At 65.6% G+C, this 110,061-nt stretch carries 114 protein-coding genes, 3 tRNA genes, 1 other RNA gene and 1 pseudogene (1 of these 119 only partly in view); 60 read left to right on the top strand and 59 right to left on the bottom strand.

Going from position 1 to position 110,061, the window contains the following annotated elements:
• From gatA to rpsU, 4 genes are all read right to left on the bottom strand, one after another.
• Positions 1-1,258, bottom strand: partial view of an Asp-tRNA(Asn)/Glu-tRNA(Gln) amidotransferase subunit GatA gene (gatA, locus tag D2V04_RS08890; RefSeq protein WP_119513178.1) — the 5' portion only. Its footprint begins 239 nt before the window's first position; only the first 1,258 of its 1,497 coding nucleotides appear in the window; the start codon lies at positions 1,256-1,258; the stop codon falls past the left edge of the window.
• Complete coding sequence (gene gatC, locus D2V04_RS08885; RefSeq protein WP_119513176.1) at positions 1,258-1,560, bottom strand: Asp-tRNA(Asn)/Glu-tRNA(Gln) amidotransferase subunit GatC; 303 nt, start codon at positions 1,558-1,560, stop codon at positions 1,258-1,260. Before gatC ends, gatA begins: the two co-directional genes overlap by 1 nt.
• An 84-nt stretch (positions 1,561-1,644) precedes the next feature.
• The gene (locus tag D2V04_RS08880) at positions 1,645-2,202 is read right to left on the bottom strand and encodes an FKBP-type peptidyl-prolyl cis-trans isomerase (RefSeq protein ID WP_119513174.1); all 558 of its coding nucleotides are present in this window, start codon (positions 2,200-2,202) and stop codon (positions 1,645-1,647) included.
• An 83-nt stretch (positions 2,203-2,285) separates the two neighbouring features.
• Positions 2,286-2,492, bottom strand: coding sequence for a 30S ribosomal protein S21 (rpsU, locus tag D2V04_RS08875; RefSeq protein WP_119513172.1), 207 nt, complete (start codon positions 2,490-2,492; stop codon positions 2,286-2,288).
• Between the two features lie 212 nt (positions 2,493-2,704).
• On the opposite strand from rpsU, the gene crcB reads away from it, so the two are divergent.
• The 5 genes from crcB to D2V04_RS08850 are packed head-to-tail and all read left to right on the top strand — an operon-like array spanning position 2,705 to position 5,772.
• Positions 2,705-3,115, top strand: a complete 411-nt coding sequence (gene crcB / locus D2V04_RS08870) for a fluoride efflux transporter CrcB (RefSeq protein WP_119513170.1) — start codon at positions 2,705-2,707, stop codon at positions 3,113-3,115.
• Positions 3,112-4,227 (top strand): RluA family pseudouridine synthase, encoded by a 1,116-nt coding sequence (locus D2V04_RS08865; RefSeq protein ID WP_119513168.1) that lies wholly within the window; start codon positions 3,112-3,114, stop codon positions 4,225-4,227. The genes crcB and D2V04_RS08865 overlap by 4 nt, the downstream gene beginning before the upstream one ends.
• Positions 4,228-4,229: 2 nt before the next feature.
• Complete coding sequence (locus D2V04_RS08860) at positions 4,230-4,877, top strand: HAD-IA family hydrolase (RefSeq protein WP_119513577.1); 648 nt, start codon at positions 4,230-4,232, stop codon at positions 4,875-4,877.
• Positions 4,874-5,083 (top strand): hypothetical protein, encoded by a 210-nt coding sequence (locus D2V04_RS08855; protein WP_119513166.1) that lies wholly within the window; start codon positions 4,874-4,876, stop codon positions 5,081-5,083. The genes D2V04_RS08860 and D2V04_RS08855 overlap by 4 nt, the downstream gene beginning before the upstream one ends.
• A complete protein-coding gene (locus D2V04_RS08850) occupies positions 5,080-5,772 on the top strand; it encodes an ATP12 family chaperone protein (RefSeq protein ID WP_119513164.1) in 693 nt (230 codons plus the stop codon). The genes D2V04_RS08855 and D2V04_RS08850 overlap by 4 nt, the downstream gene beginning before the upstream one ends.
• A gap of 16 nt (positions 5,773-5,788) precedes the next feature.
• On the opposite strand, the gene D2V04_RS08845 is transcribed toward D2V04_RS08850, so the two are convergent.
• The 4 genes from D2V04_RS08845 to D2V04_RS08830 are packed head-to-tail and all read right to left on the bottom strand — an operon-like array spanning position 5,789 to position 9,358.
• Entirely contained in the window at positions 5,789-6,379 is a 591-nt protein-coding gene (locus D2V04_RS08845; RefSeq protein ID WP_228766339.1) for an ABC-type transport auxiliary lipoprotein family protein, read from the bottom strand.
• Positions 6,380-6,405: 26 nt separating this feature from the next.
• A complete protein-coding gene (locus D2V04_RS08840; protein WP_119513160.1) occupies positions 6,406-7,365 on the bottom strand; it encodes an MlaD family protein in 960 nt (319 codons plus the stop codon).
• A gap of 9 nt (positions 7,366-7,374) precedes the next feature.
• Positions 7,375-8,244, bottom strand: a complete 870-nt coding sequence (locus tag D2V04_RS08835; RefSeq protein ID WP_119513158.1) for an ABC transporter ATP-binding protein — start codon at positions 8,242-8,244, stop codon at positions 7,375-7,377.
• Position 8,245: 1 nt separating this feature from the next.
• Complete coding sequence (locus tag D2V04_RS08830; RefSeq protein WP_119513156.1) at positions 8,246-9,358, bottom strand: ABC transporter permease; 1,113 nt, start codon at positions 9,356-9,358, stop codon at positions 8,246-8,248.
• A 93-nt stretch (positions 9,359-9,451) separates the two neighbouring features.
• Here D2V04_RS08830 and D2V04_RS08825 point away from each other — a divergent pair, with 93 nt between their 5' ends.
• Together D2V04_RS08825 and D2V04_RS08820 are read left to right on the top strand one after the other, a co-directional pair.
• Positions 9,452-12,211: a valine--tRNA ligase gene (locus D2V04_RS08825; protein ID WP_119513154.1), complete on the top strand. Its 2,760-nt coding sequence runs from the start codon at positions 9,452-9,454 to the stop codon at positions 12,209-12,211.
• A 31-nt stretch (positions 12,212-12,242) separates the two neighbouring features.
• Entirely contained in the window at positions 12,243-12,974 is a 732-nt protein-coding gene (locus D2V04_RS08820) for a 7-carboxy-7-deazaguanine synthase QueE (protein WP_228766338.1), read from the top strand.
• 5 nt (positions 12,975-12,979) lie between these two features.
• Here D2V04_RS08820 and D2V04_RS08815 read toward each other — a convergent pair whose 3' ends face one another.
• The 5 genes from D2V04_RS08815 to D2V04_RS08795 all read right to left on the bottom strand — a co-directional run bounded on the left by D2V04_RS08815 (position 12,980) and on the right by D2V04_RS08795 (position 19,010).
• Positions 12,980-14,722 (bottom strand): ATP-binding protein, encoded by a 1,743-nt coding sequence (locus D2V04_RS08815; RefSeq protein ID WP_228766337.1) that lies wholly within the window; start codon positions 14,720-14,722, stop codon positions 12,980-12,982.
• Positions 14,723-14,786: 64 nt separating this feature from the next.
• Positions 14,787-15,506 (bottom strand): TIGR02186 family protein, encoded by a 720-nt coding sequence (locus D2V04_RS08810; RefSeq protein WP_119513575.1) that lies wholly within the window; start codon positions 15,504-15,506, stop codon positions 14,787-14,789.
• Positions 15,507-15,535: 29 nt separating this feature from the next.
• Positions 15,536-16,450 carry a sulfite exporter TauE/SafE family protein gene (locus D2V04_RS08805; RefSeq protein WP_119513150.1) on the bottom strand — a complete coding sequence of 305 codons (915 nt, stop codon included), beginning with the start codon at positions 16,448-16,450 and terminating at the stop codon, positions 15,536-15,538.
• A gap of 44 nt (positions 16,451-16,494) precedes the next feature.
• On the bottom strand, positions 16,495-17,616 hold the full coding sequence (locus D2V04_RS08800) for a hypothetical protein (RefSeq protein WP_119513148.1): 1,122 nt from the start codon (positions 17,614-17,616) through the stop codon (positions 16,495-16,497).
• Complete coding sequence (locus D2V04_RS08795) at positions 17,613-19,010, bottom strand: glycosyl transferase family protein (RefSeq protein ID WP_119513146.1); 1,398 nt, start codon at positions 19,008-19,010, stop codon at positions 17,613-17,615. Before D2V04_RS08795 ends, D2V04_RS08800 begins: the two co-directional genes overlap by 4 nt.
• Before the next feature lie 79 nt (positions 19,011-19,089).
• Between D2V04_RS08795 and nhaA the strand changes: the two genes are divergently transcribed.
• A complete protein-coding gene (gene nhaA / locus D2V04_RS08790) occupies positions 19,090-20,307 on the top strand; it encodes a Na+/H+ antiporter NhaA (RefSeq protein ID WP_119513144.1) in 1,218 nt (405 codons plus the stop codon).
• A 9-nt stretch (positions 20,308-20,316) separates the two neighbouring features.
• Here nhaA and D2V04_RS08785 read toward each other — a convergent pair whose 3' ends face one another.
• Positions 20,317-20,754 (bottom strand): VOC family protein, encoded by a 438-nt coding sequence (locus tag D2V04_RS08785; RefSeq protein ID WP_119513142.1) that lies wholly within the window; start codon positions 20,752-20,754, stop codon positions 20,317-20,319.
• 137 nt (positions 20,755-20,891) lie between these two features.
• Here D2V04_RS08785 and D2V04_RS08780 point away from each other — a divergent pair, with 137 nt between their 5' ends.
• On the top strand, positions 20,892-21,605 hold the full coding sequence (locus D2V04_RS08780) for an SIMPL domain-containing protein (RefSeq protein ID WP_119513574.1): 714 nt from the start codon (positions 20,892-20,894) through the stop codon (positions 21,603-21,605).
• 43 nt (positions 21,606-21,648) lie between these two features.
• Here D2V04_RS08780 and D2V04_RS08775 read toward each other — a convergent pair whose 3' ends face one another.
• On the bottom strand, positions 21,649-22,410 hold the full coding sequence (locus D2V04_RS08775; protein ID WP_119513140.1) for a TorF family putative porin: 762 nt from the start codon (positions 22,408-22,410) through the stop codon (positions 21,649-21,651).
• Positions 22,411-22,677: 267 nt separating this feature from the next.
• Between D2V04_RS08775 and D2V04_RS08770 the strand changes: the two genes are divergently transcribed.
• Positions 22,678-23,478 (top strand): metallophosphoesterase family protein, encoded by an 801-nt coding sequence (locus D2V04_RS08770; RefSeq protein ID WP_119513138.1) that lies wholly within the window; start codon positions 22,678-22,680, stop codon positions 23,476-23,478.
• Positions 23,478-24,788: a UDP-glucose dehydrogenase family protein gene (locus D2V04_RS08765; RefSeq protein ID WP_119513136.1), complete on the top strand. Its 1,311-nt coding sequence runs from the start codon at positions 23,478-23,480 to the stop codon at positions 24,786-24,788. The genes D2V04_RS08770 and D2V04_RS08765 overlap by 1 nt, the downstream gene beginning before the upstream one ends.
• A gap of 75 nt (positions 24,789-24,863) precedes the next feature.
• Here D2V04_RS08765 and rnpB read toward each other — a convergent pair.
• The 4 genes from rnpB to D2V04_RS08745 all read right to left on the bottom strand — a co-directional run bounded on the left by rnpB (position 24,864) and on the right by D2V04_RS08745 (position 27,105).
• Positions 24,864-25,306: RNase P RNA component class A (rnpB, locus tag D2V04_RS08760), an RNA gene on the bottom strand.
• 6 nt (positions 25,307-25,312) lie between these two features.
• Positions 25,313-26,017 carry an N-acetylmuramoyl-L-alanine amidase gene (locus tag D2V04_RS08755; RefSeq protein ID WP_119513134.1) on the bottom strand — a complete coding sequence of 235 codons (705 nt, stop codon included), beginning with the start codon at positions 26,015-26,017 and terminating at the stop codon, positions 25,313-25,315.
• Positions 26,017-26,661, bottom strand: coding sequence for a histidine phosphotransferase family protein (locus D2V04_RS08750; protein WP_119513133.1), 645 nt, complete (start codon positions 26,659-26,661; stop codon positions 26,017-26,019). The genes D2V04_RS08755 and D2V04_RS08750 overlap by 1 nt, the downstream gene beginning before the upstream one ends.
• Positions 26,662-26,709: 48 nt before the next feature.
• Positions 26,710-27,105, bottom strand: coding sequence for a Mov34/MPN/PAD-1 family protein (locus tag D2V04_RS08745; protein WP_119513131.1), 396 nt, complete (start codon positions 27,103-27,105; stop codon positions 26,710-26,712).
• Between the two features lie 16 nt (positions 27,106-27,121).
• On the opposite strand from D2V04_RS08745, the gene D2V04_RS08740 reads away from it, so the two are divergent.
• The 4 genes from D2V04_RS08740 (at position 27,122) to D2V04_RS08725 (ending at position 31,191) form a co-directional block, all read left to right on the top strand.
• Positions 27,122-28,066: an RluA family pseudouridine synthase gene (locus D2V04_RS08740; protein ID WP_119513129.1), complete on the top strand. Its 945-nt coding sequence runs from the start codon at positions 27,122-27,124 to the stop codon at positions 28,064-28,066.
• A 123-nt stretch (positions 28,067-28,189) separates the two neighbouring features.
• A complete protein-coding gene (gene rpoH / locus D2V04_RS08735; protein WP_182849713.1) occupies positions 28,190-29,095 on the top strand; it encodes an RNA polymerase sigma factor RpoH in 906 nt (301 codons plus the stop codon).
• 76 nt (positions 29,096-29,171) lie between these two features.
• Complete coding sequence (locus D2V04_RS08730) at positions 29,172-29,999, top strand: LytTR family DNA-binding domain-containing protein (protein ID WP_119513127.1); 828 nt, start codon at positions 29,172-29,174, stop codon at positions 29,997-29,999.
• Positions 30,000-30,093: 94 nt separating this feature from the next.
• Positions 30,094-31,191 (top strand): M23 family metallopeptidase, encoded by a 1,098-nt coding sequence (locus tag D2V04_RS08725; RefSeq protein WP_119513125.1) that lies wholly within the window; start codon positions 30,094-30,096, stop codon positions 31,189-31,191.
• A 51-nt stretch (positions 31,192-31,242) separates the two neighbouring features.
• Here D2V04_RS08725 and D2V04_RS08720 read toward each other — a convergent pair whose 3' ends face one another.
• On the bottom strand, positions 31,243-31,986 hold the full coding sequence (locus D2V04_RS08720) for an SDR family oxidoreductase (protein WP_119513123.1): 744 nt from the start codon (positions 31,984-31,986) through the stop codon (positions 31,243-31,245).
• Between the two features lie 105 nt (positions 31,987-32,091).
• Between D2V04_RS08720 and D2V04_RS08715 the strand changes: the two genes are divergently transcribed.
• From D2V04_RS08715 to D2V04_RS08705, 3 genes are read left to right on the top strand one after another with little or no spacing between them, the layout of a single operon-like run.
• Positions 32,092-32,472, top strand: a complete 381-nt coding sequence (locus D2V04_RS08715; RefSeq protein WP_119513121.1) for a winged helix-turn-helix transcriptional regulator — start codon at positions 32,092-32,094, stop codon at positions 32,470-32,472.
• A gap of 42 nt (positions 32,473-32,514) precedes the next feature.
• Entirely contained in the window at positions 32,515-33,183 is a 669-nt protein-coding gene (gene mtgA, locus D2V04_RS08710; protein ID WP_119513119.1) for a monofunctional biosynthetic peptidoglycan transglycosylase, read from the top strand.
• 5 nt (positions 33,184-33,188) lie between these two features.
• Positions 33,189-34,133: a cation diffusion facilitator family transporter gene (locus D2V04_RS08705; protein ID WP_119513117.1), complete on the top strand. Its 945-nt coding sequence runs from the start codon at positions 33,189-33,191 to the stop codon at positions 34,131-34,133.
• Between the two features lie 74 nt (positions 34,134-34,207).
• On the opposite strand, the gene D2V04_RS08700 is transcribed toward D2V04_RS08705, so the two are convergent.
• The 5 genes from D2V04_RS08700 to D2V04_RS08680 all read right to left on the bottom strand — a co-directional run bounded on the left by D2V04_RS08700 (position 34,208) and on the right by D2V04_RS08680 (position 38,646).
• Positions 34,208-34,390: a hypothetical protein gene (locus D2V04_RS08700; protein WP_119513115.1), complete on the bottom strand. Its 183-nt coding sequence runs from the start codon at positions 34,388-34,390 to the stop codon at positions 34,208-34,210.
• A 163-nt stretch (positions 34,391-34,553) separates the two neighbouring features.
• Positions 34,554-35,816: an ATP-dependent Clp protease ATP-binding subunit ClpX gene (gene clpX / locus D2V04_RS08695; RefSeq protein ID WP_119513113.1), complete on the bottom strand. Its 1,263-nt coding sequence runs from the start codon at positions 35,814-35,816 to the stop codon at positions 34,554-34,556.
• Between the two features lie 183 nt (positions 35,817-35,999).
• A complete protein-coding gene (locus tag D2V04_RS08690; RefSeq protein WP_119513111.1) occupies positions 36,000-36,698 on the bottom strand; it encodes an ATP-dependent Clp protease proteolytic subunit in 699 nt (232 codons plus the stop codon).
• Positions 36,699-36,887: 189 nt separating this feature from the next.
• Positions 36,888-38,504, bottom strand: a complete 1,617-nt coding sequence (gene tig / locus D2V04_RS08685) for a trigger factor (RefSeq protein ID WP_119513109.1) — start codon at positions 38,502-38,504, stop codon at positions 36,888-36,890.
• Between the two features lie 57 nt (positions 38,505-38,561).
• A tRNA-Leu gene (locus tag D2V04_RS08680) sits at positions 38,562-38,646 on the bottom strand.
• Between the two features lie 164 nt (positions 38,647-38,810).
• Between D2V04_RS08680 and D2V04_RS08675 the strand changes: the two genes are divergently transcribed.
• Entirely contained in the window at positions 38,811-38,990 is a 180-nt protein-coding gene (locus D2V04_RS08675; protein ID WP_119513107.1) for a hypothetical protein, read from the top strand.
• Positions 38,991-39,028: 38 nt separating this feature from the next.
• The gene (locus D2V04_RS08670; protein ID WP_119513105.1) at positions 39,029-39,310 is read left to right on the top strand and encodes a DUF3297 family protein; all 282 of its coding nucleotides are present in this window, start codon (positions 39,029-39,031) and stop codon (positions 39,308-39,310) included.
• Between the two features lie 6 nt (positions 39,311-39,316).
• Here D2V04_RS08670 and D2V04_RS08665 read toward each other — a convergent pair whose 3' ends face one another.
• Complete coding sequence (locus D2V04_RS08665; RefSeq protein WP_119513103.1) at positions 39,317-40,087, bottom strand: CHAP domain-containing protein; 771 nt, start codon at positions 40,085-40,087, stop codon at positions 39,317-39,319.
• A gap of 128 nt (positions 40,088-40,215) precedes the next feature.
• Between D2V04_RS08665 and der the strand changes: the two genes are divergently transcribed.
• The gene (gene der / locus D2V04_RS08660; protein ID WP_119513101.1) at positions 40,216-41,616 is read left to right on the top strand and encodes a ribosome biogenesis GTPase Der; all 1,401 of its coding nucleotides are present in this window, start codon (positions 40,216-40,218) and stop codon (positions 41,614-41,616) included.
• Positions 41,616-42,113, top strand: a complete 498-nt coding sequence (locus D2V04_RS08655; protein ID WP_119513572.1) for a DUF2721 domain-containing protein — start codon at positions 41,616-41,618, stop codon at positions 42,111-42,113. Before der ends, D2V04_RS08655 begins: the two co-directional genes overlap by 1 nt.
• Positions 42,114-42,233: 120 nt before the next feature.
• On the opposite strand, the gene bfr is transcribed toward D2V04_RS08655, so the two are convergent.
• From bfr to D2V04_RS08635, 4 genes are all read right to left on the bottom strand, one after another.
• Entirely contained in the window at positions 42,234-42,719 is a 486-nt protein-coding gene (gene bfr, locus D2V04_RS08650; RefSeq protein ID WP_119513100.1) for a bacterioferritin, read from the bottom strand.
• Between the two features lie 137 nt (positions 42,720-42,856).
• Positions 42,857-43,048 carry a (2Fe-2S)-binding protein gene (locus D2V04_RS08645; protein WP_119513098.1) on the bottom strand — a complete coding sequence of 64 codons (192 nt, stop codon included), beginning with the start codon at positions 43,046-43,048 and terminating at the stop codon, positions 42,857-42,859.
• 64 nt (positions 43,049-43,112) lie between these two features.
• A complete protein-coding gene (locus D2V04_RS08640) occupies positions 43,113-44,402 on the bottom strand; it encodes a DUF418 domain-containing protein (protein ID WP_228766336.1) in 1,290 nt (429 codons plus the stop codon).
• A 72-nt stretch (positions 44,403-44,474) separates the two neighbouring features.
• Positions 44,475-45,662 (bottom strand): SPOR domain-containing protein, encoded by a 1,188-nt coding sequence (locus tag D2V04_RS08635; RefSeq protein WP_119513096.1) that lies wholly within the window; start codon positions 45,660-45,662, stop codon positions 44,475-44,477.
• Between the two features lie 202 nt (positions 45,663-45,864).
• Between D2V04_RS08635 and D2V04_RS08630 the strand changes: the two genes are divergently transcribed.
• The 3 genes from D2V04_RS08630 to D2V04_RS08620 are packed head-to-tail and all read left to right on the top strand — an operon-like array spanning position 45,865 to position 48,567.
• The gene (locus tag D2V04_RS08630; RefSeq protein ID WP_119513094.1) at positions 45,865-46,581 is read left to right on the top strand and encodes a ParA family protein; all 717 of its coding nucleotides are present in this window, start codon (positions 45,865-45,867) and stop codon (positions 46,579-46,581) included.
• A gap of 20 nt (positions 46,582-46,601) precedes the next feature.
• On the top strand, positions 46,602-47,156 hold the full coding sequence (locus D2V04_RS08625) for a hypothetical protein (RefSeq protein WP_119513092.1): 555 nt from the start codon (positions 46,602-46,604) through the stop codon (positions 47,154-47,156).
• Between the two features lie 25 nt (positions 47,157-47,181).
• Positions 47,182-48,567 carry an SPOR domain-containing protein gene (locus D2V04_RS08620; protein WP_119513090.1) on the top strand — a complete coding sequence of 462 codons (1,386 nt, stop codon included), beginning with the start codon at positions 47,182-47,184 and terminating at the stop codon, positions 48,565-48,567.
• Between the two features lie 48 nt (positions 48,568-48,615).
• On the opposite strand, the gene D2V04_RS08615 is transcribed toward D2V04_RS08620, so the two are convergent.
• Entirely contained in the window at positions 48,616-49,842 is a 1,227-nt protein-coding gene (locus tag D2V04_RS08615; RefSeq protein WP_119513088.1) for a dihydroorotase, read from the bottom strand.
• 10 nt (positions 49,843-49,852) lie between these two features.
• On the bottom strand, positions 49,853-50,884 hold the full coding sequence (locus D2V04_RS08610) for an aspartate carbamoyltransferase catalytic subunit (RefSeq protein WP_119513086.1): 1,032 nt from the start codon (positions 50,882-50,884) through the stop codon (positions 49,853-49,855).
• A gap of 161 nt (positions 50,885-51,045) precedes the next feature.
• Between D2V04_RS08610 and sppA the strand changes: the two genes are divergently transcribed.
• Both sppA and D2V04_RS08600 read left to right on the top strand, forming a co-directional pair.
• Positions 51,046-52,917 (top strand): signal peptide peptidase SppA, encoded by a 1,872-nt coding sequence (gene sppA / locus D2V04_RS08605; RefSeq protein ID WP_119513084.1) that lies wholly within the window; start codon positions 51,046-51,048, stop codon positions 52,915-52,917.
• A gap of 149 nt (positions 52,918-53,066) precedes the next feature.
• Positions 53,067-53,141: transfer RNA gene (locus tag D2V04_RS08600), tRNA-Val, on the top strand.
• Positions 53,142-53,212: 71 nt separating this feature from the next.
• Here the strand turns inward: D2V04_RS08600 and D2V04_RS08595 are convergent.
• Positions 53,213-54,097, bottom strand: coding sequence for an AraC family transcriptional regulator (locus D2V04_RS08595; RefSeq protein WP_119513082.1), 885 nt, complete (start codon positions 54,095-54,097; stop codon positions 53,213-53,215).
• 156 nt (positions 54,098-54,253) lie between these two features.
• Between D2V04_RS08595 and D2V04_RS08590 the strand changes: the two genes are divergently transcribed.
• The 4 genes from D2V04_RS08590 (at position 54,254) to D2V04_RS08575 (ending at position 57,437) form a co-directional block, all read left to right on the top strand.
• Positions 54,254-55,264, top strand: a complete 1,011-nt coding sequence (locus D2V04_RS08590) for an aldo/keto reductase (RefSeq protein WP_324186863.1) — start codon at positions 54,254-54,256, stop codon at positions 55,262-55,264.
• Positions 55,265-55,426: 162 nt separating this feature from the next.
• Positions 55,427-55,657, top strand: a complete 231-nt coding sequence (locus tag D2V04_RS18425) for a CorA family divalent cation transporter (protein ID WP_407672087.1) — start codon at positions 55,427-55,429, stop codon at positions 55,655-55,657.
• Complete coding sequence (locus D2V04_RS08580; protein ID WP_228766335.1) at positions 55,654-56,052, top strand: acyl-CoA thioesterase; 399 nt, start codon at positions 55,654-55,656, stop codon at positions 56,050-56,052. Before D2V04_RS18425 ends, D2V04_RS08580 begins: the two co-directional genes overlap by 4 nt.
• Positions 56,049-57,437, top strand: coding sequence for a ribonuclease catalytic domain-containing protein (locus D2V04_RS08575; protein WP_119513078.1), 1,389 nt, complete (start codon positions 56,049-56,051; stop codon positions 57,435-57,437). Before D2V04_RS08580 ends, D2V04_RS08575 begins: the two co-directional genes overlap by 4 nt.
• 489 nt (positions 57,438-57,926) lie before the next feature.
• Here the strand turns inward: D2V04_RS08575 and D2V04_RS08570 are convergent, their stop codons facing one another.
• Positions 57,927-58,604, bottom strand: a complete 678-nt coding sequence (locus D2V04_RS08570; protein WP_119513076.1) for a hypothetical protein — start codon at positions 58,602-58,604, stop codon at positions 57,927-57,929.
• Positions 58,605-59,157: 553 nt separating this feature from the next.
• Here D2V04_RS08570 and D2V04_RS08565 point away from each other — a divergent pair.
• Positions 59,158-59,466, top strand: coding sequence for a hypothetical protein (locus D2V04_RS08565; RefSeq protein ID WP_119513074.1), 309 nt, complete (start codon positions 59,158-59,160; stop codon positions 59,464-59,466).
• A 1-nt stretch (position 59,467) separates the two neighbouring features.
• Complete coding sequence (locus tag D2V04_RS08560) at positions 59,468-59,905, top strand: hypothetical protein (protein ID WP_119513072.1); 438 nt, start codon at positions 59,468-59,470, stop codon at positions 59,903-59,905.
• An 18-nt stretch (positions 59,906-59,923) separates the two neighbouring features.
• On the opposite strand, the gene ssb is transcribed toward D2V04_RS08560, so the two are convergent.
• The 5 genes from ssb to D2V04_RS08535 all read right to left on the bottom strand — a co-directional run bounded on the left by ssb (position 59,924) and on the right by D2V04_RS08535 (position 64,045).
• Entirely contained in the window at positions 59,924-60,475 is a 552-nt protein-coding gene (ssb, locus tag D2V04_RS08555; RefSeq protein WP_119513070.1) for a single-stranded DNA-binding protein, read from the bottom strand.
• A gap of 144 nt (positions 60,476-60,619) precedes the next feature.
• A complete protein-coding gene (feoB, locus tag D2V04_RS08550) occupies positions 60,620-62,473 on the bottom strand; it encodes a ferrous iron transporter B (protein ID WP_119513068.1) in 1,854 nt (617 codons plus the stop codon).
• Entirely contained in the window at positions 62,470-62,709 is a 240-nt protein-coding gene (locus D2V04_RS08545; protein WP_119513066.1) for a FeoA family protein, read from the bottom strand. The genes feoB and D2V04_RS08545 overlap by 4 nt, the downstream gene beginning before the upstream one ends.
• A 60-nt stretch (positions 62,710-62,769) precedes the next feature.
• Positions 62,770-63,429, bottom strand: a complete 660-nt coding sequence (locus tag D2V04_RS08540) for a COQ9 family protein (protein WP_119513064.1) — start codon at positions 63,427-63,429, stop codon at positions 62,770-62,772.
• 1 nt (position 63,430) lies between these two features.
• Positions 63,431-64,045, bottom strand: coding sequence for an ankyrin repeat domain-containing protein (locus D2V04_RS08535; RefSeq protein ID WP_228766334.1), 615 nt, complete (start codon positions 64,043-64,045; stop codon positions 63,431-63,433).
• An 87-nt stretch (positions 64,046-64,132) separates the two neighbouring features.
• On the opposite strand from D2V04_RS08535, the gene D2V04_RS08530 reads away from it, so the two are divergent.
• The 7 genes from D2V04_RS08530 to D2V04_RS08500 all read left to right on the top strand — a co-directional run bounded on the left by D2V04_RS08530 (position 64,133) and on the right by D2V04_RS08500 (position 70,305).
• On the top strand, positions 64,133-64,738 hold the full coding sequence (locus D2V04_RS08530; RefSeq protein ID WP_119513062.1) for an SCO family protein: 606 nt from the start codon (positions 64,133-64,135) through the stop codon (positions 64,736-64,738).
• A complete protein-coding gene (locus D2V04_RS08525) occupies positions 64,726-65,169 on the top strand; it encodes a YcgN family cysteine cluster protein (protein ID WP_119513060.1) in 444 nt (147 codons plus the stop codon). Before D2V04_RS08530 ends, D2V04_RS08525 begins: the two co-directional genes overlap by 13 nt.
• On the top strand, positions 65,166-65,891 hold the full coding sequence (locus tag D2V04_RS08520; protein WP_119513058.1) for a M48 family metallopeptidase: 726 nt from the start codon (positions 65,166-65,168) through the stop codon (positions 65,889-65,891). Before D2V04_RS08525 ends, D2V04_RS08520 begins: the two co-directional genes overlap by 4 nt.
• Before the next feature lie 44 nt (positions 65,892-65,935).
• On the top strand, positions 65,936-66,385 hold the full coding sequence (locus D2V04_RS08515; RefSeq protein WP_119513056.1) for a hypothetical protein: 450 nt from the start codon (positions 65,936-65,938) through the stop codon (positions 66,383-66,385).
• Positions 66,366-67,367 carry a bifunctional diaminohydroxyphosphoribosylaminopyrimidine deaminase/5-amino-6-(5-phosphoribosylamino)uracil reductase RibD gene (ribD, locus tag D2V04_RS08510; protein WP_119513055.1) on the top strand — a complete coding sequence of 334 codons (1,002 nt, stop codon included), beginning with the start codon at positions 66,366-66,368 and terminating at the stop codon, positions 67,365-67,367. Before D2V04_RS08515 ends, ribD begins: the two co-directional genes overlap by 20 nt.
• On the top strand, positions 67,352-67,969 hold the full coding sequence (locus tag D2V04_RS08505; RefSeq protein WP_119513053.1) for a riboflavin synthase: 618 nt from the start codon (positions 67,352-67,354) through the stop codon (positions 67,967-67,969). Before ribD ends, D2V04_RS08505 begins: the two co-directional genes overlap by 16 nt.
• A 98-nt stretch (positions 67,970-68,067) precedes the next feature.
• Entirely contained in the window at positions 68,068-70,305 is a 2,238-nt protein-coding gene (locus D2V04_RS08500; RefSeq protein WP_119513051.1) for a TonB-dependent receptor domain-containing protein, read from the top strand.
• Between the two features lie 202 nt (positions 70,306-70,507).
• Here the strand turns inward: D2V04_RS08500 and D2V04_RS08495 are convergent, their stop codons facing one another.
• Positions 70,508-70,885: a DUF4168 domain-containing protein gene (locus D2V04_RS08495; RefSeq protein ID WP_182849712.1), complete on the bottom strand. Its 378-nt coding sequence runs from the start codon at positions 70,883-70,885 to the stop codon at positions 70,508-70,510.
• Positions 70,886-71,063: 178 nt separating this feature from the next.
• On the opposite strand from D2V04_RS08495, the gene D2V04_RS08490 reads away from it, so the two are divergent.
• A complete protein-coding gene (locus D2V04_RS08490; protein WP_119513047.1) occupies positions 71,064-71,567 on the top strand; it encodes a hypothetical protein in 504 nt (167 codons plus the stop codon).
• Between the two features lie 47 nt (positions 71,568-71,614).
• On the opposite strand, the gene D2V04_RS08485 is transcribed toward D2V04_RS08490, so the two are convergent.
• Complete coding sequence (locus tag D2V04_RS08485) at positions 71,615-72,790, bottom strand: amino acid aminotransferase (protein ID WP_119513567.1); 1,176 nt, start codon at positions 72,788-72,790, stop codon at positions 71,615-71,617.
• Positions 72,791-72,877: 87 nt separating this feature from the next.
• Entirely contained in the window at positions 72,878-73,720 is an 843-nt protein-coding gene (locus tag D2V04_RS08480; protein ID WP_119513045.1) for a DUF1134 domain-containing protein, read from the bottom strand.
• A gap of 227 nt (positions 73,721-73,947) precedes the next feature.
• Between D2V04_RS08480 and D2V04_RS08475 the strand changes: the two genes are divergently transcribed.
• The 7 genes from D2V04_RS08475 to D2V04_RS08445 all read left to right on the top strand — a co-directional run bounded on the left by D2V04_RS08475 (position 73,948) and on the right by D2V04_RS08445 (position 80,520).
• A tRNA-Ser gene (locus tag D2V04_RS08475) sits at positions 73,948-74,037 on the top strand.
• 200 nt (positions 74,038-74,237) lie between these two features.
• A complete protein-coding gene (locus D2V04_RS08470; RefSeq protein WP_119513044.1) occupies positions 74,238-74,933 on the top strand; it encodes an alpha/beta fold hydrolase in 696 nt (231 codons plus the stop codon).
• Positions 74,934-75,098: 165 nt separating this feature from the next.
• A complete protein-coding gene (locus tag D2V04_RS08465) occupies positions 75,099-75,584 on the top strand; it encodes a YkgB family protein (RefSeq protein ID WP_182849711.1) in 486 nt (161 codons plus the stop codon).
• Between the two features lie 435 nt (positions 75,585-76,019).
• Positions 76,020-76,466 (top strand): peptide-methionine (R)-S-oxide reductase MsrB, encoded by a 447-nt coding sequence (gene msrB / locus D2V04_RS08460; protein WP_119513040.1) that lies wholly within the window; start codon positions 76,020-76,022, stop codon positions 76,464-76,466.
• Positions 76,466-76,978: a peptide-methionine (S)-S-oxide reductase MsrA gene (msrA, locus tag D2V04_RS08455; RefSeq protein WP_119513038.1), complete on the top strand. Its 513-nt coding sequence runs from the start codon at positions 76,466-76,468 to the stop codon at positions 76,976-76,978. Before msrB ends, msrA begins: the two co-directional genes overlap by 1 nt.
• 55 nt (positions 76,979-77,033) lie before the next feature.
• Positions 77,034-77,252: a hypothetical protein gene (locus D2V04_RS08450; protein ID WP_119513036.1), complete on the top strand. Its 219-nt coding sequence runs from the start codon at positions 77,034-77,036 to the stop codon at positions 77,250-77,252.
• Between the two features lie 229 nt (positions 77,253-77,481).
• On the top strand, positions 77,482-80,520 hold the full coding sequence (locus D2V04_RS08445; RefSeq protein ID WP_119513034.1) for a TonB-dependent receptor: 3,039 nt from the start codon (positions 77,482-77,484) through the stop codon (positions 80,518-80,520).
• Positions 80,521-80,580: 60 nt separating this feature from the next.
• On the opposite strand, the gene D2V04_RS08440 is transcribed toward D2V04_RS08445, so the two are convergent.
• A complete protein-coding gene (locus tag D2V04_RS08440) occupies positions 80,581-82,602 on the bottom strand; it encodes a TonB-dependent receptor plug domain-containing protein (protein WP_119513032.1) in 2,022 nt (673 codons plus the stop codon).
• On the opposite strand from D2V04_RS08440, the gene D2V04_RS08435 reads away from it, so the two are divergent.
• From D2V04_RS08435 to D2V04_RS08420, 4 genes are all read left to right on the top strand, one after another.
• Positions 82,601-82,870 (top strand): hypothetical protein, encoded by a 270-nt coding sequence (locus tag D2V04_RS08435; RefSeq protein ID WP_119513030.1) that lies wholly within the window; start codon positions 82,601-82,603, stop codon positions 82,868-82,870. The two genes, D2V04_RS08440 and D2V04_RS08435, sit on opposite strands and share 2 nt — an antisense overlap.
• A 71-nt stretch (positions 82,871-82,941) precedes the next feature.
• Entirely contained in the window at positions 82,942-83,244 is a 303-nt protein-coding gene (locus tag D2V04_RS08430) for a type II toxin-antitoxin system TacA family antitoxin (protein ID WP_119513028.1), read from the top strand.
• A 3-nt stretch (positions 83,245-83,247) separates the two neighbouring features.
• Complete coding sequence (locus tag D2V04_RS08425; protein ID WP_119513026.1) at positions 83,248-83,757, top strand: GNAT family N-acetyltransferase; 510 nt, start codon at positions 83,248-83,250, stop codon at positions 83,755-83,757.
• Positions 83,758-83,864: 107 nt separating this feature from the next.
• Positions 83,865-84,350 carry a thermonuclease family protein gene (locus tag D2V04_RS08420; RefSeq protein WP_228766333.1) on the top strand — a complete coding sequence of 162 codons (486 nt, stop codon included), beginning with the start codon at positions 83,865-83,867 and terminating at the stop codon, positions 84,348-84,350.
• 116 nt (positions 84,351-84,466) lie between these two features.
• Here the strand turns inward: D2V04_RS08420 and D2V04_RS08415 are convergent, their stop codons facing one another.
• The 7 genes from D2V04_RS08415 to D2V04_RS08385 form a co-directional block, all read right to left on the bottom strand.
• Complete coding sequence (locus D2V04_RS08415; protein ID WP_119513024.1) at positions 84,467-85,462, bottom strand: aldo/keto reductase; 996 nt, start codon at positions 85,460-85,462, stop codon at positions 84,467-84,469.
• Complete coding sequence (locus D2V04_RS08410) at positions 85,459-86,418, bottom strand: Gfo/Idh/MocA family oxidoreductase (protein WP_119513022.1); 960 nt, start codon at positions 86,416-86,418, stop codon at positions 85,459-85,461. Before D2V04_RS08410 ends, D2V04_RS08415 begins: the two co-directional genes overlap by 4 nt.
• A 42-nt stretch (positions 86,419-86,460) precedes the next feature.
• Entirely contained in the window at positions 86,461-87,366 is a 906-nt protein-coding gene (locus D2V04_RS08405) for a class III extradiol dioxygenase subunit beta (protein WP_119513020.1), read from the bottom strand.
• Positions 87,366-87,767, bottom strand: a complete 402-nt coding sequence (gene ligA / locus D2V04_RS08400; protein ID WP_119513018.1) for a protocatechuate 4,5-dioxygenase subunit alpha — start codon at positions 87,765-87,767, stop codon at positions 87,366-87,368. Before ligA ends, D2V04_RS08405 begins: the two co-directional genes overlap by 1 nt.
• Positions 87,764-88,783, bottom strand: coding sequence for an amidohydrolase family protein (locus tag D2V04_RS08395; RefSeq protein WP_119513016.1), 1,020 nt, complete (start codon positions 88,781-88,783; stop codon positions 87,764-87,766). Before D2V04_RS08395 ends, ligA begins: the two co-directional genes overlap by 4 nt.
• A 19-nt stretch (positions 88,784-88,802) precedes the next feature.
• Complete coding sequence (locus tag D2V04_RS08390; RefSeq protein WP_119513565.1) at positions 88,803-89,621, bottom strand: NAD(P)-dependent oxidoreductase; 819 nt, start codon at positions 89,619-89,621, stop codon at positions 88,803-88,805.
• Between the two features lie 99 nt (positions 89,622-89,720).
• Positions 89,721-90,866: a LysR family transcriptional regulator gene (locus tag D2V04_RS08385; protein ID WP_119513014.1), complete on the bottom strand. Its 1,146-nt coding sequence runs from the start codon at positions 90,864-90,866 to the stop codon at positions 89,721-89,723.
• 112 nt (positions 90,867-90,978) lie between these two features.
• Here D2V04_RS08385 and ligK point away from each other — a divergent pair, with 112 nt between their 5' ends.
• Genes ligK through D2V04_RS08370 form a run of 3 tightly spaced genes read left to right on the top strand, consistent with a single transcriptional unit; the run spans position 90,979 to position 93,614 of the window.
• A complete protein-coding gene (ligK, locus tag D2V04_RS08380) occupies positions 90,979-91,653 on the top strand; it encodes a 4-carboxy-4-hydroxy-2-oxoadipate aldolase/oxaloacetate decarboxylase (RefSeq protein WP_119513564.1) in 675 nt (224 codons plus the stop codon).
• Positions 91,646-92,716 (top strand): 4-oxalomesaconate tautomerase, encoded by a 1,071-nt coding sequence (locus D2V04_RS08375; RefSeq protein WP_228766332.1) that lies wholly within the window; start codon positions 91,646-91,648, stop codon positions 92,714-92,716. Before ligK ends, D2V04_RS08375 begins: the two co-directional genes overlap by 8 nt.
• Positions 92,709-93,614, top strand: coding sequence for an amidohydrolase family protein (locus D2V04_RS08370; RefSeq protein WP_119513010.1), 906 nt, complete (start codon positions 92,709-92,711; stop codon positions 93,612-93,614). The genes D2V04_RS08375 and D2V04_RS08370 overlap by 8 nt, the downstream gene beginning before the upstream one ends.
• Positions 93,615-93,686: 72 nt before the next feature.
• Here D2V04_RS08370 and D2V04_RS17925 read toward each other — a convergent pair whose 3' ends face one another.
• Entirely contained in the window at positions 93,687-93,824 is a 138-nt protein-coding gene (locus D2V04_RS17925) for a hypothetical protein (protein WP_182849710.1), read from the bottom strand.
• 310 nt (positions 93,825-94,134) lie between these two features.
• Here D2V04_RS17925 and D2V04_RS08365 point away from each other — a divergent pair, with 310 nt between their 5' ends.
• The 3 genes from D2V04_RS08365 (at position 94,135) to D2V04_RS08355 (ending at position 97,476) form a co-directional block, all read left to right on the top strand.
• Positions 94,135-94,917, top strand: a complete 783-nt coding sequence (locus tag D2V04_RS08365; RefSeq protein WP_228766365.1) for a FadR/GntR family transcriptional regulator — start codon at positions 94,135-94,137, stop codon at positions 94,915-94,917.
• A 112-nt stretch (positions 94,918-95,029) separates the two neighbouring features.
• The gene (locus D2V04_RS08360) at positions 95,030-96,211 is read left to right on the top strand and encodes a CaiB/BaiF CoA transferase family protein (RefSeq protein WP_228766331.1); all 1,182 of its coding nucleotides are present in this window, start codon (positions 95,030-95,032) and stop codon (positions 96,209-96,211) included.
• Between the two features lie 47 nt (positions 96,212-96,258).
• Positions 96,259-97,476, top strand: a complete 1,218-nt coding sequence (locus tag D2V04_RS08355; RefSeq protein ID WP_119513008.1) for a LysR family transcriptional regulator — start codon at positions 96,259-96,261, stop codon at positions 97,474-97,476.
• Positions 97,477-97,493: 17 nt separating this feature from the next.
• Here the strand turns inward: D2V04_RS08355 and D2V04_RS08350 are convergent, their stop codons facing one another.
• From D2V04_RS08350 to D2V04_RS08330, 5 genes are all read right to left on the bottom strand, one after another.
• Positions 97,494-98,975, bottom strand: a complete 1,482-nt coding sequence (locus D2V04_RS08350) for an aldehyde dehydrogenase family protein (protein ID WP_119513007.1) — start codon at positions 98,973-98,975, stop codon at positions 97,494-97,496.
• Entirely contained in the window at positions 98,972-100,630 is a 1,659-nt protein-coding gene (locus D2V04_RS08345; RefSeq protein ID WP_119513006.1) for a GMC family oxidoreductase, read from the bottom strand. The genes D2V04_RS08350 and D2V04_RS08345 overlap by 4 nt, the downstream gene beginning before the upstream one ends.
• Positions 100,627-101,892: an MFS transporter gene (locus D2V04_RS08340; protein WP_119513561.1), complete on the bottom strand. Its 1,266-nt coding sequence runs from the start codon at positions 101,890-101,892 to the stop codon at positions 100,627-100,629. Before D2V04_RS08340 ends, D2V04_RS08345 begins: the two co-directional genes overlap by 4 nt.
• 150 nt (positions 101,893-102,042) lie before the next feature.
• The gene (locus tag D2V04_RS08335; RefSeq protein ID WP_228766330.1) at positions 102,043-103,062 is read right to left on the bottom strand and encodes a PDR/VanB family oxidoreductase; all 1,020 of its coding nucleotides are present in this window, start codon (positions 103,060-103,062) and stop codon (positions 102,043-102,045) included.
• 25 nt (positions 103,063-103,087) lie between these two features.
• Positions 103,088-104,350 (bottom strand): Rieske 2Fe-2S domain-containing protein, encoded by a 1,263-nt coding sequence (locus D2V04_RS08330; protein WP_119513559.1) that lies wholly within the window; start codon positions 104,348-104,350, stop codon positions 103,088-103,090.
• Positions 104,351-104,648: 298 nt separating this feature from the next.
• Here D2V04_RS08330 and D2V04_RS08325 point away from each other — a divergent pair, with 298 nt between their 5' ends.
• A complete protein-coding gene (locus D2V04_RS08325; RefSeq protein WP_119513004.1) occupies positions 104,649-106,934 on the top strand; it encodes a TonB-dependent receptor in 2,286 nt (761 codons plus the stop codon).
• 85 nt (positions 106,935-107,019) lie between these two features.
• A complete protein-coding gene (locus tag D2V04_RS08320) occupies positions 107,020-107,739 on the top strand; it encodes an SDR family NAD(P)-dependent oxidoreductase (protein WP_228766329.1) in 720 nt (239 codons plus the stop codon).
• Positions 107,740-107,778: 39 nt separating this feature from the next.
• Here D2V04_RS08320 and D2V04_RS18420 read toward each other — a convergent pair.
• The 3 genes and pseudogenes from D2V04_RS18420 to D2V04_RS08305 all read right to left on the bottom strand — a co-directional run.
• Positions 107,779-108,054 (bottom strand): annotated as a pseudogene (locus tag D2V04_RS18420) (4Fe-4S dicluster domain-containing protein); the annotation flags it as partial.
• A gap of 220 nt (positions 108,055-108,274) precedes the next feature.
• Positions 108,275-109,204, bottom strand: coding sequence for an electron transfer flavoprotein subunit alpha/FixB family protein (locus D2V04_RS08310; RefSeq protein ID WP_119513000.1), 930 nt, complete (start codon positions 109,202-109,204; stop codon positions 108,275-108,277).
• Between the two features lie 109 nt (positions 109,205-109,313).
• Positions 109,314-110,060 (bottom strand): electron transfer flavoprotein subunit beta/FixA family protein, encoded by a 747-nt coding sequence (locus D2V04_RS08305; RefSeq protein ID WP_119512998.1) that lies wholly within the window; start codon positions 110,058-110,060, stop codon positions 109,314-109,316.
• Between the last annotated feature and the right edge of the window lies 1 nt (position 110,061).

Here is a 110,061-nt window from a genome sequence, read left to right as displayed (position 1 = left end):
AGGCCGCGGTCGGCGTTGTCGGAGCGAGGATCACGTCGCACTGCGCCCACGCCTTCTCGAAATCGCGCGCGATCAATGTGCGGACCCGCTGTGCCTGGTTATAGTAGGCGTCGTAGAAGCCCGCAGAGAGCACGTAGGTGCCGATCAGGATGCGGCGCTTGACCTCGTCCCCGAAGCCCTCGGCGCGCGTGGCGGCGTACATATCCTGCAGCCCGGCCCCGTTCGGCAGCTCGCGCAGGCCGTAGCGAACACCGTCGTAGCGGGCGAGATTGCTCGAGGCCTCGGCCGGCGCGATGATGTAGTAGGCCGGCAGCGCATACTTCGTGTGCGGCAGGCTGATGTCGACCACTTCGGCGCCCGCGTCGCGCAGCCATTCCTTGCCGCGTTCCCAGCTTTCCAGGATCTCCGGGTCGGTGCCCTCCATCCGGTATTCCTTGGGAATGCCGACTTTCTTGCCGCGCAAGTCGGCGGAAAGGTTGGCTTCCCACTCGGGCACCGGCAGGTCGAGCGAGGTCGAATCCTTCGGATCGAAGCCCGCCATCGCGCCGAGCATGATCGCGCAGTCTTCGACGCTTCGCGCCATCGGCCCGGCCTGATCGAGGCTTGAGGCGAAGGCAACGACGCCCCAGCGGCTGCAGCGGCCGTACGTCGGCTTGATCCCGCAGATGCCGGTGAACGCCGCGGGCTGGCGGATCGAGCCGCCCGTGTCGGTGCCCGTCGCTGCCGGTGCGATCCGCGCGGCCACTACCGCCGAAGAGCCTCCCGACGATCCGCCCGGCGCGAGATCGGCATTGCCCCCAAAACCATCGGCACCCTTGCGGCGCCAGGGGCTGATCACGTTGCCGAAGTAGCTGGTCTCGTTCGAGGAGCCCATCGCGAACTGGTCGAGGTTGAGCTTGCCCAGCATGCCCGCGCCCGCGTTCCACAGGTTCTGCGAAACGGTGCTCTCGTACTCGGGCGTGAAGCCTTCGAGGATGTGGCTCGCCGCGGTGGTCTGCACGCCCTGGGTGGCGAACAGGTCCTTCATCCCGATCGGCACGCCTGCCATGGCGCCGAGCTGCTTGCCCGCGGCACGGTCGGCATCGACCTTCTCCGCGGCGGCCAGCGCGTGGTCGGGCGTGGTGACGATGAAGGCGTTGAGCTCGCCTGCGGCGGCGACGGCGACGTTGTGCGCCTCGGCCACTTCGCGCGCGGTGAAGTCGCCCGCGGCGACGCCGTCACGGATCGCCTTGACGCCGAGTTCGGTCAGTTCGGTCATTATTCGATCACCTTGGGCACGCCGAAGAAGCCGTGCTCGGCCGCGGGTGCGTTGGCCAGCACCGCGTCGCGCCGGTCGCCACCCGTCAGCGGGTCGGCGTCGATCACGTCGTCACGCAGGCGCAGGGTATTGGGAATGACGGCGGTCATCGGCTCGACCTGCGAGGTATCGACCTCGCCGAGCTGTTCGACCCAGTCGAGGATCTGCGAAAGCTCGGGCGCCATGCGCGCGAGTTCGTCCTCGCTCATTTTGATACGGGCCAGCGAGGCGATCTTCGCCACGGTGGTCTGGTCGACGGACATGCGAATTGCCCTTCGTTGGGAGGGTGATTGTCGAGAGCGGCGCTAGCAGCGCGCCCCCGGGCGTTCAAGCGGCGGCAGTGCGCCTCATTGCCCGGGTTGCGGCGCGCCTTCCTGCATCTGTTGCTGCTGCATCATCTGCTGGACCATCGCCACGCGGCGCTGGAAGTCCTCGCGGCTCATGATCTCGGTCACTTCCATGTCGAAGACCAGATCGGCCCCGGCCGGAATGCCCGAGCCCGGCGGCGGCTCGTCGCCGTAAGCGAGTTCCGACGGGATCTCGAGCACGTACTTCCCGCCCTTCTGCATCTGCTGCAGCCCTTGCTCGAAGCCCGGAATCGTCGCGCCCTCCTCGATCGGGAAGGGATTGCCGTCGGGCAGGAGCCCCGGGGGAAGCGGCAGCGACTGCGACTGGTCGAACACGGTGCCGTCGGCCAGTTTGCCGGTGTACTTCACGAACACGACGTCGCCCACCTGGGCAGTCGGCCCGGTGCCGGCACGCACCTCTTCCACGTCGACGCCCTGCGGCACCGCCGCCCAGGCGATTCCCGCCGCAAGCAGCACCGCCGCGGCCACGCCGAGCCAGAGCTTGGCGAGCGAGCCTTTCGCGATGGGCTGGAGAGGGACGCGGGTGACTTCGGCCATGTCGAGTTCCTGAATGCAAAAGGGCGCGGGGATCGGCCCGCGCCCTGATGGCTTATCGCTGTGATGTCTTCAAGCGTTCCGGCTTACTTCGCGCCGTCGCGTTCCAGCCGCTTGCGCTCGAGCTTGCGGGCGCGGCGAACAGCGGCGGCCTTTTCACGGGCGCGCTTCTCGCTCGGCTTCTCGTAGTGGCGGCGCAGCTTCATTTCGCGATACACGCCTTCGCGCTGCAGCTTCTTCTTGAGCGCGCGAAGGGCCTGGTCGACATTGTTATCGCGAACGACGATCTGCATAAATTCAAATACCTCACAGCAACGGCGCGAAACCCGCACAACGCGAGTCGCGCCTTTCGAAATCAACGAAAAGTGGGCCGAATCCGTTCCGGACCGGCTCGAACCGGGGCGCGCATAAGCGAACTCGCGCCAATTGGCAAGCCGCGACGCCTCCAGACGTCGCAAACGCGCTGCGGGATGACGAACGAACCAATGCCGTCTAAGGGGCGGCCATGTCCGCTGTCTCACCCCTTGCCGCTTCGCTCTATGTCTTCGCCGGAGGCGGAGCGGGTGCACTGCTGCGCTACCAGGCGGGCCGGCTCCTGACCCACCTGCTCGGGCCGCAGACCGTCACCGCCTTTCCCTGGGCCACGCTGACGGTCAATGTCATCGGGAGCTGCGCCATGGGCTTGCTCGCCGGCTGGCTGGCGCGGCACGGCGAGACCGGGGGCGAGCAATGGCGCCTTCTGATCGGTGTGGGCCTGCTGGGCGGCTTCACGACTTTCTCCGCATTCAGCCTCGAACTGATGCTGCTGATCGAGCGCGGGCAGCCGTGGCTGGCGGTGAGCTATACGCTGATTTCCGTGCTCGCGGGCCTCACCGGGCTCTACATCGGCCTCATTGCGATGCGGATAGCGGCATGAGCGATTCGGTTCGCCAGTTCACCGTCCAGCCCGACGACGACGGGGTGCGACTCGACCGCTGGTTCAAGCGCCACCTGCCGCAGATCGGCTTCGCGACGATCTCCAAATGGGCGCGCACGGGCCAGATCCGCGTCGACGGCGGGCGCGCGAAGCCCGAGGACCGGCTCGCCGCCGGCCAGGTCGTGCGGGTCCCTCCGGGCGGTGAGGCGCCTCACCGCAAGCCGGCCTCGAAACGCGAGCTGACGGCGGACGAGATCGCCGAAGCGCAGGCGATGGTGATTGCGCAGACGCGGTCCGCGATCGTATTCAACAAGCCTCCCGGCCTCGCGACGCAGGGCGGCACCAAGACGCATCGGCACGTCGACGGGCTGCTCGACGCCTTCGCGCCGGGTGAGGACGATCCGCGCCCGCGCCTCGTCCACCGGCTCGACAAGGACACCAGCGGCGTGCTGCTCGTGGCGCGCACTCCGGGGAGCGCGGCATCGTATTCCCGCCGCTTCTCGGGCCGCAGCGCGAAGAAGGTCTACTGGGCGCTGGTCGTCGGCGTGCCCGACGTGCCCGAGGGCACGATCGACGCGCCGCTGGCGAAGCAGCCCGGGACCGGTGGCGAGAAAATGCACGTCGACGAGGAGAACGGCCAGCGCGCCGTTACCCGCTACCGCGTGGTCGACAAGGCCGCGAAGAAAGCGGCATGGGTCGAGCTGGAACCGATGACCGGGCGTACGCACCAGCTCCGCGTCCACATGGCCGCGATCGGGCATCCCATTCTCGGCGACGGCAAGTACGGCGGGCAAGATGCGTTCCTGACCGGCAGCGTGAGCCGCAAGATGCACCTCCACGCGCGGCGGCTGATCATCGAGCAGCCGGAAGGCGGAAAGCTCGACGTGACAGCCGACCTTCCCGAGCATTTCGCGGCAAGCATGGAGCAGCTCGGCTTCGATCCGGCCCTCAGCGAGGCCGAACCGCTGCGCGAGGAATCGAACGAGCGCACGCCCGCGGAGAAGAAGCAGGCGGCCCGCGCGCATGCCAAGCAGTACCGCCGTGGCCGCCGGGGCGAACGCCGGTCGCGCGGTGCCGCTCCGAAGCCCAAAGGCAAGGGCAAGCGCAAGTGACCGTGCGGCTGGCGATCTTCGACTGCGACGGGACGCTCGTCGATGGCCAGGCGGCGATCTGCAACTCGATGGAAACGGCCTTCGCCAGTGCGGGCCTGCCTGCCCCCGACCGGCACGAGGTGCGCCGCATCGTCGGGCTCAGCCTGCCGCAGGCGATCCGCCTGCTCGCGCCCGATGCCGACGACGCGCTCCACCGCCACGCCGTCGACGCCTACAAGGAGGCATTCCGTGCCTGCCGGCTCGAGGGAACGCTGGAGGAGCCGCTGTTCGAAGGCATCGCCGATGTCCTGGTTCGCCTGGCGGAGTGCGGCTGGACGCTCGGTGTCGCGACCGGCAAGTCGGACCGGGGGCTCGCGAGCTGCCTCACCACCCACGGGCTCGCCGACCACTTCGTCACGCTACAGACCGCCGATCGCCACCCCTCGAAGCCGCATCCCGCGATGCTCGAAGCGGCGCTGGTCGAGGCAGGCGCGGAACCCGCCGATGCGGTGATGATCGGCGACACGACATTCGACATGGAGATGGCCCGCGCCGCCGGCGTGCGCGCGATCGGCGTCGCCTGGGGTTATCACACGGAACACGAGCTGCGCGATGCAGGCGCCGAGCACGTCGCTGCGACTCCGGCCGAACTGGGAGACCTGCTGTCATGAACGATCCTGCACAGTCGTCCCGCTATTTCGCGATGGTCGCGGTGCGCTTTGCCGGCGTCGCGCTGATCCTGCTCGGCATCCTCATCGTGCGGCGCGTTCTGGAGCTGCCCGACGCGCTCGGCTACGCGCTGCTGGTCGCCGGGCTGGCCGGCTTCTTCGTCATGCCCACCGTTCTCGCGCGGCGCTGGCGGAGCCCGAAGGAATGAAGCGCTTCTACCGCGAGGTCACAGTCGAGGAAACGGAGGGCGGATGGCGCGTCACGCTCGATGGCCGCGCCATCAAGACCGCCCTCGGCGCCCCGCAAATCGTGCCGACGCGCGAACTCGCCGAAGCCCTGGCCGCAGAGTGGTCGCAGCAGGGCGAGGAGATCGATCCCAGCACCTTTCCGCGGCGCGACATGGCCGACTACGCGATCGATGTGGTTCGCGCGGATCGGACGGCGGCGGTCGGCAAGCTGATGGCTTTCGCCGAGACCGATACGCTCTGCTATCGCGCCGATCCGGACGAGCCGCTCTATCGCCGGCAGCAGGAGATATGGGAACCGCTGGTAACCGCGCTGGAAGGCCGCGAGGGCATCCGCCTCGACCGCGTGAGCGGAGTGATCCACCGCCCTCAGCCGCAGGCCAGCCTCGACGCATTGCGCGCGCGGCTTGGCGCACTCGATGACTTCACGCTCGCGGCCTTACAGACGATGGCCTCGCTCTGCGCCTCACTGTGCATTGCTCTGGAGGCGCTGCAAGCGGATGCCGATGCCGAGACGCTCTGGTCGGCGGCCCATCTCGAAGAGGATTGGCAGGCGGAGCTATGGGGCCGCGATGCCGAAGCCGAGGCTCGGCGGGAGAAACGACGGGCGGAGTTCCTAGAAGCATTCCACTTCGCGAGGGTCGTGGTCTAGGTCGAATAGCGACCCGTCACCCGATCCATTCCGCAACCTGCCCGGCAACATCGTTCGCCGCACGATTGAGCGCCTCGCCCACCGGTCCCGCTTCGGCTGCGACGCCCGGGATCACGCTCTCGAAGCGGCGCGTCTCGATCGCGTCGCCTTCCGCCTCGCGGATCGCATCGAACCGCACGACGACGGAGGATGTACGGGCATCGTAGCCGAAATCGCGCAACACGCCGCGAAGCTGGGTCTTCGGCGTGAGCGCCGGATCGTCGGAATCGATCACCACCCGGTTGCTGCGGGTACGGATCGTTTCCGCAAGCAGCCCGCGGAACAGGCGTGCGGGCTTGTCCACCCACACCGCATCCTTGAGGTAGGCGATATTGGCGTTATCGACCTGCACCGGTACGCGCACCACGTCGAGCCGCGCCGGCGCATCAGGTACGAGGATCGCGAGCGCCCCCGCCTGGCTGCCGGTCGTGCCCGAGCCGGCCGGCGCCTCCGCCGTGGGAGTCAACGTCAGCAGGCTCTCGGGCGGCTCCTTGCCGAAGCTCACGCAGCCGGCGAGCACGGTGAGCGCCGCCAGCGCCGGAAATATCCTGATGGCTGTCGCGCGCATCGCGTTCCCCTGTCTCTTCACGCCGGTCATGGCTCGTAATCGGGCAGCTTCTGCCCGCCGATCAGCGAGCCGGCGCCTTGCGTCTCGATCTTTTCGGTCACGTTGCGCAGCGCCTTGCTGGTCGCGCGCAGGTCCTGCATCGCCGCCTCGGCCGCGGGCAGCGTGCTTTCGTTGAGCTGGCGCGCTGCCGGCTGCACTTCGGTCAAGGTCGTGCTGAGCGCCTGCGCCGCGCTGTCAGCGGACTTGAGCGTCGTGCGGAGCTGATCCGCCAGCCCCTGCCCTTCCTTGTTGAGCAGCTGGTCGGCCGACCCCATCACCTTCTCGAACGAATCTAGCGCCTCGCTCGACTCGCGCAAGGTCACCTGGAGTTCGGCGAGCGTGCGCTGCACTTCGGGCGCCGTCTGCGCGAGGTCGGCGGTGATCCGGTTGGTGTTGCGCAGAATACCGGCGATCTCGCCCTGGTTCTCGTCCGACAGCAGCATGGTAAGCCGCTCGGTAAGCGTGGCGAGCCGCTCCAGCAGCAGCGGCGCGTTGGCGAGCAGTTCGCCGAGACCGCCGGGCTTGGTCGGGATCACCGGCACGCCTTCGGGGCACGCGGTATTCCCCACGCCTTCTCCGCAGGTAATTGGCGGCGCATCGCGGCGCGCGCCGTCGAGCAGGATCGTCGAAACGCCGGTGAACGATCCCTGGATCGTCGCCGTCGTGCCGACGCGGATCGGCACGTCTTCCTTCACCTTCACCCGCACGCGGACGAACTGCGGATCGGTCTCCCACAGCGAAATCTCGCTGACCTGTCCCACCGGCACGCCCGCGAAGGACACCTGCGAGCCGTTGGCAAGCCCGGCGACCGACTGCTTGAAAAAGATGTCGTATTCGTCCTGCTGTCCCTGCCCCAATCGGGCGAGCCAGACGAAGAACAGCGCAAGCCCGGCCAGCAGCACCAGCGTGACGGCCCCGACCCAGACGTGATTTGCGCGCGTTTCCATTCGCTTGCCCTAATCCCCGCTTTGTCCGCGTTTGTCCATGCTCTCGGCCCGGCGCTTGCTCGCCTGGGCGGCGCGGCCGCGCGGTCCGTTGAAGTATTCCTCGATCCACGGATGGTCGGTTTCGAGCAGTTCCGGGATTGTGCCGACCGCGATCACCTTCTTGTCGGCCAGCACCGCGACGCGGTCGCATATCTCGTACAGCGTATCGAGATCGTGGGTGATGAGGAAGACCGTGAGGCCGAGCGTCTGCTTGAGTTCGCGCGTCAGCCGGTCGAAGGCGGCGGCACCGATCGGATCGAGCCCGGCAGTCGGCTCGTCCAGAAACAGCAGCTCCGGATCGAGGGCGAGCGCCCGCGCCAGCCCGGCGCGCTTCTTCATCCCGCCCGAAAGCTCCGCCGGATACTTGGTCACCGCATCTTCGGGAAGGCCCGAGAGCATGACCTTGTAACGCGCGATCTCGTGCATCAGGTCGGGTTCGATCTCGGGGTAGAATTGCTTGAGCGGAACCTCGACATTCTCCCCCACGGTCAGCGTGGAGAACAGCGCGCCGCCCTGGAACAGGACACCCCAGCGGTTGCGGATGCCGAGGTTCTCGTCAGGCTCCGCATTGGTCATGGAACGGCCGAAAACCTCGATTTCCCCCTCGTTCGGGGTTTGCAGGCCGATGATCGAGCGCATCAGCACCGATTTCCCGGTGCCGGAACCGCCGACCACGCCGAGGATTTCGCCGCGGTTCACGGTCAGTGAGAGATCCTCGTGCACGGTCTGCTCGCCGAAGCGATTGACGAGTCCCTTCACGACGATCGGATGATCCCCGCGGAAGCGCTCGTACCGGCCCAGGCCCCGCTCCTCGAGCTCCTGATCGAGATCGTCGGTCATCTCAGCCCCAGCCGATCTCGGTGAAGAACACGGCAAAAAAGGCATCGAGCACGATGACCATGAAGATCGCCTGCACCACCGCCTTGGTCGTCTTCAGACCGACTTCCTCCGAATTGCCCTGCACCTGCATGCCCTGATAGCAGCCGGTCAGCGCCACGATCAGGCCGAAGACGGGCGCCTTGGCCAGCCCGACATAGAGATCGTAGATCGGCACGACCTCCTGAATGCGGGTAAGGAAGGTCAGGAAGGGGATGCCCAGCATCAGATCGCCGATCACGGCGCCACCGATGATCGCGATGCAGGAGGCGAAGAACCCGAGCAACGGCATCATCAGCACCGCTGCGAGGATGCGCGGGATCACCAATGCTTCCATCGGCGAAATGCCGATCGTGCGCATCGCGTCGACTTCCTCGGTCAACTTCATCGTGCCGAGCTGCGCAGCAAAGGCGGAACCCGAGCGGCCGGCGACCATGATCGCCGTCATCAGCACGCCGAGTTCGCGCAGGGTGATACGGCCGACGAGATTGATGGTGAGCGTCTCTGCCCCGAACTGCGCGAGCTGCACCGCGCCCTGCTGCGCGATGACGATACCGATGAGGAAGCTCATCAGCCCGATGATCGGCAGCGAGGAAACACCGACCAGCTCGAGCTGGCGCACCAGCGCCTTTCCGCGAAAACGCGAGGGATGACGGATCAGGCTGCCCGAGGCAGCCAGGATCTGGCCGAGAAATCCGACCATGCCGACCATGCCTTGGCCGAATTCATAGACCAGCTCGCCCACCCGCCCGGGCACGCGTTCCCACGCCGGAGGGCGCGGCGGGTGGATGTCAGTGCCATCGCCTGCGGGCTCGACCGCCTTCAGCAACCGCTGCGCGCGTTCGCTGGCGCCGACGATCTCCGCGTTGTGCCGTTTGGCGAGACTGCCGGCGACCCATGCGCCGACGGTGTCGATCTCGCTGACGTCGGACAGGTCGACGGTGGCGAGATCGCCCTCGATCGATCGCAGGTCCCTGTCGACCGCGCCGATCGTGGAAACCAGATAAGGCCCCGAAAGGACGAGCCGCGCGCCATCGGCGCCGCCATCCTCGACCTCGAAGAACGCCCCATCCTTCATCTCGGCGACCTATGCGGCGAAACCGTGTGCACTACAAGCGCGCAATCAGCCGTGTTGCGCCACAGCGCACCCGCTGGCAAAGGCGGCGAACCTATGAACACCGAACTCTCCAAGACTTTCGACCCCTCCGAAATCGAGGCGCGCTGGTACGCGCATTGGGAAAAGGGCGGCCTGTTCCGGCCCGAACGGCCCGACGCCGAGCCCTTCACCATCGTCAATCCGCCGCCCAACGTGACCGGCAGCCTCCATATCGGTCATGCGCTCGACAATACGCTGCAGGACATCGTCGTCCGCTACGAGCGGCTGCGGGGTAAGGATGCACTGTGGGTGGTCGGCACCGACCACGCCGGCATCGCGACGCAGATGGTGGTCGAGCGCGAGCTGGAGAAGCGCCAGGACAAGCGCACCAACTACTCGCGCGAGGATTTCGTCGCGAAAGTGTGGGAGTGGAAAGAGGAAAGCGGCGGCACGATCACCCGCCAGCTTCGCCGGCTCGGCTGCTCGATGGACTGGAGCCGCGAGCAGTTCACGATGAGCCCCGAGTTCACCCGCGCGGTGACCAAGGTCTTCGTCGACCTCCACAACCAGGGCCTGATCTACCGCGACAAGCGGCTGGTGAATTGGGACCCGAAGCTCAAGACCGCGATCAGCGATCTCGAGGTCGAAACCCAGGACATGAAGGGCCATTTCTGGCACTTCAAATACCCGCTGGCGGACGATGTGACGCTCGACAACGGACAGGACTACATCGAAGTCGCGACCACGCGGCCGGAGACGATGCTGGCCGACATGGCCGTGGCGGTTCATCCGTCGGACGAGCGCTATGCCAGCGTGATCGGCAAGGAGATCGTCCAGCCGATCACCGGCCGCCGCTTCAAGGTGATCGCCGACGAGCACGCCGATCCGGAACTCGGCTCGGGCGCGGTCAAGATCACGCCGGGGCACGACTTCAACGACTTCGAAGTGGGCAAGCGCGCGGGGATCGCGGCGGGCGAGATGCTCAACATGCTCGATGCCGAAGGCAACGTCTGCCAGACCGCCGACGGGCTGGTGCCGGACGAATTCCTCGGCCTCCACCGCTTTCGCAAGGATGGCGTGGACGGCGCGCGCGAGCTCGTGGTCGCGCGAATGAAGGAACTCGGCTGCCTGATCCCGCATGTCGACAAGGACGGCGAGGCGCGCGATGCCGAACCGCGCGTGATCGCCACCCCCTTCGGCGACCGCGGCGGCGTGGTGATCGAGCCGTGGCTGACCGACCAGTGGTACGTCGACGCCGAAAAGCTCGCGCAGGCCCCGATCGAAGCAGTGCGTTCGGGCAAGATCGAGATCGTCCCCAAAGCTTGGGAAAAGACCTTCTTCAACTGGATGGAGAACATCCAGCCGTGGTGCGTCTCGCGCCAGCTCTGGTGGGGACACCGGATTCCGGCGTGGTATGGGCCAGACGGCGAGGTGTTCGTTGCCGAGAGCGAGGTTCAGGCTCTTGAATTGGCGCTTGATCACTTTGGCGCCGAGCGGCCGGAAGATCTGCCGGAACTTAGCCGCGATCCCGACGTGCTCGACACTTGGTTCTCCTCTGCGCTGTGGCCTTTTGCCACGCTTGGCTGGCCGGACGCCGCGAAGGAGCGACCAGAAGGCGTCAACGACAACCTCGGCACCAACCTGCTCGCCAAGCACTATCCCAACGACCTGCTGATCTCGGGCTTTGACATCCTGTTCTTCTGGGATGCCCGCATGGCGATGCAGGGGATGCACTTCATGGGTGAGGCGCCGTGGAAGCGGCTCTATCTCCATGGCCTCGTGCGCGCAGCGGACGGGCAGAAGATGTCCAAGTCCAAGGGCAACGTGGTCGATCCGCTGGGCCTGATCGACCAATACGGCGCCGACGCGCTGCGCTTCTTCATGGCGGCCATGGAAAGCCAGGGCCGCGACGTGAAGATGGACGAGAGCCGGGTCGAGGGATACCGCAACTTCGCCACCAAGCTGTGGAACGCGACGCGTTTCTGCCAGACGAACGGCATCGGCGGTTCGCAGTCGATCGCCGCTCCGCAGGCGACCAGCGCGGTCAACAAGTGGATCGTCGGCGAAGTGGTCGAAACGCTCGCCGCGCTCGACAAGGCCATGGCGGACCTGCGCTTCGATGCGGCCGCGAACGCGATCTACCGCTTCGTATGGGACACGTTCTGCGACTGGTATCTCGAGCTGATCAAGGGCCAGATCGACGACGAGACCAGGGCGGTCGCGGGCTGGGCGCTCGACCAGATCCTCGTCATGCTGCACCCGTTCATGCCCTTCATCACCGAGGAACTGTGGCACGCGCAGGGTGAGCGGCCGTACGAGCTGATCCTCGCGAAGTGGCCCCAGCCTTCCGCCGAGGTCGACACCGAGGCCAAGGCCGAGATCGAGTGGCTGATCGACCTGACGCGCAATCTGCGCGCGGCGAAGAACGAGATCGGCTTGGCACCCGGGGCGAAGCTGGAAGCGTGGCTTGCCGAGCCGTCCGCGATCGCGAGCAAGGTTCTCTCGACCAGCGCAGCGGCGCTCGACCGCGTGGCGCGCCTGTCGGCGGTTCATACCGACGTGGCACCGGACGGCGCCGCGCTGCAGGTCGGCGTGGGCAGCGATAGCCTGGTGATTCCGCTGGAAGGCCTGATCGACATCGAGGCGGAGAAGGCCCGTCTCACCAAGGCGCTCGCTGCTTCGGAAAAGGAGGCCAAGTCTCTCGAAGGCCGGCTCTCCAATGCGAACTTCGTCGAGCGCGCGAACCCCGAGGCGGTCGAGAAGGCCCGCGCCGATCACGCGCACCATACAGCGGAAGCGGAGCGCATCAGGGCTGCGCTGGACCGGTTGGGATGAACCGGATCCTCCCCACCCCTGGGAGGACCCGGTGCTGACTCTCGCCACTCAGGAGCCCGGAGAGCCGGAGATCTTCGCCTCTCTGCAGGGCGAGGGGCCGAGCGCCGGCGTGCCGGTCGCGTTCCTGCGCCTCTCGCGCTGCAATCTCGCATGCCAGTGGTGCGACACAGCCTACACCTGGCATTTCGAGGGCGACGAGCGGCCGCATCGCTCCGGCGAAACCTTCGAGCGCAAGGCCAATCAGATCACGCTAGGCGAGGAGGAGGTTGCCCGGCGTATCGCGGCACTCGGCCAGAACCGTCTCGTGATCACCGGCGGCGAGCCGTTGCTGCAGGCGAACGCGCTGGCGAAGCTGCTCGAGCTGTTGCCCGACATGACGGTCGAGATCGAGACCAACGGCACCGTCGCCGCCCCGCCCCGGCTCGATGTGCGGGTGGACCAGTACAACGTCAGCCCCAAGCTCGCGCACAGCGGCAATCCGGCCGAGGTTGCGCTGCTTCCCGAGCGGCTCGACGCCTATGCGACCGATCCGCGCGCCTGGTTCAAGTTCGTGATCGCCGCGCCCGAGGATGTGGCCGAGGTGCTGGCGCTTCAGGCGCGCTATCGCTTCCGGCCCGGGCACGTTTTCCTGATGCCCGAGGGCACCGACAGCGCGACGCTGCGTGCGCGGCAGGAATGGCTGGCGCCGCTATGCCTTGAACACGGATTCAGGATGAGCGACCGGCTGCACATCCATCTCTATGGGGACACGCGGGGTACATAGAGGACCTAGCGGCCCTGAGAGCGCCAGCGGCGCACTACACGCTGCACAGCCTCTTCCTCCCCGCCGCTTTCGTTCCACAATTCGACGAAACTCGGATCTTCCGACGCCGGGCGCTTGGTCTCTTCCAGGCTGTCGAAGCTGACGCGGATCGGGATCGCGACGCCCTCGCCGCAGATGATGCATTCCCGGTTGCGCAGCGCCGGGATCGAATCGAGGAAGCCGCGCGCGCCTTCGGGCATGGCGGCTTTTACGAACGCCTGGTCGCGGTCGTTATTGAGGCGCATGGCGATGATCGTGCCGCATTGCGACAGCACGCCCTCGGCCAGGTCCGACGGGCGTTGGGTGATAAGACCGAGGCTGATGCCGTACTTGCGCCCTTCCTTGGCGATACGGCTGAGAATGCTTCCGACCGACGAGCCGTCCGCATTCGCCTCGTTGGGCACGTAGCGGTGCGCTTCCTCGCAGACGAGCAGGATCGGCCGGGTCTTCTCCTCCCGTCCCCAGATCGCGAAGTCGAACACCAGACGGCTGAGCACCGCGACGACGGTGGAGGTGATGTCCGACGGGACGCCGCTGACGTCGATGATCGAGATCGGCTTGCCGCCGCCCGGCATGCGGAAGATCTTGGCGATGAACTCGGCCATGGTGTCGCCCACCAGCATGCCGGAGAACATGAACTGGTAGCGCGGGTCGCCCTTGAGCTCATCGAGCTTGCTCTTGATCCGCATGTAAGGCGCCGAGGAGGTCGCCTTGTCGAGCTTGCCCATCTCGTTCTGGAGCTCATTCGAGAGGTCCGAGAGCAAATAGGGGATCGGCGAATCGACCGTGATCTTGCCCATCGTTTCGGCCAAACGATTCTTGCCCCGCGCCCTGAGCAGGCACTTGGCGAGGATGTCCATGTCCGTCTGCCGCTCGTTGCCGCTGGTGGTCAGCAGCGCCTCGCAATGCTCCTCAAAATTCATCAACCAGTAGGGTAGCTGCAGGTTCGAGACGTCGAGGATCATGCCGGTGTCACGGAACGCCGCGGCATATTCGCCGTGTGGGTCGATCATCACCACATGCCCTTCGGGCGCCGCCTCGCAGATGCGATGGAGGATCAGCGCCGCGCTGGTGGATTTGCCGGTGCCGGTCGAGCCGAGCAGCGCGAAGTGCTTGCCCAGCATGGCATCGATGTAGAGGCCTGCGCGGATGTCCCTGGTGGGATAGACGGTGCCGATCTGAACGCTCGCGCGCCCGTCGCTGGCGTAGATCTGCCGTAGATCCGCCGTGGTCGCCGGGTAGATCTTCGCTCCGGGAATGGGAAAGCGGGTTACGCCGCGGCGGAAGCCATGGACGCGGCCGGTGGCCTTCTCCTCCATCCCTTCGCCGAGAAAGTCGACATCGGCGATGATTCCGCCGCCTGTCCGGCGATCCTGCCGCTGGTTGCGGACGCTGGCGAGCAGCCAGGCATTGCCGGCGCGGATCTTGATCTGGCTACCGACCTGGCCGGCCAGCGCGATCGAAGGGTCCTCGTCGGCCATGCACTCGTTGAGCCGCTGCATGTCGAGCGCGATCTGCGAACCCGAACCGGCGACTTCGACGACTACGCCGATCGGCTGAACCGCATTATCGGACAGCACCGCGGGGGTGACGGTCTGCGGGTGCACGCCGGCGCCGCCCTCGCTCTGCGTCGCGGCCGAATCCAGCGCCTGGCGCCGGTCGAGGTTGCCGTGGCCCATCTCGGTCATGAAGTCGTCGATTTCCTGCATCTGCCCGGACGCACGGCGTAAGGCCGGTTGGTTAAGATCGGGTCAATGGGGATCGGAAGACGGGCTAGATCAGCGCGAAAAGGCGCCCGGCCACCCATCCCATCCCGACCGACAGGAATACCGCCAGGAAGCCGTAGAACAGCGATTGCCGTTCCGAAAACACCTCCACGAACCGTTCGAAGCCGACCTTGCGCACTTCCACTTCTGCGATGGCGGAAGCGATCACGCGGCCGCGTGTGATGGCGAATGTCTCGGCGGTGTAAGTGCCGGTCTGAACGTTCGAGGGCAGCGAGATGCGCACCTGATAGAGCACCTGCTCGCTGATCTGCACGCCGCGCGGATCCTCCTTGTAGAGCCCTTCCCGGCTGCGCAGATCGACCAGCCCGGCGGTAAAGCGTGCCTGCTCTTCTGGATCGATCGCGCCCGTTGGGGAGAGCTGCAGATAGTTCAGGCCGAGCTCGTAGATCGCCGCGGTCCGCTCGTCGACGATCTCCTCGATCGGCCGCGACGACGCGACAGCGAAGAACGAGGGGGCGGACTGGAACGCCGTGCTGTCGGCATTGACCCAGATCCCGCCGACGCGCGCCTTCTCGCGCACGGTGATCGGCTCGGTCGGTCCCTTGAGCACCACGACGATGTCGTAGTCCTGCCCCGCCCGCGCGCCGGTGGGGTCGAGGATCACTCCGAACAGGAGCAGCTCGGTGCCGGTGAAACCCTGCTGAACCTGCACGTCGTCCTGCGACACCTCGGGCACCAGGATCGGGTCCCGCTGGGCCGAGAGCATCAACAGCGCGACGAGGAGGAACAGCCGCTTCACAGCGGCACCACCGTGTAGATTTCCTCGGGCCGGACGAACAAGCCGAAGAACATCCTCGCGGTCACCAGCAGGACGATCGCGGCGAGGGCCAGGCGCAAGTATTCGGGCTTGAACTTCTGGGCCACCTGCGTGCCGAGCTGCGCCCCGGTCACCGACCCGAACAGCAGCAGCGCGACGAGCACGATGTCCACGGCATGCGTCGTCAGCGCGTGCATCATCGTCGTCGCCATCGTCACGAACAGGATGTTGTAGAGCGATGTGCCGACCACGACATTGGCGCTCATGCCGAGGATGTAGAGCATCGCCGGCACGAGAATGAACCCGCCGCCCACACCCATCAGCATGGTCAGCGTGCCGACCGCCACGCCCAGCAGCAGCGGCGCAATGGGGGAGATGTAGAGGCCCGATCCGTAGAACCGCCAGCGCAGCGGCAAGGCGGCGATCAGCCGGTGGTGCCGGCGCTTCATCGCGGGCTTCGCCGCTCCGCCCTCCCGCGGACGGACCGCCTGCCACGCCTCGCGCGCCATGAGCGATCCGACGGAGCCGAGCAGGAACACGTAGAGGACGTTGATGACCGTATCGATCTGGCCGATCGACTGGAAGAACCGGAACAGCAGTGCACCGATCCCGGCGCCGAGAACCCCGCCCGCGACCATGACGGTGCCCATGCGGTAATCGACCCCGCCGCGCCGACCGTGGGCGAGCACGCCTGAGACGCTGGCGCCGGTGATCTGCGTCGCGGCCGAAGCCGCCGCGACCGTGGGCGGGACGCCGTAGAAGATCAGCAGCGGCGTCGTCAGGAACCCGCCGCCGACGCCGAACAGGCCGGAGAGAACCCCGGTGAGTGCCCCCAGCCCGACGATGACCAGCCCGTTCACCGAGAGGTTCGCGATGGGGAGGTACACGTCCATGACGAAGCCCTAACCGAGGGCAGCGACGGTTGAAAGCGGGCGGATTAAAATCCGGTCGAAAGCGTGACCGCAATGCCTCGCCCGGGCGCGGCTTCCCCCGCGATACGCCAGCGGTAATCGAGCGCCAGCCGCGCGGGCGCGTCGCCGATCTCGAGATCGAGGGAGGCCGTCGGGCCGACATCGAGCCGCGCGGCCCCCTTCTGTGCCCCACCCCAGACGCCTGCCCCTGCGCGCACTTTCGCCAGGTCGAAGCGGGCGACCTCGCGATCGACCCGCGCCTGCCCGTCGGCGAAGGCGGTGGCGAACTTGCCGCCGACATAGCCAGCCTGGGCATAGGCCTCACCGCGAAGCCCGAGCGGTAGATCCACCGGCGGGAGTTCGGTGACGGCGAATGTAGCCGGCCTAAGCTCCACCTCGCCGCCGCCGTGCCGCGTCACACGCAATTCCGAATAGACCGACACCGGAACCGCCGCGAACGGGCGTGCGGCTAACCCAGCCGCGAATTCCGATTCCTTGCCCGCGGCCAGCGCCTGTGTCGCGCGGGCGTAGGCGGCGGGGCGGTGCGGACTGCCGGGCGCGAGGTGGTAACGGATCACCGCGCCCGCCTGGCTCGCGCCGTAGCTCGCCAGCCGGCCGCCGGGGGCAGCCTCGCCGGTCTCTCCGGGCCGCAGAAGCAGCCATGCATCGAACGACCATCGGTCGGGCTTCCGCACCGCGAGAGGCGGCCGCGCACGGCTCGCGGGCGCTGCTGCCCTCGCCCGAAGGAGCGCGGCTACGTCGGACGGAACGGGAAGCTGTGCGGTCGCAGCGAGCCAGAGGAGCTGATGGCTGGCCATGACTTCGCTGCTGGCGGGCGGTGGCGGTTCGGTGGCGGCCTGAGGATTCCAGATCGGGAGCCGTTCGAGCAGCACGATCTGTTTCGGAGGTAGCGGCCCTGGGCCAACCAGCGGCCGGTTCGACTCCGGTTGCGTCGCGATCGTGAGTGGGGGAGCGGCTCGAGGCGCGGCGCCACGCGCCAGCACGGGCCGGGTAACGCCATCCAGCATCGCCTCCAGCGGGCCCGGCGGTGCCTCCCACATCATCGCGCGCCCACCGATCCAGGCGGTCAGCAGCACCACCAGTATCAGCAAGGGCTCGCCCCGGCGCCGGTCGGCCATGCCGCTCATGACGTGATCCGGCGGGGCAGGAGCGCGGGATGCGCGTCGTGCTCTGTCTTGTCCCATTGCGGCCGCGTGCCGCGCAAGCTTCGGACATAGGCGAACAAGGCACGCCGCCCCGCCAGCATCGCGATGAAATTGGCAACCGGCAGGCGCAGGACCGCGCGAACGCCCTCGCCAAAGCCATGCTCGCGCGCGGTGAAGGCGAAGCGGAAGGCGCAGCGCCACAGCAGGGCGGCGATATTGGCGATGAGTATCGTCTCGAGCGCCGGCGAGAGTTCGGGCACCGTAGTCCAACCCGCGAGGCTCGCCGCCGAACCGATCCCGCCAAGAAAGAGGATCGCAAGGGCGATACCCAGCAGGAGCGCGGCGAACGGCCCGCGTCGGTCGCGCAGCCGCATCCAGACTTCGACCGGCCTGCCATGCCAGCCGAGCCGGTCCCACCCCTGAAAGGCAATCCCCAGGATCCACCGCGTCTTCTGGCGGACGGCCTGATGGAGCCGGGAAGGGAAGAAGGCACGCGTCGCGATGAGTCGCCCGTCGGCAGATCTTCGCCGCACGAAGCGCGTACAGCCGCCCAACTCCGCGATACCGAGGCCAAGCTCGTAGTCTTCCGTCAGGCTGTCGGTGGCGAATGGTGCTCGGAGGCCCCGGCTGCTCGCGAGGCGGGCCAATGCGTCGCGCGCGATACCGCACCCGACGCCAGCGAGCGGGATGCCCGCGCCGAGCGCGTCGCGGACCACGAGGCCCTTGCTGTGGCTCTCGGCGAACTCTTCGCAATAGTGGCTGCCGACCCAGCGCGACTCCGCTTGCGGCAGCGGCAGAACCGGCAGTTGCACGAGGTCCGCATCGAGCAGGCATTCGTCGATCAGCGACAGCGCCGCGGGATCGACCATATCCTCCGCGTCGTGCAGCAGGACGCTGACGGTGCGCGCGCCGCCGCGCGCCTCATCGGCCTCGATCGCGGCGTAGAGGCGGTTGAGGCAGTCGGCCTTGGTGGTTGGCCCCACGGCTTCGTTGATCACCAGCCGTACGCGGTCGTCCCCACTGGCGGCGGCCGCGACCGCCTCGATCGTTGCGTGATCGTTGCAGTAGCAGCCGACGTAGATGCGCAGGCTTCGGTCCGGCCAGACGCGCAGCATGTGCCGCACCGTCGCGCCGATCACGCGATCTTCATGCCAGGCGGGAATGAACACGGCGGCCTGGCGTAGTGGTGGACGATCGGCGCGCGTGGGATCGTAGACCGCGGGCCGCGCGCGGCCGCTCAGCCGCAGCCACAGCCATGCGAAATCGATCGCGAACTCGTCGAGAGCGCCGATCAGAAAAAACACCGCTGCGAAAAGAAGCAGCTCGCGCTGGACGAGCACCACCCACTCGAGCAGCGGTAACCCCCCGAATAACATCCCTTTCCCCCCGCGCGCATTTCTATCCAAGACCCAGTAGACTTGCAACGCGCAACGAAATCCGAAATGGAGCGGTCCGATGGCCATTGCACCCCGACCGATCCGCGCATTCTTTGCTCCCGTCCGCTCGCTGTTCGTCGGCGACGCATCGGCCGGAGTGCTTCTCATCCTGGTGGCTGCCGCGGCGATGCTGCTCGCCAACTCGCCGATGGCGCACGAGTACCATCAGCTGTTTCACGGAACTCTGTCGCTAACGCCAGTTGCGAAGCTCGATACGCTCCACCTGTGGGTGAACGACGGGCTGATGGCGATCTTCTTCTTCGTCGTCGGCCTCGAGGTGAAGCGCGAGTGGATCGAGGGGCAGCTCAGCAGTGCCGAGCAGCGGCGCCTGCCGGTGCTCGCGGCGGCCGCAGGGATGATCGTGCCCGCACTCGTCTATCTCTTTTTCGTTCAGGGCGATGCCCAGCAACTGACCCAGGGGTGGGCGATTCCGGCCGCGACCGACATCGCCTTCGCCATGGGGGTGCTGGGCCTGCTCGGCAACCGGGTCCCAGGATCGCTGCGGCTGTTCCTGCTGACGGTGGCGATCGTCGACGACATCGGTGCCGTGCTGATCATCGCGATCGCCTACACCGCGGGCATAAAGCTGGGGTGGCTGATCGCGGCGCTGGTGGTCGTCGCCGTCATGCTGACGCTCAACCGGATGCGGGTGAAGACGGTAGTGCCGTTCCTGCTGCTGGCGCTCGTGCTTTGGTACTTCGTGCTCAATTCGGGCGTTCATGCGACCATCGCGGGCGTGGTCGCGGCGCTGACCATCCCGATGCGAGGGAAGGACGACGACACGATGCTCGAGCGGCTCGAGCACGGCCTGGCGCCCTGGAGTGCCTATCTGATCGTCCCGGTCTTCGGCTTCGCGAACGCGGGCGTGAACCTGTCCGGGATCGGGTTGGAAGGCGTGTTCGCGCCGCTCCCGCTCGCGATCGCCGCAGGCCTGTTCCTCGGCAAGCAGACGGGTATCGTCCTCGCGATCTTCATCGCCAATCTTATCGGCTTCGCGCCGCGGCCGCATGGGGCGAGCTGGCCGGAAATCTGGGGCGTGTCGATCCTGTGCGGCATCGGTTTCACGATGTCGCTGTTCATCGGCGAACTGGCGTTCCCCGGTTATCGCCTGTTGATCGACGAGGCCAAGATCGGGATCCTGCTCGGCTCCGTCTGCTCGGCCGTCGTGGGATACGCGATCCTGCGTATGACCACCGCGCACCCGGGCGACGAGCCCGGAAGTGCCCGGAGCGCCTGATCCGGCCCCTTACCAGCTACCGGTGTTCTCCATGCTCGCCCAGGGCTCCTGCGGCGGGAGATGGCCTTCCTGCAGCAGCTCGATCGAAATGCCGTCGGGCGAGCGGACGAAGGCCATGTGGCCGTCGCGCGGCGGGCGGTTGATCGTCACCCCCGCATCCATCAGCCGCTGGCAAGTCTCGTAGATGTTCTCCACGCGATAGGCGAGGTGCCCGAAGTTCCGTCCGCCGGTGTACTCTTCCGGCGCGCTGCCGTCCTCCGCCGGCCAGTTGTAGGTCAGTTCCACTTCTGCAAGCCCCTCCTGCCCCGGCGCGGCGAGAAAAACGAGCGTGAAGCGCCCCTTCTCGTTGTCGAACCGGCGCACTTCCTCGAGCCCGATCATACGGAAGAAATCGACCGTCGCGTCGATATCCGCGACACGGATCATGGTGTGCAGGTACTTGGTCATGGGGAACTCCGTTCATCTACATTAAAGCACGGTTCATCGTGCGTAAAATAGACCCTCTACATGGGTCACCCAGCGCCGAAACGAAAGGGTCAATCATGGCCGAGAGCAAATCCGATGCATCGCCCACCTCCATCCCCATGTGGCGCGAGCCCGCGGCGCGGCGATGGCTTGCCAGTTCGGCGATCGTCGCCATCGGCCTGATCGTCGGCGGCTTCCTGCTCGGCGACGGATTGGTCCGGGCAAAGCAGGCGGACCGCGCAGTCACCGTCCGCGGCCTTTCCGAGCGCGAGGTCATCGCCGACCTTGCGACCTGGACGATCTCCTACTCCTCGACCGCAACCGATCTGGCGACAGCGCAGGCGAGCGTCGACCGCGACACGGCCTCGATTGAAGCGTTCTTTCGCGATCTCGGCTTTCCAGCGGACGCGCTTGAACCGACGGGCGTCAACGTCAGCTACTTCACAGATAACCAGGGCATCGGGCGCTACACCGTGCGCCAGCGCATGTCGCTGCGAACGAACGACATCGAACGCGCGCAGGACGCCGTGAAGCGGCAGGCGGAGCTCGTCCGCCGCGGGGTCGTGCTCGAGGATGGCTCGGGCATGGCCTACACCTTCACCGAGCTGGACGCGGTCAAGCCGGCGATGATCGCCGAAGCGACCAAGGACGCGCGCGCCGCCGCCGAGCAGTTCGCCGAGGACAGCGGCGCGAATGTCGGCAGCATCCGTCATGCGACGCAGGGCTATTTCACCATCGAGGCGCGCGACGGCGAGACCGCCGGCTGGGGCGTCTCGGACAGCCCCTACAAGAAGGTGCGGGTCGTCACGACGGTGGACTTCTCGCTCGACTGAAGTCCTCCGGCCCGCCGCGAAACGGCGGGCCTTCGGAGGAGATTCAGAAGCTCATGCTGAGGGTCGCGACCACTGCGTCGTCGGTAAGCCCGTCCACCGAAGGGCCTTCGACGCCAACGTAGGAAACGCCTAAACCCAGCCCGCCGAGCACCGTCGCGCTCGCTCCGAGCGACCAGTCGAGCCCCGAATCATCCGTGCTGCCAGCCAGCATCGGCGGTGCGAGCACACCGTCGGTATAGCCGAGGTGGCCGCTCAGCGTGATCGGAGTGTTCGGAATGCCGACGCCGAGGTCGGTATAGACATAGAGATTGTCGTTATCGCCTAGCGCGTCCTGCTCGAATGCGTAGGCAGCGCCGACCGTGGCCTCGGCCGGGCCGAGTGCGAACGCGAGCGAGGCGTAAGGTTCGAAATAGTCGGTATCCGCGCCGAGATCCTCGGTCGGATACATGTAGTACAGCAGCCCGACGTCGAGCGTCAGCCCTTCCGCGACGGCGCCGCTCCAGCCGCCGTAGAGATCCAATTCGACATCGCCCAGGAGATCGGTGCCGCCGTCGTCGATCGAGCTGCCCCAGGTTCCGACGTAGAATCCGCTCTCGTGCGTGACATCGATGCCGCCCTGGATCGCCGGATCGCCCCCCGACAGCGAAACCCCGCGGAAACGGTAGTCACTGACGATCGCAACGTTGCCCGACACCTCGACCGCGCTCGGCGGGTCGGTTTCGCTCTGCGCCTGTGCCGGCGCGGCAGCCATGACAGCGGATGATAGAATAGCTGCGGCGGTAAGACCGCGGATGGACGTGAGCATGACAAACTTCCTTGCGTTTGCAGTTGTGCTTCGTCCCACCTGCCGGTCCGCCGGATGCTTCGTACTGTCGAGCACACTCTTGCGAACGCGAAACGATCGTGCAGCATCATGCTGCGATGCACAAGGAATATTTCACGCCGTCTGCCAGCAGACATAAACCTGTTGAATTTCTGCATCGGGCGGCGCCGGTTCAGTGGCGAGTCATCGGTTGCCGTGCAGGCGCCGCTGGCCTATCGGCGCCCGTACTCCACCGCAAAAAAACACCCGATGTTCGAACCGCTCCGCAAGATCTTTCGCGCCCGCTCCGAGACGCCGCGTCCCTCCGTTCCCGACGGCGAGCGCATCTATGTGATCGGGGACGTGCACGGCCGGGCCGATCTGTTCAAATCTCTGATCGGTGCGGTCGAAGACGATGACCGCCAGACTTCGCCGGCCAAGACAACCATCGTCCTGCTTGGTGATCTGGTCGACCGCGGTCCCGACAGCGCGGGCGTGGTCGCGCAGGCGCGCGAATTGCAGGCGCAGCGCCCCGTGCGCATCCTCGCCGGCAATCACGAGGAGATGTTCCTCCAGTCGTTCGAGGAACGCAGCATTCTGCGCCATTTCCTCAAGCATGGCGGGCGCGAGACGCTGTTCAGCTACGGCATCACACGCGAACGCTACAACGAGAGCACGCTCGACGAACTGCAGGATCTGATGCGCGAAGCCGTCCCGCAAGCGGACCGCGATTTCCTGCGCGGGTTCGAGGAATATGTGATCGCCGGGGACTACCTGTTCGTCCATGCCGGCATTCTTCCCGAGGTCCCGCTGGAAGAGCAGTCGCGGCACGACCTGCTGTGGATCCGCGACCGGTTCCTGCGCCACTCCGCGCCGCATTCGCATGTCGTGGTGCACGGCCACACGATCTGCGACCCGGTGGCCGAGTGCGCGAACCGCATCGGAATCGACACCGGCGCCTACCGCACGGGCAAACTGACCGCGTTGGTTCTGGAAGGCGAAGCGCGCCGCTATATACAGGCGGTCGAGGACGCCGGCACGATTACAATCCGCAAGATGGGGACTGCGTAATGAAGATCGCTATGGTCGGTTCGGGCTACGTCGGCCTGGTGTCGGGCGCCTGCTTTGCCGACTTCGGGCATGACGTGGTCTGCATCGACAAGGACCAGTCGAAGATCGACCGCCTGCACGAAGGTGTGATGCCGATCTACGAGCCCGGGCTCGACGCGCTGGTCCAGAGCAACGTCGCCGCCGGCCGGCTGTCGTTCACGACCGATCTGGCCGAGGGCATCGCCGGGGCGCAGGCAATCTTCATCGCGGTCGGCACGCCGAGCCGCCGGGGCGATGGCCACGCCGATCTCTCGTTCGTCCACGCGGTCGCACGCGAGGTCGGCGAGAACCTGGCCAACGATGCGGTGGTGGTGACCAAGTCGACCGTTCCCGTGGGCACCGGTGACGAAGTCGAGCGGATCATTGCCGAGACCGGCTGCAACCACCGCGTCGCGGTCGTTTCCAACCCCGAATTCCTGCGCGAAGGCGCAGCCATCGGCGATTTCAAGCGCCCCGACCGGATCGTCATCGGCACGGACGATGAGTTCGGCCGCGACGTCATGCGCGAGGTCTATCGGCCGCTGTTCCTCAACGAATCGCCGATCCTGTTCGTCAGCCGCCGCAGCGCGGAACTGATCAAATATGCGGCCAATGCCTTCCTCGCGACCAAGATCACTTTCATCAACGAGATGGCCGATCTGTGCGAGAAGGTCGGCGCCAACGTGCAGGACGTGAGCCGTGGGATCGGAATGGACAACCGCATCGGCCCCAAGTTCCTTCATGCCGGTCCCGGTTACGGCGGCTCGTGCTTCCCCAAGGACACGCTGGCCCTGCTCAAGACCGCCGAGGACTACGACAGCCCGGTGCGGATCATCGAAGCGGTGGTGAAGACCAACGACAGCCGCAAGCGGGCGATGGGCCGCAAGGTGATCGACGCGCTCGGCGGCATGGAAGCAGCGCGGGGCAAGAAGGTCGCGTTGCTGGGCCTCACGTTCAAGCCGAACACCGACGACATGCGCGACAGCCCGGCGATCGCGATCGCGCAGGCGCTCGGAGATGCCGGCGTGAAGGTCGCCGGATACGATCCCGAGGGTATGACGCAGGCCGCGCCGCTGATGCCCGACGTGCAGATGTGCAAGAGCCCCTATGAGGCGATCGATGGCGCCGACGCAATCGCCATCGTCACGGAATGGGATGCCTTTCGTGCGCTCGATCTGGAGCGCGTGAAGGCCCTGGCAAACTCCCCCGTGATGGTCGACCTGCGGAATATCTACAAGCCCGACCACATGCAGGCGGCGGGGTTCATCTACGTCAGTGTCGGGCGCGGCTGAGAAGGCCTTAGCGCCCATTCCCCGCAACAGTCGTCGATACGGGTCGCGGACCTGCACCGAAGCCGGAATGGGAGAAATGCCAGGGGGCCTGTAAGCCGGGTTCTGTCTCGCGGGCGGTATCCCGTCCCTAGTTTCCTTGGGAGGGACCGGCCCCCGCGAGGGCAGCCATTCGTCTAGGCGACGGATTGCTCCGTGCGCTCAAGCAGCCAACCCGGGCGGTCGCAGCTTGCGCTCGGGGCGAAACACCCCGGCCCGCATTCGCGGGCGCGCCGCCCCTATTCGGCCTTGCTCCGGGTGGGGTTTGCCATGCGGGCCGCGTTGCCGAGACCCCGGTGCGCTCTTACCGCACCCTTTCACCCTTGCCTGCGGCCTTTAGGGCCGCGTCGGCGGTATACTCTCTGTGGCACTTTCCCTGAGCCCGCTTGCACGGACCCGGCGGGCGTTACCCGCCACCCTCGTTTCGTGGAGCCCGGACTTTCCTCGCGTGCTTTCGCACCCGCGGCTGCCCGGCCCCCTGGCGCGCTCTATCTAGCGTGTCCGCGGTCGCGATCCAAGAGGAGCTGGAACAGGATCGCACGGATCTGCCCGTCGATCTCGCCATCGATCCGCTCGGGCCGCCAGCGCCGCTGGAACGCCTCGACCGCCTTGCGCCCGTCGGTCACGTCATAGCCGAAGCGCTCGAGCGCGAGGTAGAACGCGCCGTCGTTGTCGAACGGATCACCGAGATCTAGCTTTTCCGGACGCGGCAGGCACAGGCCGTATTCGGCGAGCCGATCCCACGGAAACAACTCGCCCGGATCGATCTTACGCGCGGGCGCAACGTCCGAATGGCCGACGACATTCGCGCGCGGAATGTCGTGATCCTTCACGATTCTCGCCACCAGCGGGACGAGCGCGGCAAACTGCGCTTCCGAGAAGTCGCGGTAGCCCAGCGCGTGCCCCGGATGGTCGAGTTCGATCCCGACGCTCGCCGAATTCACATCCTTGTGCCCGCGCCAGTAGGAGGCGCCCGCGTGCCAGGCGCGTTTGTCCTCCGACACCAGCCGGGTGACCTCGCCGGCTTCCGAGATCAGGTAATGCGCACTCACGCCCGCATCCGGATCGCACAGCCGGTCGAGCGCGGCCTGGGCGTTCTCCATCTCGGTATAGTGGATCACCACCATCGAGATCAGCAGCGTCCGTTCGTTGAAATTGGGCGACGGCCGCTCGTGGTGAACGAGTTCGTCCATCAGCCGTTCGGCAGGACCGCTCCGAGAACCAATGCATCGCCGGTCTGCCGGTATTGCAGGCCCCCGCCCCCATCCTCGGCCAGCAGGCACAGCATATGCGCCGGCGCGGTGCGGCTCGAAAGTCTGTCTTTTGCAAGATTGCCCTCGAGCGCCGCGCCGATCGTTTCGTCGAAGGCGATCCTGGCGCCGGCCGCGCGAACCACGATTTCGGTCGCCCCGTCCCGCACTTCTGCCCCGATGTCGATCGTTCCGCCGCGCACTAGCGCCTCTATCCCCATGTGGGCGAAGTTGAGCAGCACCTTCACCGCCGGCTTGGACATGCGGCTTTCGGCAAGCGCCCAGTTCACCGCAACCCGCTTCGCATCGCGAGCCAGCGCGTCGATCACCGCGCGGGCCTCGGCCACGTCCACCTGGTCGCCGAAGCCGCCCGCCGCACCGTAAGCGAGGCGGAAGAACTTGAGCTTGTCGGCGCTGATCTGCGCGCTCTGCTCGAGCAGTTCGAAGCAGCGCTGACGCATTTCCGGGTCCTTCTCCCCGGCGAGGAGTTCGAGCCCGTTGGAAAGCGCCCCGACCGGGCTGAGCATGTCGTGACACAGGCGGGAGCAAAGCATGCTGGCGAGGTCGATGGCGTCGGAATCGGTCATGGAGTGAGAAGCGTCGTCCGTTCTGCGAAAGTCTGGCTAACCGCCGCCTTACCGATCAATGACTCGCAGGGAAAGCGGTTCGAAGCCCGCTTCGTCGTCGCGCCAGAACCGTACCTCGCCTTCGCCGGCAATCGCCCAGATGCGCCCGTCGCGCGCCGCCGAGGCCCGGTCGGTCGCCGAAGGCTCCGCCGGGCCGTGCGGGTGGGAGTGGTAATATCCCATGACCTGCGGCCCGCCCCCGCGCGCCGCCCGGTACGCATCGATGAGCGCGCGCGGATCGATCTCGAAATGCGTCTCCGGCGCCGGATGGACGTTGCGCGCCGGTGCGAGGGCGCGGACAGTTCCCCCGTCGCCGAGCAGAATACCGCAACACTCGCGCGGATCGGCCGCGGCCGCCTCGGCGCGAATGCCTTCCAGGACCGCACTTGTGACTTCGGCAATCATCGCGCATTGGCCTAGCATGGCGGACGATCAAGTCATCGGCGGATTTCTCGCGCCCGGCCTCCGCCTCGACAAGGCGTTGGCCGACGCATCCGGGCTTTCGCGTGAACGGGTCAAGGGGCTGATCGGCGAAGGCCGCGTAACGGTCGATGGTATGGTGGTGCGCAGCGCTTCGGCGAGGACCGGCGAAGGCGCCGCGTTCTCCATCGCCGTTCCTCCGCCCGAACCCCTCGCCGCCCGGGCGCAGGACATCCCGCTCGACGTCGCGTTCGAGGACGATTACCTGATCGTCGTGAACAAGCCGGCAGGGCTGGTGGTGCATCCGGCGGCCGGAAACCCGGACGGCACGCTCGTCAATGCCCTGCTCCACCATTGCCGCGGGCAATTGTCGGGCATCAACGGCGTGGCGCGGCCGGGGATCGTGCACCGGATCGACAAGGACACCTCCGGCCTGCTGGTCGTGGCCAAGACCGATGCGGCGCACGAGGGGCTGGCGCGGCAGTTCGCCGACCACTCGATCACCCGCGCCTATCTCGCTGTCTGTGCCGGGCAGCCAGCCCCGCCGATAGGCACGATCTCGGGGCGAATCGGCCGGTCGGACGCGAACCGCAAGAAGATGGCCGTGTTGCCACCGGATTCGACTCGCGGGAAACATGCCGTCACACATTACAAGACGCTGAAATTGCTGCGAGATTGCGCATTGATCGAATGCCGGCTGGAAACCGGCAGAACCCACCAGGTCCGCGTTCACTGTGCGTCAATCGGTCATCCGCTATTGGGAGACCAGACGTATGGACGCACACCGGCAGGGCTTCGCCCGCTCCTCAAACAACTGGGCTTCGCGCGGCAGGCGCTCCACGCCGCACTGTTGGGGTTCGAGCATCCGATCACTGGCGAGAGGGTGGATTTCCGGGCCGAATTGCCGGGGGACATGCGGGAACTCATCGACGAAACCGCTCGTTGAAATCGATGAAAGTCGGTTCAATCCGCCCCACCAACGTCCTATATGCAAATGCGTGGCCCGCACTGCGGATGCCCATCAGGGGTCCGTCACCGCGCGGTCGACACGAGAAAGGTCAGGGTAGACGTGAGCAACAACAAAGCATTGACAGTCCCGGCGCTCGGCGGTGAGCAGAGCCTCAACCGCTATCTCGCCGAGATCAAGAAATTCCCGGTGCTGACGGCCGAGCAGGAATACATGCTCGCCAAGCGCTACGAAGAGCATGAAGATTCGGAAGCTGCTGCGCAGCTCGTCACCAGCCACCTGCGGCTCGTGGCCAAGATCGCCATGGGTTACCGCGGCTACGGCCTGCCGGTCAGCGACCTCATTTCCGAAGGTAACGTCGGCTTGATGCAGGGCGTCAAGAAGTTCGAGCCCGATCGCGGCTTCCGCCTCGCGACCTACGCGATGTGGTGGATCAAGGCTTCGATCCAGGAGTTCATCCTGCGGAGCTGGAGCCTCGTGAAGATGGGCACCACCGCGGCGCAGAAGAAGCTGTTCTTCAACCTGCGGCGGATGAAGAAGAACCTTGAGGCTTACGAGGACAGCGACCTTCATCCTGACGACGTCGCCAAGATCGCGACCGACCTCGGCGTGCCCGAGCAGGAAGTGATCAACATGAATCGCCGCATGATGATGGGCGGCGACGGATCGCTCAACACGCCCATGCGCGGCGGGGAAGAGGGCTCCGGCGAGTGGCAGGACTGGCTGACCGACGATCGTCCTCTGCAGGACGAGACCGTTGCCGAAGCCGAAGAGGCGAACGTGCGTCACGAAATGCTGGTCGAGGCGATGGATAGCCTGAACGAGCGTGAAAAGCACATCCTCACCGAACGGCGCCTGACGGACAATCCCCAGACGCTGGAGGAATTGAGCCAAGTTTACGACGTCAGCCGCGAACGCATCCGCCAGATCGAGGTGCGCGCGTTCGAGAAGCTGCAAAAGGCGATGCAGCGCATCGCCGGCGAACGGCTGCTGCCGGGTATCGCCTAAGCAAGATCTCCGGCGGGCGACGCGCAAAGCGTTGCCCGCCCTTGCTGCTTCGCCGCGAAGCCGGCAACCTGGCGCGATGACCGGTCTCGTGTCTTTGCCGCGAAGCCGTCCCGGATGGATCGCATTCGTCCTCTCCGGCTGGGTGATCGTCGCCGTCGTCCAGGCTGCTCAGGGGTCGTTCCTCGCCGCGCACGCGGGAACACCGCAGCAGTGGTGGCCGACGCTTGCCTACACCTTGGCCATTTATTCGGTGTGGGCTCTGCTGACTTGGCCGGTCGCCGCAGCCATCATGGCGATCGAACGTGCCGTGCAGCCGCGCGCGCTGCGGATCGCCGCCTACCTCGCGTTATGGCCGGTCGTATCGGCGCTGCACGTACTTGTCTTCGCGGGCCTCTACTGGCCGGCCTATCGCGGCGAGGGCGTGCCGACGCGCTGGGCGATGGCCGATCGCATGTTCGTGCGCAATCTCGACACCAACACGCTGCTCTATTTTGCGCTTCTGGGCATTGTTCTGTTTTGCCTGCACCTGCGGCGACGACAACGCGCTGCGGCAAACGCCGCATCCTCGGCACCCGACGACGCGCTGCTGATCCGCAGTCGCGGCCATATCCGCCGCATTCCGCTGGACACGATCGACTGGATCGGCGCGGCAGGTGACTATGTCGAGGTCCATGTGGCGGGGAGCGTCGAGTTGCTCGACGAGTCGCTCGCGTCGTTGGCGGCAAGGCTCCCCACAGAGGCCTTCGCCCGCATCCATCGCGGCGCGCTGGTGCGCCTCGACCGCATCCGCAACATAGAGCCGATCGGGCGCGGGGATGCGCACGTTCGCCTGGTCACCGGCGAGCGTTTGCGCCTCAGCCGCCGCTTCCGTGCCAACCTCGCAGCCCTGATCGCACCCGCCTGACGGGCCGCGCAGTCCCGCTCGCAGATCGCTGCTCGCAGACCCGTGCGTGGCGGAGGCAGAACCGCGTCATCACCGTCGTTCGGAGATCTGCCTCATGCTTCTCGCCCGGATATTTCTGATGCTGTCGTTGCCGCTCTGGTCCATCCAGGCGGCGCCAGCGCCTGAAGTGCGGCCCTATCAATCGCTGCACATCGAAGTGCCCTATACGCCGCCGGTCGCGCGGATCGACGGGCGCGATCGGCTGATTTACGAAGTTCACGCGACCAGCTTTTCCAGCAAGATCATCGTGCTCGATGCGATCGAGGTCGAAACGGCGAACGACGGCGTGGTGCTCGCGCGGGTCGATGCCGCCAAAGCCGCCCGCTGGGTCGGCGCGCCCCGGAATCCGGCACAGCGCCTCGCCCCGGGAGAACGCGCGATCCTCTACCTCGACGTTCCCGCGCCCCCAGGAACCGCAACGCTGCGGCACCGCATTCGCTTTACGGCAGCATCGAAGGACGGGTCCGCCGAAGCGGTCACGATCGTGGGCGGCGCCGCGACGCCGCGCGCAGCCTTCCCTCTTCCGCTCGGCGCACCGCTACGCGGCGGCCCCTGGACCGCGGTCGCGCTGCCCGATCATGCCAACGGCCATCGCCGCTACCCCTACGCGGTCAGCGGCCGTGTCCGCCTGCCCGGACGGCACGCGATCGACTGGATGCCGGCGCGCGGGTTCGATCCTGCATCGGCCGGACGCAGTGTGGCCGCGGACGGCACCGGCGCCGACGTCCTTGCCGTTGCCGATGGCGTGATCGTGGCAGTGAAGGAAGAACCGAAGCCGGGAGCACGCCCGAGCGTCGAGGACGAAACCGGCGCAATGGTGGTGCTCCGGTTGCCCGACGGCCGCTACGCCTTCTACCAGCACCTCGCCCCCGGCATCCCGGTTCGGGTTGGAGACCTGGTCGCGAAGGGGCAGGTGATCGCACGGCTTGGCGCCTCCGGCCACGTGACCCAGCCGCACCTTCACTTCCACGTGGCGGACGGCGCAGCCCCTTTCGATTCGGAAGGCCTGCCCTACGAGTTGGGCGCTGGACAGGTGCTCGGCCGCTATGCCCGCTTCGAGGACTTTACCGAGGGCAAGGCATGGCAACCGGAGCGAGCGCGCGCGATGGACGGTTTACCCCGCGCCAACGCGGTTCTGCGCTTCGCCCCATGAAGGAGGGACGCGGGGACCGGCCCCTCGCGTCCCTCCTGCAGTCGTGGCGGGTCAGAAGCCCTTCGTCATCGCGAGCGCTTCCTCGAACCGTCCCTCTTTCTCCGCGTTGCGCAGGATCAGGGTGTTGGGCACGCACACTTCGGCCGGCGGATTGCCGCTTTCGAACTGCGCCATGACCTGATCGATGAAGGTGCCGAGCGGCAGATAGCCCTCGCGCGTCGATTGCCCCGGCGTCAGCTCGGTCTGCACCGCGGGCGGGGCGAGCTCGATCACCTCGACCATACCCTCGAGCTTCGCGCGCAGCGAGATCGTATAGCTGTGGATCGCCGCCTTGGTCGCCGAATAGGTCGCCGCCTTGGGCATCGGCACGAAGGCCAGACCCGAGCTGACGTTGATGATCGCCGCGTCATCCTGTCCCTTCAGATGCTCGACGAGCGCATCGATCAGACGGATCGGGCCGAGCAGGTTGGTGACGACCGTCGCTTCGACATCGGCGAGATCGCGCCTCGCCGTTACGTCCTCGTAGCGCATGATGCCGGCGTTGTTCACCAGCACGTTGAGCCCGGGGAAACGCGCCGCGACATCGCGGGCGAAGCGTTGGATGTCGGCAGGATCGGACACGTCGAGCGTCATGACATGGATGTTCGCGTGGCCTTTGGCGGTTTCTGCGAGCGGGCCTTCGCTGCGTCCGGCGACGACCACGGTATTGCCGAGATCGTGCCAGCGCCGGGCGAGCTCGCGGCCGATTCCGCTGCCGCCGCCGGTGACGAGGATCGTATTGCCGCTGGTTTTCATGAGAGGAACCTTCCTTGCTTGCGTTGGAGAGGGACTCCATCTAGTCCCTTGCTCTCCATTGGGAAGTAGGCACCGAAACGTGCGGTAGTTACCGAAAGGAAAGAAATGGGAAAACCGCCGCATACGAGCTACCATTCGGATCCCCGCGTCGATGCGCTGGTCGATGAAACGATCGGCCGGGTGGCCGACAAGTGGACACTTCTCGTACTGGAAGCGCTGGAGGAAGCCGGCGAGCAGCGCTTCAGCGCGATCGGGCGCGCGGTGCCGGGAATCAGCCAGAAGATGCTCACCCAGACCCTGCGCCAGATGGAGCGCGAGGGGTTGGTCACCCGCACCGTGCACGCCGAGGTCCCCCCGCGGGTCGAATACCGGCTGACAGTACTCGGACACGACCTGGCCGAGGCGTTCTGCGGCGTATGGCACTGGGCCGAGCGCAACATCGAGACAATCGAGGCGGCCCGCGCTGCATTCGACGCACGCCAGTAAGGCGATTGCGCCCGGACGCCGCCGTCCTTATCCGGTTCCCCCATGCGCTGGTTCCTCATGCTGCTCGCCAAGCTGGTTCTATGGTTCGTGGGGCTCAGCCTCGCGCTGGTGGTCGTCTACAGGTTCGTGCCTCCGCCGGTGACAGTGACCATGCTGCTGGACGAGCGCGGCATGACCAAGGACTGGGAGTCGCTCTCGAACATCGACCGGAACCTGGTCGCCGCCGTCATCGCGGCGGAAGACGGGAAATTCTGTAGCCACGACGGCTTCGACACCGAGGCGATCGAGAAGGCCATCCGGCACAACGCGCAGGGCGGCCGCATTCGCGGCGCGTCGACGATCAGCCAGCAAACCGCCAAGAACGTGTTCCTGTGGCAAAACGGCGGCTTTTTCCGCAAGGGGCTGGAGGCCTGGTTCACCTTCCTGATCGAGACCGTCTGGGGCAAGCGGCGGATCATGGAAGTCTACCTGAACGTCGCGGAGACCGGCATCGGCACCTACGGCGCGGAAGCTGGGGCACAGCGCTATTTCAATCACTCCGCCGCCCGCCTCAGCCGCACTGAGGCCGCGCGCATGGCCGCCGCGCTGCCGCTGCCCAAGCGGCGTTCGGTGGTGAACCCCACCGGCTTTACCCGCCGCTACGGCAATACGATTGCGGCGCGCATGGGCGTGGTCAGGCGTGACGGGCTCGACGCCTGCGTCTATGAGTGACCGCAATGGGCGCGGGTCACTCTCACAGTCATCACGGACATTCGCACGGGAATTCGCATGGTCATGGCCACGCGCATGCACCGGCAGACTTCGGCCGCGCTTTCGCGATCGGTATCGTGCTCAACGGTGTCTTCGTGCTGGTCGAGGCCGCCTACGGCTTCCTCTCGGGCTCGATGGCGCTCGTCGCCGATGCCGGGCACAACCTGTCGGACGTCCTGAGTCTGCTGCTCGCCTGGGCGGCTGCGGCCGCAGCGCGCAAGCCGCCCTCCGACAAGTTCACCTACGGCTACAAGAGCTCGACCATCCTGGCCGCGATGGCCAATGCCGGGCTGCTGCTGGTCGCGATAGGGGCAATCCTGTTCGAGACCCTGAACCGCCTGAGCAACCCGGCCGAGGTGGAAGGGTGGACCATGATCGTGGTCGCGAGCATCGGGATCGTGATCAATACCGCAACCGCCCTGCTGTTCCTGCGCGGCCGGCACGACGATCTGAATATCCGCGGCGCGTTCCTGCACATGGTCGCCGATGCGCTGGTTTCGCTGGGTGTGGTGATCGCGGGCGTGGCGATCCTGCTGACCGGCGCGACCTGGATCGATCCGGTAACCAGTCTCTTGATCGTGGCGGTAATCGCCTGGGGGACCTGGGGGCTGCTGAAGGACAGCGTGAAGATGGGTCTGCTGGCGGTACCCGAGGGGATCTCGGAAGCCGACGTGCGCGCTTATCTCACCCGTTTGTCCGGCGTGGCGGCGGTCCACGACCTGCATATCTGGCCGATGAGCACGACCGAAACCGCGATGACCGCGCATCTCGTCATGCCTGCCGGACACCCTGGAGACGAATTCCTGCGCGCAATCGCGCATGAGTTGCAGCACCGGCACGGGATCGGTCATGCGACGATCCAGATCGAACGCGACGCGGACTGTGCGCTGTCCTCGGCGGAGAGCTGTTAGAGGTGCCGGGACTGCTGTGAGAGGCGGCGAGCGGCGAGGAACCCCATTTGTCTCCTCGCCGCTCGCCGGAAATCTTACCCTTCCTGCGCGGGAAGCTCACCGTTCGGATCGTTCTCGACCAATTCGGCGACCTGCTCGTAAACCTGCGCGTTGTCGTCCATCTGCTGCTGGAGCTGCGGGTTCTGTTCGCCGACATTGCGGAAGAAGCCGCTCGCGTCGCGCAGAAGCTTCGCCGCGAGCTGTGCGTTGGTGGCCATATTCGGAAATTCCTCGTATTCGCGTGACAGTGCGGTCCGGGCCCGAATACGGCCCGGCCCGGGGCGCAACCGCGTGTCGCGCCACTTGCGCCCGGTAAGGCGATGAACGGCCCGCCCGGGGCCGATTATGTCCGCAGCGCCATGCGCCGCGGAGCGGCGCCTGTCAGGCCGCCGCTTCTTTCTTCTCGCCGCCGAGCACCCGAATCGGCTCCTTGCGGCCTTCGACCACGTCCTTGTCGATCACGATCTCGCTCACCCCGTCCATGTCGGGAAGGTCGAACATCGTGTCGAGCAGGATGCCTTCGACAATCGAGCGCAGGCCACGCGCGCCGGTCTTGCGCTTGATCGCCCGCTCGGCGATCGTTTCCAGCGCATCGTCGGTGAAGGTCAGCTCGACATCCTCGAGCTCGAACAGCTTGCGGTACTGCTTGACCAGCGCGTTCTTCGGCTCGCTGAGGATCTGCACCAGCGCGGCCACGTCGAGATCGCGCAGCGTAGCGATCACCGGCAGGCGGCCGACGAATTCGGGGATCAGGCCGAACTTGAGCAGGTCTTCCGGCTCGCACTTCTCGAGCAGCTCGCCCACACGGCGCTTGTCCGGATCGGCGACATGCGCACCGAAACCGATCGAGCGCTTCTGCAAGCGATCGGCGATGATCTTCTCCAGTCCGGCGAAGGCACCGCCGCAGATGAACAGGATGTTCGTCGTGTCCACCTGCAGGAATTCCTGCTGCGGGTGCTTGCGGCCGCCCTGCGGCGGGACCGAGGCGGTGGTGCCCTCCATCAGCTTGAGCAGCGCTTGCTGCACGCCCTCGCCCGACACGTCGCGTGTGATCGAGGGATTTTCCGCCTTGCGCGTGATCTTGTCGATCTCGTCGATGTAGACGATGCCGTGCTGCGCCTTGTCGACGTTGTAGTCGCTCGACTGGAGCAGCTTCAGGATGATGTTCTCGACATCCTCGCCCACGTAGCCGGCTTCGGTCAGCGTGGTCGCATCGGCCATCGTGAACGGCACGTCGAACGTGCGCGCCAGTGTCTGCGCCAGCAGCGTCTTGCCCGAACCGGTCGGACCGACGAGCAGGATGTTGGACTTCGCCAGTTCGACGTCGCCCGCCTTGCCCGAATGCTTGAGCCGCTTGTAGTGATTGTGCACCGCGACCGAGAGCACGCGCTTCGCGCGGTCCTGCCCGATCACGTAATCGTTCAGAGTCACGAAGATGTCGTTCGGAGTCGGGACTTCGCCTTCCTTGCGGCCCGTCAGCCCGGCCTTGGTCTCTTCGCGAATGATGTCGTTGCACAGCTCGACGCATTCGTCACAGATGAACACCGTCGGCCCCGCGATGAGTTTCCTCACCTCGTGCTGCGATTTGCCGCAGAAGCTGCAGTACAGCGTGGACTTGCTATCGGTTCCGCTCAACTTGGTCATTTCCCGTGGTTCCCGAACCCCCGGCCCGAATTCCAAGGCCGGATTCGGCCGACTCTAGAGCCGGCTGGTCATTAATCAACACATCGGGTTTAGCATTCACGTATTGCCACAAGCTGAAGTGGCAGGGTTGCCCGAATGCTATATCAACCGCCCTGCGCCGGGTTTTGTGCCCGGAAGGATCGGTTACTCCGGCGCTCCGCCGGAACCCGTCTCGTCACCCGGCTCCTCGTTTTCGGGCCGGGTCTCGAACACCTTGTCGACGATGCCGAACTTCATCGCTTCGTCGGCTTCGAGGAAGGTGTCGCGGTCCATCGCCTTCTCGATGTCGGAGAGGCTCTGGCCGGTGTACTTGACGTAGAGATCGTTCATCCGCTGGCGGATGCGCAGGATCTCGCGCGCCTGGATCTCGATATCGCTCGCCATGCCGCGCGCGCCGCCCGAGGGCTGGTGGACCATGATCCGCGCGTTGGGCAGCGCGATGCGCATCCCCGGCTCGCCCGCGGCGAGCAGGAAGCTGCCCATCGAAGCGGCCTGACCGACGCAAACGGTCGAAACGCGCGGCTTGATGTACTGCATGGTATCGTGGATCGCCATCCCGGCGGTCACCACGCCGCCGGGTGAGTTGATGTACATGGAGATCGGTTTGGAAGGGTTCTCGCTCTCGAGGAACAGCAGCTGGGCCACGATCAGCGACGCCATCCCGTCCTCGACCTGACCGGTTACGAACACGATCCGCTCGCGCAGCAGGCGGCTGAAGATGTCGAAGCTGCGTTCCCCGCGGCTGGTCTGCTCGACGACCACCGGCACCAGCGCACCCGTCACCGGATCGCGGGTGAACTGGCCCTGCGAAGCGTGGGCATCGGTGCCGAACAGGTCGATCATGCGAAAATTTCCTCTCGTCAGAAGTGCGACCGGCTATGTCGCGATAGCCGGCGCGATGTTCAAGGGGGTTAACCTTGTGGCCGGGGAAATCGGCACTCTCGCCGGTATGCCGCCAGCCGCCCCGGACGAGAAAGGGCGGCGAGACTCGCCCGCCGCCCCTGTTCGTCACCCGGCGCGTGGCCGGACAAATCACTTCTTGGCGGCAGCCTTCTTGGCCGGAGCCTTTTTAGCCGGGGCCTTCTTGGCAGCCGGCTTCTTTGCGGCCGGCGCCTTGTCTTCGGACTTCGCCGCAGCTTTCTTGGCCGGGGCCTTCTTGTCCTCGTCCTTGGCTGCGGCCGTCTTGGCGGGAGCCTTCTTCGCCGCCGGCTTCTTGGCCGGGGCCTTCTCCTCGCCTTCGTCCTTGGCGGCGCTCTTCTTGGCAGCGGCCTTCTTCGCCGGCGCCTTCTTCTTCGCGGCCGGCTTTTCGGCGGGCTCGGTCTCTTCCGCTTCGATCGCGGCCTCGAGTTCCTCGCGCGTCACTTCACGCTCGGAAATCTCGGCCTTGTCGAACAGGAAGTCGACGACCTTGTCCTCGTAGAGCGGCGCGCGGAGCTGGGCGGCAGCCATCGGCTCGGACTGGATGTATTCCACGAACCGCTGGCGGTCTTCGGCACGATATTGCTGCGCCGCCTGCTGGACGAGCATGCTCATTTCCTGCTGGCTGACCTCGACGCCGTTCTTCTGGCCGATCTCGCTCAGCAGGAGCCCGAGACGCACGCGGCGTTCGGCGATCTTGCGGTAGTCGTCCTTCTCCGCCTCGATTTCCTTGAGCGCCTTGGCCGGATCCTCATCGCGCGAGGCTTCCTGCTGGAGCTGCGCCCAGATCTGCTCGAACTCGGCGTCGACCATGCCCTGCGGCACGGCGAAGTCGTGGCCCGCGGCGAGCTGGTCGAGAAGCTGGCGCTTCATCTGCGTGCGGGTGAGCCCGGCGGTCTCCTGCTCGATCTGGCCGCGCAGCAGGCCCTTGAGCTGGTCGAGCCCTTCCAGGCCCAGGTTCTTGGCGAAATCGTCGTCGATCTTGGTCTCGCCTTCGACCTTCACCTGCTTCACCGTGACGGCGAACTGGGCTTCCTTGCCCTTGAGGTGCTCGGCCGGATAATCGGCCGGGAACGTGACGGTGATCGTCTTCTCGTCACCAGTCTTCACGCCGGTGAGCTGCTCTTCGAAGCCGGGGATGAACTGCCCCGCGCCGAGCACGAGCGGCGCGTCCTCGGCCTTGCCGCCTTCGAACTCGGTGCCGTCGATCGATCCGACGAAGTCGATGATGATCTGGTCGCCTTCGGCGGCCTTCCTGGTCTTCGGTGCGTCCTTGTAGCTCTTCTGCTGACCGGCGACGCGCTCCAGCGCCTCGTCGACCTCCTTGTCGCTCACCGGCACGACCAGCCGCTCGAGCGCGAGGCCTTCGATCTCGGGAGCCTCGATCGCCGGCAGGACTTCGAGCTCGACGTCGAGCACTGCATCCTTGCCCTGCTCGTAGCCTTCGCCGAGCTCGACCTTGGGCTGCATCGCCGGGCGAAGCTTCTTCTCGCGGATCAGTTCGTCGACCGAGCCGCGAATCGCGTCGTTGAAGACCTGCGCATGCAGGTTCTCGCCATGCATCTTGCGGACCAGGTTGGCGGGCACTTTGCCCGGGCGGAAGCCGGGCATGCGCACTTGCGGGGCGATCTTCTTCACCTCCGCATCGACCTTGGCCTCGATATCACCGGCCGGAATGGTGAGCTGGAAGCCGCGCTTGAGGCCCTCGGCGGTGGTCTCTTTGATCTGCATGTGCGAACTTAAGCCTTTTCAAAATCACGTTTTGTCGAAGGGCGTCGGGCTGGTCACTGGTGCGGGCGAAGGGACTCGAACCCCCACATCTTTCGATACTGGTACCTAAAACCAGCGCGTCTACCAGTTCCGCCACGCCCGCAACCCGAACGAAGCCGCGCGTGGGAAACCCACACGAACAGGGGAGCGCCCTTAGAAGGGCGGGCCGAAAAGGGCAAGCGCTGCGATTTGCGGCGCGCAGCGGCGGAACGCACAGACGGCGCGAGGCGTTGATTTCGCACGACGCACCGCACGAAGGATTCCGCCATGGCCACCCAGCCCGATCCCGCTCCCGACAGAATCGAACCCGGCTCTCCGCCGGAGACCCCGCCCGACAGCCCGCCGCTGGAAGATCCGATGCAGGAGCCGGACGAGATCGAGCAGCCCGATCCCGATTTCGACCGCCCTGACCGCAGCCCCATCGAAACCCCGCCCCCACCCGATTGAATATTGCAGCGCTCACGACGGCGGACTAGGGCGCGGGCATGAGCGACGACACCAGCAACGACACCCCGCCCGACCGCATTTCGGTCAACCCGCGCAGCGAGCACTTCGACGCCGACAAGCTACGGCGCGGAATCGGCATTCGCTTCAAGGGCCGCCAGCGGACCGATATCGAAGAGTATTCGATCTCCGAAGGGTGGGTCCGCGTGCAGGCCGGAAAGACAATGGACCGCAAGGGCCAGCCGTTGACGATCAAGCTCAGCGGACCGGTCGAGGCGTGGTACGAGGATCTGGGCGACGACGCGCCCGTAGCGAAGGCCTAAGGCGGCTCAGTTGCCGTAGCGGGCGACGGCTGCCGCGATCGGATCGCGTGGCGCCGGGGCCTCCCTGCGCCGCGGCATGGCCTTCTCCGCCGGCATTCGCGCCGGAGCCTGCGCCGCGAGATTCCTGCGAGTATCGGAAGCAGGCTTCGCCATTTCGGCGAAGGCGTTGAGGAATGTCCGCGAAGGTGTGGAAGAAAGGGGCCGCGCGGGCGCCAGGGGGGATGGCGCCGCGCGCGACGGGGGAACTGCTCCGGCGAGGCGCGTTTCGGGAAACCGCGCTTCCTCGCCATAGATGAAACCGTGCACCGGCCAGACCGTGGTGCCGAGCCCCTGGATCGGATCGTACCACACGCGCACCTGGCTCCAGTCGTTCGCCGGCGAGACGTCGATCGCCTTGACGTCGCGCTCGATCTGCCCGCGGCGCCCGTTGATCGGCGACCAGTTCGCATGGTCGAGCAGCACTGTGCGGCTGTCGATCACCTGGCTCACGGTCGCGACGTGGCCCAGCCGCATGCTGCCATGCGGTACGAACGCCATGACCGCGCCCACGCGCGGCTCGTCGCCCCGCTCGTAGCGACCCGCGGCCTGGCTCCACCAGGTGTGCGCATCGCCGTAGATCTCGACGCCCGAAAGCTCGCGTGCATAGGGAACGCACTGGAGATAGGCTGGCAGTTCGTCACGGCCGGGCCGATCGAAGCCCGGGCTGGCATCCGCCAGCGCCGGCCCGTGAAAGGCGCAGAGGCCCGCTGCGGCCAGGATCCAGAGATTTGCCCTCATGCGGCAAGAAGCTGCCGAATCATCGTTAATGCGACCCTGCTGGTTATGGTTAACGGATCTTTACCTTTGCACCGAGTGGGGCGAGCGCGCTTGCCAAGCGCCGCAATAGGCTCCACCTGCGCAGCCGTATGGTCACGAAGCCGCAAGTCATCATCATCGGCCGCCCCAACGTCGGCAAATCCACGCTATTCAACCGGCTCGTGGGTAAGCGGCTCGCGCTGGTCGACGATCAGCCCGGCGTGACCCGCGACCGTCGGTTCGGCGATGCCTCGATCGCCGGGCTCGATTTCACGGTGGTCGATACCGCCGGGTGGGAGGACGACGATCCGGAAACCCTGCCCGGCCGCATGCGCCGGCAGACCGAAGTCAGCCTGGAAGGCGCCGACGCCGCCCTGTTTGTGATCGACGCACGCGCCGGTCTGACTCCGCTGGACGAGGAAATCGCTCGCTGGCTGCGCAGCCAGACGGTGCCCGTGGTCCCCGTGGCCAACAAAGCCGAAGGCGCCGCCGGCGAAGCGGGGGCGATCGAAGCATGGTCGCTCGGCTTCGGCGAGCCGGTTCCGCTGTCGGCCGAACACGGAGAAGGTATCGCCGATCTGTTCGGCGCACTGTGGCCGATCATCGGCGAGAAGGCGGAACGCAAGGACACCACTGGGGCAGAGACCGCCGATGCCGAGGAATCGGATGAGGATGCCCCGCTCGGCCCGCTCAAGCTCGCGATCGTCGGGCGGCCGAACGCCGGCAAGTCCACGCTGATCAACCGCCTGCTCGGCGAAGACCGTCTCCTCACCGGGCCCGAGGCGGGCATTACGCGCGATTCGATCGCGGTCGACTGGCGCTGGACCGATCCCGCCAGCGGCGAGGTGCGCGATATCCGCCTGATCGACACCGCCGGAATGCGCAAGAAAGCTCGGGTCACCGAAAAGCTCGAGAAGCTCAGCGTGGCCGATGCGCGGCGGGCGGTCGACTTCGCCGAAGTCGTCGTCCTGCTGCTCGATGCGACCAAGGGTCTCGAGCTTCAGGACCTCAAGATCGCCGACGCGGTGCTGCAGGAAGGCCGCGCGCTGATGGTCGCAATTAACAAGTGGGACGTGGCCGAGAACGCCTCCTCGCTGTTCAACGGCATTCGCGAGGCGCTCAACGAAGGGCTCGCGCAAGTCCGCGGCGTGCCTCTGCTCGCGGTCAGCGCCAGAACCGGCAAGGGACTGGACACGATGCTCGCCGCCGCGTTCGAGATACGCGAGACCTGGTCGAAGCGCGTGTCGACGGCGGCGCTGAACCGCTGGTTCGACGATGCATTGGCCGCCAATCCTCCGCCAGCGCCCGGGGGCAAGCGGATCAAGCTGCGCTACATCACCCAGTCGAGCACGCGTCCGCCGCGCTTCGTGGTGTTCGGCACCCGGCTCGACATGCTGCCCAAGAGCTACGAGCGCTATCTGGTCAACAGCATCCGCCGCGAACTCGGCTTCGACGCAGTGCCGGTTCGGGTTGTTCTCAAGAGCCCGAAGAATCCCTACAAGAGCGAATGATGATCGATCTGCTTGCCATCGGCGGAAGCCTCGCCGGCGAGATCCTCGAGCGCACCTCCAGCACGCCGCGCGTGCAGCAGATGGTGCAGCTCTCGCTCGCCCCCGCCTTTCTCCTCGGCGGTATCGGCGCGATCATGAACGTGATGATGAGCCGCCTGATCTGGATCGCCGAGCGCAAGGAGCGCATCGAGCGCCGGATCGAGGACGGCAAGGCGGGCCCGGAAGTGCGCGAGCTCCCCTGGCTCGCTCAGCGCCGCCGCCACGCCCAGACCGCGGTCGTGTTCAGTACTGCTTCGGCCGCGGTGATCAGCGTCGTGATCGTGCTGCTGTTCATCAGCGCCTTCATCCGCCCGCAGATCGGCACGCTCACCGCCCTCGCCTGGATCCTGACGATGATTCTCCTCCTCACCGGGCTCGGCTTCTTCCTGCTCGAAACCCGTCTCGCCGCCCGCGGCGTGCCGGCATTCGAGGAGGATCGGGCGGAGGACGAGGAATAAGGGCCGAGGGCGCCCTCCTGCCATGTCCCCTGGCCGAATCACGCCAGGCCGGCCTTCCAAAAGTGTGGAGCCGGCGCTTTCTCCACCGACGCCGCAGAGCTCCGCGCGGAAGCACTGACCCTACTCGCCTTCCTCCGCCGGCTTGCTCTGGAGTTGGACGTAGTTCTGCAGGCCCATCCGCGCGATCATGTCGAACTGGGTCTCGAGGAAGTCGACGTGCTCCTCCTCGCTTTCGAGAATGCGTTCGAAGATCTCGCGGCTGACGTAGTCGCGGACGCTTTCGCAATGCTCGATGGCGTCGCGCAGGAGCGGGATCGCCTCCTGCTCCATGGCGAGGTCCGCCTTGAGGATCTCCTCGACCGTCTCGCCGACCTTGAGCTTGTGAATCGCCTGGAAGTTGGGAAGCCCGTCGAGGAACAGAATCCGCTCCGCCAGAATGTCGGCGTGCTTCATCTCGTCGATCGATTCGTGGCGTTCGTATTCGGCCAGCCGCTCGACGCCCCAGTCCTTCAGTACGCGGTAGTGCAACCAGTACTGGTTGATGGCGGTGAGTTCGTTGGTGAGCGCCTTGTTGAGGAACTCGATGACTGTCGCGTCGCCTTTCACGGGGCGTCTCCATCGCTCGGGGAATATGCGCGCAACTATGCGCCCCGATCACGTGACTGGCAAGGGCGCGGGGTCGAAAAAATGGCGGAATTCCGCCATTTGCGAGCGATTTGCGTTAGCCTACGCGAGCACGAAAATCAGGCTGCGCGAGCCGGTAGAAGCGCTCCTTCGCGCTCTTCGAACAGGATCTCGTTCGCCTCTTCCAGGCACTGGCCGCAGTTGGGGCGCTTGCCCATCGCGGCGTAAACCGCCTCCGCATCGCCCGGGCAGCATCGCGCGGCGCGACGCACGTCGCATTCCCTGATGGCATTGCAGATGCAGATGTACATTGCGGCTCCTGCGATCGATTCGCAGGCCTCAATTTATGCGAACTGTTCGCAATATCAACCCCAGTCAGCGCCGCAGGCGAAACAGACGTCCGTAAGTAAGGCAGCGCCAGAGCCATTCGAGCGGTCCGTAGCGAAAACGCACGAGCCACGGCTTCGACCAGGCGAGCATGATCGCCCAGCTCAGCAGCGCAACGAGATAGAGCTGCGGGCGATCGAGCCTTCCGAACAGATCGAGCGCCCAGCCGGAAAACACGAACAGCATCACGAAAGACGTGCCGAGATAGTTCGAGAATGCCATTCGCCCGGCGGCTACCGTTCGCTGCCCGAGCCATCCCGTCGCCCGCGGCGCCCAGAGCGCGAGCAGCGCCGCCAGACCGAGGATCATCGGCAGACGCGTCAGCATCGAAGGGCCGAGGAAAGCGAACAGCGTCGTGAAGTAGGTGAACCCTTTCGCCTGAACCCACAGCGCGAGCAGCAGCGTCGTAAACGCTCCACCGAGCAGGCCGGCCCATCCCCACAGGCGCTGCTTGCGCGGGTCGAGCCGCCCGTCGAACAGACCCATCCGATAGAGCGCCATGCCCAGCAGCATCAGCGGGATCGTCTCCCACGCGACCTGCCACAGCACCGTGAGCCAGCCGAAGCGGTGCTCGCTCAGCCGGTGCGCGACGTTGGCGATCCAGCTTCCGTCCTGCATGAGCGCGGCCTCGGTGGCGGCGTCGGCGACGGGCACGCCCTTCGCCGCGAGAATCTCCGTATGCGCCTCGGCCAGCATCGGATTGGCGCCGAGCGGGGTCTCGGCAATCAGGTAGAAGTAATAGAACAGCGCGGTCCACAGCAGCGCGCCGACGACATAGACCACCAGCGCAGCGACCAGCTTGGTCTGCACCTCCCACCGGAGGCAGGCGAGCACGGCCAGCCCGCAGAGTGCATAGACCGTCAGGATGTCGCCCTGCCACAGCAGGAAGTAGTGCAGCAGCCCGAACATCAGCAGCCAGCCGAGCCGCCGGGCCTGGAGCCAGCCGGTCGCTCCGCGCGCCCAGGCCTTCTCCATGAACAGCATGAGCCCGGCGCCGAACAGGAGCGTGAAAAGCCCGCGCATCTTGCCGTCGATCAGGACGAACTGCGCGATCCAGAGCCACCCTCCGGGATCGTTATCCGGCCCGATGAAACCGCCCGGCCACATCACCGCGGTGATCGGCTGTCCGAAGATCACGATATTGGCGAGCACGATGCCCATGACGGCAATGCCGCGGATGAAATCGAGGCTTTCGATCCGCTCGGCGCCGGCGGCAGGCAGAGGGCGCGGCTGGTCGGGTGTATGCTGCAACTGCGGATCGTCCGGATTGCCCGCCATCGGTCCCTCCCCATCTTCGACGAGCGGTGTTAGCAGCCCGCGACGCGCAGGGAACCTTGCTTGGGCGAGACCTTAGCGCGTGACGAGGCAGGCTCGCCCGGCGGCCTTCAGCTTGTCGCAAGCGGCCTGAGCCGCCGAACGGGTCGAGAAGCCGCCGGCCTGCAACTTCGTCAGCTTGCCGCCACGCACGAGGAACTTCTCCTTTCCGGAGAGCGGCGCCAGGCCCGCGACATCGCGCCACAACCGGTCGGCATTGCCGGCCACCGAGAAGGCGCCGAGCTGAACCCGCCAAGGTCCGTCCGACGAGGGAGAGGGTTTTGCAGCGGGCGCCGGCGTCGGCGTCGCGGCTACGGTGCGCTCCGGTTCGGGGGCCGGCTTCGGCGTCGGCTGTGGTTGGGGCTGCGATGGGACCTGCGGAGTGGGGGTGGCTACCGCAGCCGGCCGTGCGTAGTCCGCACCTGCCTGGGCCGGGCTGGTCGTGCCGGTGACGCGGCTCGCCTCGACGATCGCCGCCTGTGCAGCAGCCACCGATGGCGGAACGCTTGCCGATGCGATCGGCGTCGGCACGCGGCTCCGGGCCGGTACCACCGCGACCGGAGTCGGCGCTTGCGGCTCGTGAGTCGAAGCTGCAGGCATGTCGCCCCCGAGCGCGAGGTCCGCCGCGGCAAGCTGCTGTGCCCGCACCGCATCACTCTCGCGCTTGAGCTGCTGGGCGAGCACCTGCGCCTCCTGGCGCTCATCGAGGGGAATGTAGCTGTCCATCTGCTGGATCGCAGGGCTCGCCTGCGGCAGTCCGGCAGAATTGGCGAGCGTCAACAGCGCATAGGCGCGGACCCAATCCTTCTCCACCATGTCGCCGTTGAAGTGCGCGATGCCGAGAAGGTATTGTGCCCGAGGGTCGCCCCGGTCCGACGCTGCGATGACGTACGGCATCGCCTCTTCCTGCCGCCCGGCCTGAAACAGCATCAGGCCGTAATTGTCCGCGGCCTTGATATGACCTTGCGCCGCTGCCTTGGCGTAGAAGATCTCGGCCTGCTTCAGATCGCGCTCCACCCCCCGGCCGAGCCGGTAGGCCTGCGCCATGTTGAACTGCGCGTCGGGATTGCCCTGTGCCGCAGGCTCGCGCCATTCGCGCACCGCGGCAGGATAGTCCCCCCGGCTCCAAGCTTCGACCCCGGCCTTGACGTCCGCGAGCGCAGGCGCAGCCGCGGCAAGCGCAGCGCCGGCGGCGAGCAGCGACAGTGCGTGTGCGAACCTCATAATCCGTTCCGGTCCCCCGAGTCCCTCCTGCAGGAAAGACTGACATAGTGAACGGTCCGTTAGCAAAAGGTTTCTAACCCGGCCTCACCCACCCCCGCACGGAGGTAACAGTCGTTAACCTTAAATTAGGGGTATCCTGCGATCTCGGCATCCAGCCCGCGTTCTCGCGGCGCAGGACAGGAACAGCAGGGGGGACCGGCCTGTGCGAGTATTGGCATTGGCTTCGCAAAAGGGGGGATCGGGCAAGACGACGCTTTCGGGTCACCTGGCCGTGCAGGCGCAGCGCGCCGGCGCCGGTCCGGTGGTGCTGATCGACATCGACCCCCAGGGCTCGCTCGCCGATTGGTGGAACGAGCGCGAAGCCGAATATCCCGCATTCGCCCAGACCACGGTGTCGCGGCTCGCCAGCGACCTTCAGATTCTGCGGCAGCAAGGTTTCAAGCTGGCCGTGATCGACACGCCGCCCGCGATCACCATGGCGATCCAGTCGGTGATCGGCGTGGCCGAACTGATCGTCGTGCCGACCCGCCCCAGCCCACACGACCTGCGCGCCGTCGGCGCCACGGTCGATCTGTGCGAGCGCGCCGGCAAGCCGCTGGTCTTCGTGGTCAACGGCGCCACGCCCAAGGCCAAGATCACCTCGGAAGCCGCGGTCGCGCTGAGCCAGCACGGCACCGTCGCGCCGATCACTCTGCACCACCGCACCGACTTCGCGGCCTCGATGATCGACGGCCGCACGGTGATGGAGGTCGACCCCGACAGCCGCAGCGCTGCCGAAGTCACCGCGCTGTGGAACTATGTCGCCGACCGGCTCGAGAAGAACTTCCGCCGCACGGTATTCGCCGTCCCGCATGCCGTTTCTCCGCTGCCGGGCGCGCATCGCCCCGCCGGAGGCTTCGGCCGCCGGGTCGCGCAGTAAGGACGGGGCGGGACATTGCCATGAGCGACGCCAGCTTCGCCTCCCTCAATTCCTCGCTGCTTGCCCGCAAGGGTGGCGCGCGCCCTGCCATGCGGCCCCAGTCCGCACTGATGGGGGGCCATGCGGCCGCCCTGCCGGACAATATCGAGGATCTCGGTTGGAACGACATGGGCACCGAAGAGGAGCCCGCGCGCGAAGCCGAAGTTCTCCAGTTGACGCCCTTCCCCGCCAACCCCGCAACCGCGGCCGAGGCGCGCGAAATCGATCATACCGCGCACGGTCAGCTCGACGAAAGCGCCCTGCCGGAACCGCCGGTCCGCAAGCAGCAAACCGTGCTCGCCGAGCGCATGAACACAGTGGTAGAATCGCACGACACGCCAGTCCGCCGCTCCGCGCTGGATCGGGGCAAGCGCGCCGCCTTCACGCTGCGTCTCGATGCCGACCGGCATCTCAAGCTGCGGCTCGCCTGCACCGTCCGCAATCGCAGCGCACAGCAGATCGTCACCGAAGCGCTCGACGCGCTGCTCGCCGGAATGCCGGAGCTCGACAGCCTTGCGGCACAGATCGAGCGATAGTGAGAAATCTGGGGGGACACACTTCATGATCCGCACCGCCAAGACCACCCGTCTCGCCGTACTTGCGCTGACCACGGCGCTCGCGACTTCGGCGCTGAGCGGCTGCACGACGAAGGCCGCGCCACCCGCGACTCTTTCGGCGAGCAAGGCACAGAGCGCCCTCGGAGAGGGCGAGGCAAGCAAGGCCGTCAGCCATGCCGAAGCCGCGGTTCTCGCCGCGCCGCGCAACGCGCAGTACCGCGCCATGCTCGGTGCCGCCTATCTCGAGGCAGGCCGGTTCCAGTCGGCCGCGACAAGTTTCCAGGACGCGATGTCGCTCGGCGACAATTCGCCGCGCACCGCCCTCAGCTATGCCCTGGCCCAGACGGCGGTCGGAAATTATCCGAAGGCCGTCGCCGTGCTCGACGACTGGCGCGACGATCTCGACCCGGCCGACCTGGGCCTGGCGCTGGCGCTGGCGGGACGGCCCGACGAAGGGTCCAGTGTGCTCGCCAACGCACTGCGCAGCGGGCAGAACACGGCCAAGGTTCGCCAGAATCTCGCCTATGCCTACGCCCTCCAGGGTAATTGGCGCGCCGCGCGGCTGATGGCTGCGGAAGACGTTCCGGCCGACCAGCTCGGCGCGCGCATGGGCGAATGGGCCCGTGCGGTTCAGCCGGAGATGTATCAGGTGCGCGTCGCCAAGCTGCTGGGCGCCCCGGTCGTGCGCGATGCCGGCCAGCCGATCGGCCTCGCGCTGAGCAATCATCCGAGTTCCGAACAGCTCGCGGCCGAAGCCGCGGCTCTCGCCCAGCCCCCAGCCCACGAAACACCGGCCGTCCTAGCGTCCGCCGCGCCGGCGGGCGAACTCGAGCCGATCGACCCGACACCGCAGCTTGCGGTCGCCTCGCCGGAGGTTGCAGCACCTGCCGACGTGCACAGCGCTTTCGCCGCGCCGGCACCGGCAGGCGCGACACCCGCGCAGATCACCGAGAGCATGGTCGCCTTCATCTCCAATCCGGTCGTCCAGAAGATGCCGGCACGCTACGGCGTGGAAGTGGCGCCTGCCCGGGAGAGTCGCATCGCCTCCCGCGTGCCTGCCGCCGCTGATACGCCAGCCGCGGCTCTCGCAGCGGCGGACGGCAAACACCTGGTCCAGCTCGGTTCGTTTGCGAGCCGCGAAGGCGCACGGCGTGCCTGGGGCATCTATGCCCGCGAGTATCCGGGGCTCGACCGCTACCGCATGGTCATCACGGAAGCGCAGGTGCGCGGAAAGACTTACTACCGCGTCTCCGCCGGCGGCCTCGAACGAGCCGACGCCCGCTCGATGTGTTCGACCGTCAAGGCGCGCGGCCAGGGCTGCTTCGCGTGGGCCGAGGGTCGTCCGCTGCCCGGCGCAGTCGACACCAGCGTGCGCATGGCGCGGCGCTGAAGCCAGCCGATAAAGTCCCCTTCCTTCCGGGAAGGGCTTCGCAGTTCGCTAGAGCGCCACCCCGCCCTTGAAGAGGGCGAGGATGCGGCCCTGCGTGGGTTGCCCATCGAACGGCGTATTGCCGGCGGTGGCCTCCATCTTGCGGCTGTCGACGACCCACGGCTTCTCCGGGTCGATCAGCGCCACGTCGGCCTCGCAGCCCTCCTGCAACACGCCCGCATCCACGCCGAGCAGCCGCGCCGGTGCGGCCGCCAACAGATCGAAAGCGCGCGGCAAATCGATCACGCCGTCGCGCACCAGCGTCAGCGTCATGGCAAGTAGCGTCTCGGCCCCTGCCATGCCGGGCTCGGCATCGGCGAAGGGCAGGCGCTTGTCCTCCGGTCCGCGCGGATCGTGGCCCGAGGCGATCACATCGATCATGCCGTCGCCGATCGCCTCGATCACCGCCTTGCGATCGTCCTCGCACCGCAGCGGCGGCGAGAGGCGCGCGAACGTGCGGAAATCGCCGGTCGCCAGGTCTGACAGCATGAAGTGCGCCGGCGTCACGCCGGCAGTCACTGCCACGCCGCGGCGCTTGGCCGCACCGACCAGATCCAGCGCTGCACGGGTTGTGACCTGGCGCAAATGCAGCCGCGCGCCGCTCAGTTCGGCCAGGGCGATATCGCGCGCCACGGCGAGCGCCTCCGCCTCCGCAGGCGCGCTGGGCAGGCCGAGGCGGGTCGCGATCTCGCCTGCCGTCGCCGCCGCCGAACCGACCAGGCCGCCATCCTCCGCATGAGTCACCACCACGAGATCGAGCATCGCGGCATATTGCAGCAGCCGCAGCATCACACCCGAATCGGCGATCCACCGCCGCCCCGTGGCGACTCCGCGTGCACCCGCGTCCTTCATCAACGCGATTTCGGCGAGCTCCGCTCCGCCAAGGTCCCGCGTCGCGGCGGCGAAGGGATGGACCCAGAGGTCGGGCTTGCCGCTCTTGGCGATAAACGAGACGCGGCTCGGCAGATCGAGCGCGGGGTTCTGGTCCGGCATCAGCGCGGCACGTGCGACGCCGCCGAAGCGGAACGCCGGCTTGTCGATCGCGAAGACGCCGAAGTCGATCAGCGCCGGTGCGACGAGCTTGCCCTTCGCGTCGAGCGTCTCGTCGCCCTCCTGCGGGGCGACATCCCCGAGTGCCGCGATCCGCCCGTCCGCAATCCGCACCGAGCCTGCGTGAACGCCGCCGGGCGTGACCAGCTTGCCGCCGGTGATCGTGAGAGGCCGCACCTGCTTCATACACCCGGCCTCATACCCATTGCCCGTCATTCCAGCCCGGCACGCCGCGCGCCTTGCGGGTCAGTACGTCGAGGCAGGCCATGCGGATCGCCACGCCCATTTCGACCTGGCGGGTGATGATCGAGCGGTCGAGCATGTCGGCGACCTCGCTGTCGATCTCCACCCCTCGGTTCATCGGGCCCGGGTGCATGACGAGCGCGTCGGGCGCGCACCGCTCCAGCCGCTCTCGGGTGAGGCCGTAGAGGTGGTGGTACTCGCGCGCCGAGGGGATGAACTGGCCGCTCATCCGCTCGCTCTGGAGCCGCAACATCATCGCCACGTCTGCTCCATCGAGCGCGGCGTCGAAGTCGTGAAACGGCTGCGCGCCGATCGCCTCGACGCCTGCGGGCATCAGCGCGGGCGGTGCACAAAGGCGCACGGAGGCACCGAGGGCCTGCAGACACAGCACATTGGAGCGCGCCACGCGGCTGTGCAGGATGTCGCCGCAAATCGTCACCGTCAGCCCGGTGAAATCCTCGCTCCCCTCGCCGCGATCCTCCAGCGCATGGCGCAGCGCGAGCGCGTCGAGCAGCGCCTGCGTCGGGTGCTCGTGCTGGCCGTCGCCGGCGTTGAGCACCGGACAGTCGACCTTGCTCGCGATCAGGTCCACCGCGCCGCTCGATCCGTGGCGGATCACGATCGCGTCGGCGCGCATGGCGTTGAGCGTGATCGCGGTGTCGATCAGCGTCTCGCCCTTCTTCACGCTCGACTGCGCGGCATGCATGTTGACCACGTCCGCCCCGAGCCGCTTGCCCGCGATCTCGAAGCTCAGCAGCGTGCGCGTCGAGTTCTCGAAGAACGCATTGATGATGGTAAGGCCGGCCAGCTCGTCGCAGTGCTTGGAAGGCTGGCGATTGAGCTCCACCCACTGCTCCGCCTCGGCCAGCAGGAAGAGAATCTCGTGCCGTTCGAGATGACCGATACCGGTCAGATCGCGATGCGGGAAGGCGCGCGCGCCTGCCGGAAAGCGGCCCGGTGTGTCGTGAGTGCCCGTCGATGCCATTGAAGCCATGCTCTTAGGGTCGCGCGTCATGGCTGGCAATGGCCCGCAGCATCGAGCCCTTCGTCGAGCCTCATGGGCCACTCGCGCGCTTTCCGGTGGAACCTTTCGCCCACACCCCCTAGGTTCCCCGCGGGGACGACACTTCCGGAGAATTCGAACAGATGAGCTTCGCAGGCAAGGTTTGGCGGTTGCTGGTGGGCATCAAGGACGGGATGAGCCTCGTCTTCCTGCTGCTGTTCTTCATGGCGCTCTATGCCATCCTCACCGCCCGGCCCAGCCCTGCCCAGGTGCGCGAAGGCGCGCTTCTGCTCGAGTTGGACGGCGTCGTGGTCGAGGAAAAGGCGGAAATCGACCCGCTTACCGTCCTGCTGAGCGGAGAGCCGCCGATCGCGGAATTCCAGGCGCGCGATCTGGTCCATGCGATCGACGAAGCGGCGACCGACGACCGGGTCAAGGCAATCGTGCTCGACCTCACTTCGTTCTTGGGCGGCGGGCAGGTGCACCTGCAGGACGTCGGCGAAGCGCTCGACCGGGCACGCGCGGCCGACAAGCCGGTGCTGACCTATGCCGTCGCCTACGGCGACGACGCGATGATGCTCGCCTCGCACGCCAGCGAGGTCTGGGTCGATCCGCTGGGCGGCGCCATCATCGCGGGCCCGGGCGGTTCCAACATCTACTTCGGCGAACTGCTCGAGAATCTGCAGGTCAACGCCCACATCTACAAGGTCGGCGAATACAAGTCGGCGGTTGAGCCCTACTCGCGGTCCGACATGTCCCCCAAGGCGCGGGAGAACTATCAGGCGCTCTATGGCGCGCTGTGGGAAGAGTGGCAGGCCAACGTGAAGAAGGCCCGCCCGCAGATCCAGCTCGACCGGGTCACCCAGCAGCCGGTCGAATGGCTCGAGCAAGCCGGCGGCGACATGGCGACCGCCGCGATGGAGGCGGGCCTGGTCGACAAGCTGGGCAGCAAGACCGAGTTCGGGGAGCGCGTGGCTGAGATCGCCGGGGCGGACACCTGGGACGACACGCCCGGAAAGTATGCTCACACCGAACTCGACCCATGGCTGGCGGAGATCGAACCGGAAGAACCGGGCAAGAAAATCGGCGTGGTCACGATCGCGGGCACGATCGTCGACGGCGACGCCGGCCCCGGCACCGCGGGCGGCGACCGCATCCGCGACATCCTGCTCGACGCGCTCGACGAGGATTTGGCGGCACTGGTCGTGCGCGTCGATTCGCCCGGCGGCTCGGTCACCGCCTCGGAGGAGATCCGCCGCGGCATCCTGCGCCACAAGGCGAAGGACATTCCCATCGTCGTCTCGATGGCCAATGTCGCGGCGAGCGGCGGCTATTGGGTCTCGACTCCCGCCGATCGCATCTTCGCCGAGCCCGAGACGATCACCGGCTCGATCGGCATCTTCGCGGTCATTCCGACGTTCGAGAATGCGGCGGCCGAGTGGGGCATCCACGCCGACGGCGTGCGCACCACGCCGCTGTCGGGTCAGCCGGACCTGATCGGCGGGTTCACGCCAGAGATCGAGACGATCCTGCAGAGCTCGATCGAGAACGGCTACCGCGATTTCCTCACCCGGGTCGCCGAATCGCGCAACATGACGCCCGAACAGGTCGACGCCGTCGGCCAGGGCCGCGTGTGGGATGGCGGCACAGCCCGCCAGATCGGCCTCGTCGACCAGTACGGCGGGCTCGATGATGCGGTCGCCTGGGCCGCCAAGCAGGCCAAGCTGGAAGAAGGCGGCTGGCATCTCGAATATCTCGGCGACGACGTCCAGCCTTTCGACTCGCTGATCCGCCAGATCGTCGCGGGCGAAAGCGCGCGGAGCGGTGACATCTTCGCGATGGTCGCGCGCCGCGAGCAGGCGCTGCTGGCGCGCGTCGCGAACGACGTGGACCGGCTGCTGTCGGTGAGCGGAATGCAGGCCTACTGTCTCGCCTGCCCGCCCTCGCCTGAGGTACAGGCGCGGGCCGTCGAGCCGAAAGGCTGGCTGGCGCGCGTGTTCGCCTTTCTGAGCTGACGCACCAAGGCTTCAACCCGATCCGTCAGGAAGGAACGACGGGCGACATTCGCGCGGCGCAGAGCCGTGAATCACCACGCTTGCCAAGCCCGGCAACGCATGGCAAAGGCGCGCCCCTGCCGTAGAGGCATGCCGCGAGGCACTCCGGCGGGCGCGTAGCTCAGTGGTAGAGCACACCCTTCACACGGGTGGGGTCGCAAGTTCAATCCTTGCCGCGCCCACCATTTTCCTTCGATTTCAAATCCCGCACAGCCCGTTCACGCGGCGCTTCGCCTTATGGGCTATGGTTGCGGGGTCACGACAAGAGGTTGGTGCGCAGCGACATTGCGTCGCGCCCGGGCGGCGCGCCGAACACCCGCCGGTAGTCGCGATTGAACTGCGACAGGCTTTCATAGCCAACCGAGTAGCCCACGGTAGCCACCCCTTCGGCGCATAGCAGTCGGCGGCGCGCTTCCTGGAGGCGAACCTGCTTCTGGAACTGCACCGGCGTCATGGTGGTCACGGCCTTGAAATGCCTGTGAAAGCTCGGAATGCTCATGTGGGCGATCGCGGCGAGATCGGCGACGCGGATCGTGTCGGCATAGTGCTCGCGCAGCCAGGCGGTTGCACGCCCGATGCGCGCGGTATGGCCATCGGCGAGGCCGATTTGCCGCAGCAACGGGCCCAGCCTTCCGCGAAGCAATCGCCAGACGATCTCGCGCCTGATCAGCGGTGCGAGGACCGCTATATCCTGCGGGCTATCCATGAGGCCGAGTAGTCGCCTGAGAGGATCGCACAGGTCCCGGTCGAGATCGCTCGTCGCGATGGCGGGAGGACTTGATCCGTCGCCGAGCTTCTCTGCATGCCCGTTCACCAGCTCAGCGACGGTGGCGGGATCGATGGCCAGGCTCATCGCGAGATAGGGCCGCGAAACGCTCGCCTCGGTGATCCTCGCGGTCACCGGAAGATCAACGGAAGCGAGCAGGCATTGTCCCGCCGCGTAGAGATACGGGGTGCCGCCGAGCATGGTGGCCTTGGCCCCCTGCACCACCAGACAGAACGACGGGCGGTAAACCGACCGCATAATGCCGCTCGGGCTTTCCGCCCGGGCCAGCAGCAAGCCGTCGACAGGCGTCTCTCGGCCATAGCGGCTCCAGTGACGTTCGATGCTCGCGGCGAGAGCTGCAAGTTCGGTGCGCATGCACTGCCACTAGCCCATCCGCGGGCCGGACGCACCCGGCGAAACGCATCATTGATAGGATCGGGCAGATTATTGAGACAATGGGCCTAGCCCGCCCGCTGGCATCGGCTTAGTCCGGACGGCCAGTTTACCACGTTCAAGGAGCCTCCTATGCGCATGCGAACGCTTGGCCACAGCGGCCTTTTCGTGTCCGAGCTTTGCCTCGGCACCATGACTTTCGGCGGCAGCGAAGACATGTGGGGTCAGATCGGCCGGCTCGGCCAAGGCGACGCCGACGCGTTGGTCAAAACCGCGCTCGACAGCGGCATCAACTTCATCGACACCGCCAATATCTATGCCGGCGGGCAGAGCGAGAAAATCCTCGGCCAGTCGCTCAAGAACCTCGGCGTGGCCCGCGACGATGTCGTGATCGCCACCAAGGTGATGGGGCCGATGGGCGACGGCGCCAACGCGCGGGGCGCCTCACGCGGACACATTCTCAGCCAATGCAAGGCGAGCCTCGAGCGGCTCGGGCTCGATCACATCGACCTCTACCAGATCCACGGCTTCGATCCGGCCACGCCGATCGTCGAAACGCTGGAGGCGCTCGATACCCTTGTCCGGCAGGGCTACGTCCGGTACATCGGGCTGTCGAACTGGGCGGCTTGGCAAGTCGTCAAGGCAGTCGGCATTGCCGAGGCAAGGCGGCTCGCGCCGATCCTCTCACTCCAGGCGTACTACACCATCGTGGGCCGCGATCTCGAGCGGGAGATCGCGCCGATGCTCCGGTCGGAGAAGATCGGGCTCATGGTCTGGAGTCCGCTGGCGGGCGGCTACTTGTCCGGCAAATACGATGGCGAGGGCATCTCCGCCGACGGCCGCCGTGCCACCTTCGATTTCCCGCCGGTCGACCGGGCGCGTGGCGGCCCGCTGATCGCGGCGATGCGCGCAATCGCGGAAACAAAGGGTTGCAGCGTTGCCCAGGTGGCACTGGCCTGGCTCCTGCATCAGGACGTTGTCACCAGCGTCATCGTGGGGGCCAAGCGCGTAGATCAACTGACCGACAACATCGCAGCGACAAAGGTCCGCCTGGACGCCGACGAGCTCGCCACACTGGAAGACCTCAGCCGGCTCCCGGCCGAGTATCCCGGCTGGATGCTGGAGCGGCAGGGCAGTTATCGCAGCTGACGGCAGGCGGCCGTGTCCTCGTCTGATCCCGGGGGCGCGACGCTCGACGGTGCTGCGCGCGCCTCAGGGGACATTTCGGCGCCGGGGTTGGCCCGAATTCGAATTCGTCTATGAAGGCGGCGGAACCACGGGCCTGTTGATCCGCCGCAAGAAGGAGCGCGCGTGACGATCATCGCAGCGCGCGAATATCGCGCAGGCGAACCAGTGACGGAGGGCGCAGCCGCTGTGCTGGACGCGGGGGCGCAGTACACCGCGATCGCCGGGATTTATGGCATGAACTTCGACAACATGCCCGAGCCCAGGATGGAGTACGCCTATTTCGTGGTGCCGGGCATTATCGCGGTGATCTGCATGCTTCTCTATCTCCGATTCAAGAGGGTGGGCTGGCTGTGACCACGGCTGACGAACCGCTACCGACGGGCGAACCCGCGATCCGCACGCGGGCCATGCCCCGCGACACCAATCCCTCGGGCGACATCTGGGGCGGGTGGCTGCTCGCACAGATGGACCTTGCCGGCGAAGTCGCCGCACGCCAGCGGGCGCGGCGGCGGGTAGTGACCGTCGGCATCGAGGCCATGGAATTTCACAGGCCGGTCAAAGTCGGCGATGTGGTGAGTTTCTATTCCGAGGTGGTCCGCGTCGGCCGCACTTCGCTGACCGTGCAGATCATCGCGGTGGCGATGAGCGAGGTTACGGGGATGCGCACAAGAGTCACCCAGGGGCGGTTCAGCTTCGTGGCTCTGGACGAGGACGGGCAACCGACGCCGATCGCTCCCAATCACAAATGAAGGCCATCCACGATCCGCATGGCCTGCTCGCCGGGCGCATCACCGCGCTGAACGAGCGGTTCGACCTGCCGGAAACCTTTCCGCCTGCCGTCTTGGCCGAGGCCGAGAACGCCGCCGCCATGGCCGTGGGCGCCGATACCCATCGCGACCGCACGGACGAGGCGTTCGTCACACTCGATCCGGCAAGCGCAACCGATCTCGACCAGGCATTCCGGGTGGAGATGGCCGGCCGCGACGTGCTTCTGCATTACGCCATCGCCGATGTCGCCTGGTTCGTGCGCCCCGGAAGCGCGCTGGAAGAAGAGGCCTGGGCGCGCGGCATGACGATCTATCTGCCGGGCGACAAGGTGCGGCTCTATCCGCCGGTGCTTTCGGAAGGCGCCGCCAGCCTGCTGCCGGACGGGCCGCGCCCGGCGGTAATCTTTGCGGTCCGGGTCGATCCGGCGGGAACGGCGCGGCTCGATGGCGTGGAGCGGGCGATCATTCGCAGCCGCGCCAAGCTCGCCTATGAAGCCATCCCGGAAGCCGCCCTGCCGCCAGCGGCCGTGGAACTGACCCAGCGGATCGAAGCTGCCGAGCGGGCGCGCGGCGCCGCACGGGTCGATCCGCCCGAGCAGGAGTTGGAGGCGCTGGCAGGTGGCGGCTACTCGCTGCAATTTCGCCCGCGCCGCCGCAGCGAGGAGGTGAATGCGAGCCTCTCGATGGCCTGCAACCTCGCAGTCGCACGGCTTTTCCAGGATCATCGCACCGGGCTGTTCCGGGTGATGGAGGAACCCGATCCCGAGGCGGTGACGCAATTGCGCCAGCAGGCGGCGGCGCTGGAACTGGCCTGGCCACGAGATGAAGACCTGCAAGCCTTCGAGCGGCGGCTCGATCCGCAGGACTGGCCGCAAGCGGCGATGATGATGGCCATTCGCCGCGCGGGCAATGGCGCAGGCTACGCCGCATTCGATCCCGCCGCGCCGCCCTGGCACGCCGCGATCGCGGCGCCCTACGCCCATACCACTGCGCCGCTCAGGCGTCTGGCGGACCGCTATGTGGTGGAGGCGGCGCTGGCGCTGGCGAATGACAGGTCCTTGCCCGACCATGTCACTCAGGCCTTCGCAGCATTGCCCCCCGTCATGGCCCGCGCCGCCTCGCTTGCCGGGCGTGTCGAACGTGCCGCGCTCGATCTTGCCGAAGCCATGATCCTTGCCGATCGCGTGGGTCAAAGGGCCGCAGCGCGGATCGTTGCCGCCCGCCCTGGGCGCATCACGGTCCAACTGCTGGACCACCCGGTGATCGTCAACGTAAACGGCATGTCGGGCGTGCCGGGCGAGATCGTCGACCTGCGACTGGCGCGTATCGACACCGCTAACGGGCGGATCGAAGCCGAGCCCGTCTAGGGCGTTCGCTCTGCCCTCACCCTCTCGCGGTCGGACTCCTCCGAGCGGGTAACGATTCTTAACTTTCTTATACCTTGGGTGAATGTCACCGCGAAGCTATGAAAGCCGGCGAGGCGAGCGGATGCCTCGTACCCGGCTCGTACTTGCCTTGACCGGAGTTTATCCTCCGGTCGGCGGAATACTTGAGACGGACAGCGGCCCTTGCGACCCGGCTGCCGTCCGTCTCACCGCCAAGTCCCGGGAAGTTGCCTCTCCACCCATGGCCCCCGCATGCCGCGTGGCAGAACGTCGACCGCAGCAAGGTGTTTTCGCGCCGCTCGGAACGCGGATCGCAGCGTCAGCCATAGCCGGCCGAACGAAGGCACCCGCGGTCAGCCGGACCGCGGCGCGCCCATGCCGGGGCACCACGGTCCGGATACTGCCCGAGATCCTCGAGAGCCGGGGATAGCCTGCCTGCGCACCGCCGGTCGCGATGCGCCGCAGCACCGATCAAGGGGTCAGGTGATCCGCGGTGATCGTCCGACCGTCGAGGGAAACCGACGCGTAGCCGCTTTCCTTGATGTCGTTGGACGCGAGACGCCCCTCTACGTCGAGACGCAAGGTGTGCTTGTCGTTGAACGCGTCGGGTGCGGACAGGCGCACGCCCAACCATGCATACCGGCTGTAAACGTCGCCAAGCTTGGACTTCTGCGCCTCCATCACCGAGGCCAATCCCGATGCGTTGATCTGCGACAGGGGAACCAGATAGTCCTCAAGATTGAACTCGGCCGCATTGCCCATCACCGTGATCTCGATCGGCTGCGGCGGACTGAATTCCCCGCTCGCAAGGTCGAGCCGCGTGCTTACCAGCTTTCGCGGATCATCGGGGCTCTGATACTCGACCGTGCAAATGGTCATCTGGCCCTGTGGCCGGCTATCGCTGCTGTCGATCTCGCTGCCGGTGCTGAAGAACGACGTAATTTCGGACACCTTGGTGTCGGCGCCCAGATGCTTGGTAATCGCTTTGAAGCAAACGTCGGGTCCGTCCGCGAGGGTTGGAGTTCCGGCAAGGGCGCCGTTCTCACCCGATGTTTCTGCCGGATCGGCCTGAGCGGCGTCGACTGCCGCGTCGGAAGCATCCTCGCTCCCGCTGCAAGCGGACACGCCGAGAGAGAGGACGACGGCCATGCAAAGCATGCCGGACTGCGACTTCGGTATCATCATTTGTTTCTCCTGCTCGGGGGTACGAAGCGCCGGCGAACTCGAAAGTCCGCGTCGCGGCGCTAACAGTGGTTGGGCTGCCAGCCGCGTGGATCACGCGGCCGGGATTGCGCATCGCTCGGAAAAGGGAAGACCGCGGGAAGAATAAGGCTCTCTCTTTTCGAATCCCGCACGCTCATTAACAAATATCATAAGCGGCTGGGCGCCGTCCGGTACCCCTTGCCCGCACCCTGTCCCATGAATGTCTCAGCTCGCCGGATTCTCGTTCCCGCCTTGAGAGGAACGGCGCGCTGGCGCACGCCTCAGGAAGAAAGTCCCGATCTTTGAACGCAGGGTTCGCTCGCGTCAGGTCTTGCCCGGTGCGAACCGCCAGCGATTGACTTGGCAGGGACGCTTGCCTGACAGTGACAAGGGGCGGACCCGATGCGATTGCCGCCGGCACCGGCGGTCCGCCCGCCGTCCGCCACGCGACGAGGAGATCATTTTGCGGAAGATTCTGATTGGCTCGCTGCTCATGTCCATGCCGCTCGCCGGGTGCGGAAACAGCCCGGAAGGACCGATGAAGCCGGGCATCTACGCCTATGAAGCGCCCGACGGTTCCACACACCGCATGGTTTTCCAGGAAAGCACCTATGCGGACATGGCGGACAATGTACCGAAGCCTGTCGAAGAAGGGACGTGGAAGCGCCGTGACGCGCAGCTTTGCATGACATCCGCCGCCAGCGGCGCGGAACTGTGCTTCGATGAGAAAGCCGAAGCGGATGGAGGTTTTTCCCTGTCGGCGAATGGCGTCACGACCCGCTTCAGCCTCCTCGCGAACGCCCGGTAAGGTGGCACGCGATGGGCGGCAGACGGACCGTCAGGCGCTATCGCCTTCTCCTCCGCGAGGTTTCGCAGCCAGCGCCGCCGCGCCTTTCGGAGACGAACTGGCGCATGCCGCTGCCCGGTTCCTGAAGGCAAGCCAATGGTTCGGCGATCTCGGGGCGATCGTCCGGGCGCATCGGGATTATACGGGACACGGCCTTTTCCACGATCGTTCGACGGGCGAGTTCTTTCTTGCCGCTTCATTCGACAGCCTGCCGAGCGGAGAGCCGATCGCTACCTTTTCCGACGAGGCGAGCTTCACGCGGTGGCTGGCCGCCCAAAGTGACCGGAGCCTGTCCGGCGATATCCCAACGGGTATGCCGCAATTCGACAGGGATCCGGGAAATCAGCGGGTCACACGGCACCTGATCCTCCAGCACGTCTCCCCCGAAGAAGGGCAGTGAGAACGGCTGCCGGGCGCCTCAGAACGGAATATCGTCGTCCAGGTCGTCGAAGTTCGATCCGCCGCGCGATCCCGAGCCCTGACCGCCGCCAGAGCCCTGGCCGCCGCCGCCCTGATTCCAGCCGCCGTCGTTACCGCCCGAAGAACCGCCGCCGCGGTCCCAGCCGCCGCCACCGCCGCTACGCTGGCCGCCTCCGCCACCACCGCCGCTGCCGCCGGGCGCACCGTCGAGCATGGTCAGCGTGCCGTTGAAGCCGCGCAGCACGATCTCGGTCGAATAGCGGTCCTGCCCGTTCTGGTCCTGCCACTTGCGGGTCTGGAGCTGACCCTCGATGTAGACCTTGCTGCCCTTGCGCAGGTAGTTCTTGGCGACGTTGATCAGCCCTTCGGAGAAGATCGCCACGCTGTGCCACTCGGTCCGCTCCTGCCGTTCGCCGGTGTTGCGGTCCTTCCACTGCTCGCTGGTCGCGATGCGCAGGTTGCACACAGCGCCGCCGTTCTGAAACTCGCGCACTTCGGGATCGGCGCCGAGATTGCCGATGAGCATGACTTTGTTGAGGCTGCCGGCCATGGATTCGCTTTCCTCTTTCGGGTGTGGCGAACGGCTTAACCAATGGGCCGAGGGCGCGCTACCCTAAGACCGGGCCAAAATCGAATATCTCCACACCAACACACGATGAGGAGTTGGCCCCGCCCACACCGTTGTAGAAAGCCGCTACAGCCCCAGCGCCACCGCGATCCAGTAGGTCAGCCCCGCGAAGACATAGGCAAGCACGAACAGGTAGCCGACCATGAACGCCGGCCATTTCCAGCCGTTCGTCTCCCGCCGAGCGACGGCAATCGTCGACAGGCACTGCGGCGCGAACACGAACCACGCGAGGAACGCGAGCGCCGTCGGCAGGCTCCAGCGCGCGGCGACTTCGTGCTCGAGCGCGAGCGCGGTCTGCTCCTCGCTCTCCGAGTCGACCGCGTACGTTGTCGCGAGCGAGGACACGGCGACTTCGCGCGCGGCCATCGCCGGCACCAGCGCCAGCGCCATCTCGCGGTTGAACCCGATCGGCTCAACCACCGTGTGCACGCCGTCCGCGACCATGCCGGCGAACGAGGCGTCGATCTGGCTCTCGCCCGGTTCGGCCTGGGGGAAGCTCAGCAGCACCCACAGCGCGATCGTCGCAGCGAAGATGATCGTGCCTGCACGGCGCAGGAAGATCCACGCGCGCTGCCACAGTCCGATCGCGAGATCGCGCAGGCGCGGCATTTGGTAGCGCGGCATCTCCATGATGAAGCCGCTCGCGGCCCCCTGCGTCACCGTGCGCCGCAGCAGCAGCGCAGCGGCCATCGCGCCGACGATCCCGGCGACATAAAGCGCGAACAGCACGAGGCCCTGCAACCCGATGCCCGCCCCTACCGTCGTCTGCGGAATCACTGCGGCGATGATCAGTGCATAGACCGGCAGCCGGGCGGAGCAGGTCATCAGCGGCGCGATCAGGATCGTCGTCAGCCGGTCCTTCGGATCGGCAATGCTGCGCGTCGCCATGATCCCCGGAATCGCGCAGGCGAAGCTGGAGAGCAGCGGAATGAAGCTCTTTCCCGACAGGCCGACGCCGGCCATCATCCGGTCCATAATGAAGGCCGCGCGCGCCATGTAGCCGCTCGCTTCCATCACCAGGATGAAAGCGAACAGGATCACGATCTGCGGCAGGAACACGACCACCGAGCCGACGCCCGCGAGAACGCCCTGGGTCACCAGGTCGCGCAGGAAACCGCCCGGGAACGTCGCAATCACCCAGTCGGAGATCGCGGTCACCGCGGCCTCCAGCCCGTCCGCGAACGGCGTCGCCCAGGCGAACACCGCCTGGAACATCACGAACAGGATCGCGAACAGAATCACCGGCCCGATCCACGGATGAAGCAGCACGCGGTCGACTTGTGCATGGATGCGGTGTCCCGCCGATTCGCCGACGATCGCGGCCTTCGCCACCTTCCGCGCGGTCTGCCGCCGCTCGGGCAGGGTCGTCGCCCGGGCAGGGGTCGCCGGAGAGGCGTCGATCACGCGCGCTTCCGCCTGTTCGATCGCCTCGGAAAGCTCGGTCAGCCCCCTGCGCCGCACTGCGACGGTCGGGATCACCGCAACGCCGAGCGCCTTTTCGAGCGCCGCCGGATCGAGCGTCAGCCCGTCGCGCTCGGCAAGGTCGAGCATGTTGAGCGCGACCACCGTCGGCCGGCCCAGCGCGATCACTTCCTGGGCGAACACCAGGTGCTGCTCGAGATTGGCGGCGTCGAGCACCAGAACCAGCACTTCGGGCTGCACCTCGCCGGGGAACTCCCCGTGGATGACCTTGCGGGTGACTTCCTCGTCCGGGCTCGCCGCGTCGAACGAATAGCTGCCGGGCAGGTCGATCAGCTCGACCGGCGCGCCGGAGGGCAGGATCAGCCGCCCCGCCTTGCGCTCCACGGTCACGCCCGGATAGTTCGCGATCTTCTGGCGCGCGCCGGTGAGCGCGTTGAACAGCGCGCTCTTCCCCGAGTTGGGATTGCCGACGAGGGCAGCCCTGCGCTGGCGGCTCATATCGCTTCCACCGTCATCGCCGCCGCATGGACCCGGCGCACCGCCACCGTCATGCGGCCGATGGTCACCGTGAGCGGATCGACGCCGCCGAACACGCCGCGGTGCGCCACAGCCACGTGCGCGCCCTGGTCGAGCCCCATCGCCTGCAGGCGCTTTGCGTCTTCGGGGGCAAGAATGGCCCAGTCGACCGAAAGGACGGTCGCTCGCTGGCCGCGATCGAGCTGGTCGAGAGTCATGCCACGCGCGCTATGGGATGTGCGCCCCATTTGCAACTGATTATCAATAGAGCTTCTGGACTAGCGCGCCGGATAGCGCAGCCGCCCGAGGAAGCGGGCCACGTTGAAGCCATCGCGGCCGCTGCCCAGAAGCTGGGCCTTGGCTTTCTCGAACCGCATCACCCCGTCGATTCGCCGGTCGAGGAAGGCGCGCGTCTCGGCCTTGCCCTCGCTCTCGTCGTCGACGAACACGGCCACGGTCGCGGCGTAGATGGAAGCGAGCAGCGCGCGCTTGGTATAGTGGTTGTAATCGGTCGCGGTATCGCCGGCGAGCCGCCACATGACATCGGCGCTGCGCCAGCCGAGCTTGAGGCTCCGCGCGGCGTTCTGCGGCATGGCCATGATCGACAGCGCGCGCCGCAGCGCTTCCTCCCGCCCCAGCATGGCGTCCAGCCGCGCTTGCACGAGGCCGGCGATTCGGGCGCGGATCTTCATGCCTGCGAGCCGTTCCGGCGGCAGCGCCGCGGCCATCGCCGCGTCGACCGACTCGAACCACGCGGCGATCATGTCCATCGCCCCGCCGGGGTAGGCGAGCGCGGCGACATCGGGGTCGACCCCTTCGATTTCCGCCGCCACGCGCACCGCGGCCTCGGTCCAGCCGTCGAAGATCGCCGAGTCGGCGACCGCAGGCGCCAGCGCGAGCCGCAGTTCGTCCAGCGTCAGGTCGGCGGACAGCGCCATGTCAGAGCTTCGGCCCGTAGCTCTGGCCCTGCGCGGCCTTGGTCTCGTCGGCCGCGGCAATCGCTTCCGCGATGCGGCTGTCGGAGCCGAGCAGTTCGGCATAGTCGCGCGCGGAGCGGCCGGAAGTGTCCGTCCGGTCGGGATTGGCGCCCTTCTCCAGCAGGAGCCGGACCATCGCCATGTCGCGCCGGTGGATCGCCGCGATCAGCGGCGTCTCGCCGGTATCGCCGGTCACATCGACATGGGCGCCGGCTTCGATCAGTTCCTTCGCCCCTTCGACGAGGCCGAGACGCACCGCGATCGACAGCGGCGTGTTGCCCGCCTTGTCGCGCACGTTGGGATTGGCGCCCTTGGCGGTCAGGAAGCGGATCCACACCGGATCGCGCCGCTCGGTCACGATATGCAGCGCCGTCTGCCCGGTGGAGATGTCGCGGGCGTTGACCACCACTGCGCCCGGCTGGCTCAGCGCTTCGGTGACCTTGGTCCCGTCGCGCTCGCGCACGGCTTTCAGGAACTCGTATCCTTCCGACATCATCTGGGCGGTGGCCGGCGCGGCCACGATCGCGGCTGCCAGTCCGATCGCCAGGGTCGCCTTGCGCAGAATGGCGCGGGCCATGTCTTCCCTACCTTTCGTCGTCGTGTCTTGTCGTTGTCGTGTCCGGGGGCCCTTGCCGCCCCCTTGCGGAAGCCCGATTAGCAGAGCATGAAGCGCCGCGCCATGCCTCTCCCCAGAACTCTGATCGCTCTCTCCGCCGCCCTGGCCCTCGCGGCCTGCGACAACCAGCCCGCGCTGGACACCGCGCCGCTCCACGGCGCCGCCATCGGCGGCCCCTTCGCGCTGACCGGCGGAGATGGAAAGGTCCACCGCTGGGCCGATTACGACGGCAAGTGGCGGATCGTCTATTTCGGCTACACCTATTGCCCGGACATCTGCCCGACCGACGTGCAGCGCTTCTCGCAGGGGCTGACACAGTTCGAGAAGGCCGAGCCGGAGCTCGGCGCGCAGGTCCAGCCGATCTTCATCACCATCGATCCGGCGCGCGACACGCCCGAAGTGGTGGCCGAGTTCGTCTCCAACTTCCACCCGCGGCTGGTCGGGCTGACCGGCACGCCCGAGCAGATCGAGGAGGTCGCGAAGACCTTCGGCGTGTTCTACTCGCGCGGCCGCGAGGGAGAGGGCGGCGCCTACGACATGAACCACTCGAACGTCGTCTATCTCTTCGCGCCCGACGGATCGCCGGTCGCGATCCTGCCGGCGGCCGAAGGTGCGGACGCGATCGCCGCGGAACTGGCGCGATGGGTGCGCTGAGGGACCGGTTCTGGGAGCGTCCGCTCGCCGAGCTGTCGCGCGAGGAATGGGAGGCGCTGTGCGACGGCTGCGGCCGCTGCTGCCTGCACAAGATCGAGGATGCCGACACCGGCGAGATCGAGGACACCAACGTCGCCTGCAAGCTGCTCGACACCGGAACCGCGCGCTGCCGCGACTATCGCAACCGCAAGGCCTTCGTGCCCGACTGCCTGCGCCTGACGCTCAAGATCGTCGGCACGGTAAGCTGGCTGCCCGAAACCTGCGCCTACCGCCGCCGCGCCGCGGACGAGCCGCTGCCCGAATGGCATCCGTTGCTGACCGGCGATCCCGACAGCGTGAAGCGCGCCGGCGCCTCGGTCGCGGGGCGCGTGGTGAGCGAGACCGACGCAGGTCCGCTCGAACACCATATCGTCGACTGGAGCGACGTATGATCGACTGGCTGCGGCGCGACGCGCGGGCCGCACCGGAGATCGTGCTGGGCGAGCGGCGCCTGCCGATCGTGGTCCTGCGCCATCCGCGCGCCCGGCGCATGGTCCTGCGGCTCGCGCCGGAGGGCGATGCGGTGCGCGTCACCCTGCCGCGCTGGGGCCGCACGGCGGAAGCGGTCGAGTTCGCGCAGGCCCGCCGCGAGTGGCTCGCCGCGCAGCTCGACGCCCTGCCTCGCGCCGCGCCGGTCGAGGCCGGCGGAACGCTCGCCTACCGCGGCGCCGAGCTCGCCATCGCCTGGTCGCCCGAGGCCTCGCGCCGTCCCGCCTTGAGCGAGGGTGCGATCGCGATCGGCGGGCCCGAAAAGCACTTGCCTCTGCGCCTGCGCCGCTGGCTGGAGGGCGAAGCGCTGCGGCTGATGACGGCCGATCTCGCCGAGTTCTGTGCCGCCGCCGGCGTACCCGTCCCCGCCCTCCGCCTGTCGCGGGCGAAGCGGCGCTGGGGAAGCTGCGCGAGCGACGGCACGGTGCGGATCAACTGGCGGCTGATCATGGCGCCCGACGCGGTCCGCCGTTCGGTCGTCGCGCACGAGGTCGCGCACCTGCTGCACTTCGACCACGGCCCGGCGTTCAAGGCGGCGCTGGCGCGGATCTACGACGGCGACCTGCCCGCCGCCGACCGCTGGCTGAAGGACCGCGGCCGCACGCTCTACGCCGCGTTCGGCTGAGTTCCGGACTGGCGTTCGCGCGCGGGAACGCCTATCTTGGCACCATGCGTTTGATCAGCCGCCTCAATCCCGCCGAGGGAGTCGGTGACTTCTGGGAATATATCCGGCGCCCCCAGCCCTATCGCTGGCCGATTCTCGGGCTCTCGATGCTGATGACCGGGAGCCTGCTCTTCTGGGTCTTGCAGGAGCGGTACTACCTGCCGCCCGAACGGCCCCAGGTCAGCTTCATCACCACGTTCGCGCCCGGCCGCACGGACGAGGAGATCATTGCCTCGAACATCGCGAACCAGGCCCGCAAGGAAGCGCTCGCCGCCGAGCAGGCCGAGCGCGAGGAGCTCCGCCGCGAGATCTACCGCAGCTTCGGCCGCGCGGCGGGCATGGACGTCGAGAAGATCGAGCGTGAAGCTGCAGCCGAGCGCGCGCGCGAGGAAGCCGCGGAAAAGGCACGCCGCGAGGCGCTGATCGGCGACTCCATTGCCGACCCCTCCGAGTGACGCAGCCTGGCTCGCGGCTGCCGCCCGCCTCGCGGCGCGCGGCCGGCCGCTGAGCCGCCCCAACCCCGCCGTCGGATGCGTTATCGTCAAGGATGGCAAAGTCGTCGGCCGCGGATGGACCCGGCCCGGCGGCCGCCCCCATGCCGAGGCGATCGCGCTCGCCGAAGCGGGGGAGGCCGCACGCGGCGCGACCCTCTACGTCACGCTCGAACCCTGCGCGCACCGCTCCGAACGCGGCCCGGCCTGCGCCGACCTGATCGCCGAAGCCGCGCTTGATCGCGTGGTGATCGGCGCGCGCGATCCGGACGAGCGCACCCACGGCCGCGGGATCGAGCGGCTCGGCGAAGCGGGCATCGCGGTCGAGACCATGGACTGCCCCGCCGCCCGCGCCAGCCTCGCCGGCTACCTGACCCGCGCCGAGCACGGCCGCCCCCACGTCACGCTCAAGCTCGCAACCTCGCTCGACGGATGCATTGCCACCGCGAGCGGCGAGAGCCGCTGGATCACCGGCGAGGCGGCCCGCGCGCACGTCCATTCGCGCCGCGCCATGGCCGATGCGATCCTCGTCGGCGGCGGCACCTGGCGCGCCGACGCGCCGCGGCTCGACGTGCGCCTGCCCGGTCTCGAAGCGCGCAGCCCGCGCCGGGTGGTCCTCTCGTGCATGGTCGAGGACGACACGGTCGAAATGATCGCCGCGCCCGAGGAGATCGCAGGGCTCGAAGCCGTCCAGTACCTCTATGTCGAAGGCGGGGCGCAAACCGGCGCAGCTTTCCTCGCCGCCGATCTGGTCGACCGGCTCGAGCTTTACCGCGCGCCGGTCCTGATCGGCGGGGGCACTGCCGCGCTGGGCGACATCGGCCTCCCCGCGCTCGCCGAAGCGCACGGCCGCTGGCGTCTGGCGGAACGGCGACAGCTTGGCAGCGACACCTACGAGGCCTATGAGCGCGCCCGGATAGGGAGCGAACAATGTTCACCGGCATAGTCAGCGCGATCGGCACCATCGAGGAAGCGCAGCAGCGCGGCGACCTGCATTTGCGGATCGCCTGCCCCTACGATCCCGAGAAGATCGCGATCGGCGCCTCGATCGCCTGTTCGGGCGTGTGCCTGACGGTGGTCGAGCGCGGCGGCGAGCCGGGAGACGCCTGGTTCGCGGTCGACGTTTCGGCCGAAACCGTCTCGCGCACCGTGCCCGGCATGTGGCGCGCTGGCCGCCGGCTCAACCTCGAAACCGCGCTCAAGCTCGGCGACGAGCTCGGCGGCCATATCGTCACCGGCCACGTGGACACCGTGGGCGAAGTCCGCCTGGTCCGCGCCGAGGGCGGCTCGACCACCGTCGCGATCCGCACCGGCGCCGCCTTCGCCCCGTTCGTCGCGCCCAAGGGCTCGATCACGGTCGACGGCGTGTCGCTCACCGTCAACGACGTGCGCGATCAGGAAGACGGCGCGTGCGACTTCCTCCTCAACCTGATCCCGCACACGGCCGAAGTCACCACGCTCGGCGACCTGGCCGAAGGCGACCGCGTGAACCTCGAGATCGACGTCCTCGCGCGCTACCTCAAGCGGATGCAAAGCCTCCAGCGGTAGCGTCCGGGCACGGCCCCTCCCGGCCTTACTCGCCCCATTGACGTTATGGTATATCATCATCTATCGACCCCGCGCCAATCAGAAGGGGTCAACACACGATGATTTTGCCAGCACTCGCCCAGCGGACGCAGCTTTGGTTGTCCGCCGCTTCGATCGCGCTTGTCTCGCCCGCCGCAGCCTGGGCCCAGGACACGGCGGGCGAGGACAAGCCCCGCGAGCGGGCCACCCGGTCCGACATCGTCGTCACCGGCGCCTCGCTCGAGCGCGAGGAGACGAGCGAGCCGCTACCGGTCCAGGTCCTCGCGGGGGATGAGCTCGTACACCGGCGCCAGGGCGGTCTCGGCGAGACGCTCGCGGGCCTGCCCGGGGTGCATCTCGACAGCTTCGGCGGCGGCGCCTCGCGCCCGGTCATCCGCGGCCAGACGGTGCCGCGCATCGAGATCCTGACCGACGGCGCCAACCTGTTCGACGCCTCGTCCGTCTCGCCCGATCACGCCATCGCCGCCGATCCACTGCTGCTCGACGCGATCGAGATCCAGCGCGGCCCCGCCGCGGTCCGCTACGGCGGCAACGCGCTCAACGGCGCGATCAACCTGATCGACAGCAGAGTGCCCAAGACCGTGCCCGAGGGCGGCTTTGCCGGCGCGACCGAAGTCCGTTACGGCACCGGCGACGAGGAAAAGACCGTCGTCGGCCGCGTGACCGCCGGCATCGGCTCCTTCGCCGTCCACGCCGAGGGATCGCGCCACGTCAGCGAGGACTACGACGTTCCCGATGCCTTCGGCAGCGACAAGCTCAAGGACTCCTACGCCGAAGGGTCGAGCTACGGCTTCGGCGCCTCATGGGTGACGGACAAGGGCTATATCGGCGCCGCCTATACCCGGCAGGACAGCGAATACGGCCTGCCCGGCCACAGCCACGCCAACGCCCCGTGCCACACCCACGGCCTCGATCTGCACTGCGGCTCGCACGGCACCCCGCCGCCGCTGGTCTCGGCACCCGACGATCACACCGCCTACATCGATCTGCGCAGCGAGCGCTTCGACATCCGCGCGGACTACGACCGCTTGCTACCGGGGCTCGAGCATACCCGCCTGCGGCTGTCCTACACCGACTATACGCATGAGGAGATGGACGGGACGTTCCTGTTCGCCCGCTATGGCAACAAGGTTTACGACGGGCGGCTGGAGCTGACCCACGCCCCGCTGCTCGGCTTCACCGGCACGTTCGGCGTCCAGTACACCGACGGCACCTTCAGCGGTCTCAACGTCAACGACGTCTATCGCGGCTACGACAGCATCTACGACATCAAGACCGAGAACGTGGGCCTGTTCCTGACCGAGCGGCGCGCATTCGGCCCGGTCGATATCGAGCTGGGCGTGCGGCAGGACTGGCGCACGATGCATGCGGTGAAGAAGCACTGGACGTCCTACTACATTCTTCCTCCCGGCTTCGAGCTGACGCCGGAAATCGAGGAGATGTATTCGGGCTTCTACGACGACTATTTCGCGTCGAACTATCCCGCCTCCGAGCACAACCCGTTCTCGGTGTCGGCGAGCGCGACCTGGAACATCGATGCCGGCTATTCGCTCGGCCTGACGCTGGCCCGCTCGCAGCGGGCGCCGAACGTGCGCGAGCTCTATGCGCGGGGGAACAATCTCGCGACCAACAGCTACGAAGTCGGGCTGGCGCGCACGGCGGCCCTTTCGGCCGAACTGCCCGCACCGGTGACCGACCTGGTCGAGACGAACAAGTCGGTCGACCTGACCTTCCGCAAGACCGACGGGCGCACCCGGTTCGAGCTGGGCGCCTTCTACCAGGACGTCGACGACTACATTTTCGCCCGTCTGATCGAGGAGGAGCGCGAGACCGGCCGCCCCCATCTCCTGCTCGTCTACACGGCGGCGGACGCGCGGTTCTTCGGGATCGACGGGCAGATCAGCCATCAGGTCGCGCCCGGATCGCTGGTCACGCTGTTCGGCGACTATGTCGACGCCGAGCTCAAGAGCGAGGACGACAACCTGCCGCGCATCCCGCCGGGACGCCTCGGCGCGCGCTACGAGTGGACCTCCGGCCCGGTGTCGGCGGACGTCGAATACTACCACACCTTCAAGCAGGACCGAGTGGCTTCCTACGAGACGCCGACGGACGGCTACGACATGCTCAACGCGACGCTTGCCTACCGGTTCGACGTAGGCGGCGGCAAATCGGTGGAGCTCTACGCACGCGGCACGAACCTCACCAACGAGCTGGCCTACGTCCACACCTCGTTCGTCAAGGATCAGTCGCCGCTCCGCGGCCGCAGCGTGGCGGTCGGGATGCGGCACAGCTTCTAACCGCCGGCTGGATGCGGCCACGCCGCGAGTTCGTCACGCGAAAGCGAGGGCGCGCGGAGGGAGGGGCGAAGGGGGACGTAGCCCTCCCTCCGTCATCCCGGCGAAAGCTGGGATCGCTCTCGGCTAAGCCGAACACCGTCGCACCCGAACCCGGCTTTCGCCGGGACGGCGAACAGGATCGGCACCGTCCAGCAGAGTCCGATCAGGGCCGGCCGGGCTCCGCCGCGCCCTGCGCCGCCTTGACGTGGGCCTCGGCCGCGGTCTGAATCCGCTGCTTCAGTTCCGGGTCGCTCTGGCTGCCCATAGCGATGGCCTGGAACTCCTGCGGCGCCATCCCCGATTCCTGCACCGCGGCCATCATCTTGGCCTGCTTCTGCTGCTCGTCGACAGCGGTATCGCGGGCGATCTGCTGAACCTTCAGAACGGCGAGAGCGAAGCGGTCGACCTGGTCGTCCGAGACGTCCGCCGACTTGGGAGCGGCTTGCGCTGGCGCGGTCTGCTGCGCCGGGGCGGTTTCCTGGGCCCCCGCGGCCCCGCCCATCGCGAGCGATGCGGCGGCCAGAGTCAAAACGGTCTTCATGCGATCCTCCATAATGAAGGCCGCGAGGTACGCGTCGCTGCCCGGGTTTATAACCGTCAGCGAGACGGGTCGTGTGAGGTGCGGGGTGGCGCGATCCTCGAACCAAGACGCGGCGTCAGAACAAATCACGTACAAAAAGACCTTTCCTACATCGCGAAAATCTGCCTTATCCTTTCGGATGAAGCATTATCCGCCTCTTCTCCCGCGCGAGCGGAAGCCGGCGCCGCCCCGGATCCCGCTGTTCTATGCCGTGCCCGGCCGCACCCGTGCCGACGGGTGGACGCCGCGGCGGCAGGCCGCGTTCATCGGTTACCTCGCCGAAACCCGTTCCGTCACCGAGGCCGCGCGGCGCGTGTCGATGGCGCGCGAGACCGTCTATCGCCTGCGCGGCCGCGAAGGCGCCGAAAGCTTCAATCGGGCATGGGATGCGGCGCTCGGGATCGCGCCGGCGCAAGGTGACAGCGAAAGGTCACAGACCGGCGTGACCCCGTCACGGAAGGTCACGAACACGGCGCTCATGTGGCGCGTGAAGACCGGCCTGTGGCAAGTGCGGATGCACCGCGGCCGCTTCGTCGCCCTCTGGCAAAAGCCGGACAATGCCGCGCTGTTTCAGCTACTTGCGCGGCTCGACCGGGCGAAGACCAGCAGCGAGCGCGCATGGCTGGAGGGAGCAGCGGCATGAAAGGTCACACCGCGCGAATACCCCGTCCAGTGTCAACGAATACCCGGTCAGCCGGTGACGGCGGCGAGCGCCTGGACGAACTTCTCGATGTTGCCGCCATGCAGCCCGGCGACGTTGATCCGGCCCGATCCGGCCATGTAGATCGCATGCTCGGTCCGCAGCCGCTCGACCTGCTCCTTGCTCACCGGCAGGACCGAGAACAGCCCGTTCTGGTGCGCCAGCGGCGTCAGGTCGATCGCGCCTGCCGTCCCCGCATCGGCGAGCGACCGGCGCACCTGGCGCATCCGCTCGCGCATCGTCTCGAGCTCGTCGAGCCACAGCGCGGTCAGGTCCGCGTCGCGCAGGACGATCCGCACCGCCGCGCCGCCGTGATCGGGCGGCATCGACCAGGCCGCGCGGGCCAGCGCGTTGAGGTTCGACTGGATCGCGTCGATCTGCCCGGCATCGCCGGCGAGTGCGTAGAGCGCGCCCACCCGGTCGCGGTACATGCCGAAGTTCTTGTCGCAGCTATAGGCGATCAGTGCCTCCGGCACCGCTTCCAGCACGCGGCGCAGACCGTAGGCGTCCTCCTCCATCCCGTGGCCGAGGCCCTGGTAGGCGAGGTCGAGGATCGGCAGCGCCGCGCCGCCCGCGAAGGCATCGGCGATCGCATCCCATTCCTCGGGCGTGTAGTCGATCCCGGTCGGGTTGTGGCAGCAGCCGTGGAGCAGCACCGCCTCGCCGTCCTCCGCCCCGCGGATCGCGGTCAGCGCGGCCTCGGCGTTGGCGGTGCCATCCGGATTGGCGTGATCGAACGTCGCGGTCTCGACGCCCACGTCGGCGAGGATCTGCGCGTGGTTCGGCCAGCTCGGCGCGCCGAGGTGGATGCGGCTGACGCCCGCGCGCTGGGCCACCGCGACGGCGAGGCGCACCGCGCCGGTGCCGCCCGGGGTCTGCATGCCCTGCAGCCGTCCGCCCATCGCGCCGTCGCTACCGAAGACGTGCGGGACCAGCGCGTTGACGAAGCCCATGTCGCCCTCGGGGCCGAGGTAGGATTTCGACTCCTGCTCCTCGACCAGCCGCTGCTCCGCCTGCTTGATCGCGGTGAAGACCGGGGTGTCGCCCTGCCCGGTGCGATAGACGCCGACGCCGAGGTCGATCTTGTCCGGCCGATCGTCGTCGGCATAGAGCTTGATCAGCGCCAGCAGGGCGTCGGGGGCTTGCGGTTCAAGTCTGTCGAGCATGTGCCGCCCCATGCCCAGACACGCGAGGGGCCGCAACAGGAAATCCTGTCGCGGCCCCTGCCCCTCCAAGCAGTTTTGCTTGTCAGGTCAGAAGGGCATCCACTTCTGCTCCTTCGAGAACTTCATGTAGCCCGCGTTGATGCCGAGCCGCAGGCCCGCGCCCATGCGGATCGGGATCAGCACGACGTTGTCCTTGCGCAGGTAGCTGGCGGTGAGGCCGCCCACCACATAGGCCTGCCCCTCGCCCGCCGGATAGCGTTCGTAGAGCTGCTCGGTATCGTAGAGGTTGTAGACCAGCACGAAAGTGTTCGCCGCGTTCGCGCCGACGTCGAACCCGATCGACGGCCCGGTCCAGTAGACCGGGCGCTGGCCCTCCACCTTGTGGTAGAGCGTGCCCGAGCCGTAGCGGGCGCCGACGATGAACGCACCGCCCGCCTCGCGGCCGACGATGTAGGCGTTGGGCTCGCCCTGCTCCTTCAGAAGATCCTGGATCATCCGCGCGAGCCCTTCGGCGCCCTTGCCGAACAGGCCCTCGGCAGCGCCGATCAGGTCGTCTTCCTTGAACGTCTCGCTCTGCGCGCCGGCGACCTGGGTGGTGCCTGCGGCCTGGCTGTCCGCGACCGGCGTCTCGCCGCTCGCCGCGGGGTCGGCCCAGGCGGGGGCGACGGGCGCGCCGTCCGGCGGCGTCTCGCTGTAGGTGATGCTGTTGTCCTGCGCCGGCGCGGTCTGCTGCGGCGCCGGGGCGGAGGTATCCTGCGCGGGGATCTCCTGGCTGTAGTCCGGCTGCGCGCCGGGGCTCTCGAGATCGGCGTCGATCGCCGTGTCGGGATCGAACGTCTCGATCGATTGCGCGGAGAGCGGCGCCGCGGCCAGCGCGGCAACCGCGGCCGCGCCTGCGATCGCGCGGCGGATGATGGGAATGAGTTGCATGCGGCCCCTCCTGGTCCGAAATCGGGCCCGAAACCCGGACCTGTCCAGTACCGAACAGAATCCTTTGCGGCTGAAGCAGCAATGAACCGGCGACGAATCGAATCGGAAACGCGGCGAAACGAGTCGGATCGTCCTCATTTCAAAGGTTTTGCGAAGGCGGAGAGAGGCGGCTTGCAGCACTCACCCGTGCCCGTTATAGCGCGCCCCTCGCACGCCGCCGGGCATGCGGAGACGTGGGTGAGTGGCTGAAACCAGTTCCCTGCTAAGGAACCATACCCTATCGGGTATCGAGGGTTCGAATCCCTCCGTCTCCGCCACCCGGGCCCTTTTTGGCGGCGGCCTGTGGATTCGATCGCACCTCCGCCACGCGACCTATGCGTAACCGGATGCCCCCTTGCTCCGGTAAGATGAACGCGACATCGTGCGATGTGGCCGGCATTGCCCGTTTTTCTTCAAGCCAGGCCGCGTTCTCGACTCTGCCGCGGAGTCGCGGAGCTGATTTAAAGGCGTGACCACTATGACGCCCATCCTCTTTGTGCCCGGCCTCCTCTGCTCGGCCGAGATATTCCAGGCGCAGGCGGCGGCACTCTGGTCGCTCGGCCCGATAACCGTCGCATCGACCCTCCAAGGCAAGACCATCGGCGAGGTCGCGAAGAAGATCCTCGAGACCGCTCCGCCCCGCTTCGCATTGGCCGGGATCTCGATGGGGGGATATATCTGCCTCGAAATCATGCGACAGGCGCCGGACCGCGTCGTGAGACTGGCCCTGCTGGACACCACAGCGCGGCCCGACACTCCCGAGCAGACTGCGCAGAGACGGCTGACACTTGAGCAGGCGCGTACGGGCGACTTCCTTTCAACCGCCCTGGCCAGTCTTACCAGCCTCGTTCATCCGGCGCGTCAACGCGACACCGTCTTGCAGGTCATCAACGAGCGTATGGCGCTGGCAGTGGGCCTTGAAGGGTTCGCGCGCCAGCTCGAACTCATCATATCGCGCCCCGACTCTCGCCCTTCGCTGGCAGCAATCGCAGTCCCGACACTGGTTCTCGTCGGCGACGCGGATGCGCTGACGCCCGTCGATCGTGCCCAGGAAATCGCGGAAGCTATTTCGGGGTCGAAGCTCGTGGTCGTGCCGGAATGCGGACACCTTTCGACGATCGAACGGCCGCATGAGGTGTCCAGCGCACTTCTCGATTGGATGGGGTGGCCATAGCCCGGTATCCGGCCGGCCGACTGATTGTCCGGTGGACGACGCGCCCATGAATCTTTCTGCGACACTGTAACCCAGGCGCGGCCACTCGCGAACTAGGCCCGTATCGCGATTAGAGGCGGCCTGGCCGATCAGCTAATCCGTGTTCGTCAACCGGCGGGGATGCCAGTGCTTAGTCAGACAGTGTTCAATCGGCTCTCCGCTTCGCGGATCGATATCCATCTAATGCGGGCGGCGATCGTCTTCATTTTCCTTATGTTCGGGATCGCCAAGTTCGCGCTCTACGAAGCCGAGGGCGTCGCGCGAACTGCGGAACATTATTGGCTGTTCTCATGGATGTATCCGCTCTGGGGCGTGGAGGGCGCCAGCAATGCCATCGGCACGCTCGAGCTGACCACCGGCGGGCTGATCGCTTTGGGTGCGATCTCGCCGCGGGCGGGTCTGCTGGGCGGATTGATGGGCATTGCCACTTTTCTGGTGACGCTGAGCTTCTCGTTCGGCGCCGATTTGTGGGAAGAAGGCTACGGCTTTCCGTATATGGGAGGGACGGCGCAGTTCCTGTTCAAGGATGCCGGGCTGCTAGCCCTGTGCATTGCGCTGACACTCGACTCGATCAGGAATCTCCGTCCGAGCCCTCGCACACCGGCCCCATGACTTGATCATCAATCCGAACGGCCGGCCCAATACCGCCGCCTTTAGATCAAAGCTGAGGTTCGCCTTGGCCTGTGCCACTGGATGTCCTCATCGGACAGGCGAGCCTGAAGGCGCCTCACGCCAGTGTGCAATTCCGGATGTAACTTCCGTGGACGTCGTCACGAGTCAACCGTGGGACCAGCGGCGGCCGCTCCGTCCTTCCTGCGCCGTCGCTGGCCCGCAAATTGGGAGCAAAGTCGATGGCGCCCCCCGTCAGCACGCCCAAGTTGAGTGAATTTAAGCGTCCATAATGCAGGAAGATGCCAAACTGCGGAAAGAGATTTCGGTCTGCGCGATCTGCGCTCCGTATCTCGCATTGAAACTATAGTCCGGGCGTATTGGACATAGCCCGGTCCAATCTCCATCTTCGAGACCAGGATCTAGAAGGAGGTTTTCATGGCGAAATACGAGAAAAACCAGGCCGCTATCGACAAGCTGACCCCGGAACAATTTCGCGTCACGCAGGAGAGCGGGACCGAGCGGCCCGGGACTGGCGAGTATCTCAACAACAAGGAATCTGGAATCTATGTCGATGTCGTGTCGGGTGAGCCGCTGTTCGCGTCTTCCGACAAATACGAGTCCGGCTGCGGATGGCCGAGCTTCACCAAGCCCATCGAGCCGGCGAATGTGGACGAGCTGAACGACACGAGCCACGGAATGGTTCGCACCGAGGTGCGTTCGAAGCACGGCGATAGCCATCTTGGGCACGTTTTCCCCGACGGCCCGCGGGACCGCGGCGGCCTGCGCTACTGCATCAACTCAGCTTCGCTTCGCTTCGTGCCCAAGGCCGAAATGGAGGCCCAGGGCTACGGCGATTATATCGATCAAGTGGAGGATATCTGATGAACACCGAACGTGCAGTGCTGGCCGGTGGCTGCTTCTGGGGTATGCAGGACCTGATCCGCAAGATGGAGGGGGTTGTTTCGACGCGCGTCGGCTACACCGGCGGCGACGTGCCGAACGCGACCTATCGCAACCACGGCACCCATGCCGAGGCGATCGAGGTCATCTTCGATCCGGAGAAGACCTCGTATCGCAAGCTGCTGGAATTCTTCTTCCAGATTCACGACCCCAGCACACGCAACCGTCAGGGCAACGATGTGGGTTCGAGCTATCGCTCCGCAATCTATTACGCGAGCGATGAGCAGAAGGCGGTGGCGGAAGAGACGATTACCGATGTCGACGCCTCCGGTTTGTGGCCGGGTAAAGTGGTGACGGAAGTAGAGCCCGCCGGGCCGTTCTGGGAAGCGGAGCCCGACCACCAGGACTACCTCGAGCGGTTCCCCAACGGGTACAGCTGTCACATCGCTCGTCCGAACTGGGTGTTGCCGCGCCGATCTGAGGCAGCCGCCTAGCTCATATTATAGCCTGCGGTCCTCTCCGGGCCGCGGGCACTCGCAGGAGGTCAGAATGCAGATAGGTATCGTGGGTCTTCCCGCGCCGCCGTTGCGCGGCATCCGGTGGATCGACAGTGCCGGCGAGGAACGTGGCCCGCTGGAACTTACCGATCTCGGCAACAAATACCGGATCCTGTACTTCTTCCAGGATTGGTGCGGAGGTTGCCACACCCATGGTTTCCCTACCCTTGTCAGGCTCGTCGCCGAGCTGTCGGGCCACGATGTCGGGTAGCGGAGCAACTCAGAACGCCTCCTGATCTCAGTGCCGAAGCTAGGAGTCGCCATTTCCCCTGGAGTGAAGCGTGGACGCGGAGGAGATCGGCGGCAGACCAGCTCGTTTCGAATCCCCGGCTTAGAGATTGGTATGACAGATTGGATATCATGGGTATGCGTTTGCGGTTGACATATTTGGCCTAGGAGATATCTCGCCTCCCATAACCAAGCCCTTTGGGAGGGATCTCATGTCGAAGTTCGCCGACCGCGGCCTTGCAGCCGCGACCAGTTCTCGTCTCCTCGCAACGCTTCTGGTGGGGACCGCGCTGTCGGCCCTCGCCCTTCCCGGCGCGGCATTCGCTCAGACCGCGGAAGCGGAAGAAGAAGCCGGTGCCGAGAGCGAGAACGTCATCGTCGTCGAGGGCATCCGCAGCTCGCTGCAAAGCGCGCTGGCCGAGGAACGCCGGGCGGACAACCTCATCGAGGTCATCCAGGCCGAGGATATCGGCAAGCTGCCGGACCAGAACCTGGCCGAAGTGCTCGAGAACATCTCGGGCATCCAGATCACCCGGGAAGCCGGCGTCGGCACCGCGGTGCAGATCCGCGGGACGGACGAGAACCGCACCGAGATCAACGGCGTCTCCACCGTCGGCTCCGGTGCCGGGCGCGGGGGCATCAGCTTCGAGGATCTGTCCGCCTCGATCGTCGCATCGGTCGAAGTGACCAAAGTGCCGGAGGCCAGCACGATCGAGGGATCGGTCGGCGGCACTATCAACCTGCGGACGATCCGTCCTCTCGACCTGTCGGAGCCGCTCATCGCCGCCCGTGCGCAGGTCGAGCACAGCGACTTCTCGGAAAGCTATCTGCCGCGCTTTTCCGGCACGATCGGCAATCGGTGGTCGACGGGCGCAGGCGAGTTCGGCGTCGTGCTTAGCGGAAGCTACGCCCGCCAGGACGTCACCGCTTTCCGGCCCCGCGCCGATCGCGACGCCGTCGTCCTGCCCACCGACGCCACCGCGAGCGCCGAGGACTTCCCGTTCCTCCGCGCCCAGTTCTTCGACCAGGACCTCAACAACTACGAATACGAGACGCTGAACCTCGTCGGGTCGCTGGAATGGTCGCCGAGCCCCGAGCTGAAGTTCTATTTCGACGGCATTTACAACGATCAGAAGCGCCGGCAGGAAAGCTCCAGAGCGCAGCTCTCCGGCGTGTCGGCGAGCGACGTGGTCGACAACACCACCAACACCTCGTTCGAAACCATCGATTTCGGCAGCCTGGACGGACCGAACGGCCCGATCGACCTGGGCACGGTCGAAGCCGCGCTGACCGGCGTGATCGAACCCGGTGCGACCGACCCGAACCTGCGGACCTCGAGCAACACCGGCGCCCGCCTGACCAAGAGCCACGTCTGGCGGCTCGGCGGCGAGTGGGAGCGCGACCAGTTCAAGGTCCGGCTGGAAGGCGCACTTTCGACGTCGGACACTGTGAACCCCGATTTCACGACCACGCTCGATTTCATCAACCCAAACCATGCGCAGCCGGTTTTCGGCGGCAGCGTCGACAACGGCGTCCCGGTGGAGTTCGACCTCAGGGACCGGACGCTTCAGTTCGGCATCGCGCAAGGGCTCGCGACCACGCCGACGACGGCACAACTGCTCGATCCGGCGAACTACAAGCTACGCCAGGTGCAGCAGAGCCATGACATCTCGGAGAACCGCGAGCTCGCGCTCCGGTTCGATCTCACCTACGACATGGAAGGGTCCATGCCGTTCATCACGTCGATCGATGCGGGCTATCGCTTCAACGAAACCTCCAGCCTGAACGACGATTTCTCGCAGAACTTCAACTACACCAGCGCCACGGCCGACTTCGCCAGGCCGGGTGCCGATCTCTTCTCCGACATCGTCGTGCCGGGCCCGAGCAACTTCGGCGCGGCCGATGGCCGGGACCTGTTCATCGGCGATTTTCTGGTTATCGATCCGGAGCTCTCGTTCTCGGATCCGGACGCGGTTCGCGATGCGTTCAACGCGGCGATCGCGGCCAGCAACGCGGCGAACCCCGATCTGCCGCCCGTCAGCCCGATCACCGAGCCAACGCAATCGGCGAGCGCGTTCTTCGACATTAAGGAACAGACCCACGCCGCCTACCTGCAGGCCAATTTCGACGGTTACGATCTCGGCCTGCCGGTGCGGGGCAATCTGGGCGTGCGCTATGTCCTCACCGACGTGGATTCGCGCGGGAACACGATCGTCAACGGAACGGCATCGCCGGTGCTCCAGACGGGGTCGTATAATTTCTGGCTGCCGCGCTTCAATCTCGTGATCGAGCCGGCGCAGGATTTCGTGATCCGTGCCGGCATCGCCCGAGACATCAACCGCCCCGACTTCGACGACCTTTCGACCTCGGTCAGCTTCAGCACCGGTCCGAATACGCCGGTCTCGGTCGGCAACCCTGCGCTGGTGCCCGAAGCCGTGTGGTCGTTCGACCTTTCGGGCGACTGGTATTTCGCCCCGTCGAGTCTCCTGAGCATTGGCGTGTTCCACAAGATCCGTACGAACCTGTTCTCCAGGTTCCAGGACGATCCGGCGCCTAACCTCGATGCCGACGGTAACCTCAACATCGACATCACCCCGCCGTGCGAAGACGGCGGCATCTTCAACCCGATCGCCGATCGCAACATCAACAACCCGACACCGGGCGACGGGATCTGCGTGCCGCGGGTCACCACCATCAACGGCGAAGGCAATACGACGCAGACCGGTATCGAAGTCGCCTTCCAGCACGATCTGTCGGCTTACGAAGACACGCTGGGCTTCGCTTCTGGGTTCGGCTTCATCGGGAACTACACCTACCAGCTCACCGGAGGCACCGCGGCGGACTTCCCGACGAACTTCCGCGAAGCCGATGGCCCCCGCGACGTCTTCACCCGGCTGGGAATCGTCGGGGCTCAGGATCGGATCACCCTGCCCAACCTTTCCAAGCACTCGTTCAACACGACGCTGTTCTACGACAAGTATGGGCTGAACGCGCGGGTGCGGTACACTTGGCGTTCCAGCTACGTGTCGACCGATTCGTTCTTCTTCGGCCTCCCGCGCATCAACGGCGCGCGCGGACAGCTCAACGCGAGCGTGAACTACGACATCACCGACAACATCAACATCGGCGTCGAGGGGATCAATCTGCTGCAGGAAGATCAGTCGCAGTTCTGCGTGAACAACAACGCGCTGCTCTGCTTCCAGGGCCTCACCGATCGTCGCCTGATCGGCAGCATCAGCATCACGATGTAAGCCGATCCTGCGAAACGTGGTCTCGCCGGTGCCGAACTCTCTTCCGCGGCACCGGCGGGGTCAGTAGCCGAAGCGGAGCCCCGCCCACACGGTGCGCGGCGCGCCCAGATCGATCGACCCGCCGTCGTTGCGGGTCACCACCTTCTCGTCGGTCAGGTTCTCGCCGCGCAGGACCAGCGACAGCCGCTCCGTCAGCGGCATCTGGGCGTAGGCGCCCAGCGTGGTCGCCGCAGGAAGCACGTCGGTTTCCCGATCGTCCTCGAACTGCGCGCCGATATGCCGGATCGAGGCGGAGAGCAGCCAGCCGGGCGAAGGCGTCCACGTAAGCGAAGCGCCGGCGGCCCAGCGCGGGGTCTGCGCCGGGCGGTTGCCGTCGAGATCGGCCGAGGAGCTACCATCCTCCACTTCCGCATCGGTCCACGCGAGCGTACCGTCGAAGCGCAAGGCGCCGCGCGTAACCGACAGACCGCCCTCGATGCCGCGTGAGGCGATCGCGGGCAGGTTCTGCCGCTGGCGCAAGTCGGGCGCGAGCGTGACATTGGCGATCGCACCCTTCACCTTGTTGTCGAACGCTGTGACGGCGAGCGCGACACCCTCGGCCGGGGTCAGGTCGAAGCCCGCCTCGAAACCCTCGAGCCGCTCGTTCTCGAGCGCGGCGTTGGCTTGGGTGACCACGGGGAACACGACAAAGGGACGGTAGAGTTCGTTCAGCGTCGGCTGACGCAAACCGCTATAGGCCGCAGCCCGCAGGTGCAGCGCGTCGCTCAGCCCATAAGTAGCGCCGGCCCGCCAGCCCAGCGTCCAGTCCGCACGACCGGGAGGGATCGTCTCCTCGACCGGCGCACCATTCGCGTCGACCGCCCGATAGAATCCGTCCGCCACCGTCGTCCGGTCGGCGCGCAGGCCGCCGGTGAGAACGAGATTGCCGAGCATCCAGTCGTCTTCGAGGAACACGCCGAAGTCGGTGTTCGTGCCCCCCGCGCGGCGGCGCTCGGTCAGCGCGCCGGACATGGCGCTGTAGGCCTCTTCCTGCAGTTCGCCCGAGGCGCGGCGGTAGTCGACGCCCAGCCGCAGAACGTGATCGTCGCCTACCGGCGGCCGCAGCTCGAGCTTGCCGCCGAGCCCGGTCGACGGCGTGTTGCGCTGGTCGAGCACGCGGGTGAACTGCGAAGAACTGATCACGGTGTTGGAAAAATTGCGCGCCTGGACATAGGCGAGCGCCTCGAACTGCCAGTCGCCCCGGCCGACCACTCGCAGGCTCGCGTCCTGACCCTCGCTCGATGAATCGGCGCCTTCGAAGCGCAGCGTGCGGTCGTCGCGGAACACCAGACCGCGCGCTTGCAGTTCGATCGTCTCGCCCAGGGGCGCGACCCCGCGCAGCCCGACCGACCAGCTATCGAACGCCGCACGCGCGGTCGCCGGCACGCGGTCCTCCGCGGGGGTGGTGAAAAAGCCTTTGCCGCGGTCCCACCGTCCATCGACGACGACGAAGCCGGCGCCGAGGTCTTCGGCCAGGCCCAGGCTCGCCTCGGTCCCGCCGCGGTCGTTGGCGAGCAGCGAGGCGGATAGCGGTCCGAGCGCCCACGGATCGGCACTCTCGAGCTCGATCCGGCCGGCCAGCGCGCCGGCGCCGAACGGCCCCGAGCCACCGCCGCGCGTCACCCGGACCGATCCCAGGCGCTCGGGCACGATGGCGCTCAGCGGGATATAGCCGAAGAACGGATCGGCCATCGGCACGCCGTCGAGCAGGACCAGCGCGCGGCTCGTCGCGTTGCCGCCGAGCGCCCGCAGCGTCACGCCCTGTGCGCTGGGGTTCGATGACCGGCTGTCGGAGCGGCGAAACTGCTGGAAGCCCGCGACCGCGCCCAGCACATCCTCGATTCGGCCGGAGGGCGCGCTGACGATCTGCTCGCGCCCGATCGCGATCGTGTCGTAAGCCGGGGCCGCCGGCGTCTCGTCGAGCCCCCGGCCCAGCACGACGATCTCCCCGGCCTTGGACTCCTCGGCGGTCTCCTGCGCCAACAGCGGCGCGGCAAGTGCGAGGGACGGCGAGGCGAGAATCGCAAGGCGGGAGGGCAGCATGCGTGCCGCCCTAGCCAATCCCGCGGTGGCAGTCAGGTTCAATCTGTCATACGCTAAAGCCATCGCGCCCGAGCGCTGGCGCGGCAAGGGGCGCTTCGTCGTTGGCGATACGACATCCGAAGCACCAACCTGGGAGAAGCTCATGGCAGAGGAAGCGCGGCTCGCGAGTTCGAAGGACGAACCGACCAGCGGTGTGGTGCTGGTGACCGGCGCAAGCGGCTTCATCGGATCGGCTGTCATCGAACGGCTTGGCGAGAGCTACACGTAAGACGTCGCGATGTTCGAGTGCGTATTGTAAAATGCGCTACAGAAGTCTATATCCGTCAACGGAGACAAACCATGCCACGCCAAGCCGAACGCAAGGAACATCCGCTGTCCATGCGGCTTCCGGAAACCGATATAGCCATCATCGATCGGGCGGCCCGGTTGCGCGGACGCTCGCGCACGGACTTTGTGCGCGATGCGGCCGTGCGCGCGGCCGAGGACGTGCTGATGGAAGCGATGCCGATCCGCATGAGCGAAGAAGGCTTCGAGGCCTTCATGGCGGCGGTCTCCGGCCCTGCGGCGCCCGTCCCTGAAATGGTCGAGCTATTCCGCCGCAGCGCGCCCTGGGAGAGCGGCACGGCGGCGTCCAAGGAATAAGCCTTGGCGATTTCCGGCCCGGAGCCCCTGACCCGGCGTCATGACGTATCCGTATTCTCTTGCGGCAAACCCTCGCTCGACCACTGGTTGCAGGTCCGGGCCCTCTCCAATCAGGAAAAAGGGTTCACTGCAGTCATGGTGGTCCACGAAGATGGCCGCGTCATCGGCTATTATGGACTCGCGCCGACCTCGATCGTACCGGCGCAGCTTCCCCGGTCGATCCGCACCGGTCAGCCGCCTGATCCCGTTCCCTGCTTGCTGCTGGGGCAACTCGCCACGGACGAAAGCTGGACTGGCAAGGGCATTGGCACCGGTCTGCTGAAGCATGCGCTGCAACGGTGCGTGACGGCCGCCAGCCTGATCGGTGGCCGCGCATTGGTGGTCAATGCCCTGGACGAGGATGCTGCGGCCTTCTGGAAGCGGCGCGGCTTTATGCCTTCCCGGGACGATCCGCTGGTCCTGTTCCGGTCGATCGCCGACATAGCGGCATCGATCGAAGCAGCATATCTGTAAGGCGGTCCTGGGATGGCCTCGTCAGAACATTTTATCGAGGTTGCAAGCGCCCCACATAGTCGCCGTCCAGCCTCGCCAACCCGCCCTCCGCTGATCCGGAAATTCTGATGCGCAGGAAATGGAGAAATCAGCACGCGCCGATCTCTGGCACGCACCTGAGCAACAAGGCGTTCTGGACCGTCACCGCGATTATGTCGGCGAGCGTCTTTGGCGCGATCTTCCTCTGGGACGGCTCACCATCCGCTGCAACGCCGGACGATCCGGACGCCTTCTCCTGCTCTGCGCCCTATATCCATGACGGAGATAATATCCGCTGCAAGGAGATCGGCCGCGGAAGATTGTACGGCATCGATGCTCCGGAAATGCCGGGCGCCTGCCGGCCCGGCCGACGTTGTACACCCGGTGACCCCATCGCCAGCCGCGATCATCTTCGCAGCCTCGTCGCCTCTGGGAATGTCCGCTGCCGAAGGATCGAGACCGATCGCTATGAGCGCGCGATTCTGCAATGCTGGGCCAACGGGATCGATCTGGCCTGCGCACAAGTGAAAGCCGGCCATGCTGTCGAGCGCTATGGAAATCTCAGGTGCTCGTAGCCCGCTTGGGCGAATATTTCTGCGATCTCCTTTGCCGAAACGCTCTCGCGTAATTTATGCGCGACTAGAGACGGTGTGGCTGGTCCCGCCCGAAATCGTCCGAGAGCGCTCAAGAATCAGGAGGTATGGAAATCCTCGGTATCGATGGTTTCGCGTATAACCTCGGGATAGCGGTGTCCCGATACGGTCCGTTGGTTCACGATTTCGCCTGCTCGCGCCAGCACGTCGACGCTGACCTGGACGTCCGCCGCCGCTAAGTTTTCAGCCAGATGCACTGTATTGGTCGTGCCCGGGATAGCATGGAGATGATCGCCGCGCGACAGAACCCACGCAAGCGACAATTGCGCGGCCGTGACACCCGCTTCGTCGGCGAGCCTGCCATAGGCACGTATCAGCTCCATATTGCGCCGCCAGTTTTCCTTGCTGAAGCGAGGATGAGTGGCGCGTAAGTCCATTTCTTCCAGCACCAGCGGATCCCCCAGTGCGCCTGCCAACGCCCCGCGCGCGACGGGCGAGAACGCAACCAGCGCGATGCCGAGTTCGCGGGTCGCGTCGAGCACGCCCAGCTCGACATTGCGGGTCCACGGCGAATATTCGGTCTGCACCGCCGCCATCGGATATGCGGCATGGGCCTCACGAATGTGCGCGGCGCTCCATTCCGACACGCCATAGGCGCCGATCTTGCCTGCGGCGATCGCCTCCGCCAGCGCGCCGACGCTGTCGGCGATCGGCACCTTGGGATCGAACCGGTGCATGTAGAACAGGTCGATGCGATCGGTGTTCAGCCGCTTCAGGCTCGCGTCGATCGAGGCGGCTAGCGTGTCGGGACTGCAATCGATGCCGCGGCGCGCTCCATCCACAACAATACCGGCCTTGCTGGCGAGCAGGAATTCGTCCCGCCGGTCCATGATGGCCTCCCCCAGGATCTCCTCCGACGCTCCCTTGCCGTAGATGTTGGCAGTATCGAAATGATTGTACCCCAAGTCGAGCGCCCGCCGGAACAGGCGCACCGCCTCACTGCGCGAGGGTGGCGTGCCATAGGCCCAGGCCACATTCATGCAGCCCAGGCCGATGGCATTTGCCTCACGTCCTGCCAGAGCCCGCTTCGTCATGACCAGCCGTCCTGTGCCTCCAGGCTGGCGGCCAATTCACCGATGACGCGGTAGCAATCGAGCACGCCTGCGACGGAGCTGTTCGGCTCTCGGCCCTCGCGGATCGCTCCGACAAACTCACGGTCCTGCAGTTCGATGCCGTTGATCGATACGTCGACACCGGAGACGTCGATCGGCTCCTCGCGCCCGGTGACGAGATCGTCGTAACGCGCGATATAGGTGCCAGTGTCGCCAATATAGCGGAAGAAGGTGCCCAGCGGCCCGTCATTGTTGAACGAGAGCGCGAGGGTGAGGATCTGGCCTTGGTCCGTTTTCATTTGGATCGACATATCCATGGCGATGCCGAGCTCAGCGTGTTTCGGGCCCTGCAGCGCATTGGCAGCGATGACCTTTGCGTCGGTCATATACTGGAAGATGTCGATCGTATGCGCGGAATGATGCCACAACAGGTGGTCGGTCCACGAACGCGGCTCGCCCTTGGCGTTCATGTTCTTGCGGCGGAAGAAGAACGTTTCGACGTCCATGGCCTGGATATTGAACTCGCCCGCGTCGATCCGCTGCTTCACCCACTGGTGGCTGGGGTTGAAGCGGCGGGTGTGGCCCACCATGCAGACAAGGCCTGTCTCCTTCTGCTTCTCGGCGACTGCCTGTGCATCGGCCCAGCTGTCGGCCAGCGGTATCTCGACCTGCACGTGCTTGCCGGCATCCATGCAGGCGATGGCCTGCTGGGCGTGCATTTGGGTGGGGGTGCAAAGGATCACCGCGTCCACGTCAGGCAGGGCCAGCGTCTCGGCAAGGTCGGTGCCCGAATGCGAAGCGCCGTATTTCTCGGCCACTTCGGCGGCCTGTTCCGCCTTGCGCGAGACGACTGAGGCAATTTCCACCCCTTCGATGTTCTTGAGGCCGGCGAGATGCTTTTCACCGAATGCGCCGGCGCCGACGAGCGCGATCTTCATGAGATTACTCCTGGATGGTTCCGGGGAAGGGAAGGGGCAGGTTCAGGCAACAAGCGTCTGGGCTGCCGCGTTGCTTTGCTCGAGCGTGGGACTTGGCGGCACCGAGCCGTCGACCGGCTCCAGCACCAGGTGTCCCAGCGCTGTATTGCTCACAGGAACATGATAGTGGCGATGGAGTGCCCTCGTGCTCCTGCCGAGTGCCCCGCGCATGATCAGCCACATCACCATCTCGATCCCCTCGCTGCCAGTTTCACGCAGATATTCGATGTGGGGGATCTGGCGCAGGTCCTGACTATCGCCGATCAGCCGGTCGAGGAACATATTGTCCCATTCCGTGTTGATCAGCCCGGCGCGCGGGCCCTGCAGCTGGTGGCTCATCCCGCCGGTGCCCCAGACCTGCACCTTCAGGTCCTCGCCAAAACTGCTGACGGCGCGTGCTATCGCCTCGCCCAGCGCCCAGCAGCGATTGCCCGAGGGCGGCGGATAGGTGACCACGTTGACAGCGAGCGGGATCACCTTGACCGGCCATGTGTCGACGTGGCCGTACATCATCGAAAGCGGGACCGTCAGCCCGTGGTCGACTTTCATCTCGTTGATGATGGTCATGTCGAATTCGTCGAGGATCAGCGACTGCGCGATATGCCAGGCGAGATCGGCATGGCCCTCTACCGGCGGCACAGGGCGCGCGCCGAAACCTTCGTCGGCGGGCGGGTAGCTTTCGCCGCAGCCGATGGCAAAGGTAGGGATGATCTTCATGTCGAAGGCCGAAGCATGGTCGTTGTAGACCAGCACGATGACGTCGGGCTTTTCCTCCTTCATAAATTTGCGCGTCCATTCAAACCCTTCGAAGGCAGGGCGGAAATAATCCTCGCCCTCCTTGCCATGGTCGAATGCATATCCCAGCACCGGGATATGACTGCAGGCGATACCGTGGGTGATGCGCGCCATCAGTTTCCATCCCTGATCGACCGAACCCCTTCGGGCGAGCGCCCGCCAGCATTCATCATCGCCTGATAGTCGTCGACGCTCATGCCGGTCATGGTCGACACCGCCTGTACGAAGGAAAGCCCGTCGGAGGAAAACACCTTAGCTAGGAAATAGATGTTGCCGCCAAGGTCGAGCAGGCGATTATAGTCTCGCTCCAGCACGGCCTGCTTCTGTTCGGGGGTGATTGGCCATTCGTCGAGATAGGCGCTTTCGTCCGCATGAAATCGCTTGCGGTTCTGTTCCTTCATCAGGCTCATGGCGAACTGGTTGAGATGGTATCCCTGGCGCGCGCGGGCGGCGGTGTAGACCCGCGTGCCCGGAATATCGTCGAACTCGGCGAGATATTGATGGATGTCGCTCACAGCCCTCTCTCCTTGAGCATCTTGTCGAGACGCGGGAACACCTTCCGCGCATTGCCCTCGAAAATGGCGGCACGCTCTTCATCGGAGATGTCGAGTGCATCGACGTAGCGCTTGGTATCATCGAAATAATGGCCTGTGGTCGGGTCGATCCCGCGCACCGCGCCCACCATCTCACTACCGAACAGGATGTTCTTGCTGTCGATCACGTCGGCGAGCAGGTCGATTCCCGGCTGATGATAGACGCAGGTGTCGAAGAACACGTTGTTCATGATGTACTCGTCGAGGCTGGGCTTGTTCAGCATGTCGGCGAGCCCGCGATAGCGCCCCCAATGATAGGGCACCGCGCCGCCGCCATGTGGAATGATGAACCGCAGCTTAGGGAAGCGACTGAACAGGTCGCCCTGCATCAGCTGCATGAAGGCAACCGTGTCGGCGGCCAGATAGAAGCCGCCGGTCGCATGCATCGCCCGGTTGCAGCTGCCCGAGACGTGGATCATCGCGGGCACGTCCAGTTCCTCCATCACTTCGTACAGGGGGAACCAGTATTCGTCGGTCAGCGGTGGATGATCGAAATGGCCGCCGCCCGGGTCAGGGTTGAGGTTGCAGCCGATGAAGCCCAACTCCTCGACGCAGCGACGCAGTTCGGTGACGCTGGCGGCCAGGTTCGCTCCGGTGCTTTGCGGCAACATGCACACGCCGACGAAGGTCTCGGGAAAAAGTCGGTTCACCCGATGGATCAGGTTGTTGCAGTGCATCGCCCAGGTGGCGCTCACCTCCTGGTTGCCGATGTGATGCGCCATTGCCGATGCGCGCGGGGAGAAGATGGTGAGATCGGCGCCGCGTTCCTTGATGAAGCGCAGCTGATTGTCCTCGATCGTCTGGCGGATCTCGTCATCGCTGATCTTCGGGTAAGGCGGCGGAGCCTTGCCTTCGTGGTAGGCCGTTTTCTGCTGTTCGCGCCACTGGTCGTGCCCCTTGGGCGGGACGGTGTAGTGGCCATGGCAATCGATAATCATTTTTCGCCTCTCTCCCGGTCTAGCGGCTGTAGTCCTCGGGCTTGCACCCGGCCATCTCGTGCTGCCGCCGCACGGTGCCCGCAGTCATCAACGGCTGGATGCCGAGTCCTTCAAGCGTGCGGGCGCTCTCCCGCATCTCGGCCGCGCGGCGCAAACCGTGGGTCATCATGCGTTCGAGGTTGTAGGCGGCGCGCTCGGACCAGCTGATCGCCTTCTCGCTGGCGTCGAGCGAGGCAAGCACCTCGTCGGTCACCCCTGCACGTTCGGCCGCGATCATCATTTCGGCAGTCAGCGCCTCGATCCCCTTCACCATGATCGAGCGGATCATCTTGATGGAGGAGGCGCGCCCGATCTCGTCCCCCACGATGCGAAGATCGGCAAAGCCCGCATCCCTCAGCGCCGCATGGGCATCTTGCGCCGCGGTCCCGGCGATCAGCAGCGGGACGCGCAGACGCGCAGGATCGACCGGCGCCAGCACGGCGACGTCGACATAGCGTCCGGCGCCTTCGTTCACCGCCTCTGCCGCGGCCCGCTTGGTGTCGGGCGCGACCGAGTTCATGTCGCAGAACAACGCGCCCGGAGCGAGCAGCGACGCCGCGTCGCGGGCCGCCTGCAACGCCCCGTCGGCGGTGACCAGCGAGAGCACCAGACGCGCGTCCTTCAGCGCCTCAGCGACACTGGCGCAGGGCCTGACGCCATCCGCCTCCATCGCCGTGCGGCGCACGCTCGCCACGTCGAAGGCGCAGGCCTCGTCTTCCCAGCCCGCCGCATTGGCGAAGGTTCGCCCGGCCTCGCCATAGCCGATAAGGGCGATCGATGATGAAGCCTGTCCGCTCATGCCCCATCCCTGATCGCGCCGCCGATCCACCGCCAATGGAAAGGTGGCAATCCTGATAAGCTGACGCTAATCCTCGCTTCCGGCCATCCGTCCTTCAGGTCAGTTTGCCGCCACCTGGCGCAGGACCTCGATAAAGGTATCTTGCACGCTGGTCGGGCGCCAGCCCAGGCGCCGGGTGATGCCGATGGTGCGGTACATGCCCTTCACCGGATCGGCGATCCGGGTGAGCAGCCCGGCCTCCAGTTCGACTGCGAGCTGATGCGGCGAGAGGACCGTCAGCCTGTCGCTGTGCAGTAGCATCTGGCGGATCATCATCACCGAACCCGTCTCGATCGGCACGACCGGCGGGGCAAGGCCAACATCGACGAAGCATGCGTCCCAGGCATTGCGCAGCGGCGTGCCCGCCGGGGGCATCACGAATTCGCACGCGGACAGCGTGGCCAGTGCTGGTGCGCTCCCGGCCAGCGGATGGTCGCTGCGTCCGATCACCACCGGGCGGTCGGTGAACAGCGCTTCCTGCGACAGATCGGGTTCGGGCAGCGGATCGCGCAAGGCACCGAGGGTGAAGTCGATCACGCCGTCGCGCAGTGGCTCGACCAGTTCGGCCCGCGATCCTTCCACGATGGAGATCTGCACCTGCGGATGATCGCGAGCGAAACGGACCACAGCCTCAGGCAAAACCCGTGCCCGCGAAAGTGGCATCGCGCCGATGGCGATGACCCGCGTCTCGCGGCCCTTCAGCGCCTCGATCTCGGAGAGGCCGGCAACCAGCTCCGCGCGCGCCAGGCGAAAGGCGCGCACCATGCGCATGCCAGCATCGGTAAAGCCAAGCGCCCGGCCCCGTCGCTCCACCAGCCGGCGCCGCGTCGCGAGTGCGAGATCACCCACGGCGCGGTGCAGAGAGGGGACCGACAGTCCGGTTGCGCGAGCTGCACCGGTATAGCTTCCCGCATCGGCAAGCGCGAGCAGCGCGCGCATGCGCGCCATGGTGACATGTGGGCTGACGATCTGCGCCATCGCCGCCTCCACCCGCGGGGCGAGCAGCAGGGCAGGCTCAGTCGGGCTCATGCCGTCGGAGCGCCGCTCAAAGAGGGCGACGCTCAGTTGCCGCTCCAGCCGGGCCAGCGCCTGGGTAATCGCCGGCTGCGTGAGGTTCACCGCGCCTGCGGCGGCATTGATCGTGCCGAGTGACGCGATCTGCGCCATGGCACGCAGGTGCCGCAAGTTGAGTTCCCAAATGTCCACGATCGCTGTTTTAGCGAGAACTAATAGCCATGCCAGTATTTCCGCTTTTCCAATGCGATTTCCCCCAGCCAAAGGAAGCCTGAAGGAAATGGGGCCCAAAAGGAGCTTTGCCGTGGTAGGAGTCGTCGTCCGGAACATCGAACGCGCCTCGCGCGAAATTATCGACGGGTTGGCGGCCTGCGGCGTCGCCACTGTGCACGAGGCGCAGGGGCGCACCGGCCTCCTCGCGAGCTACATGCGTCCGATCTATGTCGGCGCGCGCATCGCCGGCAGCGCCGTCACCATCAGCGCGCCTCCAGGTGACAACTGGATGGTGCATGTCGCGATCGAGCAGTTGCAGGAAAGCGACATCCTGCTGCTCGCCCCCACCTCCCCCTGCGAAGACGGCTATTTCGGCGACCTTCTCGCCACTAGCGCGCAGGCTCGGGGGTGTCGCGGCCTGGTCATCGACGCAGGCGTGCGCGACGTGAAGAATCTGACAGAGATGAACTTCCCCGTCTGGTCCAAGGCGATCTATGCGCAAGGTACGGTGAAGAACACGCTGGGCAGCGTCAATGTGCCGGTCGTGTGCGCCAATTGCGCGGTCAATCCGGGCGACGTGATCGTCGCGGACGACGACGGCGTCGTCTGCGTGCCACGCGAAACGGCCGGCGAGGTTTTGGAAAAGGCCCGGGCCCGCGAAGCCATGGAAGACGAGAAGTGCCAGACGCTGGCTTCGGGTGTGCTCGGCCTCGACATGTACAAGATGCGCGAGCGGCTGGAGAAGGAGGGTCTCAGATATGTCTGAGGTCCTCACCCGGGCACGGGTGATGTGGATGCGCGGCGGAACCTCGAAAGGGGGCTATTTTCTCGCCGGGGACCTGCCTGCGGATACGGCTGCGCGCGATTCCTTCCTTCTGCGCGTTATGGGCAGCCCCGATCCGCGTCAGATCGACGGCCTGGGCGGTGGCGATCCTCTGACCAGCAAGGTCGCCGTGGTCAGACCGTCCGAGCGCGACGGCATCGATGTCGATTACCTGTTCCTGCAGGTCTTTGTCGATCGGGCGCTGGTGTCCGACCAGCAGAATTGCGGCAACATCCTCGCGGGCGTCGGGCCGTTCGCGATCGAGCGGAGGCTGGTGGAGCCAACCGGAGATGAGACGCGGGTGTCGATCTACATGGAAAACACCGGGCAGGTTGCGGTGGAAACCGTGCAGACGCCGGGTGGATCGGTCAAATACGCAGGCGATGCCACCATCGATGGCGTGCCCGGCACTCACGCCCCGATCCCGGTGGAATTTCGCAACACCGCCGGGTCGTCCTGCGGGACGCTGCTGCCCACCGGCAATCCGGTCGATATGATCCACGGCGTGTCCTGCACGCTGATCGATAATGGCATGCCCTGCATCGTCTTCAAGGCTGCGGACGTGGGCGCCACCGGCTACGAAACGCGAGAGGAAATGGAGAGCGAGGGCTTCGCCTCCATCCGTGAGAAGATCGAGGCGATCCGTCTTGCTGCCGGGCCGATGATGAATCTCGGCGCCGTGGCCGAAAAGTCGGTCCCCAAGATGACGCTGGTTGCCCCGCCCCGCAGCGGCGGTGCGGTCACGACACGAGTATTCATCCCGCACCGCGCCCATGCCAGTATCGGCGTCCTAGGCGCGGTAACCGCAGCGACCGCCTGCCTCCTCCCCGGCTCGCCCGCCGCCCAGGTGGCGGAGATCCCCCAGGGCCGACGCAAGACGCTGAGCATCGAGCATCCAAGTGGTGAAATGAGCTGCGTACTGGAATGTGACGAAACCGGCGCGGTGATCTCCAGCGCGCTGCTCCGAACCGCACGCAAACTGATGGATGGCACCGTCTATGGCTGATCGAATCTTATCCTGGCACCCTGCCCCGTCGAAGCCCACGTTCACTCCGCCGCCGGGCGCTGTCGATGCCCATTGCCACGTTTTCGGCCCGATGGCGAAATTCCCTTTCAGTGCCAAGACAAAGTACCTGCCTGAAGACGCGGGCCCCGACATGCTGTTCGCACTGCGCGACCGGCTCGGCTTTTCCCGTAACGTGGTCGTGCAGGCCAGTTGCCATGGAACCGACAATGCCGCGATGCTGGATGCGATCGCTAGGTCCCATGGCCCAGACGGAAAGGCACGGGCGCGCGGCGTAGCGGTGGTCGATCCCGACATCTCAGACTCAGAGTTGATCGCGCTGCATGAAGCGGGCATTCGCGGTATCCGCTTCAATTTCCTCAAGCGCCTTGTCGATGACGCACCGAAGGACAAGTTTCTTAAGGTTGCCGCGCGCCTGCCCGAAGGCTGGCATGTGGTCATCTATTTCGAGGCCGACATCCTGGAAGAAATGCGCCCGTTCATCGCGTCCATCCCGGTGCCGGTGGTGATCGATCACATGGGCCGCCCCGATGTGACGCAGGGCCCCAACAGCGCGGACGTTAAGGCCTTCCGCTCGCTTCTCGACAGCCGCGTGGACATCTGGTTCAAGGCCACCTGCCCCGAGCGGCTCGACGCCAAGAAGGAGGGCGGCATGGGCGATCCATGGAACAATTTCGCCGTCGCGGTCGCGCCGCTCGTGGCCGACTATCCCGATCGCGTGATCTGGGGCACCGACTGGCCGCACCCCAACATGCAGGACGAGATCGCAGACGACGGCCATATCGTCGATATGATCCCGCGCATCGCACCCAGCGCTGAACTGCAGCAGAAACTGCTCGTTACCAATCCCATGCGCCTCTACTGGCCCGAGGAACTCTGATCTCGCCGATGCAAAAAAGGCCGCGCCGGAGACGATTCGGCGGCGCTTCGCGTTCAGGTCGCGCCAAGCTTTTCAGATCGGCAGGCCGAGCGGAACCGGGGCTTGGCCCGAAGATGCCCGATGCAACACCAGTATCTCAAGATCGTCGAACGCGCATTCGGCGACCCACTTTCCCGTACCCGTGACGAGCGTCTTGGTCTGCGCCCGCATCAGAGGGTTTTCGCGCGGCAGCCGACGCACGGCCGCGATTGCCTCTACCCGTTGATCGCCATTGTCCGCAGCGGTCCTGCCGTTACGCTGGGCCTGAGGAATAAGACCTCGCGCAGGTAAATGCGGTATTTCGCGGTTGACCCGGAGTCATCTGCTCCGGTTCCTTCTTCATGCAGCGATATACATGTTGTCGGACTCCGCAGTTTCGCTCGACCGCCCCATTCGCATTGCTGCAGATCAATGCCGCTCCCGGCATCTTAACTTATCGGTTCAAAGGCTAGTGGTGGGACCATTGACCCACCCCTTGTCTGTGATCGCAACACGCAATACCGAGAAACAGAAAAACAATACAAAGGCGAAAACGGCGATGGCAAAACCGGCAGGAAGCACAGCTAACGGCTTCAAGCCTATAAAGACGCAGCGCGCCTTTGAGGCAGTGTGCGACCAAGTCCGTCAGATGGTTGCCGATGGCACGCTCAAAGCCGGTGACAAGCTCCCCGCCGAGCGAGAACTGGCCGTTCGCTTCCAGATCAGCCGAAATGCTGTGCGCGAGGCGCTACGCAGTCTCGAGATGTCCGGTATCATCCGGAACGAAAAGGGCGTTAAAGGTGGCGCATTCATCCAAGCTGCGGAAAACGATCCTGTCGCACAAGCGATGCAGGACTTCGTTCATCTGGGAAAAGTGTCGCTCGACGAACTGACCGAAGCGCGTCTCGGCATACAGGCAATTGTCGTTCGCCTCGCCTGCGAGCGGGGTACCAGTGCACATTTCGACCGATTGGCCGAAATCGTGGAGCAGACCCGTATGGAAACCGATGTAGAGGCGCGCTATCGATGCGCGGTCGAGTTCTACCAGGTCTTGGCTGAAGCCACCGGAAACCGAATCTATGCACTCTTCGTGGGGGCCTTGTCTTCGATCCTGCAGAACTTCGTTGCCGGCCCGAATTACAAGACGCTTCAGGAAACACTGATCGATTCACGTTATCGGCTTGTCAGCGCATTGCGTGAGAGGGATTGCGAGGCAGCAGCGCTCGAGATGACCGCCCATCTCGATCGCATCCACACTCACATGCAAGAGAACGCCGCCCGTTAGTTGCGTCATCGCCGTGGAATTCGCGGACACTTCGCAAGGCCTGCGCTTGCAACGCAGCACATGAAATCTATAGGTAGGACCATTAGACCGCAGACAAAATGGAGAGCAGTGCGTGGCGGAAACGATGGTAGGTGCGCTGGATGGGATCAGGGTTCTTGATTTCACCGCCGTGATGGCCGGACCCTATGCCACGCGCATGCTGGCAGACCTGGGGGCGGAAGTAGTCAAGGTAGAGACCATGACCGGGGGCGACCAGGTCCGCGCCCGCCCGCCCCTTCGCGACGGCAAGAGTCGGTATTTCGCCCAGCTCAACGCCGGCAAACGCAGCCTGGCCTGCGATTTGAAAAGCCCTAAGATGCAAGACACAATTCGCGCGCTGGTGGCGAAATGCGATGTGCTGGTCGAGAATTTCAGGCCAGGTGTGATGGCGCGCCTCGGCCTCGATCATGAAACGTTGCTGAAGGTCAATCCACGCCTCGTCTATTGCTCGATCTCGGGTTATGGCCAGAAGGGGCCGAAGGCGCATTCCCCCGCCTATGCCCCCGTGATCCATGCGAGCAGCGGTTTCGACCTCACCAATCTGGAATATCAGGACGGATCGGAGACACCCGCAACCGGCGGTATATTCATCGCCGATGTGCTCGGCGGAACGCATGCCTTCGGGGCCATCCAGACCGCGCTTTTTCAGCGCGAACGCACCGGCCTCGGGCAGTTCATCGACGTTTCGATGCTAGAAGCGATGGTAGGTATGCTGGTCTATGAAATGCAGGTCGCGCAACAACCGCTGGATGAGCGGCGCCCGCTGTACAAGCCGCTGCGCACCCGTGATGGCTTCATCATGGTTGCGCCGACCAGCCCTGGCAACTTCCTCAGTCTCATCAAGGCGATGGGTCGTGATACGCTGGCGCAGGACCCGCGCTTTGTCACCAATGCCGACCGCAATCGCAACTGGGATGATCTTTTGGCCGAAACAGAAGCATGGACAATACAGCACAGATCGCAAGAGGCGGAAGCGATCCTTTCCGCCAAGGGCGTGCCCTGCGCGGTCTATCGAACCGTCGAGGAAGTAATGGAAGACGACCAACTGGCCGCCCGCAACGCATTCACCACGCTCGACGATGGGGCAGGACCGTTCAAGGTTACCAACCCGCCGTTCCAGATGTCGGCCTCCACCGCCCATGCCCGTGCGCATTTGGCAGCGCTTGGCGAAGATGGCGCCAACGTCATGCGCGAGATATTGGATATGCGGGACGAGGAAATCGAAAACTATCGTAACGAGGGACTGATGCTATAAGCATCGTGCAAAATCGATAAATGCCTGGCCGCCATTAGGATGATAGAATGGCCGAAGTCTTCGAAATCAACATCCGGCATCTGCGTGGTCTTCTGGCGATACACGAGCACGGCAGCATCACGGCGGCCGGATCGCTGGTGAATCTTTCGCAGCCCGCGTTGACCCAAGGCATAGCCAAGCTGGAACGCCAGTTCGGATACACGCTGTTCGAACGGCGATCAGGCGGGATGGTCCCCACGGCCATGGGGCGGATTGTGATCGAACGGACAGAGGCCGCGCTGAAACACTTGGGCGAAAGCGCGCAAGATCTCACCAACGTCTTCAACAATCCCGAACGATTGATGACGATGACCCAGCTTCGCGCCTTTCTCGCCTTGGCCGATGCGGGCAGCTTTGCCGCAGCGGCACGAACCATCGCGATCTCGCAAACCGCGGTGCACCGCGCGGTCGGCGATCTCGAACTGGTCATCGGCACCAAACTTGTGGAACGGCGCGGCCGGGCGGTCTGGCTGAACGCGGCCGGCAAGAGGCTGGCGCGTGGTGCGCGGCTGGCGGTGGCCGAGATCCAAGCGGCTCTGGTGGATCTTGCGCTGGACAGCGACAGCCGCAGCGAGATGATATCCTTTGGTGCGCTCCCGCTGGCCCGTCCGTTCCTAGTGCCGCGTGCGATGGCAGACATAGCCAAGGAGGTGCCGAAAGCCTCTTTCAGGGTTCTGGAAGGCAACTGGCGCGAATTGGTCGAGCCGCTGCGCGACGGCGCAATCGACATGATCGTCGGCGCTCTGCGCCCGCATGAGATCGCCGACCTTTATCAACGCCCCTTGCTGGAAGACATGCTGGTTGTCGCAGCGGGAAGCCAGCATCCGCTCGCCTCGGTTGAACGACCGACGATGGAACAGCTGCGATCGTACCCCTGGATTGTGGCACCAGCCAATTCTCCACTGAGGAACCATTGGGAAAAATTCTTCGCCGAAGGCCAGCGTCCGGAAACACAAATCGAATGCGGATCGGTGATGATCATCGGCCGTTTGCTGACCTATGCCAATCTGCTCACGCTCCTGTCGCCCGATCAGGTCGCACTGCAGATCCGCAGCGGGCTGCTGACCCAGATCGGCAGACCGCTTGAAGGCAGCCGCCGCATGGTAGGCATTACCACGCGGCGTAGCTGGCGCCCCACAGCGACGCAGCGACTGTTCATCGAAAAGCTGGAGCACGCAGCGCGCGAACGCATCTCGAACCCGGACCTGACGGGCACGTGGATCTGATCACGCGCCGCGCTCCCTTAGTCGAGATTGATCCACACGGCCTTGGTCTCCAGATACTCCTCGATATGGTGCGGCCCGGACTCCCTGCCAAACCCGCTCATCTTGTAGCCGCCGAAGGGCACACCAGGATCTAGCATCTGGTAGCAGTTCACCCAGACCGAACCCGCTTTGATGCCGCGCGCCACGCGGTGCGCGGTGGCGAGATCGCGGGTCCACACGCCACTGCCGAGGCCAAAACTGGTGGCGTTGGCACGCCCGATGACTTCCTCCGTCGTGTCGAACGAAAATGCCGAAAGGACAGGTCCGAAGATTTCCTCGCGCGCGATGGTCATGCCGTCGGTGACATCGCCGAAAATCGTGGGTTCGATGAAATAGCCGGCGTCATAACCTTCGCCCGCCTTGCGCGTGCCGCCGAGTAGCGGACTTGCGCCCTCGCTTTCGGCGCCATCGATGAATGACAGGATACGCTCCATCTGCGCCTGCGACACGACCGGCCCGATCTGCGTTTCGGGGTCAAGCGGATCACCAACGCGAATGGTGCGGGTATGCTCGACCAGGTGATCCATGAATTCGTCATGGATCGAGGACTCGACGAACAGCCGGGTGCCTGCGCTGCAGATCTGGCCTGCATTGGCGAACACTGCATTGGCCGCCGCCGGTACCGCCTTTTCAAGATCGGCATCGGCAAAGACGATATTGGGCGACTTGCCGCCCAGTTCCACGGTGACGCGTTTCATCGTCGGGGCTGCCGCCTCGATGATCTTCTGGCCGACACCAGTCGATCCGGTGAAGGCAATCTTGTCGACATCAGGATGGGACGAAAGCGCCGCTCCCGCATCGCCCATGCCAGTCACCACGTTGATCACACCTTCGGGCACGCCTGCATCCAGACATAGTTCAGCAAATCGGAGAGCCGAAAGGGGTGTCTGTTCGGCGGGTTTCATCACCAGCGTGCAGCCCGTGGCCAAGACGGGGCCCGACTTCCACACCGACATGCCGATCGGGCCGTTCCAGGGATTGATCGCGGCGACCACCCCGATCGGCTCCTTCAGCGTATGGCTCAGCACATCTCCGGGCGCTGAATTACTCAGAGTCTCGCCGGAAATTAGTGTGGCCTGCCCGGCGTAATAGCGCAGCAGCGCACCTGACCGGACCTTGCCCAGCCGCGTGCGCGACAGCGGCGCGCCCAGATCGAGCGTGTCGAGCATCGCTAGCTCGTCCCAGTTCTCTTCAATCAGGTCGGCGAGGCGCAGCATGATCGCCTGTCGCTCGGCGGGCTTCATGCGGCTCCACGGGCCGCCCAACGCTTCGCGCGCGACCTTGACGGCGCGGTCCACGTCTTCGACGCCACCACGGGCGACATTTGCCAGAAGTTCACCAGTCGCGGGGTTTCGGGTCTCGAACCGGCGGCCCGAAATCGCCGGCACACGCTGGCCGCCGATCAGCATGTCCTGTTCGCGTTGGGTGATCACGAATTGGACGGGCGTGTTTGCGTTCATGACTGAAACTCCGTTTCGGCAACCCGGGAGGGTCCCTGGCCGGGCGTCCGGCGCTCTTCCAGAATGAAGTCGGCGGCGCGCTGTGCGATCATCATGGTGGGCGCGCTGGTATTGCCGCTGATGATGGTCGGCATTACCGAGGCATCGATGACGCGCAGCCCCTCGATGCCGTGCATCCGCAGCTTGTGGTCGACCACGGCCAGGGGATCGCTGGCAGGGCCCATCTTGCAGGTTCCGGTTGGGTGATAGGCGGTGTTGACAATCCTGCGCAGCGCCGTGTCCAATTCGGCATCGCTGACATGCTCGGCGCCGGGTTCCAACTCCTTGCCGCGCTTGGCCGCAAGGGCGGGCTGGTCGAATATGCGGCGCGCCTCGCGGAAGCCGGCGATCAGAGTCGCCATATCGCGCGGATCGTCAAAGAAATTAGGCTCGATTATCGGCTTGTCCTCAGGCCGGTTGCTGGCAAGCCGCACACGGCCTTCGCTGTTGGGGCGAAGCAGCTGGATCAGCGCCATGAAGCCGTGGTTGCTGGGAACCACTCGGGCATTTCCTTTCAGCCCGACTAGGAATGTCATCTGGATATCGGGCCGTCCGCTGCCGTCAGTCGATACGAAGCCGCCGCATTCCGCCACGTTCGAAGCGAACATGCCCTGGCGGCGCAGTAAGTACCTAAACGGCGCCAAGGCATTTCTCAGAAAGGAGGAGCGCGACATCGCATAGGATTCGCCGCTGGGATTCTCAACCGAGAGATGGACGGTGGGATGGTCCTGCAGATGCGCGCCCACGCCGGGAAGCTCGTGTTTCGTCTCGACGCCAGCATCGGAAAGGGCGTCGCGATCGCCGATGCCGGACAGCATCAGCAAATGCGGCGAATTGGTCGCGCCGGCACTGACCAGTACCTCGCTTTTCGCATGCAGGATGTCACGCTTTCCATTACGTTCGATCTCGATACCGGTCGCGCGGCCATCATCGACGACGATCCTGCGAACCAGCGTTTCCTCGAACACGCTCAGGTTCGCACGTCCCATCGCGGGATGAAGGAAAGCGCGCGCCGCGGAAAGCCGCGTTCCGCGCCGCTGGTTGAGATCATAGCGGCCGAAACCGTCCTTGCGCTCGGATGCAAAATCGTCGTTGCGGTAATGTCCCGCCTGGACGGCCGCCTCGATGATGGCGGTGGTAAGAGGATTGTATGATGTCGGCTTTTCGACATCCAACTCCGCCCCCTTTCCGTGCCATGGCTTGTCCGGCCCGTGATAGTTTTCCAGCCGTTTGAAGGCGGGCAGCACGTCCTTCCAGGCCCAGCCAGGATTCCCCGCCTGCACCCAGCCTGCGTAGTCCTCTTCCTGCCCGCGAATATAGACGCCGCCATTGATCGCACTGCAACCGCCGAACAGCTTGCCGCGCGGAAAGCCGATGACCCGCCCGTCGATGGCCTCTCCCCCGCTCAACTGCTGTTGCCAGTTGTAGCGGGCGTGCGGGATCAGGAAGATATTGCCGATTGGCATGATAGTCTTGATATTGACCGGCCACTTACGGTCCGACGGTCCTCTCTCAATCAGCGCGACGGAGATGTTGGGATCGGCAGACAGGCGGTTGGCCAGCACGCTTCCGGCAGAGCCCGAGCCGATGATGATATAATCGAAACTGCGCGTCATGCAGGTGTGTCCTGCTTGCGGGTCAGCCGCGGGATATGGCTGCGCACGACCAGAAAGCCGATCGCGTTAACCAGCATCAGCACGGCGAGCGAACCGAAGAACATCTGCGCGCCGCCGCCAATCAGCCAGGCACCGGCCACCGCGCTGACAATGGCACCCGCACGGCCGGCAACGCCCATCGTGCCAAGCCCGCGTGCCCGGACGCCGGTCGGAAAGGCGTGCGCGCCCACTGCGAACATCGCCGATTGCGCGGCGCTGGCAAACAGCCCCATCGCGATGAGAAGGCCAAGCATCGGAGTTTCATTGGCTCCCCCCGTCATCGGCATGACCGCAAGCGCGGAGCAGACCAGCATGCCAACGGTCGCCATAGTGACCAGCGTCACGCGCGATCCCAGCTTGATGATGGCGAAGGACGCAAGGATCGCACCGATGACCCCGCCCATATTGAAACTAGTAAGGCCCAGGCTGGCCGCCTGCAGGTCATAACCGCTGCTAGTAAGCATGGTCGGGGCCCAGTTGAACATGAGATAGATCATGAACATGCCCGAAAACATCGCCAGCGCCAGCGCCAGCGTGTCACGCAGATGTGCTGCCCCGAACAAGGCAGAAAAGGGCATCTTCTCGACCTCGCCGCCGGCGCCCTGCGGAACCAGCGATGCGGGATCGGGGTGGCCGATCCGCGCCATCACCTTCTCGAACTCCGCCCGCCTGTTCCCGCGATCAAGCAGGTATTGCGGCGATTCCGGCAGGACCAGCCACAGGTAAGCGACAAAGGCCATTGTGATGCCCCCGCCCAGATAGAACAGCCACCGCCAGCCAAGCGAGGGCAGGATCGCCGCCGCGGCCAGCCCTCCCAACACACCGCCGATCGAAACGCAGACCACGCCGAACGTTACCGCCTGGCTGCGCCAGCGAGCAGGCGTGAATTCCGCGATCATGGCAGATGCCGTACCCGGCACGCCACCTAGGCCGACGCCGGCAAGGAACTTCAGGAAGGCAACCTGCCATAACGACGCCGAAAATCCGGTCACCAGCGTAGCCACGCCAAAGATACCGACGCCAATCAACAGTGCCCCGCGCCTGCCGAATAGATCGCCAATCACGCCCGACACCAACGTGCCAATTGCCATGCCCACGAAGCCAAGCGCAAACACCATGCCCAGCGTGTCACGGCTGATGCCCCATTCTGCGATCAGCGAAGGGGCGGCAAGACCCAGCATCTGGTTGTCGAGCCCGTCCAGCACGACGGCCGCCGCGGTCATCAGCACCGACCATATCTGGTAGTAGGACAGCGGCAGGGCATCGAGAAATCCGCCCTGCTGACTGCTGCTTAGCGAAACTGCCAAAATCCTCTCTCCTCAATGAAACCGGACGGCCACCTTGCGGCTCTTTCTGCCGGTTATGGGTGCGCCTTAGAGGTCGAGCACCAGCTTCGCCGAATTGGAGCCCGAGCAGCACACCATCACCGAAGAATTCGCTGCCTTTTCCGCATCCGTCAGGAAATGGTCGCGATGGTCTGGCACGCCATCCAGAACCTTGACCTGGCATGTGCCGCAGACGCCTTCTGAGCAGGCAAAACCAATATCGACGCCCGCTGACAGCAGTGCATCAAGCATGGTCTCGCCCTCTGCCACCTGGATCGTTTTCCCACTGCGAGTGAGCTCGAGCGAATAGCCGCCCTCGGTGGCCAGTTCGGTCTCGGCCGAGAAATATTCGATGTGGATATGGTCCGCCGGGCGGCCCTTGGTGAGCGCTACGAAAGCATCAAGCATTCCGCCCGGACCGCAGCAGTAGAGATGAGCGTCTTCACGAGTGCTTTCACTGAGCGCGGCAAGGTCGAGCTTGGCCCCTCCCTCAATCCCGTCGAACACGATCTTCGCGGCTGGATATGCCGCAAGCCTGCCGACATAGGCGGCCCGTTCAGGAGTGGCGGCAACATAGTGCAGTTCCCAGCTCCGTCCCAACTCCTCAAGCCGCGCGATCATCGGAAGCATGGGCGTGATGCCGATGCCGCCTGCGATGAGCACGGTATGCGGGGCGTCCTCGTTCATCGGGAAATTGTTCTTGGGGACTGAAATCTCCACCACCTCACCCACGCGCCAGACTTCGTGAATGTGGCGTGAGCCGCCGCGGCTGTCGATCGCGTGATGAACCGCGATTTCGTAATAGCTGCGCTGCTTCGGATCATTGACCAGCGAATAGCTTCGCGTCAGCCCGGGTTTCAGTTCGACATCGACATGTGCGCCCGGTTCGAACGCAGGCATGTCCTGGCCATCGAGAGAGGTCAGGAAATAGGAATTGATCCCATCCGCCTCCCACTCGATTTTCTTGATTCTTACTTTCATCTTGCTTTTCTGGCTGTAGGCGGGCGCATCGTCGAAGGCGAGCGCATCGCCTTCGGCCGCATACGGCATGTCTTCCGGATCCCGCATCTGTCTCTCCCGCGAAAGGAAGGGCCTATTCGGCCGCCTCCACTTCCTTGCCCCACCGCGTCGCCTTGGAAAGCGCGGTCTTGTACGCGCGATCAAGGCTGTCCTTGGGATCGTGCAGGAAAGAACCGGCGCGAGCAGCATAGAATACTTCAGGCTCTTTCACGCCAGGTGCGGGCGCCTTGCCTTCGGCTACAGAACGGGCGGCCAGCAAGGCGCGACGGCGTACGCGTGCGATCATCTGGTCGGTCGGAGCCAGGTTCTCGAAGCTGTGGTCAGTAATCGGCCCCATGCTCTCGGTCACGGCCTGGTCCTGCATTGTAATGTTGGGGATGCCGGTGAACTGCGTGCCGTTGCGCTGAGAATCGCGGTCGATCGCCCAGTCGTTCGCCTGGCTGTCAGTCGAGCGCCAGCGACCGTACCAATCCGTGGTGTTCGGCTGGTATTCGATCTTGTCGAAAAGCGGCGTGCCGTCTTTCAGCGTCGAGGTATAGGCCGGGTTGCCCGCATCGGTTCCGCAGGTGATGTCGAATAGCATCGAGTGTTCGTCATCGATCGGCACCCATGCGCGGGCGATGGCACGGGTCGCGAAACGGTTGTTGGGCGTCTGCGTCCAGAATGGAAACATGTAATGCGCCACGCGCCATGACATCTGCCCGTCGTCATTGGGACGATAGCCGCCATACATCACGCCCCAGTCGGATTGCTGCACCTCATACTCAGGCGCACGGTTGAGGACAGTCGGGCGCATCGGGTGGTCCTCGTCCAGATCCTCCGCCTTCAGCGAACCAACATGCAGGAAGCCGACGTGGCTGGTGTCGAGGTCGCCTTCCAGCGCCTGGAGCCAGTTGCAGTCGCGCTGCAGGCACCAGATCTCGGCATCGGGCGACATGGCTGCCTCGATCTGCGGGCGCGGCGGCGGTGCATCCTGATCAGCGCCCATGTAGACCCAAACGAGGCCATTCGATTCATAGGTCTTGTAGGCCTTAGCATGGACGCGTTCCTTGAAATCCATTCGCGCCGGGACAGAGGGCATGTCGACGCACTTGCCGTTCACGTCGAATTTCCAGCCGTGATAGACGCAGCGGATGCCGCTTTCCTCGTTACGGCCGATGAACAGCGAGGCGCAGCGATGCGGGCAACGGTGGTCCATGATGCCGACCCGACCCTCGCTGTCGCGGAAAGCGATCAGCTTCTCGCACAGCAGCATCAGCCGAACCGGGTCGCCATCGGCCACCAGCTCCGATGAGAGACACGCCGGAATCCAGTATTGGCGCATGAAGGTGCCCATAACGGTGCCGGGGCCCACGCGGGTCAGGTCTTCGCTGTCCTTGGTCTGCATCTCATCCTCACAGTTTTCGTTTTGGCACGCCTGCGACCCTACCCGCGGCCGGAACCCGCCTCAGTCCAGATGGGCCGGAAGTCATTTTCCAATGCCGAGCTAGATTGTCTGTCGTCCCATCCCCAATCGGATTATGGTTGTACCATTCAAAAAACGGGATGATGCTATTGCTATTATTGCTCTTCATCGCTCTTTCTCGGCTCCAGAACAAACTTGCCTGCAAAACCTCAGGGAGAGGAATCCGAGAATGGCCAATATATTTCAGACAGTTGCATCATGTTTTGCCATCGCATCGTGCTGGGCGGCGCCAGCCTTTGCGCAGGACGCCGGGGACCAAGCACCATCGGATTCGGTCGGCAATGCCGATCAAGAGGAGTCCGCGCGGGTACCCGTTCGCCGTGATGACACGCAGGAAATCATCGTCACTGCGCAACGTCGTGAATCGACCGTTGGCGACGTTCCCTTCTCGATCGCAGCCTTTGGTGGTGCCCAGCTGGCCGAACAGCAGGTATTCAGCCCCACCGCACTGACGACCGAACTTCCCGGCATCACCGTCAACACATCGGACAAGTCGCTGTCGATCCTCTCGATCCGCGGCAATGTCTCGACCTTCCGTACCGCCACGCTGGATACGCCCGTCGCCTATTTTCAGGACGACATCTACTACGTGTTCAACAATGACCTGAACGCCAATTTCTACGACGTGAACCGCGTCGAGGTGCTGCGCGGCCCGCAAGGCACGCTATTCGGACGCAATGTGGTGGGCGGCGCAATCGCTGTCGTCACCAATAATCCCGAATTCGGCGAAGACTACGCGATGCAGGTGACCGCCGGTAATGGCGGCTACGTCCGCACGGAGGGCATGATTAACGGGACCGTGGTCGAAGACAAGCTGGCCGCCCGCGTTGCATTTTCGACCGAGAGCTCGGACGGTCTGATCGACACGCCCAACCAGTCGGGCAGCTATGGGAAGACCGACGGCTATGCCGCGCGCGGCAAGCTGCTTTTCACGCCGACCGACACGCTCGAGATCGTTCTTGCCGGCGATTATTCGTACACTAAGGGCAATGGGGGTTCGATCCAGTTGGGGATCGGCGGAGAGCAGGTTGTGCCGGACACGTTCGGCGACTTCACCAATGACGAGTGGACGAACAATGACTATGCCCGCTCACCTTATCGCCAGCGGCTTCGCGGCGGCTATCTGCGCGGCGACCTTGAACTGTTTGGCGGTACGCTGACTGCGATCACTGGCTATCGCATGAACGACAGCCACGCAATCAACGATGATATCCCGGTCGGCACTGTGGTCCCGGTCTTCGATCGCCGCCAGGACGTGAAGAATCGCAGCTTCACCCAGGAAGTCCGTTTCGCATCGGCGCCCAATCGCCTGTCTTATGTCGTCGGCGCCTACTACCTGAACGCCGACGTCTCGACGACCAACATCTTCTATTACAGCCCCCTGCCCGGATCGGTATTCGACGGACGCATCCGTACTAACCCGGGTGTCTCCCACATCACGCGTGTGCAGGACGGCAAGGTCCAGTCCTATGCAGTGTTCGGCGAGCTGACCTTCGAAGTTACCGACCGCCTCTCGGTGGTTGCCGGTGGCCGTTATACGAAAGACAAGAAGTCGATCGACTACCGTGCCTTCTCGACCACCGACCCCGACGGCATCCCGGGGCTTGGCTACCCGGGCGATGTCAGTGCGTCAGGCGGTGAGAGCTGGGATGCGTTCACGCCTCGCTTCACCGTGAAGTACGAGCCTGTCCATGGGGTGAATCTGTATGCGACCTATGCCAAGGGCTTCAAATCGGGCGGCTTTGTCGACAATGCCTATCTCAACCCCACCATTCCGCTCGACCCAGAAAAAGCCCGCAACTACGAAATCGGCGCGAAGAGCCGCCTCTTCGGCAACATGCTCGACCTCAATATCGCGCTGTTCGACCAAGAGACGAAAGATCTCCAGAACTTTTCGGGCGCGGGCGGTGTGGCGCATACCTTCAACGGCACGCTCAAGATGCGTGGGCTTGAACTGGAATCGAAATTACGTCCCGTCGACGGGCTGCAGTTTACCTTTAACTACACGCATCTCGATGGCGAATATTCCTCGCTGTACGATCCGCTGGTCGATGTCGACTATTCGGGCAATCCCGCAAAATACGCACCAAGCCACTCGTTCCTGGCTCGCGCGAAATACGATGCCTACCTGCCCAATGGCGCCACGCTGTCCCCACAGGTCGAGTTCAACTATTCGTCGCGCATTTCGACCGACGATGCGAACAATCTTTCGAGCTTCCAGAATCTCTATGACGACACGCGAGGTCAGACGGTCAACGCACGCTTGAATTACGAGAGTGCGGACGGTCACTGGAATCTGGGTGTATGGGGCAAGAACCTCACCAATAACTACCAGATCATGCATGCCGACGACATTACGGCCTTTCTCGTCGTGCCGACCGGCCAGACTCGATACTGGAAGATCTTTACCAACACACCGCGCAGCTATGGCCTGACGCTGGGTTACAAGTACTGAATTCTTGGGGGCAGAACTGGACTGCAATATGTCTCTAACCGAAATCCCCAAGCCCGGTTCTTTTTCGTTCGAAGGGCGAACCGCGATGATCACCGGCGGCGCCAAAGGCGTTGGCGAGGCGATCTGCCGCGAAATCCATGCGGGCGGTGGGCGCGTTGCAATCTGCGATATCGATCTGGCGGCGGCTGAGGCCGTCGCCAGGTCACTCGACCCGTCGGGGGAGACCGCGACGATCCTCAACCTCGACGTGCGCAGCAAGGATGACTTCATCGCCGGACGCGGTGCGATGATCGAAAAATGGGGCAAGGTCGATATATTGGTGAACAATGCCGGCTTCGCCAAGCGAACATCGGTGGACGACATCACCCCTGAGGAGTTCGACGAGATCGTTGCCATCAACATGCGCAGCGTTTTTTTGGGCTGCCAGGTTTTCAAGGATCACATGTCGGCGAATGGCTATGGCCGCATCGTCAACATCACCTCGCTCGCGGGCCAGAACGGAGGCACAGTCGCGTCGCCACACTACGCCTCGTCCAAAGCCGGCGCGATCATGCTGACGAAATATTTCGCACAATTGCTTGCAGACTCCGGCGTGACGGTGAATGCTATTTCGCCTGGCCCCATCGCCACGGCCAAGGCACGGCTGTCGGACGAACAGATTGCAATGGTCGAGGGCAAGGTCCCTGTCGGGCGTTTCATGGAAGTCAGCGAAATCGCCGCCGCTGCAGCGCTGCTCGCATCCGACCGTGGCGGCTTTTTCGTGGGCGCGACATTGGACATGAACGGCGGACTCTATGTCCGCTGACATCCCATACATGTGGGGATAGTTTGGCCCCGCTGCCACCCTCTGGGCGACCCAATTGATGTCGTAGGTCCTGCAGTGGACCCAGTTCTGGGCATTGATCACGACTTGGGCTCGCCCTCTTCGGCGCGCGGGTATATTCATAGTGGCCGGCCGGAGGTAATGTTCGGCGGGGCCTGCGAAAACGGGCAAGTTGGTCTTCAGCAGAACTTCGAGTTCGTTCAGTTGAAGTCGGCAGGGCTGGCCTTTCTCTGATTGGTGTCGACAGGAACACGGACGGCAGCCGGTCGAGGCTGATCTTGCTACCGGGCTTGGAATAGTCGATCGGCTTGAGCAGGCTGGCCCCCTGCAACTGGTCGCAGTTGCGGTGGTGCTTCATGGTGACGGGCAGGCTGATCTTCAGCGTGCGCATCCACATATCGACACGGGCGATCGCCGTGCCCAGCGCGCCGCCGATCTTCCACTGCTTTGGCCGTATCGCCGGCGCCAATCCCGCAACGCCGCCACCGACGATCACGAGGGATGAATTTGCGTGTCGTCATAGAGCGTCAGTCAACGATGGGACGGCCTCGTAGAGGTCGGCGACGAGACCGATGTCGGCGACCTGGAAGATCGGCGCGTCCTCATCCTTGTTGATGGCGATGATGGTCTTGGAGTCCTTCATCCCGGCGAGGTGCTGGATCGCGCCGGAGATGCCGATCGCGATATAGACTTCCGGTGCGACGATCTTGCCCGTCTGGCCGACCTGGTAGTCGTTGGGGACATAGCCCGCATCGACCGCCGCGCGGCTCGCACCCACGCCCGCGCCGAGCTTGTCGGCGAGCGGCATGATATATTCCTCGAAGGTCGCTGCGTCCTTGAGCGCGCGGCCGCCCGAGACGATCACCTTGGCGCTGGTCAGCTCGGGACGCTCGCTCTTGGCGAGCTCCTGGCCGACGAAGCTCGAGATTCCCGCATCGCCGGCGCCGGAGACCGCCTCGACCGTGCCCGAACCGCCTTCGGCGCCGGCCTTGTCGAAAGCCGTGCCGCGCACGGTGATGACCAGCTTGGGATCGCTCGATTCGACCGTCGCGATCGCGTTGCCGGCATAGATCGGACGAGTGAAGGTCTTCTCCCCCTCGATCGACAGGATGTCGGAGATCTGCATCACGTCGAGCAATGCGGCAACGCGCGGGGCGATGTTCTTGCCGGTGGTCGTGGCAGGAGCGAGAAAGGCGTCGTGGTCCTTCATCAGCTCGGCCGCGAGCGGCGCGACGTTCTCGGCCAGCTGGTGCTCGTAGGCGGGATCGTCGGCGACGTGGACCTTGCCCACCCCTTCGATCTTCGCGGCCGCCTCGGCCGCCGCGCTGCAGCCGCTGCCGGCAACCAGCAGGTGCACTTCGCCGAGCTTGGCGGCGGCGGTGACCGCGGACAGCGTTGCGTCCTTTACCGAAGCGTTGTCGTGTTCGACCAGAACCAGCGTTTTCATCGTCTCTTCCCTAAATTCCGTTGTCCCGCAGCGCTCGAGGTGGTGAGCGGCCCTTCGATCCTTCGGCGTGGCTCAGGATCCGGGGCGAACGGGAGCAGACCTGCTAAGCTCAAGCGATCCCAAGCGCCTTGATCTTGGCGACCAGCTCGTCGACGTCGGCGACCTTCACACCCGCCTGCCGCACCGGCGGTTCGGAGACATTGGTCGTCTTGAGACGCGGCGCAGTGTCGACGCCGTAATCGGCGGGGCTTTTGGTATCGAGCGGCTTCTGCTTCGCCTTCATGATGTTCGGCAGCGAAGCATAGCGCGGCTCGTTCAGGCGCAGGTCGGTGGTGACGATCGCCGGAAGCGTGAGCTTGACTGTCTCGAGGCCGCCGTCGATCTCGCGCTTCACGGTGACGCTCTCGCCGTCGATCTCGACGTCGTTGGCGAAGGTGCCCTGCGGCCGGCCGGTCAGCGCGGCCAGCATCTGGCCGGTCTGGTTCGAATCGTCGTCGATCGCCTGCTTGCCCAGGATCACCAGGCCTGGCTGCTCCGCCTCGTAGATCGCCTTGAGGATCTTGGCGACCGCCAACGGCTCGACCTCGTCATCGGTCTGGACCAGGATCGCACGGTCGGCGCCCATCGCGAGCGCGGTGCGCAGCGTTTCCTGGGCCTTGGCCGGACCGATCGAAACCGCGACCACTTCCTCGGCCTTGCCGGCTTCCTTGATTCGCAGCGCTTCCTCGACCGCGATCTCGTCGAACGGGTTCATGCTCATCTTGACGTTCGCAAGATCGACACCCGTACCGTCCGCCTTCACCCGAGGCTTCACGTTGTAGTCGATCACCCGTTTCACGGGCACGAGGATCTTCATG

The sequence above is a fragment of the Pelagerythrobacter aerophilus genome (assembly GCF_003581645.1).
In the GTDB taxonomy this organism is placed as follows: Bacteria; Pseudomonadota; Alphaproteobacteria; order Sphingomonadales; family Sphingomonadaceae; genus Pelagerythrobacter; species Pelagerythrobacter aerophilus.
The sequence above is the reverse complement of the archived record's forward strand: the minus strand, read 5'-3'. Positions and strand labels throughout refer to the sequence as shown.

Excerpts from the sequence above, each read along its gene's own strand:
- gatC (WP_119513176.1), bottom strand. The coding sequence starts at position 1,560 with ATGTCCGTCGACCAGACCACCGTGGCGAAGATCGCCTCGCTGGCCCGT.
- D2V04_RS08880 (WP_119513174.1), bottom strand. The coding sequence starts at position 2,202 with ATGGCCGAAGTCACCCGCGTCCCTCTCCAGCCCATCGCGAAAGGCTCG.
- rpsU (WP_119513172.1), bottom strand. The coding sequence starts at position 2,492 with ATGCAGATCGTCGTTCGCGATAACAATGTCGACCAGGCCCTTCGCGCG.
- crcB (WP_119513170.1), top strand. The coding sequence starts at position 2,705 with ATGTCCGCTGTCTCACCCCTTGCCGCTTCGCTCTATGTCTTCGCCGGA.
- D2V04_RS08865 (WP_119513168.1), top strand. The coding sequence starts at position 3,112 with ATGAGCGATTCGGTTCGCCAGTTCACCGTCCAGCCCGACGACGACGGG.
- D2V04_RS08855 (WP_119513166.1), top strand. The coding sequence starts at position 4,874 with ATGAACGATCCTGCACAGTCGTCCCGCTATTTCGCGATGGTCGCGGTG.
- D2V04_RS08850 (WP_119513164.1), top strand. The coding sequence starts at position 5,080 with ATGAAGCGCTTCTACCGCGAGGTCACAGTCGAGGAAACGGAGGGCGGA.
- D2V04_RS08845 (WP_228766339.1), bottom strand. The coding sequence starts at position 6,379 with ATGCGCGCGACAGCCATCAGGATATTTCCGGCGCTGGCGGCGCTCACC.
- D2V04_RS08840 (WP_119513160.1), bottom strand. The coding sequence starts at position 7,365 with ATGGAAACGCGCGCAAATCACGTCTGGGTCGGGGCCGTCACGCTGGTG.
- D2V04_RS08835 (WP_119513158.1), bottom strand. The coding sequence starts at position 8,244 with ATGACCGACGATCTCGATCAGGAGCTCGAGGAGCGGGGCCTGGGCCGG.
- D2V04_RS08830 (WP_119513156.1), bottom strand. The coding sequence starts at position 9,358 with ATGAAGGATGGGGCGTTCTTCGAGGTCGAGGATGGCGGCGCCGATGGC.
- D2V04_RS08825 (WP_119513154.1), top strand. The coding sequence starts at position 9,452 with ATGAACACCGAACTCTCCAAGACTTTCGACCCCTCCGAAATCGAGGCG.
- D2V04_RS08815 (WP_228766337.1), bottom strand. The coding sequence starts at position 14,722 with ATGCAGGAAATCGACGACTTCATGACCGAGATGGGCCACGGCAACCTC.
- D2V04_RS08810 (WP_119513575.1), bottom strand. The coding sequence starts at position 15,506 with ATGCTCTCGGCCCAGCGGGACCCGATCCTGGTGCCCGAGGTGTCGCAG.
- D2V04_RS08805 (WP_119513150.1), bottom strand. The coding sequence starts at position 16,450 with ATGGACGTGTACCTCCCCATCGCGAACCTCTCGGTGAACGGGCTGGTC.
- D2V04_RS08800 (WP_119513148.1), bottom strand. The coding sequence starts at position 17,616 with ATGAGCGGCATGGCCGACCGGCGCCGGGGCGAGCCCTTGCTGATACTG.
- D2V04_RS08795 (WP_119513146.1), bottom strand. The coding sequence starts at position 19,010 with ATGTTATTCGGGGGGTTACCGCTGCTCGAGTGGGTGGTGCTCGTCCAG.
- nhaA (WP_119513144.1), top strand. The coding sequence starts at position 19,090 with ATGGCCATTGCACCCCGACCGATCCGCGCATTCTTTGCTCCCGTCCGC.
- D2V04_RS08785 (WP_119513142.1), bottom strand. The coding sequence starts at position 20,754 with ATGACCAAGTACCTGCACACCATGATCCGTGTCGCGGATATCGACGCG.
- D2V04_RS08780 (WP_119513574.1), top strand. The coding sequence starts at position 20,892 with ATGTGGCGCGAGCCCGCGGCGCGGCGATGGCTTGCCAGTTCGGCGATC.
- D2V04_RS08775 (WP_119513140.1), bottom strand. The coding sequence starts at position 22,410 with ATGCTCACGTCCATCCGCGGTCTTACCGCCGCAGCTATTCTATCATCC.
- D2V04_RS08770 (WP_119513138.1), top strand. The coding sequence starts at position 22,678 with ATGTTCGAACCGCTCCGCAAGATCTTTCGCGCCCGCTCCGAGACGCCG.
- D2V04_RS08765 (WP_119513136.1), top strand. The coding sequence starts at position 23,478 with ATGAAGATCGCTATGGTCGGTTCGGGCTACGTCGGCCTGGTGTCGGGC.
- D2V04_RS08755 (WP_119513134.1), bottom strand. The coding sequence starts at position 26,017 with ATGGACGAACTCGTTCACCACGAGCGGCCGTCGCCCAATTTCAACGAA.
- D2V04_RS08750 (WP_119513133.1), bottom strand. The coding sequence starts at position 26,661 with ATGACCGATTCCGACGCCATCGACCTCGCCAGCATGCTTTGCTCCCGC.
- D2V04_RS08745 (WP_119513131.1), bottom strand. The coding sequence starts at position 27,105 with ATGATTGCCGAAGTCACAAGTGCGGTCCTGGAAGGCATTCGCGCCGAG.
- D2V04_RS08740 (WP_119513129.1), top strand. The coding sequence starts at position 27,122 with ATGGCGGACGATCAAGTCATCGGCGGATTTCTCGCGCCCGGCCTCCGC.
- D2V04_RS08730 (WP_119513127.1), top strand. The coding sequence starts at position 29,172 with ATGACCGGTCTCGTGTCTTTGCCGCGAAGCCGTCCCGGATGGATCGCA.
- D2V04_RS08725 (WP_119513125.1), top strand. The coding sequence starts at position 30,094 with ATGCTTCTCGCCCGGATATTTCTGATGCTGTCGTTGCCGCTCTGGTCC.
- D2V04_RS08720 (WP_119513123.1), bottom strand. The coding sequence starts at position 31,986 with ATGAAAACCAGCGGCAATACGATCCTCGTCACCGGCGGCGGCAGCGGA.
- D2V04_RS08715 (WP_119513121.1), top strand. The coding sequence starts at position 32,092 with ATGGGAAAACCGCCGCATACGAGCTACCATTCGGATCCCCGCGTCGAT.
- mtgA (WP_119513119.1), top strand. The coding sequence starts at position 32,515 with ATGCGCTGGTTCCTCATGCTGCTCGCCAAGCTGGTTCTATGGTTCGTG.
- D2V04_RS08705 (WP_119513117.1), top strand. The coding sequence starts at position 33,189 with ATGGGCGCGGGTCACTCTCACAGTCATCACGGACATTCGCACGGGAAT.
- D2V04_RS08700 (WP_119513115.1), bottom strand. The coding sequence starts at position 34,390 with ATGGCCACCAACGCACAGCTCGCGGCGAAGCTTCTGCGCGACGCGAGC.
- clpX (WP_119513113.1), bottom strand. The coding sequence starts at position 35,816 with ATGACCAAGTTGAGCGGAACCGATAGCAAGTCCACGCTGTACTGCAGC.
- D2V04_RS08690 (WP_119513111.1), bottom strand. The coding sequence starts at position 36,698 with ATGATCGACCTGTTCGGCACCGATGCCCACGCTTCGCAGGGCCAGTTC.
- tig (WP_119513109.1), bottom strand. The coding sequence starts at position 38,504 with ATGCAGATCAAAGAGACCACCGCCGAGGGCCTCAAGCGCGGCTTCCAG.
- D2V04_RS08675 (WP_119513107.1), top strand. The coding sequence starts at position 38,811 with ATGGCCACCCAGCCCGATCCCGCTCCCGACAGAATCGAACCCGGCTCT.
- D2V04_RS08670 (WP_119513105.1), top strand. The coding sequence starts at position 39,029 with ATGAGCGACGACACCAGCAACGACACCCCGCCCGACCGCATTTCGGTC.
- D2V04_RS08665 (WP_119513103.1), bottom strand. The coding sequence starts at position 40,087 with ATGAGGGCAAATCTCTGGATCCTGGCCGCAGCGGGCCTCTGCGCCTTT.
- der (WP_119513101.1), top strand. The coding sequence starts at position 40,216 with ATGGTCACGAAGCCGCAAGTCATCATCATCGGCCGCCCCAACGTCGGC.
- D2V04_RS08655 (WP_119513572.1), top strand. The coding sequence starts at position 41,616 with ATGATCGATCTGCTTGCCATCGGCGGAAGCCTCGCCGGCGAGATCCTC.
- D2V04_RS08645 (WP_119513098.1), bottom strand. The coding sequence starts at position 43,048 with ATGTACATCTGCATCTGCAATGCCATCAGGGAATGCGACGTGCGTCGC.
- D2V04_RS08640 (WP_228766336.1), bottom strand. The coding sequence starts at position 44,402 with ATGGCGGGCAATCCGGACGATCCGCAGTTGCAGCATACACCCGACCAG.
- D2V04_RS08635 (WP_119513096.1), bottom strand. The coding sequence starts at position 45,662 with ATGAGGTTCGCACACGCACTGTCGCTGCTCGCCGCCGGCGCTGCGCTT.
- D2V04_RS08625 (WP_119513092.1), top strand. The coding sequence starts at position 46,602 with ATGAGCGACGCCAGCTTCGCCTCCCTCAATTCCTCGCTGCTTGCCCGC.
- D2V04_RS08620 (WP_119513090.1), top strand. The coding sequence starts at position 47,182 with ATGATCCGCACCGCCAAGACCACCCGTCTCGCCGTACTTGCGCTGACC.
- D2V04_RS08615 (WP_119513088.1), bottom strand. The coding sequence starts at position 49,842 with ATGAAGCAGGTGCGGCCTCTCACGATCACCGGCGGCAAGCTGGTCACG.
- D2V04_RS08610 (WP_119513086.1), bottom strand. The coding sequence starts at position 50,884 with ATGGCATCGACGGGCACTCACGACACACCGGGCCGCTTTCCGGCAGGC.
- sppA (WP_119513084.1), top strand. The coding sequence starts at position 51,046 with ATGAGCTTCGCAGGCAAGGTTTGGCGGTTGCTGGTGGGCATCAAGGAC.
- D2V04_RS08595 (WP_119513082.1), bottom strand. The coding sequence starts at position 54,097 with ATGCGCACCGAACTTGCAGCTCTCGCCGCGAGCATCGAACGTCACTGG.
- D2V04_RS08590 (WP_324186863.1), top strand. The coding sequence starts at position 54,254 with ATGCGAACGCTTGGCCACAGCGGCCTTTTCGTGTCCGAGCTTTGCCTC.
- D2V04_RS08575 (WP_119513078.1), top strand. The coding sequence starts at position 56,049 with ATGAAGGCCATCCACGATCCGCATGGCCTGCTCGCCGGGCGCATCACC.
- D2V04_RS08570 (WP_119513076.1), bottom strand. The coding sequence starts at position 58,604 with ATGGCCGTCGTCCTCTCTCTCGGCGTGTCCGCTTGCAGCGGGAGCGAG.
- D2V04_RS08565 (WP_119513074.1), top strand. The coding sequence starts at position 59,158 with ATGCCGCTCGCCGGGTGCGGAAACAGCCCGGAAGGACCGATGAAGCCG.
- ssb (WP_119513070.1), bottom strand. The coding sequence starts at position 60,475 with ATGGCCGGCAGCCTCAACAAAGTCATGCTCATCGGCAATCTCGGCGCC.
- feoB (WP_119513068.1), bottom strand. The coding sequence starts at position 62,473 with ATGAGCCGCCAGCGCAGGGCTGCCCTCGTCGGCAATCCCAACTCGGGG.
- D2V04_RS08545 (WP_119513066.1), bottom strand. The coding sequence starts at position 62,709 with ATGACTCTCGACCAGCTCGATCGCGGCCAGCGAGCGACCGTCCTTTCG.
- D2V04_RS08540 (WP_119513064.1), bottom strand. The coding sequence starts at position 63,429 with ATGGCGCTGTCCGCCGACCTGACGCTGGACGAACTGCGGCTCGCGCTG.
- D2V04_RS08535 (WP_228766334.1), bottom strand. The coding sequence starts at position 64,045 with ATGGCCCGCGCCATTCTGCGCAAGGCGACCCTGGCGATCGGACTGGCA.
- D2V04_RS08530 (WP_119513062.1), top strand. The coding sequence starts at position 64,133 with ATGAAGCGCCGCGCCATGCCTCTCCCCAGAACTCTGATCGCTCTCTCC.
- D2V04_RS08525 (WP_119513060.1), top strand. The coding sequence starts at position 64,726 with ATGGGTGCGCTGAGGGACCGGTTCTGGGAGCGTCCGCTCGCCGAGCTG.
- D2V04_RS08520 (WP_119513058.1), top strand. The coding sequence starts at position 65,166 with ATGATCGACTGGCTGCGGCGCGACGCGCGGGCCGCACCGGAGATCGTG.
- D2V04_RS08515 (WP_119513056.1), top strand. The coding sequence starts at position 65,936 with ATGCGTTTGATCAGCCGCCTCAATCCCGCCGAGGGAGTCGGTGACTTC.
- D2V04_RS08505 (WP_119513053.1), top strand. The coding sequence starts at position 67,352 with ATGTTCACCGGCATAGTCAGCGCGATCGGCACCATCGAGGAAGCGCAG.
- D2V04_RS08500 (WP_119513051.1), top strand. The coding sequence starts at position 68,068 with ATGATTTTGCCAGCACTCGCCCAGCGGACGCAGCTTTGGTTGTCCGCC.
- D2V04_RS08495 (WP_182849712.1), bottom strand. The coding sequence starts at position 70,885 with ATGAAGACCGTTTTGACTCTGGCCGCCGCATCGCTCGCGATGGGCGGG.
- D2V04_RS08490 (WP_119513047.1), top strand. The coding sequence starts at position 71,064 with ATGAAGCATTATCCGCCTCTTCTCCCGCGCGAGCGGAAGCCGGCGCCG.
- D2V04_RS08485 (WP_119513567.1), bottom strand. The coding sequence starts at position 72,790 with ATGCTCGACAGACTTGAACCGCAAGCCCCCGACGCCCTGCTGGCGCTG.
- D2V04_RS08480 (WP_119513045.1), bottom strand. The coding sequence starts at position 73,720 with ATGCAACTCATTCCCATCATCCGCCGCGCGATCGCAGGCGCGGCCGCG.
- D2V04_RS08470 (WP_119513044.1), top strand. The coding sequence starts at position 74,238 with ATGACGCCCATCCTCTTTGTGCCCGGCCTCCTCTGCTCGGCCGAGATA.
- msrB (WP_119513040.1), top strand. The coding sequence starts at position 76,020 with ATGGCGAAATACGAGAAAAACCAGGCCGCTATCGACAAGCTGACCCCG.
- msrA (WP_119513038.1), top strand. The coding sequence starts at position 76,466 with ATGAACACCGAACGTGCAGTGCTGGCCGGTGGCTGCTTCTGGGGTATG.
- D2V04_RS08450 (WP_119513036.1), top strand. The coding sequence starts at position 77,034 with ATGCAGATAGGTATCGTGGGTCTTCCCGCGCCGCCGTTGCGCGGCATC.
- D2V04_RS08445 (WP_119513034.1), top strand. The coding sequence starts at position 77,482 with ATGTCGAAGTTCGCCGACCGCGGCCTTGCAGCCGCGACCAGTTCTCGT.
- D2V04_RS08435 (WP_119513030.1), top strand. The coding sequence starts at position 82,601 with ATGCGTGCCGCCCTAGCCAATCCCGCGGTGGCAGTCAGGTTCAATCTG.
- D2V04_RS08440 (WP_119513032.1), bottom strand. The coding sequence starts at position 82,602 with ATGCTGCCCTCCCGCCTTGCGATTCTCGCCTCGCCGTCCCTCGCACTT.
- D2V04_RS08430 (WP_119513028.1), top strand. The coding sequence starts at position 82,942 with ATGCCACGCCAAGCCGAACGCAAGGAACATCCGCTGTCCATGCGGCTT.
- D2V04_RS08420 (WP_228766333.1), top strand. The coding sequence starts at position 83,865 with ATGCGCAGGAAATGGAGAAATCAGCACGCGCCGATCTCTGGCACGCAC.
- D2V04_RS08415 (WP_119513024.1), bottom strand. The coding sequence starts at position 85,462 with ATGACGAAGCGGGCTCTGGCAGGACGTGAGGCAAATGCCATCGGCCTG.
- D2V04_RS08410 (WP_119513022.1), bottom strand. The coding sequence starts at position 86,418 with ATGAAGATCGCGCTCGTCGGCGCCGGCGCATTCGGTGAAAAGCATCTC.
- D2V04_RS08405 (WP_119513020.1), bottom strand. The coding sequence starts at position 87,366 with ATGGCGCGCATCACCCACGGTATCGCCTGCAGTCATATCCCGGTGCTG.
- D2V04_RS08395 (WP_119513016.1), bottom strand. The coding sequence starts at position 88,783 with ATGATTATCGATTGCCATGGCCACTACACCGTCCCGCCCAAGGGGCAC.
- D2V04_RS08390 (WP_119513565.1), bottom strand. The coding sequence starts at position 89,621 with ATGAGCGGACAGGCTTCATCATCGATCGCCCTTATCGGCTATGGCGAG.
- D2V04_RS08375 (WP_228766332.1), top strand. The coding sequence starts at position 91,646 with ATGTCTGAGGTCCTCACCCGGGCACGGGTGATGTGGATGCGCGGCGGA.
- D2V04_RS08370 (WP_119513010.1), top strand. The coding sequence starts at position 92,709 with ATGGCTGATCGAATCTTATCCTGGCACCCTGCCCCGTCGAAGCCCACG.
- D2V04_RS17925 (WP_182849710.1), bottom strand. The coding sequence starts at position 93,824 with ATGCGGGCGCAGACCAAGACGCTCGTCACGGGTACGGGAAAGTGGGTC.
- D2V04_RS08355 (WP_119513008.1), top strand. The coding sequence starts at position 96,259 with ATGGCCGAAGTCTTCGAAATCAACATCCGGCATCTGCGTGGTCTTCTG.
- D2V04_RS08350 (WP_119513007.1), bottom strand. The coding sequence starts at position 98,975 with ATGAACGCAAACACGCCCGTCCAATTCGTGATCACCCAACGCGAACAG.
- D2V04_RS08345 (WP_119513006.1), bottom strand. The coding sequence starts at position 100,630 with ATGACGCGCAGTTTCGATTATATCATCATCGGCTCGGGCTCTGCCGGA.
- D2V04_RS08340 (WP_119513561.1), bottom strand. The coding sequence starts at position 101,892 with ATGACCGCGGCGGCCGTCGTGCTGGACGGGCTCGACAACCAGATGCTG.
- D2V04_RS08335 (WP_228766330.1), bottom strand. The coding sequence starts at position 103,062 with ATGCGGGATCCGGAAGACATGCCGTATGCGGCCGAAGGCGATGCGCTC.
- D2V04_RS08330 (WP_119513559.1), bottom strand. The coding sequence starts at position 104,350 with ATGGGCACCTTCATGCGCCAATACTGGATTCCGGCGTGTCTCTCATCG.
- D2V04_RS08325 (WP_119513004.1), top strand. The coding sequence starts at position 104,649 with ATGGCCAATATATTTCAGACAGTTGCATCATGTTTTGCCATCGCATCG.
- D2V04_RS08320 (WP_228766329.1), top strand. The coding sequence starts at position 107,020 with ATGATCACCGGCGGCGCCAAAGGCGTTGGCGAGGCGATCTGCCGCGAA.
- D2V04_RS08310 (WP_119513000.1), bottom strand. The coding sequence starts at position 109,204 with ATGAAAACGCTGGTTCTGGTCGAACACGACAACGCTTCGGTAAAGGAC.
- D2V04_RS08305 (WP_119512998.1), bottom strand. The coding sequence starts at position 110,060 with ATGAAGATCCTCGTGCCCGTGAAACGGGTGATCGACTACAACGTGAAG.